Source organism: Streptomyces sp. JLYT201 (assembly GCF_059448825.1).
Map to the genome: position 1 here is coordinate 5132233 of NZ_CM182551.1, position 112850 is coordinate 5245082.

Genomic DNA, 112850 nt, shown 5'->3' on the forward strand with positions numbered 1-112850 from the left:
AGCTTAACGGATAGAGCATCTGACTACGGATCAGAAGGTTGCAGGTTCGAATCCTGCCGAGTGCACAGCAGACCAGAGGCCCTGTGGAGAGATCCACAGGGCCTCTGGCTTTTGTCGTGACGGCAGTGATTGACGGCAACGGGCTTTCCGGATGGACGGGGGTCCGCTCAGACGGCCACGGGGGCGCCCGCCGCGCCGTCGTCGCCGTCCGGACCGTTGCCGTTGCCTCTCAGGGCCTCCCCGACGCGGTCGAAGGCGGACCGCTGGGAGTCCAGCCGGACGAACGTGAAGATGTCCATCGTCAGGCGGATGGAGCGGTAGCCAAGGACCTCCATGATCATTCGAGCATTGGGCGCCCTGCTCGCATCCGGACCTTCCTCGTGAAGACGGCTGCCAAGCCGCTCACGGCCAAGGAGGGTCGTCAGCTCCTGGTGGCGGCCCGGGACGACCGGCTATGAGCTGCGTACGAGCCGGCCGTGCGGATCGGCCTACGCCGGGGTGAGCTGCCGGGGCCGCGCCGGTCGGACGAGGATCTCCACGAAGGCGTCCTCACCGTCCGGCAGGCCTTGCAGCGAGGCGGCGGTGAGCCGCTGATCGTCACGCCCAAGACGCAGCGCTCGGCCTGTCGCGTGGCGCTGCCGCCCGAGTGCGGGACGGCGCTCCGTGCTCAGCGGGCCCAGCAGATCGCTGACAGGAAGGCCGCGGGCACGAGCTGGACGGGGACGGGGCACAGCCTCGTCTCCACCAGAGCACTTTGACTGGCTCTTTCCGGCAGGGACGGGATTTCAGGGAAGGGGCGGGCTCGACGCCAGCGCGGAGCCGATGACCAGGCCGCACAAGCCGGAAGCGATGAAGATCATCAGAAGGTCGGCGGAGCTGCCGAGCCTGCGGACACCCATGCGCGTCAGGCTCGCTGCCAGGTCCGCCACGGCCTCGTGATGACCTCGCGATAGGTGTGGTGTGACGGATGCTTGCCACAGTGCTCCAGAACCCACTGCTGAGGCTCGGCGAAGTCCTCGCTGGCTGGTGACGTCTCGCCGTCCACGGCGCACTGCATGGCGTACGTGGTGGGCTCCGCGTCAGGCTCACGGTCAGGTTCGAGGGTCCACCTCTCGTACCGCAGCACGGCCCGCGGGCTCACCGTCGCCACCGCCCGTTCGCCACGGCCACCTTGGCGCTCAGCTCCTCGGCCTGAGTGGGAGTCCGGAGTGCCTCAGGCGGGACGTCCCACTCCGTCCCGCCCTTGGGCAGCCGCAGCTGCACGTACGGGCCCTCGTGGCCCATGACCACACCCACCCGGTTACTGCGTTTGTCCACCGACAGGTCCCCCACAGCCGGTAGAGCCGATTTGTCGGTCACTTCCGCCTCCTCCTTGCCGCAGGAACGAACCGGGGCGAGGAGCGACCGCTCGATGCGCAGTCGACGCCTGCTCGCTCTCCACGCTGAAAGCATCGCGAGGTCGACAACTCCGCAGAAAGGCCAGGGTGATTACCCAACCTGAGTAACATCACGGCTGGTGACACGCAGCAACGTTGGGTAGCCCGTGGGAGCTTCGCGATGACCGAGCAGTCCCGACCGCAGGAGCTTCCCGCCAGGCTGCTCACCGACCCTGAGATGATCGAGGCCTGCCGGGCCCGGGACATCTCCCGAGTCTTCCGGCTGGTGAAGGTCAAGGCAGGCATCTACCCGTCGATGATCGGCAAGCGATGCGGACTGACGCCGAGCCGCGTGGGCGAAGTCATGGCTGGACGACGTCAGTTGCAGCACATGGATGTCATCGAGCGCATCTCAGACGGTTTGCGCATCCCAGGCCACATGCTTGGCCTCGCCCGGCGGTCCTGGGAGACGCCGCAGGCCCTGGACGTCGTCGAGCGGGAGGCCTTCCGGGAGCAGGGGCCGACGCAGCAGGCGCCCGCTTCACTGCCGGGGCCGGACGTGGACAGCATCCTGGCGCTCGCCACCTGCACCAGCCTCAGCGCGGCCACCCTCGAAGCGTTTCGGTCGTCCATCGAGGACTACTGGCGCCGTGACGACCAACACGGCGGTGAGGCCCTGAGGCCAGCCATCGTCGGCCAGCTGCGATACGTGGTCGGGCTTCTGAAGGAGAGCCGACCGTCGTCCATCCAGAACGGACTGTACGGAGTCGCGGCCGAACTGGCGCGCCTCACCGGCTGGACCTACTTCGACGCCCGCCAGTACAGCCAGGCACGCGCGTACTTCACCGAGGCCCTGCAACTGGCAAAGGAGATCGACGACCGTCAGTTCATGGCCAACGTCCTGGCTTGCATGAGCTTGCAGGCGACCTACCAGGACAAGCCCGCGGACTCCTTGGCGTTCGTGAGCGCGGCCCAGGACCAGGCCCGATCGGCACTCGGGACGACGCCCCGCGTCCTGGCGATGCTGTCCATGCGGGAAGCCTTCGCGCACGCCAGCCTCGGCAACAGGGACTCGACCCACCGGGCGATCGGCGACGCGCACCGCCACTTCGAGCAGATCCAGGCGGCCGACCCCGACCCCTCGTGGGTGACCTACTTCGACGAGCCGAAGCTCATAGTGGACACGGGCATCGCTCACGGCCGCTTGGGCGAGGCCGCGATGGCTGAACCCTTGATCACGGAAGCTCTGAGGCGGGAGGAGCGCACCAACCACCGCGGCCGCGCATTCCACTCGTTCTGGTTGGCGCGCACGCAGTTGGACCAGGGCAAGCTGGATCAGGCATGCCAGACCGCCACGCAGGCGTTGGAGCCCGCATCGGCGGTGGCGTCCGAGCGGGTCTCGGGCCACCTCAGGGAGTTCTACGACGAGTTGGCCCCGCACAGGCATGAGCCCGTAGCCCTGGTCTTCGAGGCGCGGCTACGGGCGCTCCTCCCGCTGGTCAGCGGATCGATTCGTCCATGAGCAGGTACAGGAGACCGACGAGCGAACCACTGCTCAGGATCTCCCGACGGTCGATCATGCCCCGCACCTCCGAGAGGGGAATCCACTCGATGCGGTCGGACTCGTTCTTCTCCGTGGGCGGTCCGTCGTAGGTCGCGCCGTCCACGCGGAAAACGTGGTGCTGCGAGTCCGTGATCCCGTTAGCGGGCTCGGCGTAGATCAGAGGCTTGATGGGGCCGGGGCGGTAGCCCGTCTCCTCCAACACCTCACGAGCCGCAGCCTGTTCGGGCGTCTCGCCTTCCTCTACCAGGCCCATCGGGAGTTCCCAGGCCCACGAGTTGGTGATGAAGCGGTGCCGCCACATCATCAGGACCTCTTGGCGATCATTGACCACGGCGGCCACGGCCAAGTGCCGGAGGCGGACGACGTGGTACTCCCACCTGCGCCCGTCAGGCTGCTGGACGTCGACCAGGCACAGGTTCACCCACTTGTTGGTGTAGACCTGTCGCTCGCCATGGGTCTTCCACTCCATACCTGCGGCCCCTCTCGGTCGGCCTCCAGGATCTCAGACCGGCCGAGAGTTCTAGATGGTTTCGCGTCACTGTGACGAGATGGATCGTGATTCGTTGAGGCACGGTACGGCCGCGTCACGGAGGAACGCGCCCCGCTGGCTCCAGCGGGCTGCCGCGTGGCCTGTGCTGTAGAGCTCCGAAGTGACATAGGGGAACCCGCAGGTCGGCTCCAGGACGCCCCGAAGTGCAGGTGGGGGTCTGCATTGCCAGCGAATCTGCAGACGACTTCAGAGAACAACCTTCGGAGACTTGAGTGGATCGGAGAACTGGTTGAGTTCATAGATCGATTTGAGCGTCTGAGGAGGCCAGGTTGTGGCGCCCTGCGTCGGCCAGACCTGTCGGGCGTATGGGGCAAAGCCTCCGAGCTTCACCTCGTAGTTGTAGCCGACAGGCCCCACGCTTACGAGTTGCAGAACGGCGTAGCCGATCCGTAGCGTCACGACTACCCCCCATAGTTTGTGTGCTGCACCGTCGGGAGCGAGGAAGCTCGCCTCGGAAGGGATTGAGCGGTACTCCAAGGGGCTCACGCCCGGTGTATACCGGGGTGGACTCATGTGCGCCGCGAAAACCCACATTTGGCGGCTCGGTTTCCGGTCCTGGAAGAGCTCCTTGTAGTGGGACGGGGGGAGGTTGTGAACCGACACATCCTGCATGAGCTGGCACATCAAGGAGGTCTTGAGGACCCAAGTGGCCAGTAGTTCTTGGTGCACGGGGGTGATTGCAGCATCTTCTCCCTTGATCATCGGCAGAAGCGTCGGTTGCACATCGGTTTCCAGTGTGCTCATCCACCCGCTGTTGCACGGCGAGCAGACCGCCTTGACCGTCGAGGTAAAGGCTCGCCCGCGATGCACACGATCGCCGTTCTCGGTAACCGAGTGGATCGTGGCGCTCCGAATTCGATCTTCCTTGGGAAGCCCATTCGCCAGCCAGCTCGGGAAGACGTGTTCGTTGGTCAGCGGACTGCCATTACAGAAGACGCAAGATCGTGCCATATAGGGACGGTATCGGGTGCTGCACTACAGGAGCGATCCATTTGGGAAGTTTGCTGCAGGGCAAAGCGCGATTAGGGAGTTGGACTGCGGAAGATCGAGGCGGCTTCGTTTGCGTCACCGGGTTGCCCGCAGGAAGGTGCCTGTCATGTGGAGCCCGGTGAGGCAGACCGTGGCGGTCTGCTCGGATGATCTGCACGAAACGCCTTACTCGTTGTTTGACGGCAGCATTGACGGCAACGACGGCACATAAGCGCTCATGATCGCCAACTGGTGCCATCTGGATCGAAGGTGGCCGGCGGCACCGGCCTTGAGGTGCCCGATCCTACGAATCAGAAGGTTGCAGCCACAGCAGACCAGAGGCCCCGGAGAGATCCGGGGCCTCTGGTGTTTCGTGCGGGGTGGGTCAGACGGTTTTCACGGTGCCGCCGTCGATCACGTAGTCCGCGCCCGTGATGTTGGCCGCCACGTCCGAGAGCAGGAACGTGATCAGGGCCGCGACCTCGGTGGGTTCGGTGATGCGGTCCGATGTCATGCCGAACCTCTGCGGGATCTCCTCCAGGAAGCGGGCGTGGTCGGCGCCCGCTGCCGCGGCCACCGTGCCCCCGAAGCCGTCCGGGTCCTCCCAGATGGAGGTCCGTACGACGCCCGGCGAGACGGTGTTGACGCGTACGCCCTGGGGGCCGAACTGCTCCGACAGGGCCTTGCCGAAGGCGGTGAGCGCGGCCTTCGCGGTGCTGTAGGCGATCGGGCCCGCGCCGGGGAGGCGGGAGTTGATCGAGGAGACGTTCACGATGGCGCCCCGGCGCTCGATCAGGCCGGGCAGCGCGGCGCGGGCGGCGCGGATCGCACTGAAGAGGTTGATGTCCAGGGCGGTCTGCCAGCGCGCGTCGTCGATGTCGAGGAAGCCGTCGAGTCCGATGTCGTCGCCGGCGCCGACGTTGTTCACGAGGAGGTCGACGCCGCCGAGTTCGCGGACGGCGTGCTCGACGAGCTCGGCCGGGCCCCGCGGGGTGCCGAGGTCCACGGCGTAGGGCAGGGCGCCGGACTCCTTCAGCTCCGGAGTGACCGTGCGGGCGGCGCCGACCACGCGCACGCCCTCGGCGACGAGGGCGCGCACGGTCGCGAGGCCGATGCCGCGGCTGGCTCCGGTGACGACGGCGGTCTTTCCGGTGAGGCGCAGGTCCATGGGGTGTCCTAGTCCTTGTCGTGGTGGAGCGGGTGGGGCAGGGGCGTATCGAGTTGTTGACCTGTAGGTACAGAATGTGGGTGTGCGAGGGCCGGGTCGGGGGCCGGCCTGGGGGTCGGTCGGGGTCAGGCCCGAGGGCGGGTCGCGGTCAGAGGAGGTCCAGTACCGCTCGGATCGTGCGGTGCGTGCCCTCCGGGCCTTCCGCGACCCGTGCGGTCACGCGCAGTCCGACGACCGTGTTCAGGAGCAGGCTGCCGACGCACGCGGCGTTCCGGTTCGGGGCGATCTCGCCCGAGCGCTTGCCCTCCTCGACCAGGGCCTGGAGGGCGGACTCGGTACGGGCGAACATCTCCCGGACCAGTTGGGTCGCGGTCCGGTCGGTGCCCGCGAGTTCGGCCGCCGCGTTCACGGCCATGCAGCCGCGGCGGTCCGGCTCCGCGAGGTCCAGGCTCACCAGGAGTTCGAGGGCGGCGCGGAGCCGCTCCTTGACCGGGCCCTCGCTCTCCAAGAGCGCGATGAGGCGCTGGGCCTGGGTGTCGCGGTAGCGGCGCAGGGCCCGCTCGAAGAGGGCGTGCTTGCTGCCGAAGGCGTTGTAGAGGCTGCCCTTTCCGATGCCGAGGGCGTCGACGAGGTCCTGCGGGGTCGTGCCCGCGTACCCCTTGCGCCAGAAGACCTCCATCGCCTGGTCCACGGCGGTCTCCGGATCGAACTGTCTCGGCCGTCCCATGGGGGGCAGCGTAACAGCGTTCTGTACTTCAAGGTCAAGAATGAGGCGGGGAAGGAGAACGGGGCGGGGGAGCCGTCCCGCCTCGTTGTCAGTGGTGTGCGTCATGCTCGGTCGTATGACGTGGTGGTGCACGGGGGTGCGGTGGCACGCGGAGGGCAGGCCCGCCCTCGGCTGGTACGCGCCCGGACGGGAGCCGCGCGAGAGCGCGCCGGAGTACGGGACCGTGCTCGCCTTCCGTGCCCGGGGCGGGCGGCGGTGCCTCGGGGTGCGGCGCGGCGGACGGTGGGCCCCGTGTCCGGTGGGCGCGGCGGTGGCGGCGCGGGCCACGCGCGGGCAGTGCGAGGAGTGCGCCCGCGTCGACCGGGCGCACTCGGTCGCGGCGGACACCTTCGCCGACGATCCACGGCCGTATCACGTGTACGTGGCGTGGTTCGGCCCCGGCGTGGTGAAGGTCGGCATCACGCGGGTCGAGCGGGGCGGCACGCGGCTGCTCGAGCAGGGGGCGGTGGCGTACAGCTGGCTGGGGCGCGGCCCGTTGATGGCCGCCCGCCGCACCGAGGAGCTGCTGCGCACCGGGCTCGGCGTGCCGGACCGGGTTCCGTACGCGCGCAAGCGGGCCCTGCGGGCGCGGCTGCCGTCCCCGGCCGAGCGGGCCCGCGAGCTGGCGGAGCTGCACCGGAGGGCGAGCGGCCTCGGCGGGTGGCCCGACTCGCTGGAGCGGCTGCCGTACGCGTGCGTCGACCACGCGGCAGTGTTCGGGCGCGCGCTCGGGCAGGCGACGGGGGTGGTCGTCGAGCTCGTGGACGGGGGCGTGGTCGCGGGCGCGCTGGTCGGGGCGGCGGGGCCCGATCTGCATCTGGAGGTGCGGGAGGGGGCGGGGCGCGGGGGCGTGGTGGTCGTCGACGGGAGGGTGTTGAGCGGGTGGCGGCTGGAAGCGGTGGCGGAGGAAGCGGGGGTGACGGTTCCGGTGCGGGGGGTGCCTGCGGTGCAGGGCGGGTTGTTCTGAGCCTCGGCACGGCTTGCCCCTGCGGGGCCCCGGCCCTGGCGGCGGCCTGCCCCTGCGGTCCCCCACCCCCGTTCGCTGACCGGAAGGTCAAAACTGGCTGCCCGTTCGGCAAGGCGGGCTCCCGGAGGTGGACAGGGGGTTCGGCCGCCGGTGACGGTGGGTGCCATGACTGATCACGCGCTGATTGCTGACGAGTCGACTGAGGGCGAGCTGGCTGCTGAGGAGCTGACGGAGCACGAGCCCGGCGGCCGTGGGATACCTGAGGTGGCCGGGCCCGTCGGGCCCTTCGAACCGCCGTACTACTCGGTCGTGTTCACCGCCCTGCGCACCGACGGGGACCACGGCTACGGGGAGACCGCGCAGCGCATGGACGAACGGGTGGCGCAGGTCCCGGGCTTCCTCGGCGCCGACTCGGCGCGGACGCCCGGCGGGCTCGGGATCACCGTCGCGTACTTCCGGGACCTGGACGCGGTCAAGGCGTGGCGGGACGACCCGGAGCACCGGGAGGCGCGGAAGCGCGGCCGGGAGGAGTGGTACGAGCGGTACGTGGTGCACGTGGCCAAGGTGGAGCGGAGTTACGGGCGGGAGCGGGCAGCGGGGGTGGCCGACGGTGGCGAGTGAGGCGGGGGAGCGAGGGCGCGACCGGGAGGAAGGCGACGGGGAGGGCCCGGAGGGGCCTTTGGGTGAGCTCGGTGAGTCAGGTTGGTCCAGTGGGTCTGGTGGGCCTGGTGGGCTCAGTGGAGCTGATGAGTCTGGCGAGCCCAGTAGGTCTGGTGAGTTCGGTCAGCCTCGTGAGCCCGGAGAGCCCGGAGAGCCCGGAGAGCCCGGAGAGCCCGGAGAGCCCGGAGAGCCCGGAGAGCCCGGAGAGCCCGGAGAGCCCGGAGAGCCCGGTGGGCCCGGTGGGCCCGGTGAGCCCGGTGAGCCCGGTGAGCCCATTCTGCCGGCGGAGGCCACGGGCTCGGCAAGGCCGGGTGGGCCCGGCGAAGTCGAGGCCGTGGTCGGGTTCTGGCGGAGGCTCGGGCTGCCGGGGCTCGTCGACGTGCACACGCACTTCATGCCGGAGCGCGTCCTCGCCAAGGTGTGGGCGTACTTCGACGGAGTCGGTCCCCTGACGAACCGCGAGTGGCCCATCGCGTACCGGCACGACGAGGAGCGACGGCTCGCCGTGCTGCGGGAGTTCGGAGTGCGGGCCTTCACGGCGATGCTCTATCCGCACAAGCCGGGCATGGCCCGCTGGCTCAACGGCTGGGCGGTGGACTTCGCGGCCCGTACGCCGGACTGTCTGCACACGGCCACCCTGTTCCCGGAGCCCGGCGTCGAGGGCTATGTGCGGGGGGCGGTCGAGGCCGGGGCCCGGGTGTTCAAGGCGCACATACAGGTGGGGGCGTACGACCCGAACGACCCGCTGCTGGACCCGGCGTGGGGGCTGCTCGCCGACACCGGCACGCCGGTGGTGATGCACTGCGGTTCCGGGCCCGCACCCGGCAAGCACACCGGACCCGAGCCGGTGGGGCGGCTGCTCGCACGCCACCCCCGGCTGCGGCTCGTCGTGGCGCACATGGGCATGCCGGAGTACGCGGACTTCCTCGACCTGGCCGAGCGGTACGGGGAGGTGCGGCTCGACACGACGATGGCGTTCACGGACTTCAGCGAGCGGGAGTCGCCGTTCCCGCGCGGGGAGCTGGCACGGCTCGCGGACCTCGGCGACCGGGTGCTGCTCGGCACGGACTTCCCCAACATCCCCTACGGGTACGGGCATCAGCTGGAGTCCCTGGAGCGGCTCGGCCTCGGGGACGCGTGGCTCAGGGGGGTGTGCCACGGGAACGGGGCGAGGCTGTTCGGGCTGGAGTGACGGCCCGCGCGGGCGGGACAGTGCCTGCCCCGGGCGGGACACCCCTGGGCCCCGGGCAGGTCGGCCGCCTCCCGCCCGGGGCCCGGCCGCCCCTCCCGCCCGGGCTCCGGCCTCACCCGGCCCGAGGCCCGGCCTCCCGCCGCGCCCGACACCCGCCTCCGCCGAGCCGAAAGCCCCCCTCCCACCGCTCCCCACGCCCTTCTTAGGGAATTCACAGGAACCCGCAAGCCCCCTCTCACCCCCCGCGCCCACGCTGAAGGCATGACCACGACCTCGCCCCAGGGGCGTACCGAACTGCTCAGGCCGGACGGGAGTCCCGTCCGCGTGCTCGTCGTGGACGACGAGGTGTCGCTCACCGAGCTGCTGTCCATGGCCCTGCGCTACGAGGGCTGGGAGATCCGCAGCGCCACCGACGGGCTGGGGGCCGTGCGGGCCGCACGGAGCTTCCGGCCGGACGTCGTCGTGCTCGACATGATGCTGGCCGACACGGACGGCCTGTCCCTGCTCGGGCGGCTGCGGCGGGAACTCCCGGAGGTGCCGGTGCTGTTCCTCACCGGCAAGGACGCCGTCGAGGACCGGATCGCCGGGCTCACGGCGGGCGGCGACGACTACGTCACCAAGCCGTTCGGCCTGGAGGAGGTCGTCGCCCGGCTGCGCGGCCTGATCCGGCGGACCGGGGCGGGCGCCGGGCGCCGCAGCGAGTCCGTGCTCGCGGTCGGTGACCTCACCCTCGACGAGGACAGCCACGAGGTGACGCGCGGCGGGCAGTCCATCCACCTCACCGCCACCGAGTTCGAGCTGCTGCGGTACTTGATGCGCAATCCGCGGCGCGTGCTCAGCAAGGCGCAGATCCTCGACCGGGTGTGGAGCTACGACTTCGGCGGCCAGGCCAACGTCGTCGAGCTGTACATCTCGTATCTGCGCCGGAAGATCGACGCGGGCCGCGAGCCGATGATCCACACCCGGCGGGGCGCGGGCTACCTGATCAAGCCCGCCCCGGTGGCGGCGTAACGCCTCGGGCGCCGTGGGCAGTGGGGGCGCAGCCGGGCCCCCGGCCCGGGCCCGGCTCTCGGCCGGGGCACTGTCGCGCTCCGCGCTCGTCCTCAAACGCCGGACGGGCTTGAACTTCCGCCCTCCACTCCCTCCGCACCCGACTCGGCCGAAGGAGTGAGACCCTCCGAAAACTTCTTGTACAGCGTAAGGCGGCTCCTCTACGGTGTATGACGCATTCGGCCTCATGCACCGTAGAAGAGAAGGAGCCGCCATGACGGCGACCACCGCCGAGCCCCCCGAGGCGGCCGCCGCGCCCCGGGACCGGCACCCGCAGCGCTGGCTGATCCTGGGCGTCATCTGCCTCGCCCAGCTCACGGTGCTGCTCGACAACACCGTCCTGAGCGTCGCCATCCCCTCGCTCACCCGCGAGCTCGACGCCACGTCGTCCGACATCCAGTGGATGATCAACGCGTACTCGCTCGTCCAGTCCGGCCTGCTGCTCACGGCGGGCAGCGCGGCGGACCGCTACGGCCGCAAGAAGATGCTGACCGCGGGCCTCGTCCTGTTCGGCCTCGGCTCGCTCGCGGCGGGCCTCGCGCAGTCCGCCACGCAGCTCGTCGCGGCCCGCGCCGGGATGGGCATCGGCGGCGCGCTCCTGATGACCACCACGCTCGCCGTCGTCGTGCAGATCTTCGACGAGGACGAGCGGGTGCGGGCGATCGGCCTGTGGGCGACCGTGAACTCCCTCGGCTTCGCGGCCGGTCCGCTGCTCGGCGGCTTCATGCTGAACCACTTCTGGTGGGGCTCGATCTTCCTGATCAACATCCCGGTGGCGCTGCTCGGCGTCATCGCGGTGGTCCGCCTGGTCCCCGAGTCCAAGAACCCGCAGGGCGACCGGCCCGACCTGGTCGGCGCGGTGCTCTCGACGATCGGCATGGCCTCGGTCGTGTACGCGATCATCTCCGGGCCCGAGCACGGCTGGACGTCGGCGCACGTCCTGGTCGCGGCGGGTGTGGGCGTGGGCGTCCTGGCCGGGTTCGCGGTCTACGAACTGCGGATCCCGTACCCGATGCTGGACATGCACTTCTTCCGGAACAAGCAGTTCGTGGGCGCGGTGACCGGCGCGGTCCTGGTCGCCTTCGGCATGGGCGGCTCGCTCTATCTGCTCACCCAGCACCTCCAGTTCGTCCTCGGCTACGAACCTCTTGAGGCCGGGCTGCGCACCGCGCCGCTCGCGGTCGCCGTGGTCGTCCTGAACACGGTGGGCCTCGGCGCGCGCCTGCACGCCAAGCTGGGCACGCCCGGCACGATCCTGACCGGCATGACCATGATGGCGGGCGGACTCGTGGTGATCGCGGTGTTCGGCGCCCACGCCTACTCGGGCATGTTCGCCGGGCTCGTCCTGATGGGCGCGGGCATCTCGTTCTCCATGCCCGCGATGGCCAACGCGATCATGGGCGCGATCCCGCCGGAGAAGGCGGGCGTGGGCGCGGGCGTCAACGGCACGCTCGCGGAGTTCGGCAACGGCCTCGGCGTGGCGGTCCTCGGGGCCGTCCTCAACGCCCGCTTCGCGGCGCTCGTCGCGGTCTCCGCCACCTCCTTCCCCGCGGCCATGGCCGCGGCGGGCTCGGCGGGCGAGCGGGAGCGCATCTCCGACGCGTTCGCCTCGGGCCTGGAGACCAGCCAGCTCGTCGGCGCGGCCGCGGTCTTCCTCGGCGGCGCCCTCGCGGCGGCGTTGCTGTGGCGGGCCGGGCGGGCAGACTCGGATCAGGGCGCGCGAGGTGCCGTGGAGGGCGCGTCCGCGTAGCCCGGTGGGCCGCGCGTCCGCGGGGCTGCGCGGGCCGGGCGCCCGCACGGCCCCGCGGACCGGGCGCCCGCATAGCATCGAAGCCGGGCGGACCTGCGTGTCGCGGCCCGCCCGGCCGTACCGTCGGGAACAGGACCTGTACCAGGAAGGTGCGCCATGGTGAAGGCAGCCGACCGCACGAAGCGAACGGCGCGCACGAGTGTCTGGCTGGAGAGCAAGGCCCGGCGCGGCTCCGGCCGCAAGGGCGACCAGCCGTCCGGCCTCGACCGGGACCGCATCACCGAGGCCACGGTCCGGCTCCTGGACGCGGAGGGGCTCGCCAAGTTCTCCATGCGCCGCCTCGCCGCGGAGCTCGAGGTCACGGCGATGTCCCTGTACTGGTACGTGGACACCAAGGACGACCTGCTCGAACTCGCCCTGGACTCGGTCTGCGCCGAGGTGCGCCTGCCCGACACCACGACCGACCCGGCCGCGTGGCGCGCACAGCTGCGCGACCTCGCGCGGGCCTACCGGGCGCTGCTGATCCGCCACCCGTGGGTCTCGCCGCTGGTCGGCCAGTTCCTGAACATCGGCCCGAACTGGCTGCGGTACTCCCTCGCCGTGCAGCAGGCCGTGCGGAACACCGGCCTCGCGCCCCAGCAGCGCAACGGCGCGATCGCCGCGGTGTTCCAGTTCGTGTACGGCTACGGCACGATGGAGGGCCACTTCATCGCGCGCTGCAACGAGGCCGGGATGACGCTGGAGGAGTACTTCCGCGACGCCGTCGGCACGGTGAACGAGGAGATGCCGGGCAACGAGACGATCCGCAGCGCCCGGGAGCTGATGAACTCCCGTACCGAGGCCACGGTCGTCGAGATGTGGGAGCGGGACTTCGAGACCGCGCTCGACCTCCTGATCGCGGGCATCGAGGGCCTCCTGTCCCGGCCCTGACACCGGCCCCGCCCCCCCCCAGGCGCCCCCGGCTAGGCGCCCGGCAGCTCCTCGCCGCGCACCGCCTGGATGTCGAGCTCCACCCGCAGCGTCGTACCGATCGCGGCGATCCCGGCCCGTACGACCTGGTTGTAGTGCATGGCGAAGTCCTCGCGCCGCAGCTCGGCGGTGGCGCGGAAGGCGGCGCGGGTGCCGCCCCACGGGTCGGGGCCGGTGCCGAGGTAGGTCAGGTCGAGGTCCACGGGCCGGACGACGCCGCGCAGGGCGAGGTCGCCGCGCACGGTCCAGCGGTCGGCCCCGGCGGGCTCCAGGTCCGTGGACCGGTAGGTGATCTCCGGGTACGCCGCCGCGTCCAGGAAGTCCGGGCCCTTCAGGTGTGCGTCGCGCGGGCCGTTGCCCGTGTCGATGGAGGCGGCCCGGATCACGGCCTCCACGCGCGACTTCGCCAGGTCGTCGGCGATGTCCACGCGCCCCGAGAACGCGGTGAACCGCCCGTGCACGCTGGAGATCCCCAGGTGCTGGGCGACCGCGCCCACGGTGGAGTGGGCGGGGTCGATCGTCCACGGCCCGGCCGCGGGCAGCTCGGCGCCGCCCGCGCGGGCGAGCACCACCTCGCCCACGTCGGCGCGGCCGCTCGCGGTGACCAGGGCGGTGGCCGCGGCGGGCGCGTACCCGACGGCGGTCACGATGACGGTGTACGGACCGGCCGCGAGCGCGGTGGCGTCCCGCACCACGCCCTCCGCGTCCGCGTCCACGCGCAGCAGCTGCGCCCCCGTCATGTCCGTGACGGTCACGACGGCACCCGGCACCGCCCACCCGTCCCGGGTGCGTACGCGCGCGCTGATCCCCATCCCACAACTCCCGTTTGCTCTGTCACTGCTCGATGTGAAGGTCCGGTCCGGGGCGGCGCCGGCTGGCCGTCCCCTGCCATTGGGTGCCGGCACCGCCCCGGACCGGGGTCGGTCACTCGCCCGGGTGGGCGAGCTCGATCTCGTGCCCGTCGACGCCGTCCCCGGCGACGACGAGGGCGGTGGCCACCGGCGGGTATCCGGCGGCGATCACGGTGTACTCGCCGCCGTCCAGGTCGGTGAAGGCGTACGCCCCGTCCGTCCCGGTGGTCGCGCTCGCCACGACGTTGCCCGCCGCGTCCACGAGGGTGACCCGCGCGTCGGCGAGCGGCTCTCCGGCGGCCCGCACGGTGCCGAGCACCCGAGCGCCGGGCCGCAGTTCGGCCTCGACCCGGGTGACGCCCACGGCGGCGACCTCGACGGGCAGGGCCACGGGCCGGTGCCCGGCCGCGTTCACGGCGACGGTGACGGTCCCCGGCACGAGCTCGCCGAAGGCGAACGCGCCCTGCTCGTCACAGGCCCCGGTGGCGAGGACGTCGCCCCGCACATCGGTCACGACGACCAGCGCGCCGGGCAGCGGCTGCTTGCCCTCGGCGGTCCGCACGACGCCGCTGAGCCCGCTGGTCCCGCTCAGGAGCACGTCGTACGCGAGCGGCTCGTCGCCGACCACGACGGTCGAGGCCTGCGGCTGGAACCCGTCGGCGGCCGCGATGAGCACGTACGACCCGGCGCCGGGCGCGTCCACGGCGTACGAGCCGTCGGCCCGCGCCACCGAGCGCCCGAGCTGCTGCCCGCCGAGCGAGATCAGGGTGACCGCGGAGCCGGGCACGGGCGCGCTCTCGGCGCCGCGCACGAAGCCGCGTACCGGAATCCCGCTCCCGGCCGCGGGAACGCCCGACGGCGCGGCGGCGGAGGCCCGGACGGCGGGCTCGCCCTCCGCGGCAGCGGCGACGGCGGCGAGCACGGGCTCCTCGACGGCGACCGGAGCCTGCGGAGCGGAACCGGCGGCCGGGGCGGCCACGGCCGCCGGAGCGGACTCCACGGACGCGGCCGCCGCCCCGGCGGACCGCAGCGGAACCTCCTTGATGAACAGGGTGATCAGGAAGGCGACGAAGGCGATGGGCGCCGCGATCAGGAAGACGTCGGCGATGCCGTGCCCGTACGCGCTCTCCATGACGGTGCGGAACGGCGCGGGCAGCTCGTCCAGATCGGGGATCCCGCCACCGGCGGTCCCGCCGTGCCCGAACGCGGCGCCCTGCGGGCCGAGATCGGCGATGCCGTCCTTCACGTAGTCGGTGATCCGCGTGGACATCACCGCACCGAGTGCGGACACCCCCATGGCCCCACCGAGCGACCGGAAGAAGGTCACCACGGAACTCGCGGCACCGATGTCCTCGGGATCCACCTGATTCTGGGTGCACAGCACCAGGTTCTGCATCATCATGCCGATGCCGAGACCCATCAGGGCCATGTAGACGGCGATGTGCCAGTACGGGGTGTCGTAGCGCATGGTGCCGAGGAGCCCGAGCCCGGCGGTCAGCAGCACACCGCCGCTCACCAGCCAGGCCTTCCACTTCCCGGTCTTGGTGATGAGCTGCCCCGAGACGGTCGAGGAGACGAACAGCCCACCGATCATCGGGATGGTCAGCACGCCCGACATGGTCGGCGACTCGCCCCGGGCCAGCTGGAAGTACTGGCTGAAGAACACGGTGCCGGTGAACATCGCGACGCCCACGAACAGCGAGGCCGCCGAGGCGAGCGTGATGGTCCGGTTCCGGAAGAGCCGCAGCGGGATGATCGGCTCGCTGGCCCGCGACTCCACGAGCAGGAACAGCAGCCCGAGCAGGACCGCGCCGCCGACCATCGTGTACGTCTGCCACGACAGCCACTCGTACTTCTTGCCGGCGCCGCTGCCCGCGAAGGTGATCCAGACGAGCAGCAGGGACACGGCGCCCGAGATGAGCAGGGCACCGCCCCAGTCGACCTTCACGTCCCGCTTGACCACGGGTAGCTTCAGAGTCTTCTGCAGCACCACGAGAGCGATGACGGCGAACGGCACGCCCACGTAGAAGCACCAGCGCCAGCCGAGCCAGGAGGTGTCGGTGATGACGCCGCCGAGCAGCGGCCCGCCGACGGTGGCGACGGCGAAGGTGGCGCCCAGATAGCCGGAGTAGCGCCCGCGCTCGCGCGGGGCGATCATCGCGGCCATGACGATCTGCGCGAGCGCGGACAGACCGCCGACGCCGATGCCCTGCACCACGCGGCAGGCGATGAGCATGCCCGCGTTCTGCGAGAGCCCGGCCACGACGGAGCCGAGGACATAGATGACGAGGGCGATCTGAACGAGCGCCTTCTTGCTGAACAGATCGGACAGCTTGCCCCACAGGGGCGTACTGGCCGTCATGGACAGCAGGGCGGCGGTGACGACCCAGGTGTAGGCGGACTGCCCGCCGCCGAGGTCGCCGATGATCTCGGGCAGGGCGTTGGAGACGATCGTCGACGACAGGATCGCGACGAACATGCCGAGCAGCAGGCCGGAGAGAGCCTCCATGATCTGGCGGTGGGTCATCGGCGCACTGTCGTGCGGATGCCCTCCGTGCTTGGCATGGCTGCCCCGCACACCGGACGGTGTGGATGTTGCCATGGGGTTCCTTCTCCTGGTTCTTACGCGGGTGTACGGGTGGGTGCCGCGACGCGCGGCGCGGCGGACCTGCAGTCCCCGAAGCTGTCGCGGAGCCGGGCCATCAACGCGATGAGCAGGCCGACTTCGTCGTCGGACCAGTCGCTGAGCCGCTCGGCGAGCAGCCGGGACGTGCACGCGGAGAGCACTTCCAGCTGCCGTTCGCCGGCAGGGGTGAGGCGCAGGATGCGCGAGCGCTTGTCGGTGGGGTCGGGGGACCGGTCGATCCACCCCCGCTCCGCGACGTGCGCCACGTGCCGGCTGGTCACCGACATGTCGACGGCGAGCAGCTCCGCGAGCCGGCCCATGCGCATCTCGCCGTAGCGGCTCAGCAGGGTCAGGACGGCCGCCGAGCCCGCCGGGCAGTCGTGCGGCAGGATCCGGGCGAGGTCGCGTTTGACGGCGCCGATGGCGCTGAGCTGGCGGGCCAGCTCCTCGTACTGACGCTGAGCGGCCACGGCACCCTCGCTTTCGTTGCTTAGGGCAACGATAAAAGCAGTTGGTTGCCACAGGCAAACGAAATGGGCCCCCACCCCCTAAAACCCTGGCAAAGCCCAGTACCCCCCTCTGTAAAGTCCCCGGTCAGAGGGGGGTTGGGCGGACCACCCAGGATTCGCTAGGGTCCTGCCCCATGGCACACAACCCCCATGCCCCGCAGGGTCCCGAGGGCCAGCACGACCCCGCGGGCTCCACGCAGATGTTCCGCGCCTTCGTCGACGAGCCCCCGCAGGGCCGCTCCCGCCCGCAGCAGGCCCCCGCGGGCCCGCGCATCGGCCTGATCGTCGGGGTCGTGGCGGCGATCGTCATCGTCGCGGCCGTGGCCTGGCTGGCCCTGAAGTAACTACCGCCAGTCCACGTCCACGTCGCGCGTCTCCACGTGCATCCCCCAGGGAACACGCCACGCGTCGACACAAACCGGCCAAGTCTTCCTGACGCTCTGCCCGCCCCGTATGGGCGCGGGCATCTTCACCGTCGACTCCACGCTCCCCCAGTCGACCCCGAGCGCCCCGATGATGTGCGTCCCGAACTCCACGGTCCCCGACCGCACGGCCGCCCCACCGGTGTTCCGCAGCACCAGCGTCACGTCCTCACACCACCGCCGCGCCCCTGCCTCCCGCACGGGCGCCCCCACCTCCACCACGGCCGGCCTCACCGGCCCCGGCGACCCGTGAGAGGCCCCGGGCCGCCCGGGCTCGCCGCCTTCCCCGGCGGAAGAGGAGGGCCGAGGCGCGGACGGCGAACCGGACGCACCGGGCGCAGGCGCACGCGAGTCCCTCACACGCGGCGAACGCTCGCCGCGGGAAGGCGAGACGGAAGGCGCGGAACTCCCCGGAGGCCCACCGGAAGAGCGCCTCTTCGAGAAGGACGGCGAAGGCCGCTCCCGAGGCCGGTCGAGGGCCTCGAAGGAAACGCCCCCACGCGGAGCGACGGCTTTGACGGACGGGGAAGCCTCAGAGGCGACGTATCCATCCCGCGCCCCACCCCCGCACGAGACGACGAACCCCAGACACACCACAACAACCGGAAAACCCACGAGTCTCCGACGCATCGCGCAAGTGTGACTGACACACCGTCAATTAGGAACCCACGGGCACCGATCGCCGAACATGGAACCCACCGGGGGACGGCCGCCAACGAAACGCGAGGGGACGTGCCGGTATGTCCGCCCGCAGCCACAGCAACGGCACCGCCCCGCACGGGAGTCCGCCCCGCGCACGTGACGGGCGAGGACGGACATACCGGCGCGGCCCCGCCGCACAACGGTCGCAGAGCGCCAGACAACGGCGGGCACGGGAAGGCCGAACGCCAGCAGCCGGGAAGGCCGAACGCCAGCCGCCGGGAAGGCCGAACGCCAGCCGCCGGGAAGGCCGAACGCCAGCCGCCGGGAAGGCCGAACCTCAGTCGGAGATGAGCCCTTCGCGGAGCTGGGCCAGGGTCCGGGTGAGCAGCCGGGACACATGCATCTGCGAGATCCCGACCTCCTCACCGATCTGCGACTGCGTCATGTTCGCAAAGAACCGGAGCATGATGATCCGCCGCTCCCGCGGCGGCAGCTTCGCAAGCAGCGGCTTCAGCGACTCCCGGTACTCCACGCCCTCAAGGGCGGTGTCCTCGTACCCGAGCCGGTCCGCGAGCGACCCCTCGCCGCCGTCGTCCTCGGGCGCGGGGGAGTCGAGCGAGGAGGCGGTGTACGCGTTCCCCACCGCGAGGCCGTCGACGACGTCCTCCTCGGAGACGCCGAGCACGGCCGCGAGCTCGGGCACGGTCGGCGACCGGTCGAGCCGCTGCGCGAGGTCGTCACTGGCCTTGGTGAGCGCGAGCCGCAGCTCCTGGAGCCGCCGAGGCACCCGCACCGACCAACTCGTGTCCCGGAAGAACCGCTTGATCTCCCCGACCACGGTGGGCATCGCGAACGTCGGGAACTCGACCCCGCGCTCGCAGTCGAACCGGTCGATGGCCTTGATCAGCCCGATGGTGCCGACCTGGACGATGTCCTCCATCGGCTCGTTCCGGCTGCGGAAGCGCGCGGCCGCGTACCGCACGAGCGGCAGGTTGAGCTCGATGAGGGTGTCTCTGACATACGCGCGCTCGGGGCTGTCCTGATCGAGCGCGGCGAGCCGCAGGAAGAGGGAGCGGGACAGGGTCCGGGTATCGATGGCCTCGGGCGCCGCCGGGACGGCGGCCTCCGGCACGGCCGCCGCAGGAGCGGCCGCAGGAGTGGCCTCGGAACCCTGAAGCGCGTCGGGCGCGGACGCGCTCTCGCGGCCTTCGAGCGTGAGCGTGAGCACCTTCGAGCTGCCCTGGTCTGCGGACATGCCACCCCCTTGAGGTCGCGGACGGTCGCGGCCTGCGCCCACCGAAGGAACGCAGCCTCCACCTGAATACCGGAGCCGGAGCTGCGGCAAACGCGGTTCCAGCAGAATGTCACATGTCGGCAACACGCTGTAGTGACTTGTCGACAAGTGAGGGTGACGTACCCGCAGGAGAGAGAGGGTCTCGGCCGATTTCGCCCAACTCCCCGTCGGCAACGGCGAAAAGACCGGTCCACCCGATACGGTTACGCCTCGATCCGATTTGCGGATCGCAGCCGCGCGAAGCTTCTGGCCAACAGTCTTGACACATGCATCTGCGAGACGCCCAATTCGGCACTGATCTGAGATTGGGTCAGATTACTGTAGTACCGCAGCAGCAGAATGCGCTGCTCGCGCTCGGGCAGCTGCACGAGCAGATGCCGCACGAGATCGCGGTGCTCGACGCCGTCCAGGGCGGGGTCCTCGTACCCGAGCCGGTCGAGGAGCCCCGGAAGCCCGTCGCCCTCCTGCGCGGCCTCCAGGGACGTCGCGTGGTACGAGCGCCCGGCCTCGATGCAGGCGAGGACCTCGTCCTCGCCGATCCGCAGTCGCTCGGCGATCTCGGCGGTGGTCGGGGAGCGCCCGAAGGACGTGGTCAGGTCCTCCGTGGCCCCGGTGACCTGCACCCACAGCTCGTGCAGACGTCGCGGCACGTGCACCGTGCGCACGTTGTCGCGGAAGTAGCGCTTGATCTCGCCCACCACGGTCGGCATGGCGAAGGTGGGGAACTGGACGCCCCGGTCCGGGTCGAACCGGTCGATCGCGTTGATGAGCCCGATGGTGCCGACCTGGACGACGTCCTCCATCGGCTCGCTGCGGCTGCGGAAGCGCGCGGCCGCGTACCGCACGAGCGGCAGGTTGGCCTCGATGAGCGCGGCGCGCACGCGGGCGTGCGCGGGGGTGCCCGGTTCGAGCTCCTTGAGCTGGGCGAACAGGACCTGGGTGAGGGCCCGCGTATCGGCGCCCCGGGTGCTCGTGGGCCCCTTCGCGGGCGGCGCTTCGGGCGCAGAACTGGCCGGCAACGTCAACGCCACCCCTTCGAACCGGTCGACTCGATCAGCTTGGTCAACTCATCCGTCAAAAGCGGTCATAGCATCACAAGACATGTGCACTGTGTGCAAGCACCCCATAACTCCGTGTTGAGGGCGGCGGGACGGGCAGCGGGACGGGGGTGGGACGGTGTGCGGCACCGGGAAACGCAAGCGGCCCCGCACCGTTGGAGGTGCGGGGCCGCTCGGGCGGTCGCGTCGAAGCCCCGAGGGGCTCGTCGGAGCGCGCGGTGGCGCGTGCTCAGAAGCGGTGGCGCGTGCTCAGAACTCGTAGTCGGCGATGACCCAGGTCGCGAACTCGCGCCAGAGCGCGACGCCCGCCTGGTGGGCCGGGTGCTCCAGGTAGCGCCGGAGCGCGTCGGGGTCGGCGACGGCGGAGTTGATGGCGTAGTCGTAGGCGATGGGCCGGTCGGAGATGTTCCAGGCGCACTCCCAGAACGACAGCTCCGGGATGAGGCCGCCGAGCTCCTCGAAGGCCTTCACGCCCGCGGCGACGCGCGGGTCGTCGCGCTCGACGCCGTCGTTCAGCTTGAACAGGACCAGATGGCGGATCATCAGGTGCTCCTAGTCGTCCTTGCCCCCGTTGGCGACCCACGTCATGAAGTCGCCGATGGCCTTGGCGGCGTCCGAGATGCCCTCGAAGCCGACCTGTACGTAGTCGGCGGCCTTGGCCGGATCGGTGATGATCACGTACAGGACGAACACCACAAGGACGAAGAGAATGAGCTTCTTTGGGTCCTTCACGCCGTGCCCTCCCCGTTTCCGCTCATCCCACGCCCCCGTCGCCCTCTGTCCTAGCCGCTGCCGCCTGTTGCCGGGCGAGTCTAACGCGGCGCTAACTCACCGGGTTTTTAAGGACCAATGACCCCCCGCCCATGGGCCCTTCGCCTGCGGCGTCGCGGTGGTGCCCGGCGGAGGATGGGGGTGAGCCCGCGGGATCTGGCAGGAATCCACGGGCCGGGACCGGCCTCCACTGCGGGGTCCGCGCCGCCCTTTCCCCCGGTGGCGGCGCGGACTTGAGAGAGCCGGGCCTCATCGGGGGGAGCGGCTGTCCCCCCGTGCCGCTTCCCCCGGCCTTCCCTCGCACGGGCGGGGCGTCGGCGCCCCGGCGAACAACGTGCACCCTGACGAACAGCGCACGCAACGACGAGCAGCGCGCACCCCGACGGACAACGCGCACCCTGACGAACACCCCACACAACGACGAAGGGCCCCGTCCTCAAGGACGGGGCCCTTCGTGCTGAAGAGCGGTAGCGGAGGGATTTGAACCCTCGGTGACTTGCGCCACACTCGCTTTCGAGGCGAGCTCCTTCGGCCGCTCGGACACGCTACCGAGAGAGATCCTAGCCCAAGGTGGGCCCTGCGCTGAAATCCGTTCCCGGCCAGACCTCGGCCGACCGGGAATCCGCCCGGAATCCGCAGGGAATCCGCCGGGAATCCGCGCCGGGAAGGGCTCCGCTACCGCCCCCGGAAGAAGACGGTGAGCAGCTGCGCGCAGTCGTCGGCGAGGACGCCCTCGACGACCTCGGGGCGGTGGTTGAGCCGCCGGTCGCGCACGAGGTCCCACAGGGAGCCCGCGGCGCCCGCCTTCTCGTCGCGGGCGCCGTACACGACCCGGTCCACGCGGGACTGCACGAGCGCGCCCGCACACATCACGCACGGCTCCAGGGTGACCACGAGGGTGCAGCCGGGCAGCCGCCAGGAGCCGAGCGCGGCGGCGGCCCGGCGCAGCGCGAGGACCTCCGCGTGCGCGGTGGGGTCGCCGACCGCCTCGCGTTCGTTGTGGCCGCGCGCGAGCACCGTCTCGCCGTCCGGGGACAGCACGACGGCGCCGACGGGTACGTCACCGCCCCGGACGGCCAGTGCGGCCTCGTCCAGGGCGAGCCGCATCGGCGCCTGCCAGCGGTCCCGTACGGGATCGGGGAGAGCGTTCACACGAGGAGCCACACGACGAACCTTACGGATCACCCGGGCCTGTCGCGCGGACGTGGTCAGCGGACCGCTTCGAGCACCTCCGCGGCGCCCAGGACGTCGGCGATCTCGTTGAGGGCGTCCCCGCTCTCCAGGGCGAGCAGCTCCTTCTCCGATACGCCGAGGTCGCTCAGGAGCTCCCGGTCGCCGAGCGGTCCCGCGGGCACGGCCTCGGCCCCGCCGTCGGTCTCGTCGTCGCCGGAGGAGTCCTCGCCGTCCTCCGTGCCGTCGAGGTCCAGCGCGTCCAGGTCGTCCGCGCCGTCGTCCGGATCGCGCCCCAGCATCTCGTCGGTGAGCAGGATCTCGCCGTAGGCGCTGCGGGCGGCGGCGGCCGCGTCCGAGACGTAGATGCGCGGGTCGTCCTCGCCGTCCACGCGGACGACGCCGAACCACGCGTCTTCCTGCTCGATGAAGACGAGCACTGTTTCGTCGTCGGCGCCGCCCGCCTCGGCGGCGGCCTCACGGGCCAGGTCGGTCAGATCCGACAGGGTCTCCACATCGTCGAGCTCCGTGTCGCTCGCTTCCCACCCGTCTTCGGTGCGCGCGAGCAGTGCGGCGAAGTACACCGTGACTCTCCCACTGTTCATAGGCGCCGGTTGGGGATCCCCCCGGCGGACGTCGGGGGCGGGAAATGCTGTGCCGAGCCCCGCCCACTCGGAATCGTGGCAGAAACAACGGCTTCAGGAGAGGTCTTCCGGCCGCTGTGTCCGCGTCGCGTTGCGAATCACATGCTGTTTCGCCGTCGTGGCCCCCGGCGGCTACCAGCGGAACGTGCGCATGCGCATCGCCTGTCGCAGCCGGGCCGCCCGTGCGCGGCGCGGCGTCACCCGGGCCCGCAGCTCGCGTGCCTCGGCCAGTTCGTGCAGGAACTGGGCACGGCGCCTGCGGCGCTCCGCGTCGGTCTCGCGCGCTTCCCTGTCGGGCATCGGCCACACCACCCCGGTCCGTACGTCCACCTTCCCCCGGGGAGCCGGGTTGATGCCAACGGAGGGACAGGGAGGGCCGTGGCGGGCAGGTGCGGCCCGCGGGGGACGGAGGGGGCGCTTCGCCCGGTTACTGTTGAACAATGCGGATCCACGTCGTCGACCACCCGCTGGTGGCGCACAAACTCACCACGCTGCGCGACAAGCGCACCGACTCCCCGACCTTCCGGCGCCTGGCCGACGAGCTGGTCACCCTGCTCGCGTACGAGGCCACCCGGGACGTGCGCACCGAGCAGGTCGACATCGAGACCCCGGTCGTCGCGACGACCGGCGTGAAGCTGTCGTACCCGCGTCCCCTGGTGGTGCCGATCCTGCGGGCCGGGCTCGGCATGCTCGACGGCATGGTGCGCCTGCTGCCCACCGCCGAGGTCGGCTTCCTCGGCATGATCCGCAACGAGGAGACGCTCCAGGCGTCCACGTACGCGACCCGCATGCCGGAGGACCTGTCCGGCCGCCAGGTGTACGTCCTCGACCCGATGCTCGCCACCGGCGGCACCCTGGTCGCGGCGATCCAGGAGCTCATCAAGCGCGGCGCGGACGACGTGACGGCCGTGGTGCTCCTCGCCGCCCCCGAAGGTGTCGAGGTCATGGAGCGCGAGCTGGCGGGGACGCCGGTGACCGTGGTCACGGCCGCGGTGGACGAGCACCTGAACGACAGCGGGTACATCGTCCCGGGCCTCGGCGACGCCGGGGACCGGATGTACGGGACGGCCGAGTAGCAGGCCGTCGCACCGCCGCGCGGCGGTGTGCGCTCAGCAGTTCTTGCCGTCGCCCGACGACGGCCCGGAGGGCGCCGGTGAGGGCTTGGCAAGTGCCGCCAGGGCCTCGGCGGCGTCCTTCTCCTTCGCCAGGCCCTTGAACCCGGCGCCGAGGATCAGGTCGACCGTGCCGCTCCTGCGGCCGTCGGTGCGCTTCTCCGCGCCGGTGAGCTGCGTGGCGAGCACCGGCAGCGCGGTGTCCAGGGCGGAGCGGGGGCCGAGCACTATCCCGGGGCCCTTGACCTTCTTGTCGTACGCCTTGGTGGCGTTGTCGAACTTGGCGACGGTGAAGCCGCGCTTCTTCAGGTCGTCGGCGGTCTTCTTGGCGAGGCCCTCGCGGGGCGTGGCGTTGAAGACGTTCACGGTGATGCGGCGGGGCTCGGGCAGCGGCCCGGCCTTCTTCGCCGCGGCCTGCCGCTGCGGCTGTTTCTTCTTCGCGCAGTCCTTGGCGGGGGCCGCGGCGGACGCCTCGTCGCCGCCCGTGAAGACGTCGATGAGCTGCAGGGTGCCCCAGCCGATGAGGCCGAACGCGGCGAGGGCCGCGACGGCCGCGAGCACGATCCTGCGGCGGCCGCTCGGGCGGCGCATTCGCGGATACTTGTCCCCCGTGATGCGGTACTTGCCGCCCATGCCGGGGGGAGTGAGCATGCTCATGGGCGCAGCGTAGTGCCGACGGGGCACGATGCCTACTAAATGATCATTATCGGATGCGCAGTCCAACCCGAAAGGGCCAACGCGGAATTGGGCCCTGGCGCGGGGGGCGCTCCGGGGGGTGGCGTCAGCCCAGTTCGAGGACGCGGGCGTGGAGGACCTGGCGCTGCTGGAGCGCGGCGCGGACCGCGCGGTGCAGGCCGTCCTCCAGATACAGGTCGCCCTGCCACTTGACCACGTGGGCGAAGAGGTCGCCGTAGAACGTGGAGTCCTCGGCGAGCAGGGTCTCCAGGTCGAGCTGGCCCTTGGTCGTCACGAGCTGATCGAGGCGGACCGGGCGCGGCGCGACGTCCGCCCACTGCCGGGTGCTTTCCCGGCCGTGGTCGGGGTACGGCCGGCCGTTTCCGATGCGCTTGAAGATCACACGGAAAGCCTACCGGTCAAGGCTCTCCGGGCGCAGCCATGGCGGCCGAGTGCGACCCTGGGAAATGCCGTCCGAAAGCCGGGCAAAGCGGGAACTCTCCAGTCGGGAACGGGGTGCGAAGTGAGCGACAGCCGACCGGCGCCGTCCACACCCGATGGCGGAAACCGCCCGAACGAGTCCGTGCCCGGGGTGTCCCCGGGCGCGCAGCCGCCCCCCGAGGCCGCCGAGGCGCCCGAAGCCGCTGCGCCCCCCGAGGCCGCCGCGGCCCCCGAAGCCGCCGAGGCGCCCGAGGTCGCCGAGGTCACGGAGATCGCCGCCGGGTACGCCTTCCAAGGGCCCGCGCTCGACCTCGGGGCCGTCCTGTGGGAGGGCCGGTGCCACCCGGACGCGCAGGTGCGCATCCCGCTGGCGATGCTCAACCGGCACGGGCTCGTCGCCGGGGCCACCGGCACCGGCAAGACCAAGACGCTCCAGCTCGTCGCCGAGCAGCTCGCGGCGCAGGGCGTGCCGGTCTTCCTCGCCGACGTCAAGGGCGACGTCTCGGGCGTCTCCGTGCCCGGCGAGCCGGGCGAGAAGGTCGCCGCACGGGCCCGCGAGGTCGGCCAGGAGTGGGCACCGCGCGGCTTCACCAGCGAGTTCTACGCGCTCGGCGGCATCGGCACGGGCATCCCCGTACGGGCCACCGTGACGAGCTTCGGCCCGCTCCTCATGGCGAAGGTCCTCCAGCTCAACCAGACCCAGGAGCAGTCCCTAGGCCTGATCTTCCACTACGCCGACCAGAAGGGCCTCGAACTGGTCGACCTCAAGGACCTGCGGGCGGTCGTCACCTTCCTCACCTCGCCCGAGGGCAAGGCGGAGCTGAAGGCCATCGGCGGCCTGTCGACCGCCACGGCCGGGGTCATCCTGCGGGCGCTCACCACGTTCGAGACGCAGGGCATGGGGGACTTCTTCGGGGAGCCGGAGTTCGACACGAGCGAGTTCCTGCGGGTGGCCGGGGACGGGCAGGGCCTGGTGTCGGTCCTGGAGCTGCCCGCCGTCCAGGACAAGCCCGCGCTCTTCTCGACGTTCCTGATGTGGCTGCTCGCGGATCTGTACCACGACCTCCCGGAGGTCGGTGATCTGGACCGGCCCAAGCTCGTCTTCTTCTTCGACGAGGCGCATCTGCTGTTCAGCGGGGCGTCCAAGGCGTTCCTGGAGTCGATCACCCAGACCGTGCGGCTCATCCGCTCCAAGGGCGTCGGCGTCTTCTTCGTCACCCAGACGCCCAAGGACGTGCCCGCCGACGTGCTCGCCCAGCTCGGCAACCGCGTCCAGCACGCGCTGCGCGCCTTCACGCCCGAGGACCAGAAGGCCCTCAAGGCGACCGTGCGGACCTTCCCCACCTCCGCGTACGACCTGGAGGAGACCCTCACCGGCATGGGCACCGGCGAGGCCGTGGTCACCGTGCTGAGCGAGAAGGGCGCGCCGACGCCGGTCGCGGCGACGCGGCTGCGGGCGCCGCAGTCCCTGATGGGGCCGGTGCAGGCCGCGGACCTGGAGCGGGCGGTGCGGGGCTCCGGGCTCTACTCCCGGTACGCGGAGGCCGTGGACCGCCACTCCGCGTACGAACGCCTCCAGGAGGAGTCCGCTGCGGCCGCCGCCGCGGCCCCCGCGGAGCCGCCCAAGGCCGCCAGGGGCAAGGGCGGGAGCGGGAGCGGTGGCGGGGGTTCGGTCGTGGACCAGGTGGTCGGCAGCGGCATGTTCAAGTCGCTGCTGCGGTCCGTGGGCACGCAGCTGGGCCGGGAGATCTCCCGCTCGGTCTTCGGGACGGCCCGGCGGCGGCGCTGACCGGCCGGGCGGCTACGTCGACGCGGCCCGCTTGGCCGCCGCCTTCTGCTCCTGCTTGTAGGCGCGGACCTTGTGCAGCGTCTCCGGGCCCGTGATGTCGGCCGCCGAGCGGTAGGACCCGGCCTCGCCGTAGGCCCCCGCGGCCGCCCGCCAGCCCGTGGGGCGCACGCCGAGCTGCTTGCCGAGCAGGGCCAGGAAGATCTGGGCCTTCTGCTTGCCGAAGCCGGGCAGGTCGGTGAGGCGGCCCAGGAGCTCCTTGCCGCTGCCCGCGTCCCGCCAGATCCCGGCGGCGTCCCCGTCGTAGTGCTCGACCAGGTACTGGCACAGCTTCTGCACGCGCCCCGCCATCGAGCCGGGGTAGCGGTGCACGGCGGGCTTCGTGGCCAGGAGCGCGGCGAACTCCTCCGGGTCGTACGCGGCGATGTCGTGCGCGTCGAGGTCGTCCGCGCCCATCCGCCGGGCGATCGTGTACGGGCCCGCGAACGCCCACTCCATGGGGACCTGCTGGTCCAGGAGCATCCCGACGAGCGCGGCCAGCGGGCTGCGGCTCAGCAGCGCGTCGGCCTCGGCCTCCTGGGCGAGGTGCAGGGTGACGTCCTTGTCCATGGGCCGATCATCCCCCGGCCGGGCCCCGGGCGCAGGCCGGGCTAGGCGGCGGCACCGGCCGTGTCGGCCGCCGTCGTGCGCAGGGCCCCGAGGAACGCCTGGAGGACCGGTCCCTGCGGGGCCGTCGCGCGGACGGCCGCCCAGATCGAGCGCGTCGGCCGGGGGCGGGTGACGTCGCGTACGACGACGTCCCCGGCGTCGTCCGGGACGCCCGCCAGGCCGAGGCCCGGCACCAGGGTCACGCCCACGCCCGCCGCCGCGAAGCCCCGGGCCGTCGCGTAGTCGCCGCTGTCCACGACGGAGTCGGGGGTGAAGCCCGCCGCCGCGCACGCGTCGAGCACGGCGTCCAGACAGGGGCCCGGCAGCTCGCTGCCCACCCAGGGCTCCCCCGCGAGCTCGGCGAGGTAGAGCACGGCACGCCCGGCCAGACGGTGGCCGGCCGGGAGCACCGCGCGGTAGTGGTCGTCCAGGAGGTGGACGAAGCGGACGCCGTCCACCGGTGGCGCGTCGGGGCGCCGCACCACGAGCGCCAGGTCCACGCGGCCCGCCTTCACGTCCGGCAGCGGGTCCTCGTCGAGCCGCAGCTCCGTGTGCACGCCCGGGTGCTCCCGCCGCAGCAGGGCGAGGGCGGGCGCGACGAGGCGGGCGCCCGCCGTGGCGAAGTACCGCACCGAGATCCGCCCCGTGCGCCCGGACCGCAGGTCGGCGAGCGCGGTCTCCGCCTCGGCGACGTGCCGTCCGACCGCCGCCGCGCAGTCCGCGAGCAGCCGCCCGGCGTCCGTGGGCCGCACGCCGCGCCCGGTCCGTTCGAGGAGGGCGACGCCCGCCTCCTTCTCCAGGGCCGCCATCTGCTGGCTGACCGCCGAGGGCGTGTAGCCCAGGTTCCGGGCCGCCGCGGTGACCGAGCCGCTGCTGACGACCGACCTCAGGATCTGCATGCGCCGCATGTCGAGCATGCGCCCAGCGTACGCCCCGGATGTAGCACTGCTTAAGTCTGGCTCCATATCTTTTCGCTTGTCTTACGGGTCGGGCCGGGGCACCGTCGACGTACGCCCCCCAAGCCCCTCCCTGACTCTGGAGCCGTCGTGCGCGTCGCCGTCCTCGCCCTGCTGTGGGGTTCGAGCTTCCTGTGGATCAAACTCGCCCTCGACGGCGGGCTCGGGCCGCTGTACGTCACCGTCGTGCGCTGCGCGCTCGGCGCCGCCGTGCTCCTCGGGCTCGCCCGCGCCGCCCGCCAGCGCCTGCCGCGCGACCGCCGCACCTGGGGCCATCTGGTCGTGGCCGCGCTGTTCTGCAACGCGCTGCCGTTCCTGTTCTTCAGCATCGGCGAGCAGAGCGTCGACTCGGGCGTCGCAGGCGTCATGAACGCCACCACGCCGCTGTGGTCCCTGGGCCTCGGCCTGCTCCTGCGCACCGACCGGGGGCTCGGCCCGCACCGGCTCGGCGGGCTCGTCCTCGGCTTCGCCGGCACGTTGCTGATCTTCGCGCCCTGGCACGGGGCGGGGCTCGCCGGCGCCGGCGCCCTGGTCCTGCTCGCCGCCGCCGTCAGCTACGCGGTCGCCTTCGCGTACATGGCCCGCCACCTCGTCGGCCGCGGCACCGCACCGCTCGCCCTCTCCGCCGCCCAGCTCCTGGTGGCCACCGGCCTGACCGCGCTCGGCCTGCCCTTCACCGCGGGGCCCGCCGCCGCGCCGGGCCTCACCGGGCTCGTGGCCGTCGTCGTCCTCGGCGTCCTCGGCACCGGCCTCACCTTCCACCTCAACTCCCGCCTCATCGCCGACGAGGGCCCCACCGCGGCCGCGACCGTCGGCTATCTGCTGCCGGTGGTCTCGGTCGCGCTCGGGGCCCTCGTCCTGGGGGAGGAGCTGAGCGTGCGCGTCGTGGCGGGGATGGCGGTGGTGCTCACCGGGGTCGGGCTCACCCGCTACCGGCCGAGCAGCGACCGCACGGCGGCCCGGTCCACGCCGTTCAGGGCACGGATGACCAGCGGCGTGAGCAGCACGAGCAGGATGCCCACGGCGGAGACCCCGGCGACCTGCCACGGCGACTCGATGTAGTACGCGTGGTGCTCGCCGCCCGAGGTGAAGTCGTAGACGCGGTAGCCCGGCCAGTCCAGATAGCGCGCGAAGACCCAGGAGTACGCGGGGAACAGGGCGACGGCCCAGCCGGTCACCCACAGCGTCACCGCCACGCAGAAGCTCGTCACGCGCCACGGGAACATCACGACCTGGAACAGCAGGGCCCGCCAGCCCGCCGCGTCCCCGAGCCGCGCCCACGCCCGGGCCCAGGCGCCGCCCTCGCGCGGCGTCCGCGCGGCCGCCGGGTCCTCGACCACGAGCCCGAGCCGGGCCCGCGCCCGGCGCCGCTCCACCGCGCCCAGGCCGCGCGCCCCGGCCAGCATCGCCGCGTACACGGGGATGCCGAGCAGCGTGACGGCGAGGCCCGCGCCGAGCGAGAACAGCGTGACGGCGAAGACGAAACCGGCGATCGCCACGGGCAGGTTCGTCAGCGTGTACCCGAACTCCCGGAAGGTGCCCGCGGAGACGGGCGCCCGCCAGAAGCCGGGCCGCCGCGCCTGCTCGGGCGCGGCCGGGGCGGCGTAGGGGAGGGTCGTGGTCATGGCGGGCCTCGCGTTCGTCTGCTGCGTGGTGGGGACGTGCCGTGCTGACGTCCCCACTCTCCCCGGGGCGGGGCCGCGCCGACATGGGGCGGGGTGGTGTCCCGGGGTGTACCCAGGCCCCCTACGCGCGGGCGGCGGAGACCTGGACGCCCTCCAGGACGCCGAGCGCGTCCGGGACGAGCACGGCCGCCGAGTAGTACGTGCTCACCAGGTAGGAGATGACGGCCTGGTCGTTGATCCCCATGAACCGCACGTTGAGCCCCGGCTCGTACTCGTCCGGGATCCCGGTCTGGCGCAGCCCGACGACGCCCGCGTCCTCCTCGCCCGTGCGCACGGCGATGATCGACGAGGTCTGCCCGGCGGAGACCGGGATCTTGCCGCAGGGCAGCAGCGGGACGCCGCGCCAGGCCGGGACCCGGCGCCCGTCCAGGTCGGTGTGCCCGAAGTACAGGCCCCGCTTGTTGCACTCGCGCCCGAAGGCCGCGACGGCGCGCGGGTGCGCGAACAGGAACCGCGTCTGCCGCCGCATGCTCAGGAGCTCGTCGAGGTCGTCCGGGGTCGGCGGTCCCGAGTGGGTCTGGATGCGCTGCCCGTGGTCGGCGTTGTGCAGCAGGCCGAACTCCCGGTTGTTGACCAGCTCGTGCTCCTGCCGCTCGCGCAGGGCCTCGATGGTCAGGCGGAGCTGCTGCTCGACCTGGTTCATCGGGTCGTTGTAGAGGTCGGCGACGCGCGAGTGCACCTTCAGGACGGTCTGCGCGACGCTCAGTTCGTACTCCCGGGGCCGCAGTTCGTAGTCGACGAACGTCCCCGGCAGCGGGGGCTCGCCGGAGTGCCCCGACGCCAGGTCGACGGCCGCCTCGCCGTGCTTGGTCTGCGGCAGGTCGCGCTCGGCGAACCGCCGTCGCGCGTGCTCCCGCAGCGCCTCGTGCCGCCCGGCGACGGCCTCGTACTCCTGCCGGGACAGCACGAGCGCGGTGGTGGCGGTCGCGGCGCGCGCGGTGAACTCCCACGTGCCCGCGTCCGCGGCGTCCGGCGCGAGCGCCCGCCCCCCGAAGAACCCGCCGTCGGCGACGACGCCCAGCGCGGTCTCGTCGCCGTACGGGCCGTGCCCGATCCGTTCCACGCGTCCGTGCGCGACGAGCACGACCTGGTCCACGGGGTGCCCGGCCTCGACGACGACCTGCCCCGGCTCGTACTCGCGCTGCGTGAACCGCGCGGCGAGCGCACCCAGGGCCTCCGCCTCGTCGAACCCGCGCAGCAGGCCGAGTTCGGCCAGCTCCTGCGGTACGACGCGGACGTCGGCCCCCTCCTGCACGAAGGACACCCGGCCGTCGCCCACGGCGTACGTCAGCCGCCGGTTGACCCGGTACGTGCCGCCCTTCACCTCCGTCCACGGCAGCGACCGCAGCACCCAACGGGAGCTGATGCCCTGCATCTGCGGCACGCTCTTGGTGGTCGTCGTCAGGTTCCGCGCGGCGGCGATCCCCAGGCTCAACTGGGCGCGTCCGCCCTCCTGTCCGCCCTCTCGACCGCTCTCCGGCTGCTGCTCCGCTGCTGTCGACATCGCGCGTCCCTTCCGGCTCCGGCAAGGCCTGGTGAGGCGCGACGAGCCAACAACCGGCGCGCACCCGGGTCAACGAGCGCCCCGTCCGCCCCGGGCGCCCGATGGCCGGTAAGCGCCGCCCCGCGGAACGTCCCGGCACGTCGGCGCTCCGCCCCTCGCCTCCGGCAGCACACGGACCCCATGGGAATGGCTGTTTGGCATATCACCCGAACGTGTAAATCCAGCGGGTGTGAGCTCCAGGGTGGTGGTGCTGGACCCAGGCTCAGCTCACACTCCCCGCCGCGGCCGCGCGGCCCCGACGATCGGTCCATGCAGCGATTCACGGACAAGACGGCTCTGATCACCGGCGGCACCAGCGGCATGGGCCTCGCGACGGCACGGCGCCTCCTCGACGAGGGCGCGCACGTGGTCATCACCGGCCGGGACGAGGCACGCCTGGCGAAGGCCGCGGCGGAGCTGGACGCCCCCGGCCGCGTGCTCGCCGTGCGGGCGGACGCGAGCAGCCCGGCCGACCTGGACGCGTTGATGAGCGCGATCGAGGACTGGCGCGGCGGCCTGGACACGGTCTTCGCCAACGCGGGCGTGGGCCTCTTCAAACCGAGCGCGGAGATCACCGAGGAGGACTTCGACCACGCGGTGAACGTGAACTTCAAGGGCGTCTACTTCACCGTCCAGAAGGCCCTGCCGCTCCTGCGGGACGGCGGCTCCCTCGTCCTCAACGCCTCCTGGACCCTCCACCGGGGCCTCGCCGTGGCGTCGGTCTACTCCGCCACGAAGGCGGCCGTCCACAACCTGGCCCGCACCCTGGGCGCCGAACTCGCCCCCCGGGGCATCCGGGTCAACTCCGTCAGCCCCGGCTACATCGACACGCCCATGTACCGCGCGGCCAACCCGGACCCCGCCGCCGAGTCCGCCGTCACCGCCCAGGTCCCCCTCGCCGCCCTCGGCCGCGCCGAGGAGGTGGCGGCCGCGGTCGCCTTCCTGTCCTCGGCCGACGCCGCGTACGTCACGGGGCAGGACCTGGTGGTCGACGGCGGGCTGGTGGGTTCCGTACCGATGGCGTAGCGCACAACGTCGAAGGGCCCCGCTGCAAGCAGCGGGGCCCTTCGACATCGTGCCCGGTGAGGCACTGGCGGAGGATACGAGATTCGAACTCGTGAGGGGTTGCCCCCAACACGCTTTCCAAGCGTGCGCCCTAGGCCTCTAGGCGAATCCTCCGCGGCAAACAATACAAGACGTTGAGGAGTGCTCGCGAACTCGTTCCCGGGGGTGGGGATCGGCTACTGTGGGGGCCAGCCCCTCACGTGGCGCTATCTGACTGAACTCCCCCAGGGCCGGAAGGCAGCAAGGGTAGGTCGGCTCTGGCGGGTGCGTGGGGGGCGCTTTGCGTTCTGGGGCCGGTGCTGCCGCAGGGCGGTCCGTGTTGTCAGTGGGCGCCATTAACCTCGTAGGTGTGTCGTCTCTCGCGCTGTACCGCCGCTATCGCCCGGAGTCGTTCGCCGAGGTCATCGGGCAGGAGCATGTAACCGACCCGCTGCAGCAGGCGCTGCGGAACAACCGGGTCAATCACGCGTACCTGTTCAGCGGCCCGCGCGGCTGCGGCAAGACGACGAGCGCGCGCATCCTCGCCCGCTGTCTGAACTGTGAGCAAGGTCCCACTCCGACCCCCTGCGGTGAGTGCCAGTCCTGCCGCGACCTCGCGCGGAACGGACCGGGGTCGATCGACGTCATCGAGATCGACGCGGCCTCCCACGGTGGCGTGGACGACGCCCGTGACCTGCGCGAGAAGGCCTTCTTCGGGCCCGCGAGCAGCCGGTACAAGATCTACATCATCGACGAGGCCCACATGGTCACGTCGGCGGGGTTCAACGCCCTCCTGAAGGTCGTCGAGGAGCCCCCGGAGCATCTGAAGTTCATCTTCGCCACGACCGAGCCCGAGAAGGTCATCGGCACCATCCGGTCGCGCACGCACCACTATCCGTTCCGGCTCGTGCCCCCCGGCACCCTGCGGGACTACCTCTCCGAGGTGTGCGGGCGCGAGGACATCCCCGTGGCGGACGGGGTGCTGCCCCTCGTCGTGCGCGCGGGCGCCGGTTCCGTGCGTGACTCCATGTCCGTGATGGACCAGCTCCTCGCGGGCGCCCGCGAGGACGGTGTGACGTACGCCATGGCCACCGGCCTCCTCGGGTACACGGACGGGTCGCTCCTCGACTCCGTGGTCGACGCGTTCGCCTCCGGGGACGGCGGCGCCGCCTTCGAGGTCGTCGACCGCGTCATCGAGGGCGGGAACGACCCCCGGCGGTTCGTCGCCGACCTGCTGGAGCGGCTGCGCGACCTCGTGATCCTCGCCGCCGTGCCCGACGCCGCCGAGAAGGGCCTCATCGACGCCCCCGCCGACGTGGTCGAGCGCATGCAGGCGCAGGCCGGGGTGTTCGGCGCCGCCGAGCTCAGCCGCGCCGCCGACCTGGTCAACGCGGGCCTCACGGAGATGCGCGGCGCCACATCGCCGCGGCTCCAGCTGGAGCTGATCTGCGCCCGCGTGCTGCTCCCCGCCGCGTACGACGACGAGCGTGCCGTCATGGCCCGGCTCGACCGCCTGGAGCGGGGCGGGCACTTCATGGCGCAGGGTCCCGCCTCGGCACCCCCGATGGGGTACGTGCCCGGGCCCGAGGCCCACGCGGGCGTGCAGCAGCCCGGCGTCGCCGTGCCGCCGGGGCCCGTCGCTCCGCCCGGCCCGCCCGTTCCGCCCGGTGGCGGTCCCGCCGCCGCGCGTGCCGCGGTGCGGGGGGCATCCGACGGGGCTCCCGCCGGGGGCACCGTGCCGTCCGGGCCCGTGCCGTCCGGGCCCGCGCAGGGTGCCACCCCGCCGCCTCCGCCGGTGGCTCCCGCGCCGCCCGCTGCCCCGGCCCCGGCCCCGCAGGCCCCCGAGCCCGCCCAGCCGTCCGCCCCCGCCGCGAGCCGCCCCGGCAGCTGGCCCACAGCCTCCGCGCCGGGCGGCGGAGCCGCGCCCGCGGCCTCCGGCGCACCCCGGCCCGGCGGCTGGCCCACGGCCGCCCCCGCGGGCGGCGGCGCCCCCGCCCCCGCGCCGGTCACGCCGTCCGCGCCCCCCGCGGCCCCGCAGGCCCCGGCCCCCGCCCCGCAGGCCGCCGCGCCCGCGCCCACCGGCGGCCTGGACCCCCGCTCCCTCTGGCCGAACATCCTGGAGGCGGTCAAGAACCGCCGCCGCTTCACCTGGATCCTGCTCAGCCAGAACGCGCAGGTGGCGGGCTTCGACGGGACCACCCTCCAGATCGGCTTCGTCAACTCCGGGGCCCGGGACAACTTCGCGAGCAGCGGCAGCGAGGACGTCCTGCGCCAGGCGCTGTCCGAGCAGTTCGGCGTGCAGTGGAAGGTCGAGGCGATCGTCGACCCGTCCGGCGGCAGCGCGCCGCCGCCCGCCGCGACCGGCTTCGGCGGCGGCCAGGGCGGTGGTTACGGCGCCCCGTCCGGCGGCTACGGCGCCCCCGCCGCCCCCCGGCCCGCCCCGCAGGCGCCCGCGGCTCCGGCGCCGCAGCCCGCTGCCCGGCCCGCCCCGGCGCCCGCGGCTCCGGCAGCGGCCGCGCCCGTGTCACCGCCTCCGGAGCACATCGCCCCGGAGGACGACATCCCCGAGGACGACGATCCGGACCTCGTCGACTCCGCCCTGTCCGGGCACGAGCTGATCGTCCGCGAGCTGGGCGCGACGGTGGTCGACGAGTATCCGAACGAGTAGGGGGTGCCCGGCCGGGCACCCGTGCTCGGACGGTGGTCGACGAGTATCCGAACGAGCAGCGGGCGCCCCGCCGGGCCCCGTGCTCGTAGGAATCCACAAACCACCTCCGCCCCCCGCCTAGGACACCCGACCAAACCCACCCGCCCCGCCGGGCTAGGCTTCACCCTGTGAAGGTCCTCGTCATCGGCAGCGGTGCCCGCGAACACGCCCTGTGCCGCTCCCTGTCCCTCGACCCGGCGGTCACCGCCCTGCACTGCGCCCCCGGCAACGCCGGCATCGCGGAGGCGGCGGAGCTGCACCCGGTGGACGCCCTGGACGGCGCCGCCGTGGCCGGGCTCGCCCGTGAGCTGGGGGCGGACCTCGTCGTCGTGGGGCCGGAGGCGCCCCTCGTCGCCGGAGTCGCCGACGCCGTGCGGGACGCGGGCATCCCGTGCTTCGGACCGTCCAAGGAGGCCGCGCTCCTGGAGGGCTCCAAGGCCTTCGCCAAGGACGTGATGGCGGGCGCCGGGGTGCCCACGGCACGTTCGTACGTCTGCACCACCGCGGCGGAGGTCGACGAGGCCCTCGACGCCTTCGGTGCGCCGTACGTGGTCAAGGACGACGGCCTCGCTGCGGGCAAGGGCGTCGTGGTCACCAGCGACATCGAGCAGGCGAGGGAGCACGCCCGCGCCTGCGGCCGCGTCGTGATCGAGGAGTTCCTCGACGGCCCCGAGGTGTCGCTGTTCGCCGTCACCGACGGCGAGACGGTCGTCCCGCTGCGCCCCGCCCAGGACTTCAAGCGCGCACTCGACGGCGACGAGGGCCCCAACACCGGCGGCATGGGCGCCTATTCGCCGCTGCCGTGGGCCGACCCGAAGCTCGTCGACGAGGTGCTCGACACGGTCCTGCGGCCGACCGTCGACGAGCTGCGGCGGCGCGGCACCCCGTTCGCCGGTCTCCTCTACGCGGGGCTCGCGATCACCAGCAGGGGCGTGCGCGTCATCGAGTTCAACGCCCGCTTCGGCGACCCCGAGACGCAGGTCGTCCTCGCCCGCCTGGAGACCCCGCTCGCGGGCGTCCTGCTCGCCGCCGCCAACGGCACCCTCGCCGATCTGCCGCCGCTGCGCTGGAGCGACGACGCGGCCGTCACCGTCGTCATCGCCTCGCACAACTACCCGGACACCCCGCGCACGGGCGACCCCATCGTGGGCCTCGACGCGGTCGCGGCCCACGACGCCCCGCACGCGTACGTCCTGCACGCGGGCACCCGGCGCGAGGGCGACGCGGTCGTCAGCGCGGGCGGCCGCGTACTGTCCGTGACCGCGACCGGCGCCGACCTGACGCAGGCCCGCGAGCGCGCGTACACCGCGGTGTCCCGCATCAGCCTGGACGGCTCCCAGCACCGCACGGACATCGCGGAGCGCGCCGCCGAGTAGCCGGGGGGCGACCGGGTCGTGACGTAACGTAAGGCCATGGCCTCAACTCGTCCGCGCCCCCGCCTCCTGTACGTCACCGACCTCGCCTACGAGGCGCGCGGGCGGCGCTACTGCGACGAGGACATCCAGCTGTCCGCCCGGCTGCGCGAGCACCTCGACGACATGGACGTCGCGCTCTGCCACCCGCTGGACGCGGCCGCCCTGATGGACGGCTTCGACCTCGTCGTCGTACGCAACAGCGGACCGGTCATCCACTACCAGGAGGCGTACGACGCCTTCCGGGACCGCGCGCTGCGGGACGGCGTACGCGTGTACAACCCGCTGACCGGCCGCGCCGACATGGCGGGCAAGCAGTACCTCGTCGACCTGACCGCCGAGGGGCTGCCGGTCATCCCGACCGTCGACCGCGGCGAGGACCTCCACCGGCTTCCCGAGGCGGCGTCGTACGTCGTCAAGCCCAAGCTCGGCGCCGACTCCATCGGCCTGCGGACCGTGGGCCGCGAGGAGCTCGCGGGCCTGGACTTCACCGCGGACGGCGGGCTCCTCGCCCAGCCCCGGATCGACTTCCGCCACGAGGTGTCCTTCTACTTCATCGACGACGCCTTCCAGTACGCGCTGTACGCCCCCCGCCCCGACCGGCGCTGGGAGCTCGAACCGTACGCCCCTACGGACGCGGACCTGGAGTTCGCGCGCGGGTTCGTCGACTGGAACACGCTCCCGTACGGCATCCAGCGCGTCGACGCCTGCCGGGCGCCGGACGGACGGCTGCTCCTGGTCGAGCTCGAGGACCTCAATCCCTATCTGTCCCTCGACCTCATCGGTGCCGAAGGGCAGCGGGCGTTCGCCGGAAACCTGGCCGTCTCGCTGCGCCGTTACCTGGCGGACAGCTTTACCCAAAGCCATTCCATCGAGTGACCGCTCGCCCATCCGGCTGACGCTGACCTGCGCCCCAACTAGGGTGCGGCGCAGGCGTTCCGGCACCCATAGCCAAACAGCCCACCGGCATTGCGATGTCGGTGGCGGGTGCCACAGTGGGGGAGTGAGCAACGCCATCGACGTGCGCCGCCGGCTCCGGCCGACGGCCGAGCTGTGAGGCAGCAGGGGGTGTCTTCGGTCGTGTCAGGTATGGGTGAGGAGGCGGGCGCGCAGGCCGCGCGCTCCCGGGCTCTCGCCGTGCTGCGCCTCCGCGGCAGGGCGCTGGCCGTCGCCCTGCTGCCCGCGGCCGTGGCCGTCGTCCTGCTCGCCGCCGCGGTCACGGGCCACGTCGAGGGGGCCGCCTGGGCCGCGGCCCGCTGGGTCGTCACGGTGTTCGCCGTGCTCGCCCTCGTCGCCGCCTCGGTCGTCGCCCTGGTCGTCGCCCGCGCCCGGCCCGCCCTGAGCCCCACGGTCCCGATCAGCGAAGCCGCCGCGCCCGACCTGTACCGCCTGGTGCGCGACCTCGCCGACCGCCTGGACGTCCCCGCCCCCTCCGCCATAGCGCTCACCCCCGACTGCGACAGCTGGCTGGAGGACCGCACCCACCCGGCCCACGACGCGTGCGCGCGCCGCCGCGAGGCCGAGGCGGCGCAGGGCGGAGGGGCGGGCCCGGCCCCCGAGAGCGGTGCCGCCGACGACGACCCGGACCTCCGCAACGGGATACGCGGCGGCCGCCCGCCCAAGAGCCGCGCCCCCGCCGCCCCCGTGCTCGTCATCGGCTCGCCCTTCCTGTGGTGGATGCGGGTCGGCGAGCTGCGCGCGGTCCTCGCTCCCGTCGTCGCGGGCACGGGCCCCTCGGCCCACCCGGACATAGCGGCCGCCCGCCGCTTCGTGCGCGGCCTGGACGCGGCCGTCGCCGTCGCCTCCTCGCCCGGCCGCGGCCCGATCACGCGCACCGTCCTCGGCGGCGTCGGCTGGGTGGCACGGCTGCTGCTCCGCGGCTGCCGGATGCACGCGGCGGAGATGGAGCGCGGCGTCGCGGCCGCCGCCGCCGAGCGCGCCCAGACCGTGGACTACGGCGCGCGGATCGTCGCCCAGGAGCAGGTCGGCCTCGCCTACGCGGGCTGGGACCGGCTCCTGACCCGGGTCGCGCTGCCCGCCTGGCGCATGGGCCGCTGGCCCTCGCGGCTCGACGCGGGCGTGGTCTCGGCGCTCACCGAGCTGTCCCGCAGGGACCGCCTCGCCGAAGGGTTCGCCTCACGGCTCGGCGAGCGCCCCGCCTGCGACCTCCTGGAGGAGCCCGGCGTGGTCGACGAGGCCGCCTCGCTGCTCGCCGCCCGGCTCTTCCACGGCGGACCCGCCGAGTCCGGCCCCGGCTGGGCCCCGGTGGCCTGGCAGGAGTACCCGGACGAGGTCGTGGACCGCAAGTGGCGCATGGACGCGGCCCGGCTGCACCGCGTGCTCGACTCCCTCGGCGTCAGCCGCTCCTTCGACCCCGAGGCCCCCGACCCCGAGGGCCCCACGCTCGGCCGGGTCCTCGACCATCTGACGGACCCCGAGCGGGCGGCCCGCCGCCGCGCCTCCGGCACCCCGGACACCGACACCCCCGGCGCGAGGGAGGTCTGGGCCGCCGACCTCGAGGCCGATGCCCTCGAACCCACCGCTCTCGAAGCCGACGACCGCGTCGGCACGGGCGGCGCGGACCCGGACCGCGTCGCCACGGACGCCGTCGCCACGGACGCCGTCGACCCGGACGGCGTCGGCACGCACCGCGCACACACGGATCACGAAGCCGCCGACCGCGCGTACCCGGATCACGAGGACGCCGACCGCGAAGCCGCGCACCGCGAAGACCCCGACGAAGGCCGCAGCGGCCAGCTCGCCGCCGGGCTCAGCGCCGAGCTGGCCCGCGAGGAGGCCGCCGCCCCCGCACGGCCCGCCCCCACCGGCCAGTCCCCGGACGACGCGCTCTGGGACGACGGCGCGCTGCCCCTGTTCCCGCTCCAGCCGCCCCGGTCCGGCCGCGAGCTGCTTGCCGACCACGTAGCGGCGATGGTGTGCTGCGCGGCCATAGACACCGCGGGCGCGGCCCCCGGCCTCGACTGGCTGGACGGCCCCTCCCTGCTGATGGACGGCGAGCGCGCGGCCGACCTCACGCCGCGCGTGCTCACCCTGGTGGAGGACGGCGACCCGGAGCCGCTGCGCGCCTGGCTCACCGCCCAGGGCGTCCGCCCGGAGAAACCCCTGCGCCTCGTCTAGACGCCCCGCCCCCCCCGGGGCACCCCGCCTGCCGTCCCCGCGCCCGGAGTGAAACGTTCCGGTCATCGCCGGTCTCGTTAATTCACGACGAACGGTGACGGACCGCGTGCGTAATGTGATGTGCTGGGACCGCGAAAGGGAAAGACCGCCGCGGCCCGCGGCGGCTCCGCCTCCGCACCGGCACGGAGCCATCGACCACGCAGCGGCGGAGAACAGGCTCGGGGGAGCGAGGGAGGGGACAACGCATGGGACCGGAGCCGATCCGCCGCTGGGAGTCGGGCGCCCTCGCCCACGCCGTGACCGACCCCTTCGGCCAGGGCCCGCTGCCCTGGCTCCGGGGCGCGGAGCACTACTTCGACGACACGGGCCAGGTCGTCCCCTGGTACGTCGACCACGCCCCGGCGCCCGGCGCCACCGGACCCGGCCACCTCCCGGCCCGGCGCCCCGGCGGCGGCCCCCGCACCGCCGACGACGTGCACCGCCAGATCAAGGGCTTCACCAGCACCGGCGCCGCCGCCCCGGGTGAGGCGCTCGACTTCCACATCACGGTCGACCCGCCGCAGCAGTTCAGCGTGGACATCTACCGCATCGGCCACTACGGCGGCGACGGCGCCGCGAAGATCACCACGAGCCCTCGCCTCGCGGGCATCGTGCAGCCCCCGCCGCTCACCGCCGACCGCACGGTCTCCTGCCACCACTGGTGGCTCTCCTGGCGCCTGCAGATCCCGGCGTACTGGAACATCGGCGCGTACGTCGCCGTCCTCACCACCGCCGACGGCTACCGCTCCCACGTGCCCTTCACCGTCCGCGACAGCCTCGTCCAGGGCGAGCTGGGCCACGCCCCGTCCGCCGACCTCCTCGTCGTGCTCCCCGACATCACCTGGCAGGCGTACAACCTCTACCCGGAGGACGGCCGCACCGGCGCCAGCCTCTACCACGCCTGGGACGAGCACGGGCGGCTCCTCGGCGAGGGCGAGGCCGCCGTCACGGTCTCCTTCGACCGGCCGTACGCGGGCGCGGGCCTGCCCCTGCACGTCGGCCACGCCTACGACTTCATCCGCTGGGCCGAGCGGTACGGCTACGACCTCGCCTACGCCGACGCCCGCGACCTGCACGCGGGCCGCATCGACCCCACCCGCTACCGCGGCCTGGTCTTCCCCGGCCACGACGAGTACTGGTCCGTCGCGATGCGCCGCACCGCCGAACTGGCCCGGGAGAACGGCACCTCGCTGGTCTTCCTCTCCGCCAACACCATGTACTGGCAGGTGGAGTCGGGCCCGTCCCCGTCCGGCGTCCCGGACCGCCTGCTGACCTGCCGCAAGCGCCGCGGCCCCGGGAAGGCCGCGCTGTGGCGGGAGATCGACGCCCCCGAGCAGCAGCTGATGGGCATCCAGTACGCGGGCCGGGTCCCCGAGCCGCACCCGCTGATCGTCCGCAACGCCGACCACTGGCTGTGGGAGGCCACCGGCGCGCACGAGGGCGACGGCATCGACGGCCTGGTCGCGGGCGAGGCCGACCGCTACTTCCCGCGCACGGCGCTGCCCGAGCACCAGGACCGCATCCTGCTCGCGCACTCCCCGTACGAGGACAGCGAGGGCACCGTCCGCCACCAGGAGACCTCCCTGTACCGCGCCCCGTCCGGCGCGCTCGTCTTCGCCTCGGGCACCTTCGCCTGGTCCCCGGCGCTCGACCGGCCCGGCCACATCGACGCCCGGATCCAGCGCGCCACCGCCAACCTCCTCGACCGGATCTGCAAGCGCGACTGACCCCGGCGCGGACCCGGCGGGCCGCCGCGGCCGTCGGGACTCGGCCAACCCTTGGCCAAGACCACTCCCCGCATACGGGAGAATCAGAGCACTTGTTCAGAACCACGGGGAGGAACCGTGTCCGGATTCGTTGAAAAGCCCGAGCCGCTCCAGGTTCCGGGCCTGGTGCATCTGCACACCGGCAAGGTGCGCGAGCTGTACCAGAACGAGGCGGGCGACCTCGTGATGGTCGCCAGCGACCGCATGTCCGCCTACGACTGGGTGCTGCCCACCGAGATCCCCGACAAGGGCCGGGTGCTCACCCAGCTGTCGCTGTGGTGGTTCGACCAGCTCGCCGACATCGCCCCGAACCACGTGCTCTCCACCGAGCTGCCGCCCGGTGCCCCCGCCGACTGGGAGGGGCGCACGCTCATCTGCAAGCGCCTGGAGATGGTGCCCGTCGAGTGCGTCGCCCGCGGCTATCTGACCGGTTCGGGCCTGCTGGAGTACAACGAGACCCGCACCGTCTGCGGCCTCGCGCTGCCCGAGGGCCTCACCGACGGCTCCGAGCTGCCCGCCCCGATCTTCACGCCCGCCACGAAGGCGGAGGTCGGCGAGCACGACGAGAACGTCTCGTACGAGGAGGTGGCCCGCCAGGTCGGCGCCGAGACGGCGGCCCAGCTGCGGCAGACCACCCTCGCCGTCTACGGCAGGGCCCGGGACATCGCGCGCGACCGGGGCGTGATCCTCGCCGACACGAAGTTCGAGTTCGGCTTCGAGGGCGACACGCTGGTCCTCGCCGACGAGGTCCTGACGCCGGACTCGTCCCGCTTCTGGCCGGCCGACACCTGGGAGCCGGGCCGCGCCCAGCCGTCCTTCGACAAGCAGTTCGTCCGCAACTGGCTGACGTCGTCCGCGTCCGGCTGGGACCGCCACGGCGAGCTGCCGCCCCCGCCGCTGCCCGCGGACGTGGTGGCCGCGACCCGCGCCAAGTACATCGAGGCGTACGAGCGCCTCACCGGCACCGCCTGGTAGCCGGGCACACGACGAAGCCCCCCGGTTCGAGGAACCGGGGGGCTTCACTTGAGCGGACGACCAGGTTCGAACTGGCGACCTCAACCTTGGCAAGGTTGCGCTCTACCAACTGAGCTACGTCCGCGCTGCGCCGAAGCGCGATAGCTACTATACCCAACCTCGCTCGCGGGCGAGACGCACTGCCGCGTGCCGGTTCTCGGCACCGGTCTTGGTGACCGCCGACGAGAGGTAGTTCCGGACCGTTCCCTGGGACAGCGAGGCGCGCTCGGCGATCTCCGCGACGGACGCGCCGTCGGCGGCGAGTTCGAGCACCTCGGCCTCGCGGGCGGTCAGCGGGGAGTCCCCCGCGGAGATCGCGTCGGCCGCCAACTCCTGGTCCACGTACCGCCGTCCGTCGTGCACGGTGCGGATGATCTCGGCGAGCCGCTGCGCGCTCACCGTCTTCGGCACGAACCCGCGCACGCCGACCGCGAGCGCCCGCTTGAGGTGGCCGGGGCGGCCGTGGCTGGTCACGATCATGACCCGGCAGCCGGGGAGTTCGTCCCGCAGGGATGTGGCCACGCTCACACCGTCCGCCCCCGGCATCTGGAGGTCGAGCACGGCGACGTCGGGCCGGTGGGCCCGCGCCATGGCGAGGGCCTCGGGCCCGGACGCGGCCTCCGCGACGACGGCGAGGTCGTCCTCCAGGCTGAGCAGGGCGGCGAGGGCGCCGCGGATCAGATGCTCGTCGTCGGCGAGCAGCACGCGCACGGTCACGAGGCCCTCGCCCCCGGGACCCCGGCCAGGAGCGCGTCCTCGGCCTCGCCGGCCGGGGCCGTCCCGGGGGACACCGGCACCCGTGCGGTGAGCCGGAACAGGCCGCCGTCGGCGGAGTGCTCCAGGGTGCCGCCCACGGCCGCGAGGCGTTCGCGCAGGCCGGGGAGTCCGGTGCCGCCGGTGGCCGCGCGGCCCTCGGGCACCCCGTCGTTCTCGATGGTCAACGTCGTTCGTCCTTCCGTGACCGACACGGTGATGGCGCAGTGCTGTGCGTCGCCGTGGCGCAGCACGTTCGTGGTGCCTTCCCGCACCACCCAGCCGAGTGCCGACTGCACCGCGGCGGGCAGGCCCGCGGGCTCCCCGGTCACCCGGCAGGGGATTCCGGCGGCCTCCAGGACCCCCTGGGCGCCGATGAGTTCCACGCCGAGCTCGACCTCGCGGTAGCCGCGCACGACCTCTCTGATCTCCCGCTGCGACTCCTGTGCGATCCGCTGCACCTCGACCATCTGGTCCACGGCCTCGGGCCGCCCGCGCCGGGCCAGCTGCGCGGCCAGCTCGCTCTTGAGGGCGATGACGGCGAGGTTGCGCCCCATCACGTCGTGCAGGTCGCGGCCGAAGCGCAGCCGCTCCTCGGCGACGGCCAGCCGGGCCTCGACCTCGCGGGCCCGGTCGGCCTCCCACATCACCGAGAGCGTCCAGGCCCCGCAGCGCGTGCTGAGCAGGGCCACGCCGGCGCCGAAGGCGACGAGCACGGCGATCCCGAGCAGCCGCCCGTCGCGCACGCCGACCACGGCGAAGCCCGTCACGACCACCGCTTCGACGAGCGCGAAGCGCATCCCGAAGCTCCGCAGCCCCAGCGCGAAGGCGAGCGCCTCGAAGTGCGGCACGACGAGGAAGGCCACGGGGAAGCCGATCAGGCCCTCCTCGACGCCGTCCACGGTCTGGAGCGCGAGGGCGAGGGCGAGCATGACCACCATCAGCGCGCGGGACACCGCGAGGTCGCGCGCGGGGTACGGGGCGCGCCCCAAGTAGTGGTCGAGCGCCCGCCGCAGGCTGCGGTTCACCTGGACGCACTGCCCCGCGGCCGTCACGATCATCGCCCAGCCGAGCAGCTGCGCCGACAGGTCCGGCGCCAGGCTCAGGCCGAGCGGCAGCGAGCCCCAGCTCAGGAAGAGCAGCCAGGGCATGGCGTGCCAGAGCGCCACGGACTGGAGCTCCACCCGCTCGATCTTGGTGCGCTCGTGCCAGCCGCGCTGCCAGGCCCGCATCCGGCCGACCACGTTCATCCCCTCCTCAGCGGCGCGGTTCCCAGCGGAACCACCGGCGTACAGCAAACACGCCGAGCGCGATCCAGGCCACCGCGGTCGCGAGGGTGCCGAGCGCCTCGGTGAAGGACAGCTGCCCGGTCCAGCCGCCGCGGATCAGCTCGATCACGGGGGAGAGCGGCAGGAGCGCGCAGACGTCGGCGAGCTGGTCCGGCATCACTTCGAGCGGCACCATCGCCCCGGAGCCGAGGAACGACACGAGCAGCAGGGGCATGGCCGCGACCTGCGCGCTCTCCACGCTCCGGCTGAAGCTCGCCGTGACGGCCGCGAGCAGGGGCCACAGCACGAGGCCGAGGAGCAGCCCCAGGACGGCGTAGTACGGCGCCTCGGGCGCGCCCACGTCGAGCAGCGCGAGACAGCCCGCGGTCAGGAGCAGCGACTGGACGAGGCCGACGGCCACGGAGGGGAGCGCGGCGCCCGCGAGGATCTCCGCGTCCCGGACCTCGCCGGTGCGCAGCCGCTTGAGGACGAGCTCCTCGCGCCGGGCCGCGTACACGTTGACCAGTGCCGAGTAGACGGCGAAGAGCAGGGAGAAGCCGATCGCGCCGGGCAGGACGACCGAGCCGACGGACAGGCCGGTGCCCTCCAGGTCCGCCTCCTCGGCGGCCTGGCGCACGCTGAACGGCAGGACGAGCGGCACGAAGAGCGCCGCGAACAGCGTGCCCTTGCTGCGGCCGAGCAGGGTCAGCTCGGCGCGGGCGAGGGCCCGCATGCGTCCGGCGGGGGTGGTGCGCGCGGTGCGCTCCCGCGCGGGGCGCGTCGTGGTCAGGGTGCTCATGCCGCTGCCTCCTCGGTGTTGGTCTGGGTCCCGGCCGTGGCGTCGGCGGCCGTCGCGTCCCGGGCGATCCGCAGGAAGGCCTCTTCGAGGGAGGCGGCGCGGATGTCGAGCCCGCGCAGTTCGACGCCTGTCCGCTGGGCCCAGACGAGCAGTTCGGTCGCGGAGCGCTGGAGCGTGCCGGTGCGCAGCCGCACCGTGCGGCCCACCAGTTCGTGGTCGCTCACGCCGAGGTCGGCGAGCGGCGGCAGGTCGCCGGGGAAGTAGCCGTCGGGCAGGTCGAAGGAGATCTGCGAGGGCTGGGTGGCGACGACGTCGGCGACGCGTCCGGAGGCGGCGATGCGGCCCTCGTGCATGATCGCGAGGCGGTCGGCGAGCTGCTCGGCCTCCTCCAGGTAGTGCGTGGTGAGCAGCACCGTGGTGCCGTTGTCCCGCAGGGCGCGCACCAACTCCCAGGTCTCGCGGCGGCCTTCGGCGTCGAGCCCGGTGGTCGGCTCGTCGAGGAACAGGACCTCGGGGTCGCCCATGAGCGCCATCGCGAGGTCGAGCCGGCGCTTCTCGCCGCCGGAGAGCTGCTTCACGCGGGTGTCGCCGCGCCTGCCGAGCCCGACGGCCTCCAGGGCCTCGGCGACGGGCCGGGCCCCGCTGGTGCACCCGGCCCACATGCGCGCGGTCTCGGTGACGGTCAGCTCGGAGGGGAAGCCGCCCTCCTGGAGCATCACGCCGATGCGCGGGCGCACCGCGGCCCGGTCGCGGTAGGGGTCGTGCCCGAGGACGCGGATCTCGCCCGCGGCCGGTTCGGTGAGGCCTTCCAGGAGTTCGACGGTGGAGGTCTTGCCCGCGCCGTTCGTCCCCAGGAGGGCGAACAGTTCGCCCTGTCCCACGGTGAACGAGATTCCCCGGACCGCTTCGAAGCCGCCCGCGTAGGTCCGCCGCAGGTCGGTGACGTCGATCACGTGCTCTGTCATGGCTCAAGCGTTCCGCGAGCGGGGGCGGTCCGGCAGTGCGGCCTGTCATCGGCACCCATGACAAATGTCAGATGGGAACAGGTGGGAACAGGTGGGAACAGCAAGAAGCCCGGTACCTGGGGTACCGGGCTTCTCCTTGTGGAGCGAACGACGAGGTTCGAACTCGCGACCTCAACCTTGGCAAGGTTGCGCTCTACCAACTGAGCTACGTTCGCATCTGCTCCCGACCGGCTTTCACCGATCGGTGCGAGCACCAGCCTACCGCACCCGGAAGGGTGGTCGGTGACCGATGTGGAGCGGGTGACAGGGATCGCACACTGCGCCTTCCCCCTGGAAGGGGGATGTTCTACTACTGAACTACACCCGCACACTGCTGTGGGATTCGGCCTTTCGGCCTCGCCCCTCGGCGTGCTCCAGACTTTAGCTGATCACCAGGGGTGCCGCGCAAGTCGGCTGCGCAGCACCCCTGTGGGCGGCTCCGGCCGGGGACGGCGACGGGCCCGGCCGGAGGTCAGTTGGCGGCTTCGAAGGCCTCGTACACCTTCTTCGGGATGCGGCCCCTGGGCGGCACGTCGAGCTGGTGGGAGCGGGCCCAGGCGCGCACGGCGGCCGGGTCGGCCGTCACCGCCGTGTGGCGGTAGACCTTGCCGGACTTCGACTTCTTGCGGGCCGCCTGCAGGTAGGGGGCCAGCACCTTGCGAAGTTTCTCGGCATTGGTTTCGTTGAGGTCGATCTCGTACGACCTTCCGTCGAGACCGAAGGCGACCGTTTCCGCCGCTTCTGAGCCGTCGATGTCGTCATAGAGAGTGACCACGACACGCTGCGCCACGAATATCGGTCCTTTCGTGCGGCCGCACCGCATATGACATGCGCTGATGCCGACTGTCCGGCAGTTTTGGGACAAAGTATCGGCTATTGCCAATTCCTTTGTACAGGGCCGGGCAATGAAGCGGGAAGTCGGCTAAATCTCACCGCGTGTTCCGGGGGCGGCCCGTCCGGAATGCGGCTCCGGCGCGCACCTCAGCAGACTGTCCGGCGGGCGGTGCCCGGCGCAATGGCGAGCTGTGATCTTTTCCGGGATTTTTCGCGCACGCACCGGGGGCGACACCCGGATGACCGGCCGATCCATGAGGCAAAGTGACTGGCGTCACGTATGTTGCTACGAATCTACGCGGGTAGAATTTTTGTACGGGTAGTCTGAAGGAACCTGCTCAGCACCACGCCTGGCAGCACACGCAAGCACCACACACCGGGAGTGCCAGTGGCACGCGTCGTAGTCGACGTCATGCTCAAGCCGGAGATCCTCGACCCCCAGGGACAGGCGGTGCAGCGTGCACTGCCGCGCCTCGGATTCCAGGGCATCTCCGATGTACGTCAGGGAAAGCGCTTCGAACTCGAAGTGGACGGGCCGGTGGACGACGCCGCGCTCGCCCGTATCCACGAGATGGCGGAAACCTTCCTCGCCAACACCGTGATCGAGGACTTCGTCGTAAAGGTGGAAGCCACCGAGGCATCCGCGGGGGCCCAGAAGTGACTGCCCGAATCGGAGTCGTCACATTCCCTGGAACCCTGGACGACCGTGACACGCAGCGCGCCGTGCGCGTGGCGGGCGCGGAGGCGGTGCCGCTGTGGCACCGCGACAAGGACCTCAAGCAGGTCGACGCCGTGGTGCTGCCCGGCGGTTTCAGTTACGGCGACTATCTGCGGGCGGGCGCCATCTCGCGTTTCTCGCCCGTCATGGAGTCGGTCATCGACCAGGCCAGGGCGGGAATGCCGGTCCTCGGGATCTGCAACGGCTTCCAGGTCCTGACCGAGACGCACCTGCTCCCCGGCGCGATGCTGCGCAACAACCACCTGCACTTCATCTGCCGCGACCAGAAGCTGCGGGTCGAGTCGGCCCTGACCGCCTGGACCGCCGACTACGAGGCGGGCCAGGAGATCTCCATCCCGCTGAAGAACATCGACGGACGCTACGTCGCCGACGAGCGCACCCTCGACATGCTGGAGGCCGAGGGCCGCGTCGCCTTCCGCTATCTGGACGTGAACCCGAACGGCTCGCTGCGCGACATCGCGGGCATCACGAACGAGGCGGGCAACGTCGTCGGTCTCATGCCGCACCCCGAGCACGCGGTGGAGCCGCTGATCGGGACCGGCCGCACGGACGGCCTGGGGTTCTTCACCTCGATCCTGAAGAAGCTGGTGGACGCCCGATGACCCTCGACACCGTCAAGCACGCGGGGGAGACCCCCGAGACCGCGCTGCCCTGGGCCGAACTGGGCCTCAAGGAGGACGAGTACGCGCGCATCCGCGAGATCCTCGGCCGCCGCCCGACCGGCGCCGAACTCGCCATGTACTCCGTCATGTGGTCCGAGCACTGCTCGTACAAGAGCAGCAAGGTCCATCTGAAGCAGTTCGGCGAGAAGGTCCCCGAGAACGACGCGATGCTCGTCGGCATCGGCGAGAACGCGGGCGTCGTCGACGTCGGCCAGGGCTACGCGGTCACCTTCAAGGTCGAGTCGCACAACCACCCCTCGTACATCGAGCCGTACCAGGGCGCCGCGACCGGCGTCGGCGGCATCGTGCGCGACATCCTCGCGATGGGCGCGCGCCCGGTCGCGGTCGTGGACCCGCTGCGCTTCGGCGCCGCCGACCACCCCGACACCAAGCGCGTCCTGCCCGGCGTGGTCGCGGGCATCGGCGGCTACGGCAACTGCCTGGGCCTGCCGAACATCGGCGGCGAGGTCGTCTTCGACGCCTGCTACCAGGGCAACCCGCTGGTCAACGCCGGCTGCATCGGCGTGATGAAGCACGAGGACATTCACCTCGCCAAGGCGTCCGGGGCGGGCAACAAGGTCATCCTGTACGGCGCCCGCACGGGCGGCGACGGCATCGGCGGCGTGTCCGTCCTGGCCTCGGAGACCTTCGAGTCCACCGGCCCCGCCAAGCGCCCCGCCGTGCAGGTCGGCGACCCCTTCCAGGAGAAGCTCCTCATCGAGTGCACCCTGGAGATCTTCAAGGAGAAGCTGGTCGACGGCATCCAGGACCTCGGCGGCGCCGGGCTCTCCTGTGCCACCAGCGAGCTGGCGTCCGCCGGTTCGGGCGGCATGCGCGTCGAGCTGGACACCGTGCCGCTGCGCGACGCGACGCTGTCTCCTGAGGAGATCCTCATGAGCGAGTCGCAGGAACGCATGTGCGCGATCGTCGAGCCCGGCAAGGTCGACCGCTTCCTGGAGATCTGCGAGAAGTGGGACGTCATCGCGACCGTCATCGGTGAGGTGACGGACGGCGAGCGCCTGGAGATCTTCTGGCACGGCGAGCAGATCGTGGACGTCCCGCCGCGCACGGTCGCGCACGAGGGCCCGGTCTACCACCGCCCCTACGAGCGCCCCAGCTGGCAGGACGCCCTCCAGGCCGACGACGCGGGCAAGCTGCCGCGCCCGGCGACCGCCGAGGAGCTCAAGGACCAGGTCCTGAAGGTCGTGGCGTCCCCGAACCAGGCCTCCAAGGCGTGGATCACCGACCAGTACGACCGCTTCGTGCAGGGCAACACGGTGCTCGCCCAGCCCGAGGACGCGGGCATGGTCCGCATCGACGAGGAGACCAACCTCGGCGTCGCCATGGCCACCGACGGCAACGGCCGGTACGCGAAGCTCGACCCGTACGCGGGCGCGCAGCTCGCGCTCGCCGAGTCGTACCGCAACGTCGCGGCCTCCGGCGCCCGGCCGCTCGCCATCTCCAACTGCCTGAACTTCGGCTCCCCCGAGGACCCGGCCGTGATGTGGCAGTTCGCCGAGGCCACGCGTGGTCTGGCGGACGGCTGTCTGGCGCTGGGGACCCCGGTCACCGGCGGCAACGTCTCGCTGTACAACCAGACCGGCGAGACGGCGATCCACCCGACGCCCGTCGTGGCCGTGCTCGGCGTCATCGACGACGTCACGCGCCGCACGCCGGTCGCCTTCAAGGAAGCGGGCCAGCTCCTCTACCTGCTCGGTGACACCGGCGAGGAGTTCGGCGGCTCGGCCTGGTCCCAGGTCGTCCACGACCACCTGGGCGGTCTGCCGCCCAAGGTCGACCTGGAGCGCGAGCGGCTGCTCGCCGAGATCCTGATCTCGGCCTCGCGCGACGGCATGATCGACGCCGCGCACGACCTGTCCGACGGCGGCCTGATCCAGGCGGTCGTGGAGTCCTGCCTGCGCGGTGGCAACGGCGCGCGGCTCGTCGTGCCCGACACGCTGTCCCATAGTGGCTCCGCCACGGGCGACGCGTTCACCTTCCTCCTCTCCGAGTCGGCGGGCCGCGCGGTCGTGTCCGTGCCGCGCAGCGAGGAGCTCCGCTTCACCGACATGTGCGGCGCCCGGGGGCTCCCGGCCACGCGCATCGGTGTCGTGGACGGCGACTCCGTCGAGGTGCAGGGCCAGTTCGCGCTGTCCCTGAGCGAGCTGCGCGAGGCCCACACGCAGACGATTCCCGGCCTCTTCGCCTAGGACGGCCTCAAGCCCCCTCGGGGCGACCGCTCGTCGAGCCCCCGCCCGGACCCGGTCCGGGCGGGGGCTCTGTCGTGTCTGGAACGTGCCCCGCTGGCCTGAACTTGTTTGGAGTTACGTAATTACGTAATCTACGGTCATGGAGCTTGAGGAACGCGTCGCCGAGCTCGAACGGCGCATGGCGGCACTGGAGGGCGCGGGCCGCGAACACGACAAGGCCGCGCCCGCCGTGAGCGAGAGCGACTTCTGGGCGCTCGAAGGCCTGAAGGCGCAGCTCGCCGAGCACGGCGCCACCGACGGCGGCGTGCTGTACACGGGGGCGGTGCGGCTGCCGACCGGGGAGCGCTACGACTGGCAGACCGGCCAGTTCACCGAGGCGCTCCTCGACGGCGACTGGTCCGAGGCCGCCGACTCCTTCGCCGCGCTCGGCCACGCCGTGCGGCTGCGGCTGCTGCGCGAGGTCCTCGGCGGCCGCCGCACCGTCGCGGAGCTCGCCGCGCTCGACGGGGTCGGCACCACCGGCCAGATCTACCACCACCTGCGCCAGCTGACCGGCGCGGGCTGGCTGCACACCACGGCCCGCGGCCGCTACCAGGTGCCGGCGGACCGCGTGGTGCCGCTGCTCGTCTTCGTCGCGGCCGCCCGGCCCTGACCACACCACGACCGCCAGGGGGAACCACCATGTCCATACGCAAGTCCGCCGCCGTCCTCCGCCGCCTCCTGTGGCTGGTCTTCTTCGCGCAGGTGACCGCGGGGTTCTTCGTCGACCTGCCGTACAACTACTGGTTGGGCTGGCTCCCGGCCGTGGCCGCCATCGGCATCGGCCTGCTGCTGGGGCGCACGGCGCGGCAGCAGACGGTGAGCGCCCCGCCGGCTCCCGTCGAGGTGGCGGCCCCCGTCACCGGCCGCTGGTCCGCGCTCAACAGCCCGGCCGACAAGGTGCCGAGCCACGGCACGCACGCCCTCGCCCAGACCTACGCCATCGACATCACGGCCGAGGGCGACGCGTCCGGGGAGCACGCGCGGCCCGGCTTCGCCTGGCTCTGGCCCGTGGCCCGGCGCGGCAGCGCCTTCCCCGCCTTCGGTGCCCCGCTGCTCGCCGTGGCCGACGCGACCGTGGTGCACGCGGAGGACCGCCAGCGCGACCACCTCAGCCGCAACTCGCTGCTCGGGCTCCTCTACTTCCTCTTCGTCGAAGGCACGGTGCGCGGTGCCGCCCCGCCCCGCCGCGTGATCGGCAACCACGTCGTCCTCGACCTGGGCGACGGCGTCCACGCCGCGTACGCGCACGTGCGGCGCGGCTCCCTCACCGTGCGCGCCGGGGACCGGGTGCGCGAGGGCCAGGTCATCGGGCAGTGCGGGAACTCCGGCAACTCCACCGAGCCGCACGTGCACTTCCAGCTCATGGACGGCCCCGACATCGACACGGCACGCGGCGTCCCGTTCCGCTGGCGCGGGATCGGGGTGCCCGCCAACAGGGAGGTCTTCACGGCGGAGGCGCCCGCGGCCGACGCCTCCTCGAAGTCCCTGTCCCGGTGAATCCCTGACCCGGTACATCTTTGATCTCTAGTACATCTTTGATCTCGGGCAAAAAACGTCCGCATACAATGCGGAGCATGGCACAGAGAGACGCGCTGGCCGCCGCTGAGGCGCCCCAGGCCCGTCGGCCCGGGCTGCGCGAGCGCAAGAAGCGACAGACCGCCGAGCGCATATGGCGGGCCGCGGTGGACCTCTTCATCGAGCGGGGCTTCGACAAGGTGTCCGTCGCCGAGATCGCCGAGGCCGCCGACGTATCGAAGATGACCGTCTTCAACTACTTCGGTACGAAGGAGGATCTGATCCTCGGGCCGATGGAGGAGCACGTCGCCGACGTCGCCGACGCGGTGCGCGACCGTGCCCCCGGCGAGTCCGCCGTGGACGCCGTGCGCCGCCAGCTGCTCGGCGCGATCGCGGAGCGCTCCCCGGCCGTCGGCCTCAGCGACGACCGGCGCTCGCTCCAGACGCTGCGGCTCATCCTGGAGACCCCCGTCCTGCTCAAGCGGGCGCACGACTTCCACATGCGCGGCCAGACCCTGCTCGCCGAGGCGCTCGCCGAGGAGACCGTCGAGTCGGTGCTCGCCCAGGTCGCCGCCGCGCAGCTCATCGGCGTACGCAACGCGGTCTGCTCCGACGCGATGCGCCGCCGCATGGCCGGGGAGCCGCTCGACGCGATCGCGGCGGACACCGAGCGGCACGCCAGGGCCGCCTTCGACCTGCTGGAAAAAGGCCTCAGCGGGTTCGCGGTCAAGGCTTAGGCTCCGGCTATGCCACCGGCCAAGAAGCGCGCCCGCGCGTACGACCCGACGAAGATCCGCACCGCCGTCCTCACCCAGTTCGCGACCGTGCGGGAGGCGGTCGCGGGCCTCTCGGAGGAGCAACTCGCCCGGCCCACCCGGCTCGGCGACTGGAGCGTGCGCGAACTGGCCGCGCATCTGACGATGGCGCTCGGCTCGGTCGCGCGCGCCCTGGCCGAGCCCGAGCCGGACAGGGCCGATGTCACCCTGCAGAACTGGGCGTTCCAGACGTCGTCGGCGGCGGGCCGGGTCGATGAGGACGTCCGCGCCCTCGTGGACGGCCCCGCGGACCTCGACGCCCTGTTCGGGCAGGCCGCCGACCGGCTCGCGAAGGCGCTGCCCGCCACGCCCGGCACCCGGCTCGTCCAGATGCGGTTCGGCGGCATGACCCTCGCCGACTTCCTGGTCACCCGGACCGTCGAACTCGTCGTGCACACCGACGACCTGAACGACGCCGTGCCCGGCCTCGACGTCCCGTACGACCGCCAGGCGCTGGCCGCCTGCACCCGGCTGCTCGCCGACACCCTGGCGCTCAAGGCCCCCGGCGGCGCGGTGGAGGTGCGGATCCCGCCGTACGCCGTGGTGCAGTGCGTCGAGGGCCCCCGGCACACCCGGGGCACCCCGCCCAACGTCGTCGAGACCGATCCGCTGACCTGGATCCGGCTCGCGACGGGGCGGACGACCTGGGCCGCCGCACTCGACGCGGCGAAGGTCGGCGCGAGCGGGGAGCGGGCGGATCTGGGCGGGCTCCTGCCGCTCATGTCGTAGCGGGCAGAGGGCCGCGGGAGCGTCGGGCGGCGGGCCGCGAAGGCCGCGGGGCCCGCCGGGCGGTGGGCCCGGAAGGCCGCGGCGCCCGTCGGGCGGCGGGGCCCAAGAGCCGTGGGCGCGAGGGGAACCGGTCCGCCCGTCGCCCCGTCACAGTGACATGTACAAGCAGCGCGTTACCCAGACCCTCACCGTCCTCTTCGCCGCAGGTCTGCTCGCCGCCTGCGGCTCGGAGTCCGGATCGAACGACTCCGGCAAACCCGCCAAGGCGGACGCCGGCTCCGGCGGCTCCAAGGCGTCCCTGACCGGCGTGCGCTGGAACGTCGAGAGCCTCACCGTCGACGGCAGGAAGCAGAAGGCGCCCGACGACGTCTACGTACGACTCGGCGGAAAGGGCGGCACCGGCGGCAACTTCGGCTGCAACGGCTACGGCGCCGACGTCTCCGTGAAGGGCGACACCGTCCGCTTCAAGCCCGGCGTGCACACCGAGATGGCCTGCGAGGCGCTCGACTTCGAGAACAGCCTCGCCCGCGCCATCGACGGCACGCTCAAGGCCAGCGTCGACGACGACCGCCTCACCCTCACCAACGCCGACGGCGACCGGATCGCCCTGACCAGCAAGCCGGTGGCCCCCGGCGCCCCGCTCCAAGGCACCGTCTGGACCGTGGACTCCGTGGGCGAGGGCGGCTCGGCGCGGCCCCTGCCGAAGCAGGTCGCGGGCAAGGCCCGGCTGGTCTTCGGCAAGGACGGCACCGTGCGCGGCAACCTCGGCTGCAACGACGTCACCGGCAAGGCCGAGTCCCGCGACGGCACCCTCGCCTTCGGCACGCCGAAGCTGACCCGCATGATGTGCACGGGCGCCAAGGCGAAGACCGAACGCGACCTGCTCAAGCTGTTCGAGGGCAAGGCCCAGTACCAGGTCAAGAAGGACGGCCTCACGCTCACGGCGAAGGACGGCACGGTCGTGACCGCGACCGCGACCGTCGACGCGAACGCCGACGCGAAGAAGTAGCCCGGCACGAGCGCGCGCCGGACGGCCGGCCCACCGCCCGCCCGCCCCGACCCACCGCCCGCCCGCACCGGTCCACCGTGCGTCCGCACCGGCCCACCGCCCGCCCGCACCGGTCCACCGTGCGTCCGCACCGGCACACCGCGCGTCCGCGCCTTCGTGACGGGAGCCCTCACGCCGTCGGATACGGCAGCAGGCCCGCCTCCGTCCGCTCCCACGCCGTCCGCAGCTCCGCGAGGAGCGCGGGCTCACGGAGCGCCAGATCCGCCTGTTCCCGCTGGTCGCGGCCCAGGTGGAAGAGCTGGTCCGCGCCGCCCTTGCCGCGGTAGTACTTCCACGGCCCGCGCCGCAGCGCCCGCTCGCCGCGCACCCGCCAGAACAGGTCCCGCTCGCGCGGCTCGGTGCCGCGCAGCAGATACCCGGCGAGGCTCGTGCCGTCGAGCGGCCGGTCCTGCTCGGGCCGGGCCCCGGCGAGTTCGAGCAGCGTCGCCGTCCAGTCGGGCGTGTACACGGGCAGGTCGCTGACCTGCCCGCCGTCGATCCGGGCGGGCCAGCGCAGGATCGTCGGCACCCGGATGCCGCCCTCCCGCAGCGAGCCCTTGTTCCCGGACAGCGGCCAGTTGTAGGAGAAGCGCTCGCCGCCGTTGTCGGAGGCGAAGAAGACGAGGGTGTCGCGCTCCTGGCCGGACTTCTTCAGGGCGTGCAGCACGTGCCCGATCGACCGGTCCAGGTCCTGCACCATCTCCGTGTACTTGGCGATCGACCCGCCGTCCCGGTGCTGGAGGGCACCGCGGTCCCCGGCCTTGATGCGCCGCACGATCTCCGCGCTGACCTCGGTGTCGCCGTCGGCTATCCAGGGCCAGTGCGGGGTGGTGAAGTTGAGGTTGAGCAGCCACGGCCGGTCGTGGTCGCGCCGGACGTACTCGCTCGCCCGCTCGGTCAGGATCCGCGTGTAGTAGCGCAGGTCCTTGTAGGCCGCGTCGCCCTCGTACAGGTCGTACTCGCCGCCCAGACCGAGCTTGGAGTAGTACTCCAGGGCCCCGCCGAAGTTCCCGAAGAACTCGTCCCAGCCCGACTTGGTGGGCGAGTAGTCCGGCAGGTAGCCGCAGTGCCACTTGCCGATGAGCGCGGTCGCGTACCCGGCGCCGCGCAGCAGCGAGGCGAGCGTGGGGTGGGTGGGCTCCAGGCCCACCGACCTGTCGGCGATGGGCTCGGCGAGCCCGCCCTTCGTCCGCCCGGGGAAGCGCCCGGTGTACAGGCTGAAGCGGGTGGGGGAGCAGGTCGCCGAGCCGGAGTAGGCCTGGGTGAAGCGCACGCCCTGGCGGGCCAGGCGGTCCAGGTGCGGGGTTCTGATGTGCGGCGAGCCGTAGGACGACAGGTCGGCCCAGCCGAGGTCGTCGCCGAGGACGAAGAGGATGTTGGGCCGTCGGCCGGCCCGCCGGTCGTGCTCCTCGCGGGCGGCGAAGGGCCGCTCGGCGGGCGCGGCGACGGCCTCGCCCGCACCGATCCCGACGGCGGTGGCGGCGCCTGCCACACCCCCGGTGAAGGCGCGCCGGGACAGGGGAGCCCGTGGGCTCTCGTACGAAGACACAAAGGACTCCTGGGCGGGGAGGGCCCCCTGCGCGGGGGCGTGCGGATGCCCCCGTGGGGCGGGCGGCGGGCGCGGCCCGCGGGGGCGGAGAAGCGGCCCGTGCAGGGCGGCGGGAGCGCGCCGGAGCGCGGGGGGAGCCGGGCGCCGGAGGCGGAAAGCACCCCGAAGCGACCCGAAGGGGGAACGTTTCAGCGTGACAAACGTCCCATGGGCCAGAGCGTCAAACCGCCCTGAAACGGGGCGAAATGGAAGACCGGCTCAGAGGGCGTGACGACAGATCGCGCTCGCGACGCGGGCCAGATCGACATGGCGGCGCCATACGAGCGGGACCGCCGACGGGTCTCCGGAGGGCTGCATGAATGAGGAGCCTCACGGAGCCCGCAGGGGGCTGTCAACGCCCTGTCGTGCCTGTTCACGAGCCCTTCGCACGGCTGAAGCAACCCCGCCGACGAAAGATCGGCAAGGGGTCCGCCGGGGGGTCCTCGGCCGGGCCGCTTGGCGGAACGTACATATTCAGCCGAGGCCCTCAGAGACCCCGTCAAGCACCCGCCTACGCTCCGTACAGGACCCGTATCCCCAATTCGGACCAGTGGTCGATCTCGCCTACACTCGGTGCCGTGCCACGTGGTGACGGTCGACTCAATCACGATCTGCTCCCCGGCGAGAAAGGCCCCCAGGACGCTTGCGGCGTCTTCGGTGTCTGGGCTCCGGGCGAAGAGGTCGCAAAGCTCACGTACTTCGGGCTCTACGCCCTCCAGCATCGGGGTCAGGAATCCGCGGGAATCGCGGTCAGCAACGGCTCCCAGATCCTCGTCTTCAAGGACATGGGCCTGGTCTCCCAGGTCTTCGACGAGACTTCCCTCGGCTCCCTCCAAGGTCATATCGCGGTCGGACACGCCCGCTACTCGACCACCGGAGCCTCGGTGTGGGAGAACGCCCAGCCCACCTTCCGCGCCACGGCCCACGGCTCCATCGCCCTCGGCCACAACGGCAACCTCGTCAACACGGCCCGGCTCGCCGAGCTGGTCGCCGACCTGCCGAAGGAGAACGGCCGCGCGACCCAGGTCGCCGCGACCAACGACACGGACCTGGTCACCGCGCTGCTCGCGGGCCAGACCGACGCCGACGGCAAGCCGCTGACCATAGAGGAAGCCGCGGCCGCGGTGCTGCCGCAGGTGCGGGGCGCCTTCAGCCTCGTCTTCATGGACGAGCACACGCTGTACGCCGCCCGCGACCCGCAGGGCATCCGCCCGCTGGTCCTCGGCCGCCTGGAGCGCGGCTGGGTCGTCGCCTCGGAGTCCGCCGCGCTCGACATCTGCGGTGCCAGCTTCGTCCGCGAGATCGAGCCCGGCGAGTTCGTCGCCATCGACGAGAACGGCCTGCGCACCTCGCGATTCGCGGAAGCGAAGCCCAAGGGCTGTGTCTTCGAGTATGTCTACCTGGCCCGCCCCGACACCGACATCGCGGGTCGCAACGTCTACCTCTCGCGCGTCGAGATGGGGCGAAAACTGGCCAAGGAAGCGCCGGTCGACGCGGACCTGGTCATAGCGACGCCCGAGTCCGGCACCCCCGCCGCGATCGGCTACGCGGAGGCCTCCGGCATCCCCTTCGGCGCCGGCCTCGTCAAGAACGCCTATGTCGGGCGGACCTTCATCCAGCCCTCCCAGACCATCCGCCAGCTGGGCATCCGGCTGAAGCTGAACCCCCTCAAGGAAGTCATCAGGGGCAAGCGCCTGGTGGTCGTCGACGACTCGATCGTCCGCGGCAACACCCAGCGCGCCCTCGTCAAGATGCTCCGCGAGGCGGGCGCCGCCGAGGTGCACGTGCGGATCTCCTCGCCACCCGTGAAGTGGCCGTGCTTCTTCGGCATCGACTTCGCGACCCGCGCCGAGCTCATCGCCAACGGCATGACCATCGACGAGATCGGCACCTCGCTCGGCGCCGACTCCCTGTCGTACATCTCCATCGACGGCATGATCGAGGCGACCACCATCGACAAGCCGGACCTGTGCCGCGCCTGCTTCGACGGCGAGTACCCGATGGAGCTGCCCGACCCCGAGCTGCTCGGCAAGCAGCTCCTGGAGACGGAGCTGGCCGCGGGCCCGGCGGCCACGGCCGCAGCCGACGCGATCCGTCGCCCCTGAGCCCCATCATCAACCCCGAAAGACCCCAGGCAATGTCTGAGACAACTGCTGGTACTGGTGCCTCCTACGCCGCGGCGGGCGTCGACATCGAGGCGGGCGACCGCGCTGTCGAGCTCATGAAGGAGTGGGTCAAGAAGACCCAGCGTCCGGAGGTGGCGGGCCTCGGCGGCCTCGGCGGCTTCGCCGGGCTCTTCGACGCCTCCGCCCTCAAGCGCTTCGAGCGGCCGCTGCTCGCCTCCGCCACGGACGGGGTCGGCACCAAGGTCGACCTCGCCCGGCAGCTCGGCGTGTACGACACCATCGGCCACGACCTGGTCGCCATGGTCATGGACGACATCGTCGTGTGCGGCGCCGAGCCGCTGTTCATGACCGACTACATCTGCGTCGGCAAGGTCCACCCCGAGCGCGTCGCCGCCATCGTCAAGGGCATCGCCGAGGGCTGTGTGCTCGCGGGCTGTGCGCTCGTCGGCGGCGAGACGGCCGAACACCCGGGCCTGCTCGGCCCGGACGACTTCGACGTCGCGGGCGCGGGCACGGGCGCCGTGGAGGCCGACCGCCTGCTCGGCCCGGATCGCATCCGTAAGGGTGACGCGGTCGTCGCCATGGCGTCCTCCGGGCTTCACTCCAACGGGTACTCGCTGGTCCGGCACGTGGTCTTCGACCGCGCGAAGATGACTCTGGACCAGCAGGTCGAGGAGTTCGGCCGCACGCTCGGCGAGGAGCTCCTGGAGCCCACCAAGATCTACTCCCTGGACTGTCTGGCGCTGACCCGCACCACCGACGTGCACGCGTTCAGCCACGTCACCGGCGGCGGCCTCGCGGCGAACCTGGCCCGGGTCATCCCGGACGGCCTGCACGCCACCGTCGACCGCTCCACCTGGGCGCCGGGCGCCGTCTTCGACCTCGTCGGCACGGCGGGGCAGGTCGAGCGCCTGGAGCTGGAGAAGACCCTGAACATGGGCGTCGGCATGATCGCCGTCGTGCCCGAGGACTCGGTCGACGTGGCCCTGGCGACGCTCGCCGACCGCGGTGTCGAGTCCTGGGTCGCGGGCGAGATCACCGACCGCGGCGACCACGCCACGGGAGCCGAGCTCGTCGGCGACTACGCCAAGTAGTCCACGGCCGGGCAATCCCCGCCCGCACAGCACGAAACCCGGTCCGGCAAGCTGCCCGGACCGGGTGAAGTGCGTTGTCGCGCTGTCCGCGAGAGGTGCGGACCCTTACCGCGCGAAGAACCGAACTACGAGGTCAAGCGCCGCGGCGCTGCTGCGACGGGCCGGACTCGTCCGCGTCCTCGTCGTCATCGTCGTCGGTGTTGTACAGATCCGCGTACTGCGCGTACGGGTCTTCGTCGTCCTCGTCCTCGAACGGCTCGCCATTCGGCGGCTGCTGCGAAGTCGAAGCGCCCAGCTCATTGGCCAGACGCGACAGGTCAGTCCCGCCGCTGTTGTACTTCAGCTGGCGGGCGACCTTTGTCTGCTTGGCCTTGGCCCGGCCGCGCCCCATGGCTCGACCCCCTCGGTATCGGGGCTCATGGCCCCAGAGTCTTGACACGCGTTCATGATCCGGAACGGGCTCTCCGTGGAGAGACCGGTCCGTAGGGCTTCCACGGTACCTGTTCCTGCGGCCATACGGTACGTCGCCCGCAGGACGCGCCTGGGCGCACGACCGGCAAGGAGCCCTTTCCTCGCTGGTCAGCTGCGATTTTAACCTCTTCTTGGCGGGCGACCCGCCGACGGGCGTGAGTCTTCTCTCCCGATGACGCCGGCGGGCCCCGAGGAGAGCCTTGTCAGGGCCCAATCAGGCCGTTCTGGAGGCCGTATTCAGTTGTCCCCGGGCTGCGTTCCGCCATCATTCGGACACGTTCCGCAGCCTTTCGCCCGGTACGCGTCAGCCGCGGCGGGCCTCCGCGATGCGCTGCTCGGCGATCCTGTCGGCCGCGGCGGCGGGCGGTATGCCGTCCGCCTTCGCGCGCGCGAAGATGGCGAGCGTGGTGTCGTAGATCTTCGCGGCCTTCGCCTTGCAGCGGTCGAAGTCGAAGCCGTGCAGCTCGTCGGCGACCTGGATCACGCCGCCCGCGTTCACCACGTAGTCCGGGGCGTAGAGGATGCCGCGGTCGGCGAGGTCCTTCTCGACGCCGGGGTGCGCGAGCTGGTTGTTGGCCGCGCCGCACACCACCCGGGCGGTGAGGACCGGCACGGTGTCGTCGTTCAGGGCACCGCCGAGCGCGCACGGCGCGTACACGTCGAGGCCCTCCGTGCGGATCAGGGCCTCGGTGTCCGCGACCGAGGAGACCTGCGGGTGCTTGTCCGTGATGCGGCGCACGGAGTCCGCGCGCACGTCCGTGATCACGACCTCGGCGCCGTCCTCGACGAGGTGCTCGACGAGGATGTGCCCGACCTTGCCGACACCCGCGACGCCGACCTTGCGGCCGCGCAGCGTGGGCGCGCCCCACAGGGTCTCGGCGGACGCCCGCATGCCCTGGAAGACGCCGAAGGCGGTCAGGACCGAGGAGTCGCCCGCGCCGCCGTTCTCGGGCGAGCGGCCGGTCGTCCAGCGGCTCTCGCGCGCCACGACGTCCATGTCCGCCACGTACGTGCCGACGTCGCAGGCCGTCACGTAGCGGCCGCCGAGGGAGGCCACGAAGCGGCCGTAGGCGAGGAGCAGCTCCTCGCTCTTGATCTTGTCCGGGTCGCCGATGATGACGGCCTTGCCCCCGCCGTGGTCGAGCCCGGCCATGGCGTTCTTGTACGACATCCCGCGCGCGAGGTTCAGCGCGTCGGCGACGGCCGCCTCCTCGGTGGCGTAGGGGTAGAAGCGCGTGCCGCCGAGGGCGGGGCCCAGGGCGGTGGAGTGGATGGCGATGACGGCCTTCAGTCCGCTGGCGCGGTCCTGGCAGAGCACGACCTGCTCATGACCCCCCTGGTCCGACTGGAACAGGGTGTGCAGGACGCCGTCGGTTACATCGGTCACGGTGGTGACTCCCGGATACATAGCGGCGGTTGGACGGGTGCCCGTGCGGGTGGCGGGTCCCGTTGTGGCATGAGAGTAGAGCCTCGCGGGGCCCCGCCGCCGCACGGAGGTCGGCAAGACTCTGTCCCCTCTTCGCGGGGGTCACTCTCCCGGGCTGCGAGACGGAGTACGGCGGTGTTCGGCCATGGCACGATTTGCAGTGTTTTCCAGCCGGTGGGCGGGGGAGGGGAGGAGCCGTGCCCAAGGTGTCCTCGGTGGTCGTCCCGTACGCGTCGTACCTGCGCGTGTACGAGCCCCTCGCCGCCTTCCCCGAGCCCGAGCGCACCCACTGGGCGCGCTACGCACGCCGCCCGGAGCGGCCCTCCTACCAGGACGAACTGCGGGCCTCCCTGGCGGACCTGGCGCCCACGCCGCCGATCCCGGTGCCGGTGCACGAGAGCCGGGAGGCCTTCGTGGTCGAGGCGGACGGCGTGGTGTGCGTCTGCCCCTGGCGCACCCGGCTGCGCGGCTGGCAGGCCCTCGACGAACTGGCCGGACTGCTGCCCGCGCCGGTCCTCGACGCGGTCATCCCGCCGGTGGTGCGCCGGCAGGCGGCCGCTGACTACGAGGCCTGGCTGGTGCGCAACCCCGACGCGCGCCCCTGGATCCGCACGGCGACCTGGCACGTCCCGCTGAACTGGTTCGTGCTCGTCGCGGACGAGGAGCGCTTCTACGACACGGCGTACGCCGACGCCGCCGACGGGGGCGAACCGCCCGTGGCCGCGGCGCCCGTGCTGCGTTACCGCACGCCGATGGTGCAGGCGAGGCGCCGGGTCGCGCGCGGCCTGAAGGCGCTGCGGAACGCCATGGACGAGGGGCCGCTCATCGACGGCCTGGTGGACGTGGGCCGGTGGCTGGAGGAGTTCCATCCGCGCTCGCTCGTCGAGCTGGACTACGGCGGCCTGGTGCACACGCTGTCGGCGGAGACGCTCGACGAGGACCACTCGGCGGCGGACGTGGCGGCGGGCATCGAGGCGCTGCGCGACGGAGACGGCGTGGGCGCGGGCGAGGCGTACGCGCGGCTCGTCGAGCGGTGGCGCGCGGTCCGGGAGCGGCAGTTCTCGAACTGACGTCGTCTTCTTGACGAAGCCGTAACACCGAGCCGGTGGTTTTCCCCTGGAAGTAGTGCATCCTGGGCTTTCCCTGTCCCGCCGCCGGGACGTAGGTCCCGATCCGGGCCTTTGCCTCAAGCGTGATGGACCGCACTTAACTGACCCTTGCGCCGATCAGCCTTCCTCATGCCAAAATAGGACAAGGAGTCCGGACAGGGCTCCTTCCGTCCAACTACGGGCGGAATGCTCTGCATTGCACGCTATGGGGGGTCTGTTGACTCCTGATCGCTCTGTGACTGATCGTCACTGTGGCGTGACTGTCCGCTATGGCATGGTCCATCGGCTTCCGTCGCTGATGGACACCTGGGAGGGCAATTCCATCGGTTTGGCCGACGCGGCTGGACGGATGGTGTAGTTGTAGTGCCGAGGACAAGCCGTTCGTCCTATAACCGACTCGACTCGCGTCCGCCATTTCGGGCAACGCGGGTCAAGGTGCAGAATTTAGAGGAATGAACCGAGAAGGTTCGGTTCTCCCGAGGAGGCCGCTCATGACCGCTCGCACCCCTGATGCCGAGCCGCTGCTGACCCCGGCTGAGGTTGCCACGATGTTCCGCGTCGACCCCAAGACGGTCACGCGCTGGGCCAAGGCTGGCAAGCTCACGTCGATTCGCACGCTCGGCGGGCACCGCCGATACCGCGAGGCCGAGGTCCGCGCACTGCTCGCGGGCATTCCGCAGCAGCGCAGCGAGGCCTGACGCAGGGCGTTATCGCAGCAAGAAGTGCACATCGGACGAAGAGCACCATCGCTGCCGGGTCCCCCAACCCGGCCGTACCGTCCGACCCATAGCTCCACACGACGCGGGTCCTGCCCCAACGGGGCCCCTGCCTGAGCCACTTGGGTGCGTCGTCGATCGCGCTGGACTCCGCCGGGTCCAGCGCGATCTTTTTTGTGCCCGGGCTCCGGTGCCGGGGCCGCTCGCCCTACACGCTCTCCCAGGCTTCAACAAGGCGGCTCACAGGCGCTCAACAGCGCGCATCGCGAGGCTCTACCGGTAGGTGCAATTGCACATATTAGATTGACCTGTTGTAGGGCGGGTGTAAGTTCAACGGTTTCTGAAACTCATCCGGTGACTACCGTCACACGCACCGTGTCTTGTTGCTCCAGTCGCCCTTGCGCTAATGGGGCGTAGCGCCCGGACGGGGCGAACATCCCCGCCCCTCACGGGCGGACACTCCCGCCCCTCACGGGGCGAACGCCCCCGCCTCTCGCGGCGGACGCGCCCGCTTCCGTGGCTCTCAGCTTCCCATCGCGGGGGTGGCGCTCGCGGCGGCTTTGGTCATGCCTTGGGGGGACTTTCGTCCTCGCATTGCTCCGGGCGCCCTTCGCCGGTCTCGGGCGCCTCTGTGGCCTCGTGAGCGTCGTCGGCGGGCTCCATGGCCAGGCGGAGCAGCCGGTGGCAGATGGGGCAGTGCCGGGTCACGTGGCGGTAGCTGGACGCCGCGGCGAGATGGGCGCGCAGCAGGGCGCGCGTCTCGTGCCGCGCGGATGCGGGGACTGGCGTCATGCGTCACCTCCTGGGGGCGTGGCCGCCCCTGGGCCCCTGGGTCCTGCTGATTGGGGTACCGGCGGAATGTGACGCCGTCAAGGAGGCGAGTGCGGGAACGGGCCGTGGGCCTTGGGCGGGGCATCGCCCTGCGGGCTCGTCCTCAGGCGCCGGACCGGCTGGATCGTCGCCCTGCGGGCTCGTCCTCAAACGCCGGACGGGCTTGAAGCATCCGGGTCGCGGCCCGCTGCGGCCTTCCTTGTTCACGCGTGTGCTGCCGAAACACGAAAGCGGGCCGCATCCAGAGGATGCGGCCCGCTTCACTTGCGGTCCTGACGGGATTTGAACCCGCGGCCTCCACCTTGACAGGGTGGCGAGCACTCCAAACTGCTCCACAGGACCAGGTTTCGCGGCGCCGTACTGCGTTGCGCTGCGAGAAGGACTGTACAGGAGTGCAGGCCAGCGGTCGAACTCACCCTGCGTGCCCGACCGGTTACGGCACCGCCGCGTCGATGGCCTTCACGATGCGCTTGTCCGAGACGGGGTAGGCCGTGCCCAGCGCGTGGGCGAAGTAGCTGACGCGCAGCTCCTCGATCATCCAGCGGATGTCCAGGACCTCCTGCGGGACCGGGCGGCCCTGCGGCAGCTGCTCCAGGAGCCAGGCGTACTCGTCGCGCATCTCGCGGACCTTCTCCATGCGCGTGGTGTCCCGCTGCGCGTTCGCCGGCATCTGCTGGAGCCGGCGGTCGGCGGCGACCATGTAGCGCATCAGGTCCTGGAGCCTGCGGATGCCCGTCCCGGTGACGAAACCGGGCTTGATGAGGCCGTCCAGCTGCTCCCGTACGTCCTGGAGGTTGGCGAGCAGCGCGGGGCTCCGCGTCGACTTCAGGCGCCGCTCACAGGCCTGCCAGGCGGCGAGGACCTGCTGGACCTGCGCGACCGTGCGGACCGTCGTGTCGACGATCTCGGCGCGCACCTTCTCGTAGAGCTTGCGGTACGACTCCTCGTCCCACACCGGACCGCCGAAGTCCGCGATCAGCTTGTCCGCGGCGGCGGTCGCGCAGTCGGCGAACAGCGCGGGCATGGAGCCGTGCGGGTTCGCGGACAGGGCGAGCTTCTGCTGGTTGGTCAGCTTGTCCTGGGCGAACTTGGCCGGATTCACCGGGATGTTGCGCAGGATGAGCCGGCGCGTGCCCTTCCACATGGCCTGGGCCTGCTCCGCCTCGGTGTCGAAGAGGCGTACGGAGACCGTGTCGCCGTCGTCGACCAGGGCCGGGAAGGCCTTCACCGGCTGGCCCGCCCTGCGGGTCTCGAAGACGCGGTTCAGCGTCCCGATGGTCCAGTCCGTGAGGCCGGTGCGCTCGATGGTGGCGCCGCCCGTGCGCTCCGCCGTGGCGGCCGCCGCCTTCGACAGGGCCTTGCGGGCCTTCGGCTTGAGCTGGAGCTTGAGGGCCTCCAGGTCCTTGTCCTCGGCGAGCTTGCGGCGCCGCTCGTCGGTGATCCGGAAGGTGATCTTCAGGTGGTCGGGCACGCGGCTCAGATCGAAGTCGTCGCCGTGCACCGGCACGCCCACCATCTTCTGCAGCTCACGGGCCAGCGTGAGGTGCAGCGGCTCCTGGAGGGGCGTCGCGCGCTTCAGGAACTCCTTGGCGTAGTTCGGCGCCGGGACGTAGTTGCGGCGGATCGGCTTCGGCAGGGAGCGGATCAGCTCCGTGACGACCTCCTCGCGCAGGCCGGGGATCTGCCAGTCGAAGCCCTCCGCCGAGACCTGGTTGAGCACCTGGAGCGGGATGTGGACCGTCACGCCGTCCGCGTCCGCGCCCGGCTCGAACTGGTACGTCACCCGGAACTTCAGCGGTCCCTGGCGCCACGAGTCGGGATAGTCGTCCTTCGACACGTCGCCCGCGCGCTCGTTGATGAGCATGGACCGCTCGAAGTCGAGCAGCTCCGGCTCGTCGTGGCGCTTCTTCTTCCACCAGGAGTCGAAGTGGGCGCCCGAGACCACGTCCTCGGGCACGCGCTGGTCGTAGAAGTCGAAGAGCGTCTCGTCGTCGACGAGGATGTCGCGGCGCCGCGCCCGGTGCTCCAGCTCCTCGACCTCGGTGAGCAGCCTGCGGTTGTCGGCGAAGAACTTGTGGTGCGTGCGCCAGTCGCCCTCGACGAGCGCGTTGCGGATGAACAGGTCGCGGGAGACCTCGGGGTCGATCCGCCCGTAGTTCACCTTGCGGTCGGTGACGAGCGGGACGCCGTACAGCGTCACCTTCTCGTACGCCATCACGGCCGCCTGGTCCTTCTCCCAGTGCGGCTCGCTGTACGTGCGCTTGAGCAGGTGCTGGGCGAGCGGCTCGACCCACTCCGGCTCGACGCGCGCGTTCACCCGGGCCCACAGGCGTGACGTTTCGACGAGCTCGGCGGACATCACGAAGCGCGGCGGCTTCTTGAACAGCGCGGATCCCGGGAAGATCGCGAACTTCGCGCTCCGCGCCCCCAGGTACTCGTTCTTCGCGCCGTCCTTGACGTCCTTCATGCCGATGTGGCTCAGCAGGCCCGCGAGCAGCGAGAGGTGCACCTGCTTCTCGGCGGCGTCGCTGTCGTTCAGCTGGATGCCCATCTGCTTGGCGACCGTGCGCAGCTGCGTGTAGATGTCCTGCCACTCACGGATGCGCAGGAAGTTCAGGAACTCCCGCTTGCACATGCGGCGGAACGCGGAGGAGCCGAGCTCCTTCTGCTGCTCGCGCACGTACCGCCACAGGTTGAGGTACGCCAGGAAGTCCGACGTCTCGTCCTTGAAGCGGGCGTGCTGCTGGTCGGCCTGCGTCTGCTTGTCGGCGGGGCGCTCGCGCGGGTCCTGGATGGACAGGGCGGCGGCGATCACCATGACCTCGCGGACGCAGCCGTTCTTGTCGGCCTCCAGGACCATGCGGGCCAGGCGCGGGTCCACCGGCAGCTGCGCCAGCTTGCGGCCCTGCTGGGTGAGGCGCTTGCGCGGGTCCTTCTGCGCCGGGTCGAGCGCGCCGAGCTCCTGGAGGAGCTGGACGCCGTCGCGGATGTTGCGGTGGTCCGGCGGGTCGATGAAGGGGAACTTCTCGATGTCGCCGAGGCCCGCGGCGGTCATCTGGAGGATGACGGACGCCAGGTTCGTCCGGAGGATCTCCGCGTCCGTGAACTCCGGGCGGGCGTTGAAGTCGTCCTCGGAGTACAGGCGGATGCAGATGCCGTCGGACGTGCGGCCGCAGCGGCCCTTGCGCTGGTTGGCGCTGGCCTGGCTGATCGCCTCGATGGGCAGGCGCTGCACCTTCGTGCGGTGGCTGTAGCGCGAGATGCGGGCCGTGCCCGGGTCGATGACGTACTTGATGCCCGGCACGGTCAGGGACGTCTCGGCGACGTTGGTCGCCAGGACGATTCTTCGTCCCGTGTGCTGCTGGAACACGCGGTGCTGCTCGGCGTGCGAGAGCCGCGCGTACAGCGGAAGTACTTCCGTGAACTTGTACTTCTTCTTCTCCAGGGCGTCCGCCGTGTCGCGGATCTCGCGCTCGCCGGAGAGGAAGACCAGGATGTCGCCCTTGCCCTCGGCCTGGAGCTCCTCGACCGCGTCCGTGATCGCGGTGATCTGGTCGCGGTCCGGGTCGTCGCCCTCCTCCTCCAGGAGCGGGCGGTAGCGGACCTCCACCGGATACGTACGGCCGCTGACCTCGACGATCGGCGCGTCACCGAAGTGCCGCGAGAACCGCTCGGGGTCGATGGTCGCCGAGGTGATGACCACCTTCAGGTCCGGGCGCTTCGGAAGGAGCTGCGCCAGATAGCCGAGCAGGAAGTCGATGTTGAGGCTGCGCTCGTGGGCCTCGTCGATGATGATCGTGTCGTACGCGCGCAGCTCGCGGTCCGTCTGGATCTCGGCCAGCAGGATGCCGTCCGTCATCAGCTTCACGTACGTGTTGCCGCTGACCTGGTCGGTGAAGCGGACCTTCCAGCCGACGGCCTCGCCGAGCGGTGTGTTCAGCTCGTCGGCGACGCGCTCGGCGACCGTACGGGCCGCGATGCGGCGTGGCTGCGTGTGGCCGATGAGGCCGCGCACGCCGCGGCCGAGCTCCAGACAGATCTTCGGGATCTGGGTGGTCTTGCCGGAGCCCGTCTCACCGGCGACGATCACGACCTGGTGGTCGCGGATCGCCTCCAGGATCGCGTCCTTCTTCTGGCTGACCGGCAGCTGCTCGGGATAGGTGATCGCGGGCACGCCGTCGGCGCGGCCCGCCATCCTGGTGGCGGCCTGGTCGATGTCCGTCGCGATCTCGGCGAGGACGGTGGCCCGGGCCTCGGGCTTGCGGATCCGGCGCGCACCTTCGAGCCGCCGGCCGATGCGGTGCGCGTCGCGCAGCGACAGCTCCGAGAGGCGGGGGGCGAGGGCGTCGAGGGTGAGGGCGGGCTGCGTAGACATACGCGATCCAGGATCTCACCCGGTGCTCACAGGTGGCCAACCGATTTCCCGGGGTGTGCGGCGCGGCACGTACCATTCCGGGCATGTTGTCCCGTGTGCGTACGCCGTGGTGCCCCCTGGTGGCGGTGCTGCTCGTGGTGCTCGGGGCGTTCTGCGGGCCCGCCTTCGCGGACCGGCCCGCGCCGCCCGTCGAGCGGGCGGCACACGTCTTCGTCCAGGACGCCGACGGGCGGGGCGTGCCCGGCTGCGGCCGCAGTGACGCCTCCGACCTGGGGCAGCGGCCCGCGGTGCCGCCGCGGCAGGGTCCCGGGTACGAGCTGCCGCCGTCGGCGTACGCGGCCCGTGTCGTCGACTACGACTCCTGGGGAAGCGAGCCGGCCGTGCGGGCCGTCGCGTCGCTGCGCGCGCCGCCGCCGCTCCCGCCGCCCTCACCGGTGGATCTCTCCGTTCTGCGCGTGTAGGAGGCCCCTGTCTCAGGGGTCCCTTCAGCTACGCACGCCTACGCACGCAACAGGAGAAGCGCATCACCATGTCCACTGCCCGCAAGAAGAAGAACATCGCCGTCGTCGCCGCGGTCGCCGTCGCCGCCGGGGCGCTCGGCCTCGCCTCCTACACGGCCACCAAGCCGGACGACTCCGCGCCCACGGGGTCCTCCGCGTCCGCCAAGAAGGGCTCGGACTCCGCCGCCCCGGAGGCGGGCGTCTTCCCCGAGCTGGAGGGGCTCGCGCGCCGCGAGGCCAAGGACCCGCTCGCCCAGGGCAAGGCCGACGCCCCCGTCGTCATGATCGAGTTCGCGGACTTCAAGTGCGGCTTCTGCGGCAAGTTCGCCCGGGACACCGAGCCGGACCTGGTGAAGAAGTACGTCGACAACGGCACCCTGCGCATCGAGTGGCGCAACTTCCCGATCTTCGGTGAGGACTCCGAGCGGGCGGCGCGGGGCGCCTGGGCCGCGGGCAAGCAGGGCCGGTTCTGGCAGTTCCACGAGGCCGCGTACGCGGACGGGGCCAAGGAGAAGGGCTTCGGCGAGGGCCGGCTCAAGGAGCTGGCGCGCGAGGCCGGGGTCGAGGACGTCCCGCGCTTCCTGCGGGACGCCGGGAGTGACGCGGCCAAGGCGGCGGTGAAGAAGGACCAGGACGAGGGCTACAAGCTCGGCGCCACGTCCACGCCGTCGTTCCTGATCAACGGGCGGCCCATCGCGGGCGCGCAGCCCCAGTCCGTCTTCGAGGAGGCGATCGAGAAGGCGGCGGCGAGCCGCGCCAAGGGCGGCAAGGAGGGGTCCGGCAAGTGACGGCCGACGTCGGATACTTCGCCGCCTTCCTCGCCGGTCTCCTCGCCCTGGTCAGCCCGTGCAGCGCGCTGCTGCTTCCGGCGTTCTTCGCGTACTCGATCGACTCCACGTCGCGGCTGCTCGCCCGGACGGGGATCTTCTACGCCGGGCTCGCCACGACCCTCGTGCCGCTCGGGGCCGCCGGGTCCACGGCCGGGCGGTTCTTCTTCGGGCACCGGGAGGAGCTGGTGTTCTGGGCGGGCTGGACGATCATCGCGCTCGGGATCGCGCAGGTGGTGGGGTTCGGCTTCGCCTCCCGCCGCCTCGTCGAGCTGTCCGGGCGCATCCGGCCCACCACGGCGGTGTCGGTGTACGCGCTCGGTGCCGTCTACGGGCTCGCGGGGTTCTGCGCGGGCCCGATCCTCGGCAGTGTCCTCACGGTCGCCGCGGTGAGCGGCAGCCCGGTGTACGGGGGCGCGCTGCTCGCCGTGTACGCGCTGGGGATGGCGGTGCCGCTGTTCGTGCTCGCCGCGCTGTGGGAGCGGTTCGACCTGGGGCGGCGGCGGTGGCTGCGCGGCCGCGCCTTCCGCGTCGGCCGTCTGGAGCTGCACACCACGTCCCTGCTCTCCGGCCTGTTCTTCGTGCTGCTCGGCGCGCTGTTCCTCGCCTATGACGGCGCCGCCGCGCTGCCCGGCCTGCTCGACGTGGACGACTCGTACACGGTCCAGGAGAAGGCGAGCCGCATCGGCGACGCGGTGCCGGACTGGGCGGTCCTCGTGGGTCTGGTCGCCGTAGCGGCCTCGGTGGCCCTCGCGGCGGCCCTCCGCGGCCGTCGCGCGGAGTCGCGGGCGACGCCGGACGTGGAGTAGCTCCCGCTCCCGGGCCTGCCCGGGAGCGGGCCCGCCTTGGGTCGCGGGCCAACTGGCCTGCGACCCAAGGTGTTTCACGTGAAACATCCGCCGGAGAGGGAGGCTCCGCGGGGACCCTTCGTAGGGTTTCTTAGGGCCGGGAAACGACGAAGCCCTCGTCCGGAGACGAGGGCTTCGTGAGGGTGGCTGGGGCCGGGATCGAACCGGCGACCTATCGCTTTTCAGGCGATCGCTCGTACCAACTGAGCTACCCAGCCACGCAGCTCACCGAGGTGATCTGCAAGCGGTCCTGACGGGATTTGAACCCGCGGCCTCCACCTTGACAGGGTGGCGAGCACTCCAAACTGCTCCACAGGACCTTGCGTTGTGCGAGCACTAGTCTCGCACAGGGTGGTGCGTGCCCCCAACGGGATTCGAACCCGTGCTACCGCCTTGAAAGGGCGGCGTCCTAGGCCGCTAGACGATGAGGGCTATCGACCCGCCTGGGCGCTTCGCAGCGCGTCGGGGACGTGAGAAGCATATGGGATGCGGGGACCTATCGCCAAAACGGTTTACGAAGGCGGGCCCGGCGGGGGTGTCGAGGGCTCGGCACCGGGCTGGTTCTCCTTGGGGAGATGGCGGCTGACCTCGGCCTTCGTGAGGCCGAGCCCGCCGAGCTTGATCTCGTCCCAGGCCTGCAGCCGCTTGGTCGCGCGGTCCAGATAGAGCACGGAGGTCTCCACGGGGTCCGGGTGTTCGCCCTCCACGGCGCGCAGCCCGCTGCCACCGGTGGAGCCCTCGGTCCGCAGCCGGGTGCCCTTGTCCATGACCTCCATGTCCTGGCGGTGCAGATGCCCCGCGAGCACCAGCGGCACCGTCCCGTCGGTCTCGCGCGCGGCCACCGGGTTGTGCGCGACCGCCACGTCGACCGGGGTGCGCGCGGCGGCCTGGGCGCGCAGGGACGAGGCGAGCGTGATGCCCGCCACCTCCTCCGCCGGGTCGCCCTCCGCCTTCGTGGACCGGTCGGGTGTGAACTGGGGGTCGCCGATGCCCGCGAAGCGCAGGCCCGCGACGTCGACGGGCTTGCCGTCGTCCAGGACGTGCGTGTTCTTGAGCTGCTTCAGATAGCGCTGCGTGGTCGTGGAGTCGTGGTTGCCGCGCACCCACACGTACGGCGCGTCGAGGTCCTCCACGGGGTCGAGGAAGGCGTTCTCGGCGGAGGTCCCGTGGTCCATGGTGTCGCCGGAATCGACGATGACGTCGATGTCGTACTGCTCGACCAGCGAATTGATGATCTTCCAGCTCGCCGGGTTGAGGTGGATGTCGGAGACGTGCAGGAGGCGGATCGTGGAGGGGTCCGGCTCGTACGCGGGCAGCGTCGACGTCACGTCGTACAGCTTGGTCACGTTCGTCACCAGGCGCGCCAACTCGCGCTGGTAGACGTCGAATTCGCTGACGATGTTGCGGGCGTTGCCGACCACGGAGGGCGCGCTGCTGAGCAGCCCCGAGAACTTCGGCTCCAGGACCGACCGGGGGTTCCAGGTGGCGAACGCGGCCACGCCGGACGCGGCGAGCAGGGCCAGGGCCAGGCCGCCCGCGGCGAGCGCGCGCCGGGGGCGGCGGTAGACGGCGAGGCCGAGCGCGGTCGCCCCGGTGACGACCGCGGCGCAGGAGCGCACCGCGAGGTCGAGCGTGCCGTTCGCCACGTCGGAGGCCACCTCCTCCTGGAGCCCCGAGATCCGCTCGGGGTGGTCGACCAGGGCCTGGGAGCGCACCGGGTCGAGGCGGTCCACGTCGACGTCGAGGCGGATCGGCGCGGTGTGCGAGCGCAGCTCCAGGGAGCCCAGGGGCGACACGTCGATCTTCGTGCCGCCGGTGAGCGAGGGCCGCAGCGCCATTCGGGTGTCCATCGGCCCCACGGACGTACGGACGCTGCCGACGATCAGCAGGCCGAGCCAGGCGCCGAGCACCACGACGGTGATCAGGCCGAGGGAGCGCGCAAAAGGCCGCGGGCTCTTGCCGAGCTCGGCAAGAGTGCGCCCCTGACGTGCGCTTTCACGGCTGCTCCGGGGTGCGCGCCGGAAGGCGCGGACGCGGTCGATGAGGGTGGTGGGGGCACCGCGCAGGCTGCGCAGGTACCGCAGAACGACCGTGACGTCGCGCCCCATTGGGCGCGTATGCCCGCGCGGAGCGGTGGCTATGCCTGCCGGTGATCGACGGTCGACAATGGGCCCGTGCTGGAGATGACGCGTGAGGAGTTCGAGGAACTGGTGGCCGAGGCGCTCGACCGGATCCCGCCCGAGCTGACACGGCTCATGGACAACGTGGCGGTGTTCGTCGAGGACGAGCCGCCCAGCGACGACCCCGAGCTGCTCGGGCTCTACGAGGGCACGCCGCTGACCGACCGGGGCGAGTGGTACGCCGGGGTGCTGCCGGACCGGATCACCATCTACCGGGGGCCGACGCTGCGGATGTGCGCCTCGCGCGAGGACGTCGTGGCGGAGACGGAGATCACCGTCGTGCACGAGGTGGCGCACCACTTCGGGATCGACGACGAGCGGCTGCACGCGCTCGGGTACGGCTGAGCGGCCCCGGGCGGGTCGTCCCCCGATCGGCCGGGGCGGCCCCGGGCGGGGCCCTGCCGTCCCTGATCGGCCGGGTCGCCGGGCCGGGCGCGGGTCCTTCTTGGGGCGGTGCCGCGCGTGTCCTCTTGCCGGGCGCGGGAGTTGGGCAGGTCGTCTCTCTCCCCCTGCGCCTCGGAGGTGCTCGGCCGTGCGCCAGTTCTACGTTTCCGTCCGGTGGGCCGCGACCGTGGTGGCCGTCGCGGCGACCGCGGGCTGCATGAGCATCGGCGACGACGGGAGCGGCGCGCCCGTGCCCGGGAAGTCGGTCAAGGAGCGCGGGGGCGCCGCCGCGCCCGACGGCGGCACGGTGCTGCCCGGCGACGAGCGCGGGCACGGCGACGACGGGCGCCGCGGGGGCGGCGACGGCAAGGGGAAGAAGGGCAAGGGCAAGCGCGGCGACAAGGGCGAGGCGTCGCCGGAGGCCCGCGGCGACGACAAGCCGGGCAGCAAGCCGTCGAGGGCCGGGTCCGGCACCGCCGCCGCGTCGGTCGAGCCGACGAAGAACGGGCGGCCGACGCCGACGCGCACCAAGCCGGGGCCCCGCCCCACGCGGACCACCCCCACCCCGGACCCGACGCCCGAGCCGCCCACGCCGTCGCCGGACCCCACCACCCCGGAGCCCTCGTCGTCGGCGCACGGGGAGGCGGAGGGGCCGGTCAAGGAGCAGGGGGAGCCGTCGCCGGAGGCGGGCCCGGCGTAGCCCGGGGGCGGGTGGGGCGCGGGCCTTCGGCCTTCGGCCTCGTCCTCAAGCGCCGGACGGGCTTCGGGAGGCTTCGGCGGGCTTGGTTCTCCGCCGCGTCGTCGCCCTCGACATCCGGCTCCTGTGGTGCGCATTTGCCAATGTGGGTGGTAGGTGCGTATGGTGGTAGATCGTTTGATCCCATTTGCCCGGCGCCGACACAGAAGAGCGCCGCGTGGCGCGTACTCTCCCTTGCCGTGGCTGACCGCATAGAGGCGGTCCATTGCGAAATCACGGAGTTGACGGGCGCGTGCCGAGACTCCGGAAGGTTTCGCATTTCGCATGTCCATTTCCAGTTCTGACCACGCCGTCCTGCCCGAGAACGAGTCGGCCCTCGACATGGCCGAGGCCGTCGTCGAGGCCGCCGCGGCCGTCGAGGCCGTGGAGCCCGAGGCCGTAGAGCCCGCGGAGCAGGTCGTCGAGGCCGAGGCCCTTGAGGCCGCCGACACCGAGGCCGACACCGACGCCGAGCCCGAGATCACCTTCGGCGACCTCGGTCTGCCCGACGGCGTCGTCCGCAAGCTCGCGCGCAACGGCGTGCACACCCCCTTCCCGATCCAGGCCGCGACCATCCCGGACGCCCTGGCCGGCAAGGACATCCTCGGCCGCGGCCGCACCGGCTCCGGCAAGACCCTCTCCTTCGGTCTGCCGACCCTGGCGCGCCTCGCCGACGGCCACACCGAGAAGAAGAAGCCCCGCGCGGTCATCCTGACCCCGACCCGCGAGCTGGCGATGCAGGTCGCCGACGCCCTCCAGCCCTACGGCGACGTCCTCGGCCTGAAGATGAAGGTCGTCTGCGGCGGTACGTCCATGGGCAACCAGATCTACGCCCTGGAGCGCGGCGTCGACATCCTCGTCGCCACCCCGGGCCGTCTGCGCGACATCATCAACCGCGGCGCCTGCTCCCTGGAGAACGTCGAGGTCGCCGTCCTCGACGAGGCCGACCAGATGTCCGACCTGGGCTTCCTGCCCGAGGTCACCGAGCTGCTCGACCAGGTCCCGGCCGGCGGCCAGCGCATGCTGTTCTCGGCCACGATGGAGAACGAGATCTCCACGCTGGTCAAGCGCTACCTGGTCAACCCGGTCAGCCACGAGGTCGACGCCGCCCAGGGCGCCGTCACGACCATGACCCACCACATCCTGATCGTGAAGCCCCGCGACAAGGCGCCGGTCACCGCCGCGATCGCCGCGCGCAAGGGCCGCACCATCATCTTCGTCCGCACCCAGCTGGGCGCCGACCGCATCGCCGAGCAGCTGCGCGACGCGGGTGTGAAGGCCGACGCGCTGCACGGCGGCATGACGCAGGGCGCGCGCACGCGGACCCTCGCGGACTTCAAGGACGGCTACGTCAACGCGCTCGTCGCCACCGACGTCGCCGCCCGAGGCATCCACGTCGACGGCATCGACCTGGTCCTGAACGTGGACCCGGCCGGTGACCACAAGGACTACCTGCACCGTTCCGGCCGCACCGCCCGCGCGGGCCGCTCCGGCACGGTCGTGTCCCTCTCGCTGCCGCACCAGCGCCGCCAGATCTTCCGCCTCATGGAGGACGCGGGCGTCGACGCCTCCCGCCACGTCATCAACGGCGGCGGCGCCTTCGACCCGGAGGTCGCCGAGATCACCGGCGCCCGCTCCATGACCGAGGTGCAGGCCGACTCCGCCAGCCAGGCCGCGAGCCAGGCCGAGCGCGATGTGCAGGGCCTGACCAAGGAGCTGGAGCGCGCCCAGCGCCGCGCCGCCGAGCTGCGCGAGGAGGCCGACCGCCTCACCGCGCGGGCCGCGCGCGAGCGGGGCGAGGACCCGGCCGAGGCGATCGCCGCTGCCGCCGCCGAGACCGCCGACGCCGCCGTGGCCGAGGCCGCGCCGGTCGCCGTGCCGGAGCAGACGGACCAGCCGCAGGCCGAGCGCGCCGAGGGCTTCGACCGTGGCGACCGTGGCGGTTTCCAGCGTCGTGACGACCGTCGTGACGACCGGGGCGGCCGTTCCTTCGACCGTGACCGTCGTGACGACCGTGGCGGTTTCCAGCGTCGTGACGACCGTGGCGGCTTCCAGCGTCGTGACGACCGTCGTGACGACCGGGGCGGCCGTTCCTTCGACCGTGACCGTCGTGACGACCGTGGCGGTTTCCAGCGTCGTGACGACCGTGGCGACCGCGGTGGCTTCCAGCGTCGTGACGACCGCGGTGACCGTGGCGGCTTCCAGCGTCGTGACGACCGCGGTGACCGTGGCGGCTTCCAGCGTCGTGACGACCGTGGCGACCGCGGTGGCTTCCAGCGTCGTGACGACCGCGGTGGCCGTCCCTTCGAGCGCCGCGACGACCGTGGTGACCGTGGCGGCTTCCGCCGCGACGACCGCCCGTCCGGCCACCGTGGCAGCGACCGTCCGTTCAACCGCGACCGCCGCGACGACCGCCCGGCCGGCGGCGGCTACCGCTCCGGCGGCCACGACCGTCCGTCGTACAACCGCCGTGACGACCACCGCTCCGGCGGCTCCTTCGGCCGCCGCGACGACAAGCCGCGCTGGAAGCGCAACGGCTGACACGCCGGTCCGGCACGCAGCCGGTAGCCGATAGCCGATAGCAGACGAAAGCGGGCACATCTCCGGATGTGCCCGCTTTCGTCATGTCCAGGGCCTTGAGCCGTACTCAGGGTCTTCTACCGTGACTGTTAGCATCCGAGCCGATTGACCATCATCAGGGGGGATCTCTTGGCTCGCCACGCTTCGTCGCGCGGCCGCGTCGCCATGGCCGCGACGCTCGCTCTGTCCGCCGGACCGCTCGCGCTCGCCGTGCCACCGGCTGTGGCGGCGCCCGTGTCGACGGGGACCACCGTGGCGCCCGCGCCCACGGGGACCGTCATCGACGCCGCGGACCGGTTCGAGCCGCGCGGCGAGGCGCTGTACGGCGCCGGGCGCACCGGATACGTCCACCGGGAGGAGTCCGACGACGGCACGAGCGACACCGTCTGGACCGAGTACGGGACCGGCCGCACCCGCTCCGTGGCACTCGGCAGTGTGAACGGGCCGATCGTCGCGCGCCTCAGGCCGGGGTTCCGTGCGATGGACCTCACCGACCTGGACTCCGGTGAGTCCGTCACCATCAACGCGCCGTCCGGGCACTCCCTGATGGCGGGCGGCTTCACCGACCGCACCGCCGTCTCGGACGTCATCGACCGCGCGACGGGCACCATCGCCTCGTTCCACCTGTTGCGCGCCGAGGCCGACGGCACGACCTCGATCCGCGCGGTGACGGGGATGCCCGACGACGCGACCTCCGTGCAGCGCGTACGGAGTCAGGACCACGAGGGCGCCGTGCTCGTCGTGAACGCCCCCGGGGGCGAGCGGGCCTACCTGCTCGACTACTGCACCGGCGCCGCCACCCGGATCTTCCCCGGCCTCCAGGGCGAGGCCCTGCCCACGTCGTTCGCGCTCTCTCCCGACCGGGTCCTGGGCTACTGGCCCGAGGGCGATGCCGCGTACACCGTGGAGCGCGGCACGCCGGGCGCGGCGCCGGTGCGCACCAGCGTCCCGGGACCCGCCGGCACCCCGACGAAGCCCCGGGCCACGATGGCCCTCGCGGGTGACCGCATCCTCGTCGTGCGCGACGAACCGCAGCCGAAGGAGCGGGTCGGCCAGCCGTTGCAGGCGCTCCGGATCGGCGCCGACGGGCCTGGTGCGCGGGCCGAGACGCTCCTGACGTACGCGGGTGCGAGGCTGGCACCCGCCGCCGACGGCTCGGTCCTCGTCGTCGGGGGGACGGGGGCGGCGGACTGGGCCGTCCACCGCGTGTCCGCCGGGGGTGCGGGCGGCGTGCGGCTCACTGCCGTTCGCGCGATCGCGCCCGTCAGGGCCGGCATCGACGGGCTCGCGCTCGGCGGCGGCAGGCTGACGGTGGCGACCGCGGGAGGGGGCGGCAACGGGATGCGCGCGCTCCGCGCCTACGACCTGTCGGGTGGTCTGCCCGGTACCGGCGCGCCCAAGGCCGTGGCGCGCCCCGAGCACGATTACGCGCTGCCCGACCGGTCGTACGACCGGTGCGGGGAGGACTCGGCCTGCGTCGCACTGCACGCGCTCGGCAACGGCCGAGTCGCCTACTCCACCGGGAACGCTGTGCGCGTGCCCACGTCCCCGGACACGCACCGGACGGTCGCCCCCGGCCAGGGGCGGGTCCGCCTCCTCGACGCGTCCGGCCGTTACGTCCTGACGCATTCCCCCAAGGGGTACGCCGTCGGAGATTCGGAGAGCCGCACCGCGACCCGCGTCGTCCACACCCTGAAGGCCCGCTCGGCGGCCCTGTGGGGCACGAAGGTGTGGCAGCCGGGGAAGAAGGCCGGCACGGTCGTCCCGTACGACCTGAAGTCGGGGAAGACCGGTGCGGCCGTCACGCTCGCCGCTCGCTGCGCGCCCAACGACCTCCAGGTGGTGGGACGTTGGCTGTCCTGGTCGTGCGGGGGCAAGGTCGGCGTGCGGGACCTGAAGGCGAAGAGGGACATCGCACTGCCTCCCTACGGCGGGCTGCTCGGCGACGGCTTCCTCGTGCGCCACCGGGGCACGCGGCTCGAACTCGTCGACTTCCACAAGGGTGCGGGGGCGCCCGTGACCGTCAAGGGGCTGGCCACCGTCCCGGAGGACGCGCGAGCCGGGGTGACGTGGACCGTCGACAGGTTCGGCGGACACGTCGCCTACGTCGACGCCGCGCAGCGCGTGCGGATCGCACCGGTCGCGGTGGCGCGCTCGCCGATCGAGTCCATCGAGTCCCGGACCGACGGGCGGGTCTCCGCCGCGGGCAGGGGCGGCACATGGCAGGGCCACTGGCAGCTCTCCCGCCCGGCCACCGCGTGGAAGGTGACCTTCAAGGACGCCTCGGGCCGGACGTCCGGCAACGTACGGGGCACCGCACACGACGCCGCGTCGGTCGCCGCGCGCTGGCACGCCCGCACCCCGGACGGCGGCAGGCCCCGCAACGGCCGCCACACCTGGACCCTTGCCGTGAAGGGCTCCGGCGACCCGGCCTACCGCACGGTGAAGACCGGCACGCTCCAGCTCACCGGAGGCCGCTGACCCCCCGCCCCGACGCTCTGCCACGCCCAGTGCCGATACCCGATCGGACTGCGGGGCCCCTCCCGCTATGCTCATGGGTGCGCCGACCTCACGTCGGCGAGGACCGTTAGCTCAATTGGCAGAGCAGTGGACTTTTAATCCATTGGTTGTGGGTTCGAGTCCCACACGGTCTACCAAGAGTGGGAGAGGGAAACCCCCTCTGACCTGCTACGCAGCGTCCGGGTCCACTTCGGTGGGTTCGGGCGCTGCTGCGTTCTCCGGCTCGTGCGTGAGCGATGCGTGAGCAGACGCGGCATGATCAGGGCTCTCACCAGCGGATTCCCCGCCCTTCCGGGCCCGGGGGATCAGGCTCGTGGCCTTCTCGGCGATGTCGCGGTCGACCTCGGGAATCAGGCTCGTATACGTGCCCGAGGTGAGCGTGATGGTGGAGTGCCGCAGGGTCTCCTTCACCGCGTGGATGTCGCCGCCACCGCCGTGAGTGAGGGTCGCCGCGACGTGGCGTAGGTCGCGCAGCGTGATGGGTGGGAGGTCGGTCGTCGCGAGGATGCGGCGGAAGGTCTCGGAGACCGTCTCGGGGTGCAGCCAGGAGCCGTCTTCCTGGGTGAAGACCTTGCCCGTGTCCTTCCAGGCGGCGCCCCACTTCGCCTGCTCCTTCTCCTGGCGGGTCCTGTAGGCGTGGAGCACGGTGATGTTCGCGGAGTCCAGCGCGATGGTGTTCGCGCTGCCGTCGGTCTTCGGCTCGGACTCGTACGGGTCCCAGCCGTCGACCACGATCTCCTTGGCGGGGGTGATGAGGCCGACGCCGAGGTCGATCTCGTGCCAGTCCTGGCCGACGCCTCGCCGCGCCGGAGGCCTCGGCTGCCCATGAGGTGGAAGATCGCGTAGAGCCGGTCCCCCTTGACCGCGTCCAGGAAGGCGCCGAACTGTGGGGTGTCACACGATGACCAGGCTTGGGACCCCTCGCAGGGCGGCATGCCCCGACCGTCGTCACCCGCGGACCGTGTGGCACGACAATCGCGAGTGGGCTCAGCCCTCTACGCCGGACGCCTTGAGCACGGCGCCGAAGATGTCCGAGTCCGTCTCCCGCTGCCACTGCGGCAGCTCGGCCCAGTCGGCCACGTAGCTGGGCTTCGGGTCCTCGAAGTGCTTGAAGATCTGCGCCGTCCAGCAGAGGGCGACGAACCGCCCCTGCTGTTCCCGCGTCAGCTTGGCGGCCTTACCACCGCTGGCCGCGATGAGGTCGCGGACCTGACCGCACACCGCGGCTGCGGCCTCGCGCTCCCAGTCCGGCGTGTCCTCCCAGGGGGTGATGTACCCGGGCTTGGGCTCGCCGGGGAAGTGCTTCTTCACTCCGGCGATCCATGCCTCGCGGAAGATGCGGCCGTCGTTGCTCATGGGGTCCTTTCGCTAGGCGCCGATGCGCTGGGAGAACCGGCGCAGGCCGGAGATCTCGCCGTTGAGGACAAGGAGCTCGCGGGCGATGCCCCTGATCTTGGGTCGGCGTACCTCTTCGGGTGCGTACTTCTCCATGGCCCGCAGGGCGGCGAAGGCGCGTTCGGGTTCGCCGTCGTCCTTGTAGACGCGGCACACGTCCATCATCATCCGGGCCCGGCGTTCGGCGTCGGGCAGGCGCATCGGTTCGACCTGCCTCGCGTATCGCAGGGCCGGGCCGGGCTCGCCGAGGGCGTGGTGGACGCTGATCCGGAAGAGCCGGGTGTGGTCGACGCTGAAGTCCCTGAGGGCGGGGAGCTTGCGGTGCTCCTCCTCCATGCGGCGGGCCGTCGCCTCGGCCTCTTCGAGGAAGCCCATGGCCTGGCCCTGCCGCCCGGCCTGAGCGGCGCTGTAGGACGCGGTGAGCAGGAGGACGCCGCGCATGGCCTGATAGTCCGGAGAACGCCCCTCCAGGCCGGACGCAGCCCCTTGGAGCTGGTCGACGGAGGCGTCGTACTCACCGGCTCGGCGCATCGCGATGGCCATGGCCTGAGCGGCTTCACCGGACAGGACCGGACTGCTCGTCAGCTCCGCCTGCGCACGGGCCCGGTCGGCGGCGAGCCAGGCGTATTGCTGGTAGTTCTTGGTCGCCAGTTGGGCCAGCAGCACGTAGGCCCGCGCGGCCACATCGTGAGCCCTGGCCGCGAGCGAGCCGGAAATGAGCCGGGGCAGCGTCCTGCCGAGCTCGACGTAGTGGGCCTCGTGGAAGCTGGTTCGGGCCTGGCCGAGGGCCCTCATCAGTGCCTCCCGCGACGGCGGCGGGACCTCCGGCAGGCGGAAGAGCGAACGCTCCACGAGATCTTTGGGGTCCGGCGCCGTGGCAGAGGCCGGGGCGGGCGAGACCGCTACCGCAGCACCGAGCCCCACTCCCAGGGCCAACACATCGCGCCTGTGCACATCGTCCCCTTCAAGCCCAACGTCCTCCGGCATCAGGTCAAGGACATCACAGATGCTCTCCAGAATCCGGGCATCGGGCCTGACCAGGTTGTTCTCCGCCCGGGAGATGGAAGACGGCGAGCAGTGCACCGCGTGTCCCAGGGCCTCCTGGCTCATCCGTCGGCCGACCCGGGCCCGCCTGATCACCTCGCCGAACTCCCAGTCCATGCACGGATTATGCGCTTCCGTGCACGGACCTTGCAGCCCTTCAGCAGCACGTATCCCCCCTGGGAGTAAGGGAGTTGACTGGATTCACCGCCCACTCTTCACCGGTCCCCGGGGACGGAGACGACCATGAGCGCACCAGGAACGACGCACCTTCCCTCACAAGGGCGGGAGCTGGGCACGGCGGCCCCGTTCTTCCCACGCCTGCACGAACTGGCCGCCGACACCACACAGGAGGGCCGGATCGGCGTGGTGACCGCCCTGCCGGACGGGGAGCGGAACACCTTCCGCCTCGCCAGCCCCGTCGGAGGTGACCAGGAATGGTCGGCCCCGGCCGATGGGACCACGCTGCGGCCGGTACCGGCCAAGCCCACCTGCGCCACCCTCGCGGAGCCGCTTGGGGCCGTCTACGACGCGCGGGCCGGACAGGGGTCCGTGCGCGTCCTGATCCACTTCGAGGACGGCACCCAGGACGAGGCCGTCCTGATCCTCACCCCGGCCGACATGGAGCGGCTCTACGCGCAGACCAGCCGCATGCTCGGCGACCGCGACCAGCAATGGACCAAGACGTGAGCGGCCACGGCACCCACCGCGACCCCGGGCACGACCGCGACCTGGTGACGCCCGCGCTAGGAGTCCTCGGCGTCCTGTGCTCGCTGGCGAGCGTGTACCTGTTCGGCACGGCCGCGAGGGTCGAGCTACGCGGGCAGGCGCCGCCTCCGGCCCCGGTGTCCGTGCCAAACACCGTCCCGGACGACGACGGCTTCTGAGACCAGCCGCCGCCCCTTGCCCCCGAGCGACGGGGCGGCGGCATCCGGCCGGGGTCCGGCGGGCCCGCTGGGGGACAGCCCGCCGGAACGCGAGTCCCCGGCACCCCTGGGGCCGCACCGCTCCTGAGTGCGGGCGGTGTGGCCCCCCACCCCACCGCGGCCTGTGTCGCACGACATGAGGCCGGCGCGCATGTCGCACGACACACGAGCCAGGGAGGCCATGTGTACGACCTGATCGCCAGTCCGCAGCAACGCACGTACCTGATCGCACGGCCCGGCGCACGGCGTGCCGTCCAGCTTCCTGCCGCCCGCTACGAGGAGCTCGCCGCCGTCGCGGGCGCCGATGGCCTGGTGCCGGGGTGGGCGGCCGACGCCGCCCACCGGGCGTGGGGCCTGGACCTGGCCGGGCGGCCGCTGAACGGCACCGTCCTGGTGAGGCCGCGCACCAGGCTGAACTACTCCCGCGCGACGTGGGAGGTGAACAAGGGCTGCAACTTCAACTGTGAGCACTGCTATCTCGCGCAACGCCGCTTCGAGGGCTTGCCCTGGAAAGACAAGGTCCGGCTGATCGACATGATGTGTGAGGCCGGGGTGTTGTGGCTCCAGTTCACGGGTGGGGAACCCACGATCGACCGCGACTTCCTGCGGGCCTACGCCTACGCCGCCGAGCGGGGCATGCTCCTGGAGATCCTGACCAACGGCTCCCGACTGCACCGTGACGACGTCCTCGGCGCGCTCACCGCGGTGAAGCCGCACAAGGTGACCGTGTCCCTGTACGGGGCGACCGAGCAGTCAGCGGACTCCCTGACCCGTACGCCGGGATCGTTCCGCCTGGTGATGAAGGGCCTGAAGGCGGCCCGCGAGGCAGGCGTCCCGGTGGAGATCGCGATCATCGTGACCACGCACAACGCGCACGAGGTCGACCAGATGCGGGCCATCGCCGCCGACTACGCCGACCGGTTCAGCCAGTACGCGTCGATCTCTCCCACCTACGACGGACAACCCGATCCGCTGGCCGTCCAGGCGCCCGAGCACCAGCGACGGACGGCCGTCTTCGACGGCTGCTCGGCCGGTCACACGTTCTTCCACGTCGACCCGTTCGGGCTCGCCACGATGTGCAAGATCGGGCGGGAGAACCCCATCGACCTCATGGAGACCGGCGTCGCCGGACTGCTGGGACTGCCGACGGTCGCCGATGCCCAAATGCTTCGCGCCGGTGGCTGTACGGGCTGCACGTTCGCCAAGAAGTGCCGGGTGTGCCGCCCGGTGGCCAAGGCCATGCAGGCCGCGAAGGCACCACTGCAAAGTTACTGCCGACACGGAGAAGGGACCTGAGCCATGACCGCTGTAGCCGTGGAGATCACCGCCCGGCCGAAGGCGCCGCAGGAGCCGGAGGAGCTGACCTTCGTTGACGACGTGGAGTCGCTCACCGAGGACTCGTCCGCCGCGTGCAACGACGACAACCCGTACCGGTAGAGGCCGAGCCTTGCCTCTGGCGTGAGGAGGGTTTCGCGCAGTGGTCGCGCTGTGCGGAACCCTCCGCGCTTTCGTGGCAGGGTGCCCGCATGCCGACCGAGCGCATCGACTTCGCCGACCTTCCCGACACCGTCCAGCACGACGTGGTCGCGCATACGGGCCCGCTCCTCAAGGTGGAGACCACGGCGTCGGGCTTCAACTCCGCGATCTCCGCGCGCCTGACCACCAAGACCGGTGACGTGTACGTCAAGGGCCTGCCCGAAGGCCACCCCCGCCAGTGGACCCAAGGTCGCGAAGCGGTCGTCGGGCCCCTCCTGGAAGGGATCTCGCCCCGCGTCCTGTGGCGGGTGGAGACGGGCGGGTGGGACCTGCTCGGCTTCGAGTACGTCCAGGCCCGTCACGCCGACTACACCCCCGACTCGCGGGACCTTGAGGCCATGGCCGTGCTTCTGGCCCACCTGTCCACGGTGCGGGCGCCGGAAGGGGTGGAGCTGAAGGAGGCCGGCCACCGGCTCCGCGACCACGCGCCCAAGGAAGCCCTCGCCTACTTCGCCGGGGACGCGCTCCTGCACACCGACCCGAACCCCACCAACGTGATGATCACACCCGGCGGAGGCGCACGGCTGGTCGACTGGGCCTGGGCGACACGCGGGGCGCCCTGGCTCGATGCCGGGTACTGGGTGGTGTGGCTGATCGCCGAGGGCGGCCACAGCCCCGCGAGCGCCGAGGCTTGGGCCGCCCGCATCCCTGCCTTCCGGGCCGCGCCGCCGGAGGCTGTCGACGCGTTCGCCCTAGCCAACGAGAGCGTGTGGAGCGGCACCTTCAAGGAACAGCCGGACGACTGGACCCGGCGCGTTCACGAGGCAACGAAGGCATGGGCCGCGCACCGCTCCCGCCGCCCCTGACTTAGGGGTGTGCGTGCGACACAGACCACGGCCGCCGTCGTACCGGGCTCGACGGGCCTTCTTCTCGGAATCTCTCGGATAGAGGGCCCGACCGTGCCGAGGCCACCAAGCCCGGAAGGACGCGCCCCGTGACCGTCGAGACCAAGCCGGACGAGCTGGAGCTCCGCCGGTTCATCTGCCCTCCGATTCCGCGCCGGCCTTCGTCGCCGAGGCGCACGCGCGGGGTGGGCGGCCGTCGTGACCGTGGCCGCAGGTAAGCCAGTCGGCTTCGTCCACGGGACCCCTCTACGCGACGACGGCACCGACCCGCACGAGATGGCGTCAGTGTTCTAGGACACCGACACCCCACCGACGGGCGGTGGCAGTGCATCTCGGAGCCCAAGCCGCTGCGCGTGACGGCCGGGAACTTGGAGCGTGCCGCTGTGCGGCGCTGTGTGAGCGGACGGTTCCTCAAAGCTCGTCATCGTCTGGATCACGCAGCACTGCCCATGCCCTCCGACATGAAACGCGGCGTCGGCGGGGGGCCGGCCGGGAGGTCTCAGCTGATGTCCTGACCGGTAAAGGTGACCGTCGGCGAGGAGTTCATCCTGCGCGGTGAGCCTTTACGCCGACACACCGGGCGCCGTCGTCCGCGCGGGAGACGAGAACGCCTTCAGGACCTGGGTCCGGCACCCAGCCCCGGACCAGGACCAGGGTCCTGGTCCGGGATCGTTCCCGGGCGCCTACCCAGGCGTTGGAGCCGCTGCGAGAATGGGCCGCGGACACTGGCTCCTCCCGGGATCGCAGGCCGCCGCGGGAACGGCTCACGAACGACGGTCGCGGCAGACCGGCGAAGGCCGGGACCGACCGGCCAGGGAAAGGACCACTACCAGCATGTCGACGCACCACCGGCCCCTGCCGTCGTCGAGAGCCGACGGCCTGCCCTGGACCGCGGGTGACGCACTGGTGGCTGTCGGGGCGGCCGTCGTCGACCTCCTCGGCTACACGATCGGCGACCCGGACGGCGGTCGGCCGGTCTCCCTGACCGCGCTGGTCCTGCTCGTACTGGCGGCCGTACCGCTGCTCACCAGGCGCGGCTACCCGCTGGCGTCGCTTGCGGGTGTGCTGGTCCTCGGTCTGGCACTGAACCTGAGCGGGCCGATGCCACACCACTTCAACGGCACACTCGCCGTGGCGCTGTTCGCCGTGGCCCGGTCCTGCGGTCTCGCGGTGGCTGCGCCGGCCGCTCTCGTGGCGGCCGCCGTGCCGCTGCTGGGCCGGGGGCGACCGCTGCCGCCGCCGGTCGCGGACATGGCGAGCAACGTGTGCGCCGTGGTGCTGGTCGTTGCTGTGGCCGAGGCGCTGAAGCGCCGACAGCGGGCGGTGGAGGTCCGGCGCAGGCTGCTGGCCGACCGTGCGGTGGCCCAGGAACGTCGCCGCATCGCACGGGAACTGCACGACATCGTCGCCCACCACATCACCACCATGCAGCTGATGGCGGGCGGTGCCAGAGCCAACCTCGAGGGCGATGCCGAAGTGGTGCGCGACGCGCTGGTCACCCTGGAGGGTTCCGGGAAAATGGCGCTGCACGAGATGCGCCAACTGCTCGACGTGCTCCGGGCCGGCGACGAGCCGGACGAGGCGCCGTCCGCGCCGCAACCCGGTGTCGAAAGCCTCGGACAGCTCGTTGATGAGTCCAGGAGCGTCGGCCTGCCCATCGACTTCGCTGTTCTCGGGGAGGAACGCCCGCTGCCACCGAGCACCGGCCTTGCGGTGTTCCGGATCGTCCAGGAGTCCCTCACCAACACCCGCAAGCACGCCGGCCGGGCCCAGGCGCGGGTGCAGCTGACCTACCATTCGGACCAGATCACCATCGAGGTGTCCGACAACGGCACGGCCGTACCGGCCGACACCCTGGCGGGGGCCCTGGCGGGGGCGGGCGGTGCGGGCGGATCGAGGTCGCGCCGCACCGGGTACGGGCTGATCGGCATGCGCGAGCGCGTCGCGCTGCAGGGCGGCAGCATGGTGGCTGGCGGCCTCGACGGCGGCGGCTTCCGGGTGGCGGCCACCCTGCCGGTGGCGCCGGCCGACGGAGAGGAGCAGGACCTGTGACGGAACCCGCGGAACGGATCAGGGTACTGATCGCGGACGACCAGCCCCTCGTGCGGCGGGGTGTGGCCCTGATCCTGAACCCCAACCCGGTGTTCGACGTGGTGGCCGAGGCGGACAACGGGCAGCAGGCGGTCGAGCTCGCGCACCAGCACCGGCCCCATGTCGTGGTGATGGACATCCGGATGCCGGTTCTCGACGGCGTGCAGGCGACTGAGCGGCTCGCGCGGGAGCTGCCCGCATGCCGAGTCCTGGCGTTGAGCACCTTCGACATGGACGAGTACGTGGTCGCCGCCCTGCGCGCCGGCGCCTCCGGGTTCCTGACCAAGGACGCCTCCCCGGAGGAGCTGGTGGCGGCCGTGCGCACCGTGCACACCGGAGAGGCGGCCGTGGCGCCCCGCCTGCTCACCCGGCTGATCTCCACCTACGTCACCGCAACCCGCCGTCCGAGGCCGCCGTCCCGGGTGCCCGGTGCGGGCGAACTGACACCTCGCGAGGTCGAGGTGTGGCACCTGCTCGCCACCGGCCTCGACAACGCCGGGATCGCGTCGGCGATGGACGTCAGCGCCTCCACGGTCAAGAACCACATCACCAGCATCTTCGCCAAGCTGAGTGTCCGCGACCGCGCCCAGGCGGTAATCGCGGCCTACGAGTCGGGCCTGGTCGAGGCCGGATCGGTGAACTCGTTGGGCTGAACCTGGCTGTCCCCGGGGGTGGCGCCGATCAGCGGCACAGGGCCGCGTCGACCGCGGCCTCCACATGCTGCTCGGCTCAACTCCTTTTTCACCGCGCTCCTCCGCGGCCGACTCCTGCCCCGGTCCCGAGTGATGCGGGGGGTGGTCCTTTGTCCACGTATTCGAGCAGGCCTCTGGTGTGCTGGAGCAGTTGGCGGACGGTGATGTTGTGTCCGTCGATGCCGTCGCCGCGCAGCAGGCCCGGCAGGTAGGTCTCCACCGGCGCGTCGAGACCGACCTTTCCTTCGGCGACGAATTGCAGGACGACGACGGTGAAGGTCTTGGCGGTGCTGCCGACGCGTATCCGGCCGTCGACGGGGACCTTGGCCCTGGTAGCGAGGTCGCCAGCGGTGTAGGTGCGGGTGCGGCCATCGCGACCCTTGACGGTGGCCAGTGCGGCGGGAAGGCCGCCGTCCTTCACCAGCGCGTTCAGGCTCGACTGGACACTGTCGGGCCTGACGACCGCGAACGCCGCGGTCGGTGCCGACCGGTCCGGCCGCCATGACACCGGCGGCCACGAGCGCCACCGCCCGGTGTCGACCGTACCGACAGGGCGTGGGAAGCGACTGCGCGATGCGTGCTCGTGCACGGAGGAACCCCTCGGATGGATGGTGCTGGTGATTCCCTGCCTTCGCCAAGAGGAGCATTCAGGGGCAGTTCGTCCGCCCCCAGGACGAGCCCGGCCCAGGGAGCGGACTCCCCGGGATAGCCCGAGGCAGGACCGTGCTCCTGGCCGCCGTCGATCTCTAGGACCAGATTCGCCAGGAGCCTCAACTGCCCTGCTTCCGGGCGCAGTCTCTCCCTGCAACCACGGTTCACCGTGTCACCTAAAGCGTCACGAAAGGCGCACGGGCCGGGGTGAGTGCCGCGACCGCGGCACGGCATGCTCAGACCGCAAAGGAGCACGGCATGGCAGTACGTCGACGAGTGCACACCGGGATAGTGGGGCTCGCCGCGGCGGCAGTGGCCGCTACCGCGTTCACGTCCCCCGCACACGCTGGGCCAGGGAAGGGGCACGCGGCGACCCAGCGTGCGATGGACGCCATGGTGGCCGACGAGGTTCCCGGGGTCACGGCCGCGGGAGTGGACAAGGGTGATGCCTGGCGGGGCACTTCGGGGGTCGGCGACCTGAAGACGGGCAAGCCGCGAGGCACCGACGAGCGGTTCCGGATCGGCAGCATCACCAAGACGTTCGTGGCGACCGTGCTGCTGCAGATGGAGGCCGAGGGCAGGCTCGACCTCGACGACACCGTGGAGCACTGGCTTCCCGGCCTCGTACGGGGCAACGGCAACGACGGCCGCAAGATCACCGTGCGCCAGCTCCTCAACCACACCAGCGGGCTCTTCAACTACACCAGCGACAAGGAGTTCGCGAAGGATGTCCTGCTGGAGGGCTTCCCCGCGCACCGCTACGACACCCACACGCCGCGGGAACTGATACGGGTGGCACTGGCACACAAGCCGGACTTCACGCCCAGCGCCAAACACTCGTACTCCAACACCGGTTACATCCTGGCCGGGTTGATCATCGAGAAGGTCAGCCGCAACAGCTACCGGCACGAGATCCGTGAGCGCATCATCAACCCGCTCGGCCTGCGGAACACCCGCCTCCCGGGCGTCGATCCCCTCCTGCCGAAGCCGAGCAGCCGGGCGTACTCGAAGCTGAGCAAAGACCCCGCCGCGACGAGGGTCCACGACGTCACCGAGAACAACATGACCTGGGCCTGGGCGGCAGGCGAAGGCATCTCCACGACCGGCGACCTCAACCGGTTCTTCAGCGCTTTGATGCGCGGCAAGCTGATGCCCGAGAAGCAACTCGCCGAAATGCAGGCGACGGTGCCCACGCCCGACGACCCCGTCTACTCCGGCTACGGCCTCGGGCTGTACAGCGTCAGGACGAGCTGCCAGGCGAAACTGTGGAGCCACAGCGGCGGAACACCCGGCTCCATCACGGAGACCGTGACCGCTGAGGACGGCCGTCACACCTTCACGTACAACGCCAACGGCGACTGGAGCGCGAGGGGCTACGTGATCGACGCGGAGTTCTGCGGCGTGGTCGGCAAGGGCAAGCAGGGGGAGCGTCCGGCGCCTCGGCTGTGAAGTGCCGCCAGGCCAAGTGAGGTGAGGCGAACCGGCAGTCCGCTCCCAGGGAGGTTCTGGGAGTGGGCTCCCGATAAGGCCGAGGGTCTGGTCAGGGTCACCCCTGATGGTGACGGTGGGTGCCTCCAGCAGAGTTGATTTCGCCGCTCAGGCCCGTCACCCCACTCTGGAGGAACCCCGATGCATAAACGTCTCGCCCTGACCACCCTTGCCCTGGCCACCGCTGTCACCGCCGGTGTGGCATCCCCCGCGAGCGCCGCCCGACCGGACCCCGTGAGACAGGGTCTTGAGACGCTGGTTGACTCGGATCACGCACCCGGCGCGCTGGCGAGCGTGCTGGACGGCAAGGGGAAGTTCCGTACCTACACCGCAGGGGTGGGAGACCGGGACACGCACGCGAAGATGCCCCGCAACGCCCAGGTGCGGATCGGTAGCGTCACCAAAACATTCACCGCGGCGGTCGTGCTGCAACTGGTCGGTGAGGGCAAGATCAGCCTCGACAAGCCGGTCGACGAGTATCTGCCGGGACTCGTCCGGGGCGAGAGGATCGACGGGAACCACATCACGGTGCGCCAGCTCCTGCAGCACACCAGCGGACTGCCCGACTACGAAGACGACGTCACCAGTGACATCTTGGAGCGCCGCTACCTCTCGCCCCGCGACGCCCTCGACATCGCCCTCAAGCACAAGGCCCTCTTCAAGCCCGGCAAGAAGTGGTCGTACAGCAACACCAACTACCTGGTGGCCGGCCTGATCGTAGAGAGGGTCACCGGACGGCCCCTCGCCGAGCAGATCGACCAGCGCATCATCCAGAAGCTGGGGCTGCGCCACACCTACTTCCCCGCCCCCGGCGAGACGACCATCCGCGGACGCCACCCCCAGGGCTACCGCCCGGACCCCCAGGGCGCACCCGCGCGCAACGTCACCGAGATCGACCCCTCCGCGGCCTGGGCGGCCGGCGCGATGATCTCCACCAACTCCGACCTCAACCGCTTCTTCTCCGCGCTACTCAAGGACGACGGCAACCCTCTCCTCAAGCAGGCCCAGCGCAAGCAGATGCGCACTACCATCCCCATGAAGAAGGGGAACTCCCGTCACACCATGGGACTGGGGATCATGAGGGTGCAGCAGTCGGACAAGTGCGCCTTCTGGGGCCACAGCGGCGGCATCCCCGGCTTCGGAACCTGGGCCGGCGCCACCGACGACGGCCGCGCCGCCAGCGTCACGATGAACCTCGAACCGAAGACCGACGAAGCCGTGCAGCACCTGAAGGAGACCGTGACAGCGGCCCTGTGCCGACGCTGAACCAGGCCGCCTGGCCGACAGAGGCGCTCGCTCACTCATGGCCTGCCCCGTTCGAGCGCGATTCCACACCTGGCTACGGGCACTCCGCCGCACTCTCGCATGCGTGAGCGATGCGTGAGCGGACGACGCAACACGGGTCGTCCGCGGAGGGATCGGCGACCCCGCCGCGCGTCGCTGGCCAGGAAGAACAGCACCACGTGGCAGGGGCAAACACCACCGATCATGGATTCCGTCCCACTTTTAATCCATTGGTTGTGGGTTCGAGTCCCACACGGTCTACCGAAGGGAGCGGCCGCAGGGGCGCTGCCGGTGGTGTGGGCGAGGGCCCGGTGGAGGGGATCCGCCGGGCCCTTGGTCTGCTTACTGGAGGCTCTGGTTGTCGTCGCCGCGGTGGCGCTTCTGGGACTTCTGGTAGCGGCTCGCGGCCTCGCCCGCGGCGGACGTCAGGCGGGCCGCGGCGCGGATGCCGCGCGAGGCGTTGCCGCGGACCGTCCAGACGACCGCGCCGAAGCCGGCGAGCGCCAGGACGAGCACCACGATGAGCAGTACGAGCATGCGCTCCCCCTTGGTCGGGCCCGGTCGGGCTGCTCGCATCCTCTCAGGCGCCCCGGTGCGCTAGCCCGCCCACCTGCCCGTCAGGAACGTGAGGGCGCAGAGGGTCATGAGGGGCGCGACCAGACAGACGTAGGCCGTGCGGACGTGCGGCGCGCGCAGGCTCCAGGCGGCCAGGGAGACCCACAGCGGCCACCACAGGAGGGTGGCGCGCGGCAGCGACATGTACCAGTACGACGTGCCGAGGGCGACGAGGGCCAGGCCCGTGTACGCCGCCTCCGGCCAGCGGCGGCGGTACAGGAGGAAGCCGGTCAGGGCGAGGCCGAGGACCATCGTGAGGAGCTCGGCCTGGAACTCCGCGGCGTAGCCGGTGGACGTGGTGTGGCCGAAGGCCGCCTGCCAGGTGTTGCGCCAGGCCTCCCACGGCGAGTGGAAGTCGCGGTACCAGCCGCGCTCCTCGGCGTGCTTCCACGCCATCCAGTCGCCGGTACGGGACTTGAGGTACCAGCTGTACGCCAGCGGCGGCAGCGCGGGGAGCAGCAGCCAGGGCAGGGCGCGGCCGTCGCGGTGGGCGCGGACCGTGGTGAGGAAGTGGACCGCGAGCGCGGCGGCCAGGAACAGGCCGCTCACCCGGACCGTGGTCGCGAGCGCGGCGAGCACCGCCGCGAGCGGCCAGGCGCGCCGCCGCGCCGCCAGCCACGCGGGCAGGGCGAAGGCGAGGAACAGCGCCTCGGTGTAGCCCGCCGCGAGGAAGACCGCGCAGGGCGACAGGAGGAAGAACAGGACGGCCCGGCGGCCCGCGTCCGGGTGGGGCACGTGGTCGCGGGCGACGCGGGCGAGGGCCAGGACCGCCACCGCGCCGGCGACGAAGGAGACGAGCAGCCCCGCCGCCGCCCAGTCGCCCACGACGGCGTGGACGGCGCGCAGCGTGAACGGGAAGCCCGGGAAGAAGGCTTCCCGGTTGTCCCAGCCCTCCGTCCCGGGGCGGAGGTCCCCGGGGAAGTAGCCCTCCTGGGCTATGCGCAGGTAGTGCCACCAGTCCCACTGCTGCCAGGCGGACAGCGGGGACGCGGCGTGGCGGGTGCGGGAGTCGGGCGGGAACAGCCAGGTGGCGCCGTACGCCGTCGTCCACAGGCCCGCGCGCGTGACCACGTAGAGGAAGAGGACGTCCGCGTCCTCCTTGCCGAGCAGCCGCCACCGGCCGTGCCGCGGGGCGCCGCGCCGCCGGGGGGCCTGGACGGAGGCGGCCGCCCGCGACCGGGGCCGGGGCGGGGAGGAAACGGACAAGACGGTGCCTCCGTGGGTGGGTTGGGGCGTTTTTGGGCGTGCGGGGGTGCCGCGCGGCGGTGCGGTGGGTGGGTGCGGGCCCCTGCCGGGGCACGGTCCCGCGTTCATGGGCCCCTCGCTCAAGAGCCCCCGTGCGTCAGCCCCGCGGCGCCCCCGTGCCGGAGCCCGTGCCGGAGCCCGCGGCCCCCAGCGCCGTACCGAGCACCTCCCCGCTCTCCGGCGGATACGTGGGGGTGCGCGGCGGCCCGCTGCTCTCCGGGTCGCCGAGCTGCGATGCCGTGTCCGGGGTCTCCGTGGGCGGGGGGCTCGTGCTCGGCGGGGGCGGCGACTGGTCGTCCGTGGTCGGTGAGGGCGAAGGGGAGGGGGAGGGCGAGCGCGGCACGGACGGCGACGGGGGGCCCGAAGGGACGGTGGCGGGCGGCGTCGGCTCGGAGCCGTACGTCAGCGCCAGGGCGCCCGCGCCCGCGACGAACAGGGTCGCGGCGACGGCGACGGCCGTGACGAAGACCCGGTGGGCCCGGCGGCCGCGCTGGACGACGACGGAGACGGGCGGCACACCGGCACGGGCACGGCCAGCGTCGGCGGCCTCCTGGAACAGCGAGCGCAGGGGGTCGTGCGGTTCAGACACCGGGGGCCTCCTCGGTACGCGGGTCTGTCAGACGGAGGGCGAGCGCGGCACGGCCGCGGGAGAGGTGGGTCTTGACCGTGCCGGGGGACAGTCCGGTCTCCCCGGCGATCTGCTCGACGGAGAGGTCGCACATGTAGTGCAGGGCGAGCGTCCGCCGCTGCTGCGGCGGCAGTTCGCGCAACGCCTCGACCAGGGCGACCGATTCGGGGCCCGGGCCCTCGGCGTGCGGCGGGGCGCCGCTGCGCTGCCAGGCCGACGCCGAGCGGCGCACGCCGCGCCAGCGGCTCACCGCGAGCCGCCAGGCGACGGTGCGGATCCACGCCTCGGGGCGGCCGTCGCGGTCGAGCCGCCCCCGGCGGCTCCAGCCCTTGACGAACGCCTCCTGCACGACGTCCTGCGCTTCGTGCAGGTCGCCGAGCATCACGTACAGCTGCCCCGTCAGTCGTGCGGCCGCGTGCGCGTAGAACTCCTCGAACTCCTCGACGGTCAACAGATTGCTCCCGGATCTCCTTGGTCTCACCGTGCATACGCCCGCCGACCCGGGTCCGGATGACACGGAAGGCGAAAGATCCAGGTGACGACGGTCACAAGCAGGCCGGACGGCCGCCCGCGGGTTCGCACCCGCGTCGGCGGCGGGGCGCCCCACGACCGGCCCAACAAATCCTGCGCTCCCGGCGCCGCCGCGGCACGCTGCCAGTGGAACGTGATCCGGAGGTGCGGCATGGCGGCTCAGGCACAACCAGGGGCCCGGTCCCGCGGGCCCCGCGGGGGCATACGCGACCGCCGGATGCGCGGGGTCATGCCCGGCCGCCGGATCCGCGGGGGCGTACGCGACCGCCGGATCCGCAGGGGCGCACGCGACCACCGGATCCGCGAGGTCATGCGCGGCCGCCGGATCCGCGCGGCGGCGCTCGCCCTGCTCCTCGCCCTCGCCGCCCCGGCCTGCGGCGGCTCCGACGCCGACGGGCCCGGCGACGCGGCCACCGCCCCCGCCCGCCGCGCCGACCTGCCCTTCAACCATCCGGGCGTCCTCGTCAGCAAGGCCCAGCTCGACCGGGTGCGCGCCCACGTCGCGGCCCGCGAGCAGCCCTGGCGCACGGCGTACGAGCAGCTGCGCGCCAGCAAGTACGCGGCCGCCGACTACCGTCCGAAGCCGTACGCCGTGGTCGCCTGCCCGCCCGGCAACGAGCCGGGCCAGGGCTGTGTGGAGGAGCGCGAGGACGCCCTGGCCGCGTACACCCAGGCGCTGCTCTACAACGTCACCGGCGACCGCGCCCACGCCGAGAAGGCCATCGCGATCATGGACGCCTGGGCCCGGGTCGTCACCCGGCACACGGAGGCCAACGCGGGGCTCCAGACCGCCTGGGCCGCCACCTCCTGGGCGCGCGCGGCCGAGGCCGTGCGCTACACCTACGACGGCTGGGCCGACGGCGACCTGCTGCGCTTCGAGCGGATGCTCCGCACCGCCTATCTGCCCCAGGTCGTGGCCGGTTCGGTCGAGTCCAACGGCAACTGGGACCTCGTCATGGCCGACGCCGTCATCGGCATGGCGGTGTTCCTCGACGACCACGCGGCCTTCGAGGAGGCGGTGCGCCACTTCCGCGGCCGTGTGCCCGCGTACTTCTATCTGAAGTCCGACGGGCCGCTGCCCGTGGCGCCCCGGGGCAGCGACCTCGACACGGCGGCCGAGCTGAGCCGCTACTGGTTCGGGCAGAAGAGGTTCGCCGACGGGCTCGCGCAGGAGACCTGCCGCAACTTCAAGCACGCCGGGTACTCCCTGGCCGCCACCGCCCACATCGCCGAGACGGCCTGGCACCAAGGCGTCGACCTGTACGCCGAGGTCAAGGACCGGCTGCGGGCCGCGTTCGAGTTCCACTCCGGCTACCAGCTCGGCGCCACCGCGCCCGGCTGGCTGTGCGGCGGCAGGCTCCAGCGCGACCTCGGGCCCGACACGGAGGTCGGCCTGAACCATCTGCGCGGCCGCCTCGGCATGGACCTGCCGAACACCCGGAAGCTCACCCTGGAGCGGCGCCCGGAGGGCACCGACGACCTGTTCGTGGCCTGGGAGACGCTCACGCACGCGGAGAACACCTGAGGCGCGGAGGGCACCTCGGGTACCAGTTCGCGTTCTGTGCCCCTGATGGCGTACTGTTGGGTTCACCGACGCGGGGTGGAGCAGCTCGGTAGCTCGCTGGGCTCATAACCCAGAGGTCGCAGGTTCAAATCCTGTCCCCGCTACTGAAGAGCCGAAGGCCCGGAATCCCCAGGGATTCCGGGCCTTCGGCGTTCCCGGGCGCCGCCAGGAGGCGCACGCCGTCCGCGCGGGCAGGCGCGCCACCGCCCCGCGCCAGGGCGCACGCTGCCCGCCGGATCACCCACTCGGAGCACGCCGGGTCGCCCCCGGGCCGCAACGCGGGAAGCCTTGGGCCGATGCGGCGGGTCTGCGGCGGGAGTCGAGCGGTGGTTGCTTTGGGCGGTGGGGGCCTCCGTGCCGGTGCCGGTCCGGGGACGTGCCATGGGCGCTGAGGGCCGGGCGCCGCGGCGCGAGCGGGCCCTCACCCGTGTGCTGCCCCCGCTCCTGATCGTCTTCGGGGTCGCCTTCGACGCGCTCACGCCGCCCCAGTTCACCGCGTCCCCGCTGTTCGCCGCCGCGCCCCTGATCGCGGCCCCGTTCTTCTCGCTCGGCACCACCGTGGCGACGGCCGCCGTGTCCTGCGCCGCCGTGCTCGCCCTGCGCATCGACAACCACTCGGGCGTGGACGTGGAGGTCGTCACCTCGTTCGTCACCATGCTGACCGTCGGTGCCCTCGCCGTCGTGATCAACCGCGTCGTCCGCCGCGGCGACGCCCGCCTCGCCTCCGCCCGCTCCATCGCCGAGGCCGCGCAGCGGGCCGTCCTGCCGCAGCCGGACCCGCGCATCGGCGGCCTGGACGTCGCCGCCCGGTACGAGGCCGCGCAGGCCGACGCCTTCATCGGCGGCGACCTGTACGCGGTGCAGGACACCCCGCACGGCGTCCGGCTGATCGTCGGCGACGTACGCGGCAAGGGCATGGGCGCGGTGGCCGCCGTCGCCGTCGTCATCGGCGCCTTCCGCGAGGCGGCCGAGCAGGAGGCCACCCTGGAAGCCGTGGCGCAGCGCCTGGAACGCGCCCTGGCGCGCGAGGGCACGCGGCGCGACGGGCTCGACGCCTTCGAAGGGTTCACCACGGCGGTCCTCGCGGAGATCCCGCACGGCGGCGGCAGCGTGCGCCTGGTCAACCGCGGCCACCCCGAGCCGCTGCTGCTGCGCGCCGACGGGCACCTGCGCGTGCTCTCGCCCGCCGAACCCGCGCTGCCGCTCGGCATGGGCGACCTCGGCGCCTGGCCCGACCGCGCGGACGAGACCGACTTCCCGCCCGGATCCACGCTGCTGCTCCACACCGACGGGCTCAGCGAGGCCCGGGACGCGCGGGGCGCCTTCTACGACCCCGCGGCCCGGCTCGGCGGCCGCGTCTTCTCGGGCGCGGACGCCCCCGACGCGCTCCTGTCCACGCTCGTCGCCGAGGTCCTGGACCACACCGGCGGCGGCGCCACCGACGACATGGCGCTCCTCGCCGTACGACGACCCGTCACGCCGCGTGACTGAACGGAGTCCCAGCGCACTGCAACTGACGACCCGTCATCCGCGAGTGAAGATCGATTTCGCTGCGCAGCGTCATGACGCGCGCTCAACTCGCCCTATTCCCAACCTTGATGTCCCGTTGTGTTTGTGGCGTAAGCGTTAACGATCAACTCGAACAGCTTGGAATACCGCCCCGCTGTCTATTAACGTTCGATAACGCAGCGCGGTCGTCCCAGCCGTCACACCCGGCGGCTCCGCGCGCACGCGCCTAATCCCGCAAGGGAGCCGGGGAACCACCATCTTGGGGTGAATCGGACGCCTCTCGCGCACGCGGACCCGTATCCGCCGTGCACGAGCAGCGGCCGTAGGAGACCTTCCTGCTCCGAACCCGTCAGCTAACCCGGTAGGCGAGAAGGAAGGAAAGGAGTGCGCCCCCGTGGCGTCCAACCGGCCTGCCCCAGAAGCGCTCTGCATACCCCACGGCGGTCTCATCGAGGGCGCCGACGGCGGCGAAGGACCCGGGGGACACACCGGGCACGCCGACCACGCCGAGGCCTCCGCGCCCGCCGGGTACGCCGGTTACGCCGCCCAGGAGCCCCCGGCCTCCTGGGAGGAGTGGAACCCCACCGCGGAGACCGTCCGCCCCGTGCGCGGCAAGCACCGCATCCACAAGAAGGGCGGCGGCGGCCTCGCCCGCAGCTCCACCGTCCTCGGCGTCGGCGTCATCGCCGCCGTCGGCGCGGGCGGCATCGCCACCGCGCAGGGCGGCAAGCCGCCCGTCTCCATCGCCCTGCCGGACCTCGCGTCCGTCGCGGACTCGCTGCCCGGCGTCGGCGCCCTGGTCGACGGCGACGACACCGCCGCACCGGCCACCGCCGCGGCCGCGGCGCCGCTCAGCTCCGCGGGCGTCACCGGCGCCGACGCCGAGCGGGGCACCACGGACGCGGGGGAGGCCCTGCGGGCCCGCATCCTCCAGCAGGCCGAGAACCAGCACCGCCAGGCGGACGACGCGCAGCGCAGGCAGGCCCAGGACGCGGCCGTGGCCAGGGCCGCCGCGACCGCCACGGCCCAGCAGGGCAAGGCGGCGGCCGAGGCCAAGGCGAAGGCCGCGGAGGAGAAGCGGAAGAAGGCGGAGGCGGCCCGCAAGAAGCGCGAGGCCGAGCGCCTCGCGAAGCTCGCCAAGAGCTTCACGCTCCCCGTCTCCTCGTACGTGCTGACCTCGCACTTCGGTGACTCCGGCTCCATGTGGTCCTCCGGCAGCCACACCGGCCTCGACTTCGCGGGAGCCAGCGGCACCCCCCTCAAGGCCGTCCACTCCGGCACCATCACGGAGGCCGGCTGGGCGCGCGCGTACGGCTACCGCACGGTCCTGAAGCTCGATGACGGCACCGAGATCTGGTACTGCCACCAGTCCTCGCTCTCCGTCAGCGTGGGCCAGAAGGTCAGCACCGGCGACGTCATCGGCCGCATGGGCGGCACGGGCAACGTCACCGGGGTCCACCTCCACCTGGAGGTCAGGACGGGCGGCGCGGCCATCGACCCGCTGTCCTGGCTGCGCGGCAAGGGCCTGACGCCCTGATCCCGCCCGCGGCCAGCTGACGGCTGAGCGCCGACCGCTTGGCCGCCGGCCGCTGACCGCGAAGGGCCCTCAGACTCCGGCGGCCCTGGCGACGACCCCCCGACGCCAGGGCCGCCGGTTCCCCGTTGCGCGGGCCTCCCCGGCCGGGTTGGGCCTCCCCGGCCGGGTTCCACATGCTGGAATCCATTGTCTGGAATCCGCCGTCCGCCGCCGGAATTCCCGACTTCGCAAGGGTGTTGGCGCCGGTATGACCACTCTTCGCCCTCTGGGATCGTCCGACCTCGAAGTCTTCCCGCTCGCCCTCGGCGGCAACGTCTTCGGCTGGACCGCTGACCAGGACCAGTCCTTCGCCGTCCTCGACGCCTACGCCGCCGCGGGCGGCAACTTCATAGACACCGCGGACGCCTACACGTTCTGGGTGCCCGGCAACAAGGGCGGCGAGTCCGAGACCGTCCTCGGGCGGTGGATGGCCGAGCGCGGCAACCGCGACGACGTCGTGGTCGCCACCAAGGTCGGCGCGCTGCCCGAGTACAAGGGCCTGTCCGCGAGCACCATCAAGGCCGCCGCCGAGGAGTCGCTGCGCCGCCTCGGCACCGACTACATCGACCTGTACTACACGCACTACGACGACCCGTCCGTGCCCGTCGAGGAGTTCATCACCGCCCTCGACGAACTGGTGCGGTCCGGCAAGGTGCGCGCGATCGCCGCGTCGAACATCACCGCCGAGCGCCTCCAGGAGTCCCTCGACTTCTCCGACCGCGAGGGCCTGGTGCGGTACGTGGCGCTCCAGCCGCACTACAACCTCGTCTCGCGCGACACCTACGAGGGCCCCCTCCAGGAGATCGCGTCGCGCTCCGGGCTCGCCGCCGTCCCGTACTTCGGCCTCGCCGCGGGCTTCCTGACCGGCAAGTACCGCCCGGGCACGCAGGTCGACAGCGCCCGGGCCGAGAAGGCGGGCGAGTATCTGGCCACCGAGCGCGGCCGCCGCGTCCTCACGGCCCTCGACGAGGTGGCCGAGGCCCATGACGCGCAGGTCGCCACCGTCGCCCTCGCCTGGCTCGCCGCGCAGCCCACCGTGGCGGCGCCGATCGCCTCGGCCCGCACCCTGGAGCAGCTTCCGGCGCTCCTCGCGGTGGGCGACCTGGAGCTGACCGAGGCCGAGCTCGCGGCCCTCACGGCGGCCTCCGCCTGACGTCAGGGCCGATAGGGGTTGTGGCACGGGGGAAGCACCGGGCCGTACGCCCCGACGGGCCCGTACGCGGCGTGCGGCAGCGGCACCAGGACCGGGGCCGTCGCCCGCGCCGCGTACCCGAGCGCGGGCGCGGCCACGGCCCTGCGCTCCCACAGGGCCTGGAGGAGCTCCCGCTCCCGCGCGACGAAGTCGGCGCCCGCCCTGCCGTGCCGGGCGCGGTGGCGCAGGAGCGCGAGGGCCGTCGCGCAGGTCTCGTACTCGACGACGGTGCGGCCCGCGGGCTTGCCCAGGTGGAAGGCCGCGTAGTCACGGGCGAGCGCGCGGGCCGGCAGGGAGCCGAGCGCGTGGGGCTCGGGCGCGGTGAGCCAGCCCGCGGCCACGTACACGGGCAGCTCGTCGCGCACGAGGCGCAGCTCGCGCCGGCGCAGCCAGACGGCCAGCCAGGTGAGCAGCCCGAAGACCGGCAGCATGAAGGTCGCGTAGACGACGAAGAAGCCGTACTCGCCGAAGCCCGCGGAGCCGTTCCAGAAGGCGTGCAGGCCCATCGCGAGGAGCAGCCCGGCGCACGGCAGCAGCGTGCGCCGGGCGGTGTGGTGCTCGGCGGTCACGGCGGCGGTGCCGAAGCCGATGCCGGTGAGCACGGTGAAGAGCGGATGCGCGAACGGTGACATGACAACGCGGACGAAGAAGGTCGCGGCGGTCACCGAGGCGAGGCCGCTCTCGCCGCTGAGCTGGTCGGTGCCGAAGGCGTTGCCGAGGTAGAGGATGTTCTCGGTGAACGCGAAGCCGGTGGCGGTGACGCCCGCTATCACGAACCCGTCGACGACCCCGGTGAAGTCGGCTCTGCGGAACAGGAAGACGAGCAGGACGGCCGCCGCCTTCGCCGTCTCCTCGACGACGGGGGCTATGACGGTCGCGCCCAGGGTGTCCGCGCTGGTCGGGTCGGCCGTCGCGGTGGCTATCCAGCGGGTCGCGAAGCTGTTCGCCATGATCGCGATCAGTGCGGCCGCGCAGGCGCCCCAGGAGAAGGCGAACAGCAGGTTCCGCCAGGGCCCCGGCGCCACCCGGTCCAGCCAGCGGAACGCGGCGATCAGCAGCGGCACGGGGAGCGTGGCGAGGCCGAGCCCCACCAGGAAGCCCTCGGTGCCGGTCTGCTCGCGCACCAGGGCGAGGATCACCAGGCCGGAGAGGGCCAGCAGGATGACGAGGCCCGTCGCCCGGATGGCCCCGCGCTGCCACCAGCGCGGACGCCGGGGCCCGGCTGCCCCGGCGGACGCGTCGGACCCGGCGGGCCCGCCGGGCGGCGTCGGGTGGCTCGGGAGTGCGGGGCTGGTGGCCACGGATCGACCCTAACGAGGGTTGCGGCGGGCCGCGACGGTGCCTCGGCGACGACGGGCGGCGGAGCCGACGGTGCCTCGGCTGGGGCGGGCCGCGGAGCCGGCGGCGACCCCCGGCCAGGCGGGCCGCGGGGTCGGCGGTGGCCCGGCCCCCGCGGCCCGCGGAGCGCCTCAGTCCTGGGCGAGCGTGGCGGCGCGGCGGAACAGCAGGTCGTTCACGACGTGTCCCTTCCGCAGGCCCTGGCCCTCGAAGCGGGTCTGCGGCCGGAAGTCGGGCCGGGGCGCGTACCCACCGTCCGCCTGGGTGTTCTCGAAGTCGGGGTGCGCGCCGAGCACTTCCAGCATGTGCTCCGCGTACGGCTCCCAGTCCGTGGCGCAGTGCAGCACCGCGCCGGGCTTGAGCCGGGGCGCGAGCAGCGTCAGGAAGTCCGGCTGGATCAGGCGCCGCTTGTTGTGGCGGGCCTTGGGCCAGGGGTCGGGGAAGTACACGCGCGCGCCGTCCAGGCTCTCCGGGGCGAGCATCTCCCGGAGCAGGATCACGGCGTCGCCGTTGGCGACCCGGATGTTGGACAGGCCGTTCCGCTCCGCGAGATTCAGCAGGTTGCCCTGGCCGGGGGTGTGCACGTCCACGGCGAGGATGTTGGTGTCCGGGTCCGCGGCCGCCATCTGCGCGGTGGCCTCGCCCATGCCGAAGCCGATCTCCAGGACGACGGGCGCCTCGGAGCCGAACAGCTCCTGGAGGTCGAGCACCTTGGCGCCGTCGATGTCGAAGCCCCACTTCGGCCACAGCCGCTGCAGGGCGTCGCCCTGCGCGGTGGTGACCCGGCTGCGGCGCGGCGTGAAGCTGCGGATCCGCCGCTCGAACCGGCCGCCGGAGGGGTCGGGCACGGGACCTTCGGGGAAACGGGGGGCGCCCTTCGGGCGGGAGTTCTCAGACACAGTGCCGTCGATTTTAGTGCGGCGGGACCGGACGGGGGCGCCCCGAGCCGCCGGTCGGGTCAGCGCAGCGCGGCGAGGACCCGGCGGGCCACCTCCCGGCCGATGGGCAGCGAGGCGGTGGCCGCGGGCGAGGGCGCGTTCAGCACGTGCACGGCCCGGGCTCCCTCCTGGATCAGGAAGTCGTCGACGAGGGTGCCGTCCCGCAGCACGGCCTGCGCCCGCACGCCCGCGGCCGCGGGCACCAGGTCCTCGGCCCGCACGCCGGGCAGCAGCCGCCGCACGGCCTCGGTGAACGCCTCCTTGGACAGGGACCTGCGCAGCTCCCCCGCCCCGTACCGCCAGTGGCGCCGGGCGATCCGCCAGGAGCCCGGCCAGGCGAGCGTCCCGGCGAGCTCGCGGGGCCGCACCACCGACCAGTCGTACCCCTCGCGGGCCAGCGCGGGGACCGCGTTCGGCCCGACGTGGACGCCGCCGTCGACGCCGCGCGTGAGGTGCACGCCGAGGAAGGGGAAGGCCGGGTCGGGCACGGGATACACGAGCCCGCGCACGAGCTCGGGCCGGGCGAGCGTGAAGTACTCCCCCCGGAAGGGCACGATCCGCATGTCGGGCTCGTCGCCGGTCAGGCGGGCGATCCGGTCGCAGTGCAGCCCCGCGCAGTTGACGAGGACCTTGGCGCGCAGCACGTCCCCGCGCGCGGTGCGCACGGCGACGCCGCGGTCGGGGCGGCGGTCGACGCGCACGACCTGCGCGTCGTAGCGCACCTCGGCGCCGGAGGCGTGGGCGAGCTGCTCGGCGACCGCGCCGTAGTCGCAGATGCCGGTGGTGCCGACGTGGATGGCGGCGATGCCGCGCACGTCCGGCTCGTACTCCGCTATCTGGGCGGGGCCGAGCTCGCGGACCGGGATGCCGTTCTCCCGGCCGCGCTGGACGAGGGCGTGCAGACGGGGCAGCTCGGCGCGGTCGGTGGCGACGATGAGCTTGCCGGTGACCTGGTGCGCGATGCCGTACTCGGCGCAGAACTTGACCATCTCGGCGGCGCCGCCCACGGCGAAGCGCGCCTTCAGGGAGCCCGGGCGGTAGTAGATCCCGCTGTGGATCACTCCGCTGTTCCGCCCGGTCTGGTGGCGGGCGGGGCCCGGCTCCTTCTCCAGGACGGTCACCCGGGTGCCGGGCGCCGCCCGGGTGAGGGCATGCGCGACCGAAAGCCCGACGATGCCGCCCCCGACGACGAGCACGTCACAGTCATACGCCACGGAACCCCGACCCATCGCTCTGCACCTCCCACCCCGATAGTGCCCTGCACCACTGACAACGCCGTTAAACGTGGTCCTGGGCACCCGGGGCCGCGAAGGCCCGTGTCGCCGCTCACGCCGGGGCGACGAGCAGGGGGCGCGCCCGCTCCCGCAGCTCCACCACCCGGGGCTCGTCCCCGTAGGGCTCCAGGCGGTGCAGCAGGTCCTTCACGTACTCCGTGGTGCGTGCGGAGGAGATGCGTCCGGCGACCTCCACCGCCCGCACGCCCTGCTCGCAGGCCGCGTCCAGGTTCCCGGACTCCAGCTCGGCGACGGCGGAGACGACCAGCCGCAGGCCGTGGGAGCGGACGAACTCCTCGGTGGGCCGGGACAGCGCCTGCTCCGTGAAGCGCCGGACCTGGCGGGGCGCCTTCAGATCGCGGTAGCACTCGGCGGCGTCCGCGGCGAAGCGGTCGTAGCCGTAGAAGCCGAGCCAGGACGGGTCGTGGTCGCCGTCGCGGGACCGCTCCAGCCAGCCCTCGGCGGCCCGCAGGGCCGCGCCCGCGGCCTGGGCGTCGTGGGCGCGCGCGTGCGCGCGTGCCTCGACGAGCCGGAAGAAGCTCATGGTCCTCGCGGTCGCGAGCCCCCTGTTGCGCTCCAGGGCGGCCTGGGCGAGGTCGACGCCCTCGTCGCCGAAGCCCCGGTAGGTCGCCTGGAGGGACATCGACGCGAGGACGTACCCCCCCAGGGGCACGTCGGCGGCCGCGCGGGCCAGGCGGAGCGCCTGGATGTAGTACCGCTGGGCGGCCTCCTGCTGACCGGTGTCGAAGGCCATCCAGCCGGCGAGCCGGGTCAGCTCGGCGGTGGCGCCGAACAGGGCGCGGCCCACCTCGTCCGAGTACGAGCCGAGGAGCAGCGGCGCCGCCTCGACGCGCAGGCACTCCGGGACCATCGACGAGCGCCAGTCGCCGCCGCCGTACTTGGAGTCCCAGCGCCGCGCGTCCTCGGCGGCCTCCCGCAGTTTCAGTACGTCGCTGTGGCCGACCTTCATCGGCGCGCCGCCCTCGTCGACCTTGGCCACGTCACGCGGCCCGTCGCGGCTGACGTCGCGGGCGACCGAGCTGTCGGCCGGGGTTATGAGCCAGCGGGACGCGGGCGTGGCGTACGCGCTGACGGCGAAGGAACCGGCCAGGGACTGCCAGATGCCGCCGCCGCCCGCGCGGCGGCCCGCGAGGTCGAGGCGGTACAGCTCGGTCGCCGACTTCACCGCGGCGCCGACGTCGCGCGGGAAGGCGAGGCCCACTTCGGGCGCCGGGTCCGCGTCGGCGAGGCCGATCTCGTGCAGGGGCACGGGGCGCCCGAGCTTCTGGCCGATGGCGGCGGCGATGAGGTGCGGGGCTGCGCCCTGCGGCACCATCCCCTTGGACACCCACCGGGCCACCGAGGTCTTGTCGTACCTGAGCGTCAACCCGCGTTGAGCACCGAGGTCGTTGACCCTGCGCGCGAGTCCCGCGTTGCTGATTCCCGCGAGGGCGAGAACGGTGCCGAGCTTTTCGTTCGGCCCGCGTTGCTCCCTGGACATGCGCCACCCCTCGGACACAGACGGCTGCCGGGCAGTGGCGTGACCGCGCGGCATTCGTGCTGCCTTCCCCCCGGGGGCGGCTACCGGGGGTCACCGGTGCGAACGGCGTGTCGCGCGCCGTTTCCCGATCCCCGGCCGCAAGAGCACGTGGCCGAGCCCCCAGGTATATGCCTCCGCGAAAACAACAGCACACCCAGCGTAGTTCGGCGAATCCCAAGCGTTAAGAGGCGTAGTTCCGTATGGCGAGATTGTTGTCCGTACGGGCGTGCGGCACCGTCGGAGCGTGCTCCGGGTGTGTGGCCGTGCGCCCGTGTGTGCGCTCTTCTACGGCCACCGGGAGAGCGTTTCCATGGATGACGCGTGGGTCGGCCCGCTGCGCTGGAGTCAGCGGGCTGGGGGACACCGCCGCCTCCATCCCCGCGGGCGGCGGACCGGTCCGGGAGGCGAACACCGCCTCCCGGGCTGTGCGTTGGCCGTCCCGGCCCTGGGGGGCGTGTTCGGCCATGGCTGAATTGGCCGAAAATCGCCCCCGCCTGCCCGCGCTCCGGCCGCTCTACGTCCCGGTGTTGATGTCGTTGCGGCCTCAACCATAGATCACCCGGGGCGCGTTCGCGCCGGTGCGAGCGCCGTCGTAGACCCTCTCGCGCGCCTCCTTCGTGGCAGCATGGGTCCCCAGTCCCTCGATTCCGGAGGGTCACTGGTTTGTCCACAGGCTGTGGAGGCGGCGATGCGGTGGTTGGTGGGGTGGAGCAGTACCACCGCGAGGCCCTCGGCCGCCCTTGGCACGGCGGGCGCCTCCGGGGACGACGGCGAGACCGTCCACCCCGTGGGGTCCCAGCTCCTGTGGGGCGACCCCGACCCCCTGTGGGCGGTCGGTGACTGGCGCCCCGACGAGGTGCGCACCGTCAAGGCCGACGACGAGACCCGCATCGCCGTGCTCGGCATCTGCGGGGCGAGCGACGAGGAGCTGCGGGCCAGCCTGTTCGCCGCCCGCGGCGGCGCGCTGCGGCACCTGACCGCCTGGCCCGGCAGCTACACCGCGGTCGTCCGGGTCGGCCGCCGCGTGATGGTCGCGGGCGACCTGGCGGGCGCCCGGCCCGTGTTCCACACCCCGTGGGCGGGCGGCACGGCGTACGCGACGGCCGCCCTGCCGCTGGCCGACCTCATCGAGGCCCACCTGGACATCGGCCACCTCGCGGCGCTGCTCGCCGCCCCCGACGTCCCGGAGGCACTGCACGACTCGACGCCGTACCAGGGCGTGCGGCGCGTGCCCCCGGGGCATGCGTTGATCCTCCGCGCGGGCGCGCGCGAAGTCGCCGGGTACGAACCCGTCGCGTCCCTCGCCGTCGCGGCCCCGCCGACCGACGAGGCCAGCGCGGTGGAGGGCGTCCGGGACGCCCTCGTCGAAGCCGTACGCGCGCGGCTGCGGGCCCCGCGGCACGTCCCCGGCACCGACGTCGACCCCGGCCCCGTCCCCGGCATGGGGCCCGCGGAGCGGCGCGCGGCCCGCGGCATGCCGGTGCCCGGCATCGGCGCCGACCTCTCCGGCGGCCCCGCCTCCGGCACCCTCGCCCTGCTCGCGGCGGGCCTGCCCGGGATGCCCGGCACGGTCCTCGGCCACGGCACAGGGGCGGGCGAGCGGCTCCTCGCCGTCACCTTCAACGACCTCGCCACGGGCGGCCGCGAGGCCGAGCTGGAGCGCGCGGGCACCATCGCCGCCAACCCCCGGCTGCACCACGTCGTCGTCACCGGGGGCGAGGAGAGCCTCCCGTACGCCGACCTGGAAGGACCCCTGACCGACGAGCCCAGCGGCGTGCTCGTCGCCGCCCAGCGCCACCGCACCCGCCTCGCCTCGGGCAGCGCGGACCACTTCACCGGCTACGGCGCCCGGCAGGTCCTCGACGCCCACCCGGCGCGCCTGGCCGACCTCCTGATGGACCGCAAGCGACGCCACCTGGTGCGGCCGGTCACCGCCCTGGCCAAGGCCGAGGGCTCCGTCTTGGTCCCCGCGCGCGTGTACGGCGCCGCGCGCCGCCTCGCCCGCACGGCACACCGCGCGGGCGTCGAGACCCTCGCCGACCGCCTCCTGCACCGCCGCTTCGAGGAGCCGGGCGGCGCCGTCGGGGCCTCGCTCGCCGCCCTCGCGTGGGCCAGACCGGGTCCCGCCGCGCGCTGGCTGACCGGTGAGGCCCTCGCAGAAGTATCGGTTCGCCTTCAGGAGACGACGACGCGCCCCGGGCCCGGGCCCGGACAGCGCCCCGGCGAGTTCCGCGCGCGGGCCGCCCTCTTCCGGCACGCGGCGGACCTGCGCGTCCTGGAGCAGGCCGCGGAGGTCCGCTTCCAGCGCCTGCACGCGCCCTTCCTGGACAACCAGGTCGTGCGCGCCTGCCGGGCGCTCCCGGAGTCCGTACGGGTGCGTCCCGGGGCGCGGGCCCAGATCCTGCGCACGGTCCTCGAAGGCGCCGGGGTCAGCGAACTCCCGCCCGGCTGGGGCGCGCCGTCCCACGCCTCGAACGCGGCGGCGGCCCGCACCGGCCTGCGCGCGGCGGTGGACGGCCTGCTCGCCCTCTTCGACACGCCCCTGCTCGCGCAGGCGGGCCTCGTCGAGGCCCGCGTCGTCCGCAAGGCGCTGCGCGCCGCGGCCGAGGGCGAACGGGTCCCGCTCGACGGCCTCGCCGACCTGGTCGCCACGGAGGTGTGGCTGCGACGGCTGCTGTCCCGGCGCGGCACCTGCTGGACCGGCACACCGGCACGCCAACGGGCCGTCCCTACGGGGACGGTGGTCCCGCAGCAGGGCACCCTGGGGGCGGCCAGGACACCGCACTCGCTGCCGCACTAGCGAGCTTCGGGGCGGGCCCGCACCGGAGATCTTTCAGCCCGTCCGGCGTTTGAGGACGAGGCGCGGAGCGCCGATGAGGGCGGGGGCACGGGGGCGGCAGCCCCCGGAGCGGGAAGGGGCGGGCCTGGGGCGCCCCGCGAGGGCCCACGGAAAACGCCACGGCACCTCCGCCCCCGACGAGCCAGAATGACCCCGTGCGGTATCGAGTCCTGGGCGCCACCGAGGCGTACGACGATGAGGGAGCCCCCGTCCCGGTGGGCGGCCCCCGCCTGCGCGCCCTCCTCGCGGCCCTGGCCGCCCGCGCGGGCCGCACGACCCCCGTCGGCGCCCTCGTCGACGACATCTGGGCGGACGCCCCGCCCGCGGACGCCCCGGCCGCGCTCCAGGCCCTCGTGGGCCGTCTCCGCAGGGCTCTCGGCAAGGACGCCGTCGCGTCGGAGCCCGGCGGCTACCGCCTCACCGCCGCCCCCGACGACGTCGACCTCCACCGCTTCGAACGCCTGGCCCGCGAGGGGACCGCCGCCCTGGACCGGGGCGAGCCCGAAGCGGCCGCCCGCACCCTGCGCGAGGCCCTCGCCCTGTGGCACGGCCCCGCGCTCGCCGACCTGCCCGACCGCACGGCCGCCACCCGCCCGGAGGCCCGGCGCGCGGAGGCCGCCCGCGCGCGGATCGAGGCGGACCTGCTGCTCGGCCGGGCCGCGGACGTCGTACCCGAGCTGCGGGAGCTGACCGCCACCCAGCCCTACGACGAGGCGCTGCACGCCCTGTTGATCCGGGCGCTGCGCGCCGCGGGCCGGGGCGCGGACGCGCTCGCCGCGTACGAGCACGCGCGCCGCACCCTCGCCGACGGGCTCGGCGCCGACCCGGGCCGGGAACTGCGGGCGCTGCACGCGGAGTTGCTGGCGGAGCCGGTGCCGGAGGAGGGCGGGGCTCCGGAAGGGGGCGGTGCCTCGCGGGCGGCCGCCGGGGGAGGCGCCCCCGTCGTGCGGGCACGGGCCGACGACCCTGAACGGGCACTTGCCCGCGCCGAACGGGCTCCGGGGCACCCCGAGCGGGCACTTGCCCACGCCGAACGGGCGTCTGCCCACCCCGAGCGGGCACTTGCCCACCCCGAGCGGGCGCCTGCCCACTCCGAGCGCGTTCCCGGGCGGCCCCCCGGGCGGCCCCCCGAGCGGAAGGGGAACATCCGCCCCCGTCTGACCTCCTTCGTCGGCCGGGAACCCGAACTCGCCGCCATCCGTTCGGACATGCGGAGGGCCCGACTGGTCACGCTGACCGGACCGGGCGGCTCCGGCAAGACCCGCCTCGCCGAGGAAGCCGCCGCCGGGCATCCCAGCGCATGGCTGGCCGAGCTCGCCCCGCTCGACCGGCCGGAGGCGGTCCCCGGCGCGGTCCTCAGTGCGCTCGGCCTGCGCGAGACCGTGCTGATCACGAGCGAGCTGACCGCTCCGCAGGACGACCCCGTCGCCCTGCTCGTCGAGTACTGCGCCCCGCGCAGCCTGCTCCTGCTCCTCGACAACTGCGAACACGTCATCGGCGCCGCCGCCGAACTCGCCGAGACCCTCCTCACCCGCTGCCCGGACCTCACCATCGTCGCGACCAGCCGCGAACCGCTGGGCGTGCCGGGCGAGTCCGTGCGCCCCGTGGAGCCGCTGCCGCCCGACCCGGCGCACCGCCTGTTCACCGAGCGGGCCGCGGCCGCGCGCCCCGGCTTCGACGCCACCGCGGACGCCGCGGCCGTGGACGAGATCTGCCGCCGTCTCGACGGCCTGCCCCTGGCCATCGAGCTGGCCGCCGCCCGGCTTCGGCTGCTCACGCCCAGGCAGATCGCCGACCGCCTCGACGACCGCTTCCGCCTGCTCACCAGCGGCTCCCGCACGGCCCTGCCCCGCCAGCAGACCCTGCGGGCGGTCGTCGACTGGTCCTGGGACCTCCTGGACGAGGCCGAGCGCACGGTCCTGCGCGAGGTCTCCGTCTTCGCGGGCGGCTGGGACCTGGAGGCCGCCGAGGCCGTGTGCACCGGCCCCGCCGCCGACCTCATCGGCGCCCTCGTCGACAAGTCCCTCGTCGTCGCGACCCCCGGCGCCGGACCCGAGGACCCCGACATGCGCTACCGCATGCTGGAGACCATCCACGAGTACGCGACCGAGCGCGCCGCCGAGACCCCCGCCGCGCGAGCCGCCGAGGACCGCCACGGCGCGTATGTGTGCGCCCTCGTGGAGCGCGCCGAGCCGCTGCTGCGCTCCGCCGGTCAACTGCCGTGGATCCGCCGCCTGGAGGCCGAGCTCGACAACATCCGCGCGGCCCTGCACCGCGCCGTCGAGCGCCGGGACGAGGAGCGGGCCACCGCCCTCGCCCTCGGCATGGGTTGGTTCTGGTGGCTGCGCAACTACCCGACGGAGGGCTCGGACTGGGTCGGCCGCGTCCTGGGCGCCATCGCGCGGCCCGAGCCCCCGCAGGCCGCGGCCGAGCCGTCGCCCCTCGCCGCCTCCCCGCTCGCCCCCGGCGCCGCCGGGCTCGACGCCGACCTCGCCGACGAGGGCCGCCCGGGGTACTGGCCCCGGATGGCCCTGCGGATGCTGCACCTGTTCCTGACGGTGGAGGCGCGGCCCGCGGACGTGCTCGCCGACGACGACGCCCGGCGGTACATCCGCCGCGTCCGGGAGACCCTGGCCCGGTCCGTGCCCGCGAGCGGCCGCTTCCCGGGGCTGCTCTGGCCGTTCACGATGTACTTCCTCGACGAGCCGCACAACGTGGTGCCGGCCCTGGACACGGCGGTCGCCAACTGCCGGCGCTTCGGCGGCGACTGGGAGATCGCGGTCACCCTGATGTTCCGGGTGCACACCGTCATCGACCGGCCCGGCCTTCTCGCCGGGGTCGACGAGGACCTCAAGGAGCTGCGCACGCTGAGCGGACGCGTCGGCGACCGCTGGCTGCGCGCGCAGGTCAGCAGCGCGGCGGGGGAGGCGGCGATGTCCCGCGGCCACCACGCGGAAGCGCGCCGGGAGTACGAAGAGGCGCTGCGCCTCGCGCACGAGGTGGGGGCGCACGCCGAGACCACCTTCCTGATCGCCCGCATCGCCGAGATCGCCTACCGCGAGGGCGACCGCGAACGGGCCGCCAAGGGCCTGGACGAGGCGAGCGCCCAGGCCGACCGGTTCGGCGTCCCGGACGCCCGCGCGTTCGTCTGCATGATGCGTGCCTCCCTGGCCATCGACGACGGTGACGTGGTGCGGGCCCGCGCCCTGTGCGACGCCGCCCGCAAGGAGGGCGAGCGCGGCACGCTGCCGCCGCAGTTCGGGGCGGGCCTGGGCAATGTGGAGGCCCGGGTCGCCGCTGCCGAGTCGGGCCCCGAGGCCGGGCTCGCCGTGCTCGCCGACGTACTGCGCGACGCCTTGCACCACCACTGCTCGGAGCCGGTCACGGCCAGCCTGGTGGACGTCGGCGCCGCGCTGTTCCTGCGCCTTCGCGACCACGCCCGCGCGACCCGCCTGCTCGCCCGCGCCACGCGCTGGCGGGGCGGCCACGAGCGCTCCGTGCCGGAGCGGGCCCTGGCCGAGGGGGTCGAGACCGAGGCCAGGCAGGCCCTGGGGCCGGTGGCCTACGAGCGGGAGCGGGCTGCGGGCGCCGCGCTGACCGTCGACGAGGTCCTGGCGGAGCTGGCCCCGCCGCGCTGAGCGCTCAGGTGCAGCGGAGGCGGGACTGCGCCCAGTCCGCGAGGGCCACCGAGTCGAAGTGCGTATGCGGCTCGACGACCAGACGGATCGTTTTGCGGCCGGTCAGACCGACCCGTACGGGCACGGCCGGATCGCCGCCCTTGACCAGCTGCGACTGCCACAGGCGCACCCCGTCGGCGTAGACGGAGAACCGCACCTGGCCGAGGCGCATCGTCATGTCGTCGACGCCGACGAGCGCCTCGTACGAGGAGCACGTGCGGTTGAGGTCGATGGTCACGGAGGAGGATCCGTGCACGGTCACGCCGTGGCCGTACCGCTTGTCGCCGATGGACATGCCCCAGCGCTGCCACACCCAGCTGCTCTCGCCGAGCCGCATCTCGGGCTTCGTGCCGTCGCCGGTGAGGCCGTACTCCAGCTCGTTCCACTGGTAGACGACCGGTGCGGGGGGCGGCGTCGGCGAGGGGGTCGGCCGGGGCGTGGGCGTGGGCCGGGGCGGCGTCGGCCGGGGCGCGGGCGGCGGTGGCGGCTTCGGCTTGGGTTTCGGCGGTGGCGGCTTCGGCGTCGGCTTGGGAGCGGGCTTCGGCGGGGGCTTCGGCTTGGGCTCGGCCTTCGCGGGCGGCGCGGGCTTCGGCCGTGGCGGGGGCGGCGGCTCCGGCTTCGGCAGCGGCTTCGAGGGCGGCGGATTGCGGGGGATCACGGGCGGCTGTGCCGAGGTCGGCTGTGGCTTCGCCTCCGGCGGCTCCTTCTTGTCCGGGCCCCCGGCGAGCGCGACCGCCACGGCCACCCCGGCCGCGACGACACCCGCCACGAT

99 protein-coding genes, 12 tRNA genes, 1 other RNA gene, 4 pseudogenes and 1 riboswitch (2 of these 117 only partly in view) are annotated in these 112850 nt (G+C 72.5%); of the genes and pseudogenes, 57 read left to right on the forward strand and 59 right to left on the reverse strand.

Going from position 1 to position 112850, the window contains the following annotated elements; genetic code table 11:
* Positions 1-65 (forward strand) — tRNA-Arg (locus tag AC5WAM_RS21305); it begins 8 nt to the left of the window's first position.
* 102 nt (positions 66-167) lie between these two features.
* Here AC5WAM_RS21305 and AC5WAM_RS21310 read toward each other — a convergent pair.
* The 4 genes from AC5WAM_RS21310 to AC5WAM_RS21325 form a co-directional block, all read right to left on the reverse strand.
* A complete protein-coding gene (locus tag AC5WAM_RS21310; RefSeq protein WP_495518504.1) occupies positions 168-341 on the reverse strand; it encodes a hypothetical protein in 174 nt (57 codons plus the stop codon).
* A gap of 444 nt (positions 342-785) precedes the next feature.
* Entirely contained in the window at positions 786-929 is a 144-nt protein-coding gene (locus tag AC5WAM_RS21315) for a hypothetical protein (protein WP_495523783.1), read from the reverse strand.
* Positions 905-1150, reverse strand: coding sequence for a DUF7848 domain-containing protein (locus AC5WAM_RS21320; RefSeq protein ID WP_495518505.1), 246 nt, complete (start codon positions 1148-1150; stop codon positions 905-907). Before AC5WAM_RS21320 ends, AC5WAM_RS21315 begins: the two co-directional genes overlap by 25 nt.
* On the reverse strand, positions 1138-1317 hold the full coding sequence (locus AC5WAM_RS21325) for a hypothetical protein (protein WP_495523784.1): 180 nt from the start codon (positions 1315-1317) through the stop codon (positions 1138-1140). Before AC5WAM_RS21325 ends, AC5WAM_RS21320 begins: the two co-directional genes overlap by 13 nt.
* A 240-nt stretch (positions 1318-1557) precedes the next feature.
* On the opposite strand from AC5WAM_RS21325, the gene AC5WAM_RS21330 reads away from it, so the two are divergent.
* Positions 1558-2898, forward strand: coding sequence for an NsdA family TPR-like regulatory protein (locus AC5WAM_RS21330; protein WP_495518506.1), 1341 nt, complete (start codon positions 1558-1560; stop codon positions 2896-2898).
* Here AC5WAM_RS21330 and AC5WAM_RS21335 read toward each other — a convergent pair.
* From AC5WAM_RS21335 to AC5WAM_RS21350, 4 genes are all read right to left on the reverse strand, one after another.
* The gene (locus AC5WAM_RS21335; RefSeq protein ID WP_495518507.1) at positions 2876-3409 is read right to left on the reverse strand and encodes an NUDIX hydrolase; all 534 of its coding nucleotides are present in this window, start codon (positions 3407-3409) and stop codon (positions 2876-2878) included. The two genes, AC5WAM_RS21330 and AC5WAM_RS21335, sit on opposite strands and share 23 nt — an antisense overlap.
* Before the next feature lie 267 nt (positions 3410-3676).
* The gene (locus AC5WAM_RS21340) at positions 3677-4441 is read right to left on the reverse strand and encodes a hypothetical protein (protein ID WP_495518508.1); all 765 of its coding nucleotides are present in this window, start codon (positions 4439-4441) and stop codon (positions 3677-3679) included.
* Between the two features lie 403 nt (positions 4442-4844).
* Complete coding sequence (locus AC5WAM_RS21345; protein WP_495518509.1) at positions 4845-5627, reverse strand: SDR family NAD(P)-dependent oxidoreductase; 783 nt, start codon at positions 5625-5627, stop codon at positions 4845-4847.
* Positions 5628-5775: 148 nt separating this feature from the next.
* Entirely contained in the window at positions 5776-6354 is a 579-nt protein-coding gene (locus AC5WAM_RS21350; protein ID WP_495518510.1) for a TetR/AcrR family transcriptional regulator, read from the reverse strand.
* Positions 6355-6469: 115 nt separating this feature from the next.
* Here AC5WAM_RS21350 and AC5WAM_RS21355 point away from each other — a divergent pair, with 115 nt between their 5' ends.
* The 6 genes from AC5WAM_RS21355 (at position 6470) to AC5WAM_RS21380 (ending at position 12942) form a co-directional block, all read left to right on the forward strand.
* Positions 6470-7360, forward strand: a complete 891-nt coding sequence (locus AC5WAM_RS21355) for a DUF2797 domain-containing protein (protein WP_495523621.1) — start codon at positions 6470-6472, stop codon at positions 7358-7360.
* Between the two features lie 165 nt (positions 7361-7525).
* Positions 7526-7981 carry an antibiotic biosynthesis monooxygenase family protein gene (locus tag AC5WAM_RS21360; RefSeq protein WP_495518511.1) on the forward strand — a complete coding sequence of 152 codons (456 nt, stop codon included), beginning with the start codon at positions 7526-7528 and terminating at the stop codon, positions 7979-7981.
* Positions 7982-8297: 316 nt separating this feature from the next.
* A complete protein-coding gene (locus tag AC5WAM_RS21365; protein ID WP_495523622.1) occupies positions 8298-9212 on the forward strand; it encodes an amidohydrolase family protein in 915 nt (304 codons plus the stop codon).
* Between the two features lie 261 nt (positions 9213-9473).
* Positions 9474-10223 (forward strand): response regulator transcription factor, encoded by a 750-nt coding sequence (locus AC5WAM_RS21370; RefSeq protein ID WP_366790873.1) that lies wholly within the window; start codon positions 9474-9476, stop codon positions 10221-10223.
* Positions 10224-10476: 253 nt separating this feature from the next.
* Positions 10477-12012, forward strand: a complete 1536-nt coding sequence (locus AC5WAM_RS21375; RefSeq protein ID WP_495518512.1) for an MFS transporter — start codon at positions 10477-10479, stop codon at positions 12010-12012.
* A gap of 156 nt (positions 12013-12168) precedes the next feature.
* Positions 12169-12942, forward strand: coding sequence for a TetR/AcrR family transcriptional regulator (locus AC5WAM_RS21380; protein ID WP_495518513.1), 774 nt, complete (start codon positions 12169-12171; stop codon positions 12940-12942).
* 32 nt (positions 12943-12974) lie between these two features.
* Here the strand turns inward: AC5WAM_RS21380 and AC5WAM_RS21385 are convergent, their stop codons facing one another.
* The 3 genes from AC5WAM_RS21385 to AC5WAM_RS21395 form a co-directional block, all read right to left on the reverse strand.
* Entirely contained in the window at positions 12975-13793 is an 819-nt protein-coding gene (locus AC5WAM_RS21385) for a YceI family protein (protein ID WP_495518514.1), read from the reverse strand.
* A 112-nt stretch (positions 13794-13905) separates the two neighbouring features.
* Entirely contained in the window at positions 13906-16359 is a 2454-nt protein-coding gene (locus AC5WAM_RS21390) for an MFS transporter (RefSeq protein WP_495518515.1), read from the reverse strand.
* 95 nt (positions 16360-16454) lie between these two features.
* The gene (locus AC5WAM_RS21395) at positions 16455-16928 is read right to left on the reverse strand and encodes a MarR family winged helix-turn-helix transcriptional regulator (RefSeq protein WP_366790879.1); all 474 of its coding nucleotides are present in this window, start codon (positions 16926-16928) and stop codon (positions 16455-16457) included.
* Positions 16929-17101: 173 nt separating this feature from the next.
* Between AC5WAM_RS21395 and AC5WAM_RS21400 the strand changes: the two genes are divergently transcribed.
* A complete protein-coding gene (locus AC5WAM_RS21400) occupies positions 17102-17311 on the forward strand; it encodes a hypothetical protein (RefSeq protein WP_030677166.1) in 210 nt (69 codons plus the stop codon).
* Positions 17312-17420: 109 nt separating this feature from the next.
* Positions 17421-17642, forward strand: a complete 222-nt coding sequence (locus tag AC5WAM_RS21405) for a hypothetical protein (RefSeq protein WP_366790880.1) — start codon at positions 17421-17423, stop codon at positions 17640-17642.
* A 726-nt stretch (positions 17643-18368) separates the two neighbouring features.
* Here AC5WAM_RS21405 and AC5WAM_RS21410 read toward each other — a convergent pair.
* The 8 genes from AC5WAM_RS21410 to AC5WAM_RS21445 all read right to left on the reverse strand — a co-directional run bounded on the left by AC5WAM_RS21410 (position 18369) and on the right by AC5WAM_RS21445 (position 23268).
* Complete coding sequence (locus AC5WAM_RS21410) at positions 18369-19286, reverse strand: RNA polymerase sigma factor SigF (protein WP_366790881.1); 918 nt, start codon at positions 19284-19286, stop codon at positions 18369-18371.
* Between the two features lie 242 nt (positions 19287-19528).
* Positions 19529-20356: an RNA polymerase sigma factor SigF gene (locus AC5WAM_RS21415; protein ID WP_138960561.1), complete on the reverse strand. Its 828-nt coding sequence runs from the start codon at positions 20354-20356 to the stop codon at positions 19529-19531.
* 276 nt (positions 20357-20632) lie between these two features.
* Entirely contained in the window at positions 20633-20926 is a 294-nt protein-coding gene (locus AC5WAM_RS21420) for a Dabb family protein (RefSeq protein WP_366790882.1), read from the reverse strand.
* A gap of 9 nt (positions 20927-20935) precedes the next feature.
* Complete coding sequence (locus tag AC5WAM_RS21425; protein ID WP_030677182.1) at positions 20936-21115, reverse strand: hypothetical protein; 180 nt, start codon at positions 21113-21115, stop codon at positions 20936-20938.
* 504 nt (positions 21116-21619) lie between these two features.
* Positions 21620-21704: transfer RNA gene (locus tag AC5WAM_RS21430), tRNA-Ser, on the reverse strand.
* Positions 21705-21829: 125 nt separating this feature from the next.
* Entirely contained in the window at positions 21830-22261 is a 432-nt protein-coding gene (gene tadA / locus AC5WAM_RS21435) for a tRNA adenosine(34) deaminase TadA (RefSeq protein ID WP_495523623.1), read from the reverse strand.
* A gap of 101 nt (positions 22262-22362) precedes the next feature.
* Positions 22363-22908, reverse strand: a complete 546-nt coding sequence (locus AC5WAM_RS21440) for a tRNA adenosine deaminase-associated protein (RefSeq protein WP_495523624.1) — start codon at positions 22906-22908, stop codon at positions 22363-22365.
* A 192-nt stretch (positions 22909-23100) separates the two neighbouring features.
* Positions 23101-23268: a hypothetical protein gene (locus AC5WAM_RS21445; protein WP_171075797.1), complete on the reverse strand. Its 168-nt coding sequence runs from the start codon at positions 23266-23268 to the stop codon at positions 23101-23103.
* Between the two features lie 140 nt (positions 23269-23408).
* On the opposite strand from AC5WAM_RS21445, the gene upp reads away from it, so the two are divergent.
* Positions 23409-24044 carry a uracil phosphoribosyltransferase gene (gene upp, locus AC5WAM_RS21450; RefSeq protein WP_138960559.1) on the forward strand — a complete coding sequence of 212 codons (636 nt, stop codon included), beginning with the start codon at positions 23409-23411 and terminating at the stop codon, positions 24042-24044.
* A gap of 33 nt (positions 24045-24077) precedes the next feature.
* Here the strand turns inward: upp and AC5WAM_RS21455 are convergent, their stop codons facing one another.
* Both AC5WAM_RS21455 and AC5WAM_RS21460 read right to left on the reverse strand, forming a co-directional pair.
* Positions 24078-24737, reverse strand: coding sequence for a LytR C-terminal domain-containing protein (locus tag AC5WAM_RS21455; RefSeq protein ID WP_366790883.1), 660 nt, complete (start codon positions 24735-24737; stop codon positions 24078-24080).
* 124 nt (positions 24738-24861) lie between these two features.
* Positions 24862-25158, reverse strand: coding sequence for a type II toxin-antitoxin system VapB family antitoxin (locus tag AC5WAM_RS21460; RefSeq protein ID WP_003955420.1), 297 nt, complete (start codon positions 25156-25158; stop codon positions 24862-24864).
* 309 nt (positions 25159-25467) lie between these two features.
* Here AC5WAM_RS21460 and AC5WAM_RS21465 point away from each other — a divergent pair, with 309 nt between their 5' ends.
* Entirely contained in the window at positions 25468-26985 is a 1518-nt protein-coding gene (locus AC5WAM_RS21465) for a helicase HerA-like domain-containing protein (protein WP_495523625.1), read from the forward strand.
* A 12-nt stretch (positions 26986-26997) separates the two neighbouring features.
* On the opposite strand, the gene AC5WAM_RS21470 is transcribed toward AC5WAM_RS21465, so the two are convergent.
* Entirely contained in the window at positions 26998-27591 is a 594-nt protein-coding gene (locus AC5WAM_RS21470) for an HhH-GPD-type base excision DNA repair protein (RefSeq protein ID WP_366790884.1), read from the reverse strand.
* A 41-nt stretch (positions 27592-27632) separates the two neighbouring features.
* Entirely contained in the window at positions 27633-28547 is a 915-nt protein-coding gene (locus AC5WAM_RS21475) for a LysR family transcriptional regulator (protein ID WP_495518516.1), read from the reverse strand.
* A gap of 129 nt (positions 28548-28676) precedes the next feature.
* On the opposite strand from AC5WAM_RS21475, the gene AC5WAM_RS21480 reads away from it, so the two are divergent.
* Positions 28677-29648 carry a DMT family transporter gene (locus tag AC5WAM_RS21480; RefSeq protein WP_366790886.1) on the forward strand — a complete coding sequence of 324 codons (972 nt, stop codon included), beginning with the start codon at positions 28677-28679 and terminating at the stop codon, positions 29646-29648.
* Here the strand turns inward: AC5WAM_RS21480 and AC5WAM_RS21485 are convergent.
* Positions 29585-30211, reverse strand: a pseudogene (locus tag AC5WAM_RS21485) (sensor domain-containing protein); the annotation flags it as partial. The gene AC5WAM_RS21480 and the pseudogene AC5WAM_RS21485 sit on opposite strands and share 64 nt — an antisense overlap.
* Positions 30212-30332: 121 nt before the next feature.
* Entirely contained in the window at positions 30333-31775 is a 1443-nt protein-coding gene (locus AC5WAM_RS21490; RefSeq protein WP_366790887.1) for a family 2B encapsulin nanocompartment shell protein, read from the reverse strand.
* Between the two features lie 309 nt (positions 31776-32084).
* Here AC5WAM_RS21490 and AC5WAM_RS21495 point away from each other — a divergent pair, with 309 nt between their 5' ends.
* Entirely contained in the window at positions 32085-32840 is a 756-nt protein-coding gene (locus tag AC5WAM_RS21495) for a glucose 1-dehydrogenase (protein ID WP_495518517.1), read from the forward strand.
* A gap of 65 nt (positions 32841-32905) precedes the next feature.
* Here AC5WAM_RS21495 and AC5WAM_RS21500 read toward each other — a convergent pair.
* Positions 32906-32993: transfer RNA gene (locus tag AC5WAM_RS21500), tRNA-Ser, on the reverse strand.
* A 73-nt stretch (positions 32994-33066) separates the two neighbouring features.
* On the opposite strand from AC5WAM_RS21500, the gene ffs reads away from it, so the two are divergent.
* From ffs to AC5WAM_RS21535, 7 genes are all read left to right on the forward strand, one after another.
* Positions 33067-33165, forward strand: an RNA gene (gene ffs, locus AC5WAM_RS21505) — signal recognition particle sRNA small type.
* A 63-nt stretch (positions 33166-33228) separates the two neighbouring features.
* Positions 33229-35526 carry a DNA polymerase III subunit gamma and tau gene (locus tag AC5WAM_RS21510; RefSeq protein WP_495518518.1) on the forward strand — a complete coding sequence of 766 codons (2298 nt, stop codon included), beginning with the start codon at positions 33229-33231 and terminating at the stop codon, positions 35524-35526.
* A gap of 167 nt (positions 35527-35693) precedes the next feature.
* On the forward strand, positions 35694-36941 hold the full coding sequence (gene purD, locus AC5WAM_RS21515) for a phosphoribosylamine--glycine ligase (RefSeq protein WP_366790890.1): 1248 nt from the start codon (positions 35694-35696) through the stop codon (positions 36939-36941).
* A 36-nt stretch (positions 36942-36977) separates the two neighbouring features.
* Complete coding sequence (locus AC5WAM_RS21520) at positions 36978-37856, forward strand: ATP-grasp domain-containing protein (protein WP_495518519.1); 879 nt, start codon at positions 36978-36980, stop codon at positions 37854-37856.
* Positions 37857-38066: 210 nt separating this feature from the next.
* A complete protein-coding gene (locus AC5WAM_RS21525) occupies positions 38067-40115 on the forward strand; it encodes a hypothetical protein (RefSeq protein ID WP_495523626.1) in 2049 nt (682 codons plus the stop codon).
* A gap of 245 nt (positions 40116-40360) precedes the next feature.
* On the forward strand, positions 40361-41881 hold the full coding sequence (locus AC5WAM_RS21530; protein ID WP_366790892.1) for a N,N-dimethylformamidase beta subunit family domain-containing protein: 1521 nt from the start codon (positions 40361-40363) through the stop codon (positions 41879-41881).
* A gap of 117 nt (positions 41882-41998) precedes the next feature.
* Positions 41999-42895 (forward strand): phosphoribosylaminoimidazolesuccinocarboxamide synthase, encoded by an 897-nt coding sequence (locus AC5WAM_RS21535; protein WP_495518520.1) that lies wholly within the window; start codon positions 41999-42001, stop codon positions 42893-42895.
* Positions 42896-42946: 51 nt separating this feature from the next.
* Here AC5WAM_RS21535 and AC5WAM_RS21540 read toward each other — a convergent pair.
* From AC5WAM_RS21540 to AC5WAM_RS21575, 8 genes are all read right to left on the reverse strand, one after another.
* Positions 42947-43019 (reverse strand) — tRNA-Gly (locus AC5WAM_RS21540).
* 23 nt (positions 43020-43042) lie between these two features.
* Positions 43043-43651: a response regulator transcription factor gene (locus tag AC5WAM_RS21545; protein WP_138960546.1), complete on the reverse strand. Its 609-nt coding sequence runs from the start codon at positions 43649-43651 to the stop codon at positions 43043-43045.
* Complete coding sequence (locus AC5WAM_RS21550; protein ID WP_495518521.1) at positions 43648-44937, reverse strand: sensor histidine kinase; 1290 nt, start codon at positions 44935-44937, stop codon at positions 43648-43650. The genes AC5WAM_RS21545 and AC5WAM_RS21550 overlap by 4 nt, the downstream gene beginning before the upstream one ends.
* A 7-nt stretch (positions 44938-44944) precedes the next feature.
* The gene (locus AC5WAM_RS21555; protein WP_366790895.1) at positions 44945-45754 is read right to left on the reverse strand and encodes an ABC transporter permease; all 810 of its coding nucleotides are present in this window, start codon (positions 45752-45754) and stop codon (positions 44945-44947) included.
* Complete coding sequence (locus AC5WAM_RS21560; RefSeq protein WP_366790896.1) at positions 45751-46719, reverse strand: ABC transporter ATP-binding protein; 969 nt, start codon at positions 46717-46719, stop codon at positions 45751-45753. Before AC5WAM_RS21560 ends, AC5WAM_RS21555 begins: the two co-directional genes overlap by 4 nt.
* Positions 46720-46858: 139 nt before the next feature.
* Positions 46859-46934: transfer RNA gene (locus AC5WAM_RS21565), tRNA-Gly, on the reverse strand.
* A gap of 77 nt (positions 46935-47011) precedes the next feature.
* Positions 47012-47086, reverse strand: a tRNA-Gly gene (locus AC5WAM_RS21570).
* Positions 47087-47230: 144 nt separating this feature from the next.
* A complete protein-coding gene (locus AC5WAM_RS21575) occupies positions 47231-47548 on the reverse strand; it encodes a histone-like nucleoid-structuring protein Lsr2 (RefSeq protein ID WP_030685668.1) in 318 nt (105 codons plus the stop codon).
* Between the two features lie 432 nt (positions 47549-47980).
* Here AC5WAM_RS21575 and purS point away from each other — a divergent pair, with 432 nt between their 5' ends.
* The 8 genes from purS (at position 47981) to AC5WAM_RS21615 (ending at position 55313) form a co-directional block, all read left to right on the forward strand.
* Entirely contained in the window at positions 47981-48253 is a 273-nt protein-coding gene (gene purS, locus AC5WAM_RS21580) for a phosphoribosylformylglycinamidine synthase subunit PurS (RefSeq protein WP_138960542.1), read from the forward strand.
* The gene (purQ, locus tag AC5WAM_RS21585) at positions 48250-48933 is read left to right on the forward strand and encodes a phosphoribosylformylglycinamidine synthase subunit PurQ (RefSeq protein WP_138960541.1); all 684 of its coding nucleotides are present in this window, start codon (positions 48250-48252) and stop codon (positions 48931-48933) included. Before purS ends, purQ begins: the two co-directional genes overlap by 4 nt.
* Positions 48930-51203, forward strand: coding sequence for a phosphoribosylformylglycinamidine synthase subunit PurL (gene purL, locus AC5WAM_RS21590; RefSeq protein WP_495518522.1), 2274 nt, complete (start codon positions 48930-48932; stop codon positions 51201-51203). The genes purQ and purL overlap by 4 nt, the downstream gene beginning before the upstream one ends.
* Positions 51204-51342: 139 nt before the next feature.
* Positions 51343-51855, forward strand: coding sequence for an ArsR/SmtB family transcription factor (locus AC5WAM_RS21595; protein WP_495518523.1), 513 nt, complete (start codon positions 51343-51345; stop codon positions 51853-51855).
* 29 nt (positions 51856-51884) lie between these two features.
* Positions 51885-52742 carry a M23 family metallopeptidase gene (locus AC5WAM_RS21600; protein ID WP_495518524.1) on the forward strand — a complete coding sequence of 286 codons (858 nt, stop codon included), beginning with the start codon at positions 51885-51887 and terminating at the stop codon, positions 52740-52742.
* Positions 52743-52819: 77 nt separating this feature from the next.
* A complete protein-coding gene (locus tag AC5WAM_RS21605) occupies positions 52820-53497 on the forward strand; it encodes a TetR/AcrR family transcriptional regulator (RefSeq protein WP_366790900.1) in 678 nt (225 codons plus the stop codon).
* Positions 53498-53506: 9 nt separating this feature from the next.
* Complete coding sequence (locus AC5WAM_RS21610) at positions 53507-54304, forward strand: maleylpyruvate isomerase family mycothiol-dependent enzyme (protein ID WP_366790902.1); 798 nt, start codon at positions 53507-53509, stop codon at positions 54302-54304.
* Positions 54305-54461: 157 nt separating this feature from the next.
* Entirely contained in the window at positions 54462-55313 is an 852-nt protein-coding gene (locus AC5WAM_RS21615) for an META domain-containing protein (protein ID WP_495518525.1), read from the forward strand.
* Positions 55314-55482: 169 nt separating this feature from the next.
* On the opposite strand, the gene AC5WAM_RS21620 is transcribed toward AC5WAM_RS21615, so the two are convergent.
* Together AC5WAM_RS21620 and AC5WAM_RS21625 are read right to left on the reverse strand one after the other, a co-directional pair.
* Positions 55483-56901, reverse strand: a complete 1419-nt coding sequence (locus tag AC5WAM_RS21620; RefSeq protein ID WP_366790905.1) for a sulfatase-like hydrolase/transferase — start codon at positions 56899-56901, stop codon at positions 55483-55485.
* 258 nt (positions 56902-57159) lie between these two features.
* The gene (locus AC5WAM_RS21625) at positions 57160-57258 is read right to left on the reverse strand and encodes a putative leader peptide (protein WP_495518526.1); all 99 of its coding nucleotides are present in this window, start codon (positions 57256-57258) and stop codon (positions 57160-57162) included.
* A 260-nt stretch (positions 57259-57518) separates the two neighbouring features.
* Here AC5WAM_RS21625 and purF point away from each other — a divergent pair, with 260 nt between their 5' ends.
* Complete coding sequence (gene purF, locus AC5WAM_RS21630) at positions 57519-59045, forward strand: amidophosphoribosyltransferase (protein ID WP_366790907.1); 1527 nt, start codon at positions 57519-57521, stop codon at positions 59043-59045.
* 32 nt (positions 59046-59077) lie between these two features.
* The gene (gene purM / locus AC5WAM_RS21635; protein WP_495518527.1) at positions 59078-60160 is read left to right on the forward strand and encodes a phosphoribosylformylglycinamidine cyclo-ligase; all 1083 of its coding nucleotides are present in this window, start codon (positions 59078-59080) and stop codon (positions 60158-60160) included.
* 133 nt (positions 60161-60293) lie between these two features.
* Here the strand turns inward: purM and AC5WAM_RS21640 are convergent, their stop codons facing one another.
* Both AC5WAM_RS21640 and AC5WAM_RS21645 read right to left on the reverse strand, forming a co-directional pair.
* Entirely contained in the window at positions 60294-60551 is a 258-nt protein-coding gene (locus tag AC5WAM_RS21640) for a DUF3073 domain-containing protein (protein WP_138960531.1), read from the reverse strand.
* 384 nt (positions 60552-60935) lie between these two features.
* A complete protein-coding gene (locus tag AC5WAM_RS21645; protein WP_495518528.1) occupies positions 60936-62018 on the reverse strand; it encodes a Leu/Phe/Val dehydrogenase in 1083 nt (360 codons plus the stop codon).
* A 236-nt stretch (positions 62019-62254) separates the two neighbouring features.
* Between AC5WAM_RS21645 and AC5WAM_RS21650 the strand changes: the two genes are divergently transcribed.
* Complete coding sequence (locus AC5WAM_RS21650) at positions 62255-63127, forward strand: DUF8083 family protein (protein WP_495518529.1); 873 nt, start codon at positions 62255-62257, stop codon at positions 63125-63127.
* Positions 63128-63657: 530 nt separating this feature from the next.
* A complete protein-coding gene (bldC, locus tag AC5WAM_RS21655) occupies positions 63658-63864 on the forward strand; it encodes a developmental transcriptional regulator BldC (protein WP_003949541.1) in 207 nt (68 codons plus the stop codon).
* Between the two features lie 582 nt (positions 63865-64446).
* Here bldC and AC5WAM_RS21660 read toward each other — a convergent pair.
* The 3 genes from AC5WAM_RS21660 to hrpA form a co-directional block, all read right to left on the reverse strand.
* The gene (locus AC5WAM_RS21660; RefSeq protein ID WP_366790911.1) at positions 64447-64674 is read right to left on the reverse strand and encodes a DUF6274 family protein; all 228 of its coding nucleotides are present in this window, start codon (positions 64672-64674) and stop codon (positions 64447-64449) included.
* A 306-nt stretch (positions 64675-64980) separates the two neighbouring features.
* Positions 64981-65055: transfer RNA gene (locus AC5WAM_RS21665), tRNA-Asp, on the reverse strand.
* 91 nt (positions 65056-65146) lie between these two features.
* Positions 65147-69088 carry an ATP-dependent RNA helicase HrpA gene (gene hrpA / locus AC5WAM_RS21670; protein ID WP_495518530.1) on the reverse strand — a complete coding sequence of 1314 codons (3942 nt, stop codon included), beginning with the start codon at positions 69086-69088 and terminating at the stop codon, positions 65147-65149.
* 83 nt (positions 69089-69171) lie between these two features.
* Between hrpA and AC5WAM_RS21675 the strand changes: the two genes are divergently transcribed.
* The 3 genes from AC5WAM_RS21675 to AC5WAM_RS21685 all read left to right on the forward strand — a co-directional run bounded on the left by AC5WAM_RS21675 (position 69172) and on the right by AC5WAM_RS21685 (position 71224).
* The gene (locus AC5WAM_RS21675; RefSeq protein WP_366790913.1) at positions 69172-69549 is read left to right on the forward strand and encodes a hypothetical protein; all 378 of its coding nucleotides are present in this window, start codon (positions 69172-69174) and stop codon (positions 69547-69549) included.
* Between the two features lie 68 nt (positions 69550-69617).
* Positions 69618-70376, forward strand: a complete 759-nt coding sequence (locus AC5WAM_RS21680; protein ID WP_366790914.1) for a DsbA family protein — start codon at positions 69618-69620, stop codon at positions 70374-70376.
* Entirely contained in the window at positions 70373-71224 is an 852-nt protein-coding gene (locus AC5WAM_RS21685) for a cytochrome c biogenesis CcdA family protein (RefSeq protein WP_495518531.1), read from the forward strand. Before AC5WAM_RS21680 ends, AC5WAM_RS21685 begins: the two co-directional genes overlap by 4 nt.
* Before the next feature lie 183 nt (positions 71225-71407).
* On the opposite strand, the gene AC5WAM_RS21690 is transcribed toward AC5WAM_RS21685, so the two are convergent.
* From AC5WAM_RS21690 to AC5WAM_RS21705, 4 genes are all read right to left on the reverse strand, one after another.
* A tRNA-Phe gene (locus AC5WAM_RS21690) sits at positions 71408-71481 on the reverse strand.
* A 27-nt stretch (positions 71482-71508) separates the two neighbouring features.
* A tRNA-Asp gene (locus tag AC5WAM_RS21695) sits at positions 71509-71583 on the reverse strand.
* A gap of 39 nt (positions 71584-71622) precedes the next feature.
* Positions 71623-71695 (reverse strand) — tRNA-Glu (locus tag AC5WAM_RS21700).
* A gap of 80 nt (positions 71696-71775) precedes the next feature.
* On the reverse strand, positions 71776-73371 hold the full coding sequence (locus AC5WAM_RS21705; RefSeq protein WP_366790916.1) for a metallophosphoesterase family protein: 1596 nt from the start codon (positions 73369-73371) through the stop codon (positions 71776-71778).
* A gap of 66 nt (positions 73372-73437) precedes the next feature.
* On the opposite strand from AC5WAM_RS21705, the gene AC5WAM_RS21710 reads away from it, so the two are divergent.
* The 5 genes from AC5WAM_RS21710 to AC5WAM_RS21730 all read left to right on the forward strand — a co-directional run bounded on the left by AC5WAM_RS21710 (position 73438) and on the right by AC5WAM_RS21730 (position 79800).
* Positions 73438-73788: a metallopeptidase family protein gene (locus AC5WAM_RS21710; RefSeq protein WP_192918148.1), complete on the forward strand. Its 351-nt coding sequence runs from the start codon at positions 73438-73440 to the stop codon at positions 73786-73788.
* 187 nt (positions 73789-73975) lie between these two features.
* Positions 73976-74527, forward strand: coding sequence for a hypothetical protein (locus AC5WAM_RS21715; RefSeq protein WP_495518532.1), 552 nt, complete (start codon positions 73976-73978; stop codon positions 74525-74527).
* A gap of 321 nt (positions 74528-74848) precedes the next feature.
* Positions 74849-77104, forward strand: coding sequence for a DEAD/DEAH box helicase (locus tag AC5WAM_RS21720; protein ID WP_495518533.1), 2256 nt, complete (start codon positions 74849-74851; stop codon positions 77102-77104).
* A 168-nt stretch (positions 77105-77272) separates the two neighbouring features.
* On the forward strand, positions 77273-79624 hold the full coding sequence (locus AC5WAM_RS21725; RefSeq protein WP_495518534.1) for an FG-GAP-like repeat-containing protein: 2352 nt from the start codon (positions 77273-77275) through the stop codon (positions 79622-79624).
* 100 nt (positions 79625-79724) lie between these two features.
* Positions 79725-79800 (forward strand) — tRNA-Lys (locus AC5WAM_RS21730).
* A gap of 31 nt (positions 79801-79831) precedes the next feature.
* Here AC5WAM_RS21730 and AC5WAM_RS21735 read toward each other — a convergent pair.
* The 4 genes and pseudogenes from AC5WAM_RS21735 to AC5WAM_RS21750 all read right to left on the reverse strand — a co-directional run.
* Positions 79832-80550: pseudogene (locus AC5WAM_RS21735) on the reverse strand (site-specific integrase); the annotation flags it as partial.
* A gap of 100 nt (positions 80551-80650) precedes the next feature.
* Positions 80651-81019 (reverse strand): hypothetical protein, encoded by a 369-nt coding sequence (locus AC5WAM_RS21740; protein ID WP_138960239.1) that lies wholly within the window; start codon positions 81017-81019, stop codon positions 80651-80653.
* Positions 81020-81031: 12 nt separating this feature from the next.
* Positions 81032-81910, reverse strand: a complete 879-nt coding sequence (locus AC5WAM_RS21745) for a hypothetical protein (protein WP_495523785.1) — start codon at positions 81908-81910, stop codon at positions 81032-81034.
* 135 nt (positions 81911-82045) lie between these two features.
* Positions 82046-82219: pseudogene (locus AC5WAM_RS21750) on the reverse strand (helix-turn-helix domain-containing protein); the annotation flags it as partial.
* Positions 82220-82345: 126 nt separating this feature from the next.
* Here AC5WAM_RS21750 and AC5WAM_RS21755 point away from each other — a divergent pair.
* The 7 genes from AC5WAM_RS21755 to AC5WAM_RS21785 all read left to right on the forward strand — a co-directional run bounded on the left by AC5WAM_RS21755 (position 82346) and on the right by AC5WAM_RS21785 (position 88150).
* Complete coding sequence (locus AC5WAM_RS21755; RefSeq protein ID WP_495518535.1) at positions 82346-82789, forward strand: hypothetical protein; 444 nt, start codon at positions 82346-82348, stop codon at positions 82787-82789.
* On the forward strand, positions 82786-82986 hold the full coding sequence (locus tag AC5WAM_RS21760) for a hypothetical protein (RefSeq protein ID WP_495518536.1): 201 nt from the start codon (positions 82786-82788) through the stop codon (positions 82984-82986). The genes AC5WAM_RS21755 and AC5WAM_RS21760 overlap by 4 nt, the downstream gene beginning before the upstream one ends.
* Before the next feature lie 222 nt (positions 82987-83208).
* Entirely contained in the window at positions 83209-84321 is a 1113-nt protein-coding gene (locus AC5WAM_RS21765; protein WP_495518537.1) for a radical SAM protein, read from the forward strand.
* A gap of 3 nt (positions 84322-84324) precedes the next feature.
* Complete coding sequence (locus tag AC5WAM_RS21770) at positions 84325-84462, forward strand: hypothetical protein (RefSeq protein ID WP_495518538.1); 138 nt, start codon at positions 84325-84327, stop codon at positions 84460-84462.
* An 89-nt stretch (positions 84463-84551) separates the two neighbouring features.
* Positions 84552-85367 (forward strand): phosphotransferase family protein, encoded by an 816-nt coding sequence (locus AC5WAM_RS21775; RefSeq protein ID WP_495518539.1) that lies wholly within the window; start codon positions 84552-84554, stop codon positions 85365-85367.
* Positions 85368-86240: 873 nt separating this feature from the next.
* The gene (locus AC5WAM_RS21780; protein ID WP_495518540.1) at positions 86241-87458 is read left to right on the forward strand and encodes a sensor histidine kinase; all 1218 of its coding nucleotides are present in this window, start codon (positions 86241-86243) and stop codon (positions 87456-87458) included.
* Complete coding sequence (locus AC5WAM_RS21785; protein WP_495518541.1) at positions 87455-88150, forward strand: response regulator transcription factor; 696 nt, start codon at positions 87455-87457, stop codon at positions 88148-88150. Before AC5WAM_RS21780 ends, AC5WAM_RS21785 begins: the two co-directional genes overlap by 4 nt.
* 154 nt (positions 88151-88304) lie before the next feature.
* Here the strand turns inward: AC5WAM_RS21785 and AC5WAM_RS21790 are convergent.
* A pseudogene (locus AC5WAM_RS21790) lies at positions 88305-88692 on the reverse strand (serine hydrolase domain-containing protein); the annotation flags it as partial.
* A 406-nt stretch (positions 88693-89098) separates the two neighbouring features.
* Between AC5WAM_RS21790 and AC5WAM_RS21795 the strand changes: the two are divergent.
* A complete protein-coding gene (locus AC5WAM_RS21795) occupies positions 89099-90289 on the forward strand; it encodes a serine hydrolase domain-containing protein (RefSeq protein WP_495518542.1) in 1191 nt (396 codons plus the stop codon).
* A 180-nt stretch (positions 90290-90469) separates the two neighbouring features.
* Positions 90470-91594, forward strand: a complete 1125-nt coding sequence (locus tag AC5WAM_RS21800; RefSeq protein WP_495518543.1) for a serine hydrolase domain-containing protein — start codon at positions 90470-90472, stop codon at positions 91592-91594.
* Between the two features lie 360 nt (positions 91595-91954).
* Here AC5WAM_RS21800 and AC5WAM_RS21805 read toward each other — a convergent pair whose 3' ends face one another.
* The 4 genes from AC5WAM_RS21805 to AC5WAM_RS21820 all read right to left on the reverse strand — a co-directional run bounded on the left by AC5WAM_RS21805 (position 91955) and on the right by AC5WAM_RS21820 (position 94551).
* On the reverse strand, positions 91955-92149 hold the full coding sequence (locus tag AC5WAM_RS21805; protein ID WP_495518544.1) for a hypothetical protein: 195 nt from the start codon (positions 92147-92149) through the stop codon (positions 91955-91957).
* Between the two features lie 60 nt (positions 92150-92209).
* The gene (locus AC5WAM_RS21810; RefSeq protein ID WP_495518545.1) at positions 92210-93433 is read right to left on the reverse strand and encodes a mannosyltransferase family protein; all 1224 of its coding nucleotides are present in this window, start codon (positions 93431-93433) and stop codon (positions 92210-92212) included.
* Positions 93434-93569: 136 nt separating this feature from the next.
* On the reverse strand, positions 93570-94061 hold the full coding sequence (locus AC5WAM_RS21815) for a hypothetical protein (protein WP_366790931.1): 492 nt from the start codon (positions 94059-94061) through the stop codon (positions 93570-93572).
* A complete protein-coding gene (locus AC5WAM_RS21820) occupies positions 94054-94551 on the reverse strand; it encodes a SigE family RNA polymerase sigma factor (RefSeq protein ID WP_242719666.1) in 498 nt (165 codons plus the stop codon). The genes AC5WAM_RS21815 and AC5WAM_RS21820 overlap by 8 nt, the downstream gene beginning before the upstream one ends.
* A 390-nt stretch (positions 94552-94941) precedes the next feature.
* On the opposite strand from AC5WAM_RS21820, the gene AC5WAM_RS21825 reads away from it, so the two are divergent.
* The 5 genes from AC5WAM_RS21825 to AC5WAM_RS21845 all read left to right on the forward strand — a co-directional run bounded on the left by AC5WAM_RS21825 (position 94942) and on the right by AC5WAM_RS21845 (position 100433).
* Positions 94942-96156 (forward strand): alginate lyase family protein, encoded by a 1215-nt coding sequence (locus AC5WAM_RS21825; RefSeq protein WP_495523627.1) that lies wholly within the window; start codon positions 94942-94944, stop codon positions 96154-96156.
* 69 nt (positions 96157-96225) lie between these two features.
* Positions 96226-96299: transfer RNA gene (locus tag AC5WAM_RS21830), tRNA-Met, on the forward strand.
* A gap of 277 nt (positions 96300-96576) precedes the next feature.
* Positions 96577-97686, forward strand: a complete 1110-nt coding sequence (locus AC5WAM_RS21835) for a PP2C family protein-serine/threonine phosphatase (protein ID WP_366790934.1) — start codon at positions 96577-96579, stop codon at positions 97684-97686.
* Between the two features lie 231 nt (positions 97687-97917).
* A riboswitch (cyclic di-AMP (ydaO/yuaA leader) is annotated at positions 97918-98086 on the forward strand.
* Positions 98087-98098: 12 nt separating this feature from the next.
* Positions 98099-99241: a M23 family metallopeptidase gene (locus AC5WAM_RS21840; protein WP_495518546.1), complete on the forward strand. Its 1143-nt coding sequence runs from the start codon at positions 98099-98101 to the stop codon at positions 99239-99241.
* Positions 99242-99488: 247 nt separating this feature from the next.
* On the forward strand, positions 99489-100433 hold the full coding sequence (locus AC5WAM_RS21845; RefSeq protein WP_495518547.1) for an aldo/keto reductase: 945 nt from the start codon (positions 99489-99491) through the stop codon (positions 100431-100433).
* A 2-nt stretch (positions 100434-100435) separates the two neighbouring features.
* Here AC5WAM_RS21845 and AC5WAM_RS21850 read toward each other — a convergent pair whose 3' ends face one another.
* The 4 genes from AC5WAM_RS21850 to AC5WAM_RS21865 all read right to left on the reverse strand — a co-directional run bounded on the left by AC5WAM_RS21850 (position 100436) and on the right by AC5WAM_RS21865 (position 105523).
* Positions 100436-101773 (reverse strand): PrsW family intramembrane metalloprotease, encoded by a 1338-nt coding sequence (locus tag AC5WAM_RS21850; protein WP_366790937.1) that lies wholly within the window; start codon positions 101771-101773, stop codon positions 100436-100438.
* A 168-nt stretch (positions 101774-101941) separates the two neighbouring features.
* A complete protein-coding gene (gene trmB, locus AC5WAM_RS21855; RefSeq protein ID WP_495518548.1) occupies positions 101942-102709 on the reverse strand; it encodes a tRNA (guanosine(46)-N7)-methyltransferase TrmB in 768 nt (255 codons plus the stop codon).
* Positions 102710-102768: 59 nt separating this feature from the next.
* Positions 102769-103977 (reverse strand): L-2-hydroxyglutarate oxidase, encoded by a 1209-nt coding sequence (gene lhgO, locus AC5WAM_RS21860; protein WP_495518549.1) that lies wholly within the window; start codon positions 103975-103977, stop codon positions 102769-102771.
* Positions 103978-104074: 97 nt separating this feature from the next.
* Positions 104075-105523, reverse strand: a complete 1449-nt coding sequence (locus tag AC5WAM_RS21865) for an NsdA family TPR-like regulatory protein (protein WP_366790940.1) — start codon at positions 105521-105523, stop codon at positions 104075-104077.
* Between the two features lie 727 nt (positions 105524-106250).
* Between AC5WAM_RS21865 and AC5WAM_RS21870 the strand changes: the two genes are divergently transcribed.
* The gene (locus AC5WAM_RS21870; RefSeq protein WP_495518550.1) at positions 106251-108362 is read left to right on the forward strand and encodes an asparagine synthase-related protein; all 2112 of its coding nucleotides are present in this window, start codon (positions 106251-106253) and stop codon (positions 108360-108362) included.
* 194 nt (positions 108363-108556) lie between these two features.
* Positions 108557-112039: an AfsR/SARP family transcriptional regulator gene (locus AC5WAM_RS21875; RefSeq protein WP_495518551.1), complete on the forward strand. Its 3483-nt coding sequence runs from the start codon at positions 108557-108559 to the stop codon at positions 112037-112039.
* Positions 112040-112043: 4 nt separating this feature from the next.
* On the opposite strand, the gene AC5WAM_RS21880 is transcribed toward AC5WAM_RS21875, so the two are convergent.
* Positions 112044-112850, reverse strand: the 3' portion of a protein-coding gene (locus tag AC5WAM_RS21880) for a sigma-70 family RNA polymerase sigma factor (protein ID WP_495518552.1). It continues 1194 nt past the right edge of the window; the window shows 807 of its 2001 coding nt (coding positions 1195-2001); its start codon lies beyond the right edge, outside the window; the stop codon is at positions 112044-112046.

What these genes read in the sequence shown, in the direction of transcription:
- AC5WAM_RS21780 (WP_495518540.1), top strand. Translation starts at nt 86,241, where the DNA reads ATGTCGACGCACCACCGGCCCCTGCCGTCGTCGAGAGCCGACGGCCTG.
- AC5WAM_RS21420 (WP_366790882.1), bottom strand. Translation starts at nt 20,926, where the DNA reads ATGATCCGCCATCTGGTCCTGTTCAAGCTGAACGACGGCGTCGAGCGC.
- AC5WAM_RS21660 (WP_366790911.1), bottom strand. Translation starts at nt 64,674, where the DNA reads ATGACGCCAGTCCCCGCATCCGCGCGGCACGAGACGCGCGCCCTGCTG.
- AC5WAM_RS21740 (WP_138960239.1), bottom strand. Translation starts at nt 81,019, where the DNA reads ATGAGCAACGACGGCCGCATCTTCCGCGAGGCATGGATCGCCGGAGTG.
- AC5WAM_RS21495 (WP_495518517.1), top strand. Translation starts at nt 32,085, where the DNA reads ATGCAGCGATTCACGGACAAGACGGCTCTGATCACCGGCGGCACCAGC.
- AC5WAM_RS21445 (WP_171075797.1), bottom strand. Translation starts at nt 23,268, where the DNA reads ATGCCCGACAGGGAAGCGCGCGAGACCGACGCGGAGCGCCGCAGGCGC.
- hrpA (WP_495518530.1), bottom strand. Translation starts at nt 69,088, where the DNA reads ATGTCTACGCAGCCCGCCCTCACCCTCGACGCCCTCGCCCCCCGCCTC.
- AC5WAM_RS21680 (WP_366790914.1), top strand. Translation starts at nt 69,618, where the DNA reads ATGTCCACTGCCCGCAAGAAGAAGAACATCGCCGTCGTCGCCGCGGTC.
- purL (WP_495518522.1), top strand. Translation starts at nt 48,930, where the DNA reads ATGACCCTCGACACCGTCAAGCACGCGGGGGAGACCCCCGAGACCGCG.
- AC5WAM_RS21340 (WP_495518508.1), bottom strand. Translation starts at nt 4,441, where the DNA reads ATGGCACGATCTTGCGTCTTCTGTAATGGCAGTCCGCTGACCAACGAA.
- AC5WAM_RS21520 (WP_495518519.1), top strand. Translation starts at nt 36,978, where the DNA reads ATGGCCTCAACTCGTCCGCGCCCCCGCCTCCTGTACGTCACCGACCTC.
- AC5WAM_RS21355 (WP_495523621.1), top strand. Translation starts at nt 6,470, where the DNA reads ATGACGTGGTGGTGCACGGGGGTGCGGTGGCACGCGGAGGGCAGGCCC.
- purM (WP_495518527.1), top strand. Translation starts at nt 59,078, where the DNA reads ATGTCTGAGACAACTGCTGGTACTGGTGCCTCCTACGCCGCGGCGGGC.
- AC5WAM_RS21375 (WP_495518512.1), top strand. Translation starts at nt 10,477, where the DNA reads ATGACGGCGACCACCGCCGAGCCCCCCGAGGCGGCCGCCGCGCCCCGG.
- AC5WAM_RS21330 (WP_495518506.1), top strand. Translation starts at nt 1,558, where the DNA reads ATGACCGAGCAGTCCCGACCGCAGGAGCTTCCCGCCAGGCTGCTCACC.
- upp (WP_138960559.1), top strand. Translation starts at nt 23,409, where the DNA reads ATGCGGATCCACGTCGTCGACCACCCGCTGGTGGCGCACAAACTCACC.
- AC5WAM_RS21400 (WP_030677166.1), top strand. Translation starts at nt 17,102, where the DNA reads ATGGCACACAACCCCCATGCCCCGCAGGGTCCCGAGGGCCAGCACGAC.
- AC5WAM_RS21310 (WP_495518504.1), bottom strand. Translation starts at nt 341, where the DNA reads ATGATCATGGAGGTCCTTGGCTACCGCTCCATCCGCCTGACGATGGAC.
- AC5WAM_RS21350 (WP_495518510.1), bottom strand. Translation starts at nt 6,354, where the DNA reads ATGGGACGGCCGAGACAGTTCGATCCGGAGACCGCCGTGGACCAGGCG.
- AC5WAM_RS21640 (WP_138960531.1), bottom strand. Translation starts at nt 60,551, where the DNA reads ATGGGGCGCGGCCGGGCCAAGGCCAAGCAGACAAAGGTCGCCCGCCAG.
- AC5WAM_RS21475 (WP_495518516.1), bottom strand. Translation starts at nt 28,547, where the DNA reads ATGCTCGACATGCGGCGCATGCAGATCCTGAGGTCGGTCGTCAGCAGC.
- AC5WAM_RS21610 (WP_366790902.1), top strand. Translation starts at nt 53,507, where the DNA reads ATGCCACCGGCCAAGAAGCGCGCCCGCGCGTACGACCCGACGAAGATC.
- AC5WAM_RS21835 (WP_366790934.1), top strand. Translation starts at nt 96,577, where the DNA reads ATGGGCGCTGAGGGCCGGGCGCCGCGGCGCGAGCGGGCCCTCACCCGT.
- AC5WAM_RS21345 (WP_495518509.1), bottom strand. Translation starts at nt 5,627, where the DNA reads ATGGACCTGCGCCTCACCGGAAAGACCGCCGTCGTCACCGGAGCCAGC.
- AC5WAM_RS21755 (WP_495518535.1), top strand. Translation starts at nt 82,346, where the DNA reads ATGAGCGCACCAGGAACGACGCACCTTCCCTCACAAGGGCGGGAGCTG.
- AC5WAM_RS21390 (WP_495518515.1), bottom strand. Translation starts at nt 16,359, where the DNA reads ATGACCCACCGCCAGATCATGGAGGCTCTCTCCGGCCTGCTGCTCGGC.
- AC5WAM_RS21775 (WP_495518539.1), top strand. Translation starts at nt 84,552, where the DNA reads ATGCCGACCGAGCGCATCGACTTCGCCGACCTTCCCGACACCGTCCAG.
- AC5WAM_RS21385 (WP_495518514.1), bottom strand. Translation starts at nt 13,793, where the DNA reads ATGGGGATCAGCGCGCGCGTACGCACCCGGGACGGGTGGGCGGTGCCG.
- AC5WAM_RS21615 (WP_495518525.1), top strand. Translation starts at nt 54,462, where the DNA reads ATGTACAAGCAGCGCGTTACCCAGACCCTCACCGTCCTCTTCGCCGCA.
- AC5WAM_RS21410 (WP_366790881.1), bottom strand. Translation starts at nt 19,286, where the DNA reads ATGTCCGCAGACCAGGGCAGCTCGAAGGTGCTCACGCTCACGCTCGAA.
- AC5WAM_RS21625 (WP_495518526.1), bottom strand. Translation starts at nt 57,258, where the DNA reads ATGCAGCCCTCCGGAGACCCGTCGGCGGTCCCGCTCGTATGGCGCCGC.
- AC5WAM_RS21555 (WP_366790895.1), bottom strand. Translation starts at nt 45,754, where the DNA reads ATGAGCACCCTGACCACGACGCGCCCCGCGCGGGAGCGCACCGCGCGC.
- AC5WAM_RS21530 (WP_366790892.1), top strand. Translation starts at nt 40,361, where the DNA reads ATGGGACCGGAGCCGATCCGCCGCTGGGAGTCGGGCGCCCTCGCCCAC.
- AC5WAM_RS21380 (WP_495518513.1), top strand. Translation starts at nt 12,169, where the DNA reads ATGGTGAAGGCAGCCGACCGCACGAAGCGAACGGCGCGCACGAGTGTC.
- bldC (WP_003949541.1), top strand. Translation starts at nt 63,658, where the DNA reads ATGACCGCTCGCACCCCTGATGCCGAGCCGCTGCTGACCCCGGCTGAG.
- AC5WAM_RS21675 (WP_366790913.1), top strand. Translation starts at nt 69,172, where the DNA reads ATGTTGTCCCGTGTGCGTACGCCGTGGTGCCCCCTGGTGGCGGTGCTG.
- AC5WAM_RS21360 (WP_495518511.1), top strand. Translation starts at nt 7,526, where the DNA reads ATGACTGATCACGCGCTGATTGCTGACGAGTCGACTGAGGGCGAGCTG.
- AC5WAM_RS21470 (WP_366790884.1), bottom strand. Translation starts at nt 27,591, where the DNA reads ATGGACAAGGACGTCACCCTGCACCTCGCCCAGGAGGCCGAGGCCGAC.
- AC5WAM_RS21490 (WP_366790887.1), bottom strand. Translation starts at nt 31,775, where the DNA reads ATGTCGACAGCAGCGGAGCAGCAGCCGGAGAGCGGTCGAGAGGGCGGA.
- tadA (WP_495523623.1), bottom strand. Translation starts at nt 22,261, where the DNA reads ATGCGGCTCGCCCTGGACGAGGCCGCACTGGCCGTCCGGGGCGGTGAC.
- AC5WAM_RS21845 (WP_495518547.1), top strand. Translation starts at nt 99,489, where the DNA reads ATGACCACTCTTCGCCCTCTGGGATCGTCCGACCTCGAAGTCTTCCCG.
- AC5WAM_RS21805 (WP_495518544.1), bottom strand. Translation starts at nt 92,149, where the DNA reads ATGCTCGTACTGCTCATCGTGGTGCTCGTCCTGGCGCTCGCCGGCTTC.
- AC5WAM_RS21335 (WP_495518507.1), bottom strand. Translation starts at nt 3,409, where the DNA reads ATGGAGTGGAAGACCCATGGCGAGCGACAGGTCTACACCAACAAGTGG.
- AC5WAM_RS21455 (WP_366790883.1), bottom strand. Translation starts at nt 24,737, where the DNA reads ATGAGCATGCTCACTCCCCCCGGCATGGGCGGCAAGTACCGCATCACG.
- AC5WAM_RS21600 (WP_495518524.1), top strand. Translation starts at nt 51,885, where the DNA reads ATGTCCATACGCAAGTCCGCCGCCGTCCTCCGCCGCCTCCTGTGGCTG.
- AC5WAM_RS21405 (WP_366790880.1), top strand. Translation starts at nt 17,421, where the DNA reads ATGGGCGCGGGCATCTTCACCGTCGACTCCACGCTCCCCCAGTCGACC.
- AC5WAM_RS21605 (WP_366790900.1), top strand. Translation starts at nt 52,820, where the DNA reads ATGGCACAGAGAGACGCGCTGGCCGCCGCTGAGGCGCCCCAGGCCCGT.
- AC5WAM_RS21825 (WP_495523627.1), top strand. Translation starts at nt 94,942, where the DNA reads ATGCGCGGCCGCCGGATCCGCGCGGCGGCGCTCGCCCTGCTCCTCGCC.
- AC5WAM_RS21720 (WP_495518533.1), top strand. Translation starts at nt 74,849, where the DNA reads ATGTCCATTTCCAGTTCTGACCACGCCGTCCTGCCCGAGAACGAGTCG.
- AC5WAM_RS21865 (WP_366790940.1), bottom strand. Translation starts at nt 105,523, where the DNA reads ATGTCCAGGGAGCAACGCGGGCCGAACGAAAAGCTCGGCACCGTTCTC.
- AC5WAM_RS21595 (WP_495518523.1), top strand. Translation starts at nt 51,343, where the DNA reads ATGGAGCTTGAGGAACGCGTCGCCGAGCTCGAACGGCGCATGGCGGCA.
- AC5WAM_RS21770 (WP_495518538.1), top strand. Translation starts at nt 84,325, where the DNA reads ATGACCGCTGTAGCCGTGGAGATCACCGCCCGGCCGAAGGCGCCGCAG.
- AC5WAM_RS21560 (WP_366790896.1), bottom strand. Translation starts at nt 46,719, where the DNA reads ATGACAGAGCACGTGATCGACGTCACCGACCTGCGGCGGACCTACGCG.
- AC5WAM_RS21550 (WP_495518521.1), bottom strand. Translation starts at nt 44,937, where the DNA reads ATGAACGTGGTCGGCCGGATGCGGGCCTGGCAGCGCGGCTGGCACGAG.
- AC5WAM_RS21800 (WP_495518543.1), top strand. Translation starts at nt 90,470, where the DNA reads ATGCATAAACGTCTCGCCCTGACCACCCTTGCCCTGGCCACCGCTGTC.
- AC5WAM_RS21370 (WP_366790873.1), top strand. Translation starts at nt 9,474, where the DNA reads ATGACCACGACCTCGCCCCAGGGGCGTACCGAACTGCTCAGGCCGGAC.
- AC5WAM_RS21870 (WP_495518550.1), top strand. Translation starts at nt 106,251, where the DNA reads ATGCGGTGGTTGGTGGGGTGGAGCAGTACCACCGCGAGGCCCTCGGCC.
- lhgO (WP_495518549.1), bottom strand. Translation starts at nt 103,977, where the DNA reads ATGGGTCGGGGTTCCGTGGCGTATGACTGTGACGTGCTCGTCGTCGGG.
- AC5WAM_RS21795 (WP_495518542.1), top strand. Translation starts at nt 89,099, where the DNA reads ATGGCAGTACGTCGACGAGTGCACACCGGGATAGTGGGGCTCGCCGCG.
- AC5WAM_RS21525 (WP_495523626.1), top strand. Translation starts at nt 38,067, where the DNA reads ATGGGTGAGGAGGCGGGCGCGCAGGCCGCGCGCTCCCGGGCTCTCGCC.
- AC5WAM_RS21705 (WP_366790916.1), bottom strand. Translation starts at nt 73,371, where the DNA reads ATGGGGCGCGACGTCACGGTCGTTCTGCGGTACCTGCGCAGCCTGCGC.